General features: G+C 72.8%; 95 protein-coding genes, 1 tRNA gene and 3 pseudogenes (1 of these 99 running past the window's edge). 57 read left to right on the top strand and 42 right to left on the bottom strand.

What is annotated here, in order from left to right; genetic code table 11:
- Positions 1–611, bottom strand: the 5' portion of a protein-coding gene (locus ACIA8F_RS15250) for a dienelactone hydrolase family protein (protein WP_399378948.1). The gene continues 154 nt to the left of window position 1, outside the view; 611 of the gene's 765 nt are visible here — the first part of the coding sequence; its start codon is at positions 609–611; its stop codon lies beyond the left edge, outside the window.
- Between the two features lie 115 nt (positions 612–726).
- On the opposite strand from ACIA8F_RS15250, the gene ACIA8F_RS15245 reads away from it, so the two are divergent.
- Together ACIA8F_RS15245 and ACIA8F_RS15240 are read left to right on the top strand one after the other, a co-directional pair.
- The gene (locus tag ACIA8F_RS15245) at positions 727–1,920 is read left to right on the top strand and encodes a cytochrome P450 (protein ID WP_399378946.1); all 1,194 of its coding nucleotides are present in this window, start codon (positions 727–729) and stop codon (positions 1,918–1,920) included.
- A gap of 54 nt (positions 1,921–1,974) precedes the next feature.
- Positions 1,975–2,511, top strand: coding sequence for a hypothetical protein (locus ACIA8F_RS15240; protein WP_399378945.1), 537 nt, complete (start codon positions 1,975–1,977; stop codon positions 2,509–2,511).
- Between the two features lie 22 nt (positions 2,512–2,533).
- Here ACIA8F_RS15240 and ACIA8F_RS15235 read toward each other — a convergent pair whose 3' ends face one another.
- A complete protein-coding gene (locus ACIA8F_RS15235) occupies positions 2,534–3,109 on the bottom strand; it encodes a YdeI family protein (RefSeq protein WP_399378943.1) in 576 nt (191 codons plus the stop codon).
- A gap of 118 nt (positions 3,110–3,227) precedes the next feature.
- On the opposite strand from ACIA8F_RS15235, the gene ACIA8F_RS15230 reads away from it, so the two are divergent.
- Positions 3,228–3,578, top strand: coding sequence for a hypothetical protein (locus tag ACIA8F_RS15230; protein WP_399378941.1), 351 nt, complete (start codon positions 3,228–3,230; stop codon positions 3,576–3,578).
- Positions 3,579–3,590: 12 nt separating this feature from the next.
- Here ACIA8F_RS15230 and ACIA8F_RS15225 read toward each other — a convergent pair whose 3' ends face one another.
- The 7 genes from ACIA8F_RS15225 to ACIA8F_RS15195 form a co-directional block, all read right to left on the bottom strand.
- Complete coding sequence (locus ACIA8F_RS15225) at positions 3,591–3,776, bottom strand: DUF6381 family protein (protein ID WP_284717145.1); 186 nt, start codon at positions 3,774–3,776, stop codon at positions 3,591–3,593.
- Between the two features lie 98 nt (positions 3,777–3,874).
- Positions 3,875–4,447, bottom strand: coding sequence for an HPP family protein (locus tag ACIA8F_RS15220; RefSeq protein ID WP_399378939.1), 573 nt, complete (start codon positions 4,445–4,447; stop codon positions 3,875–3,877).
- A gap of 161 nt (positions 4,448–4,608) precedes the next feature.
- Positions 4,609–5,409, bottom strand: coding sequence for an NPP1 family protein (locus ACIA8F_RS15215; RefSeq protein WP_399378937.1), 801 nt, complete (start codon positions 5,407–5,409; stop codon positions 4,609–4,611).
- Between the two features lie 116 nt (positions 5,410–5,525).
- Positions 5,526–6,758, bottom strand: a complete 1,233-nt coding sequence (locus ACIA8F_RS15210; protein WP_399379116.1) for a serine hydrolase domain-containing protein — start codon at positions 6,756–6,758, stop codon at positions 5,526–5,528.
- A gap of 205 nt (positions 6,759–6,963) precedes the next feature.
- Positions 6,964–7,812, bottom strand: a complete 849-nt coding sequence (locus ACIA8F_RS15205) for a C40 family peptidase (RefSeq protein ID WP_399378936.1) — start codon at positions 7,810–7,812, stop codon at positions 6,964–6,966.
- A gap of 297 nt (positions 7,813–8,109) precedes the next feature.
- Positions 8,110–12,102, bottom strand: coding sequence for a helix-turn-helix domain-containing protein (locus ACIA8F_RS15200; protein ID WP_399378934.1), 3,993 nt, complete (start codon positions 12,100–12,102; stop codon positions 8,110–8,112).
- A 185-nt stretch (positions 12,103–12,287) separates the two neighbouring features.
- Positions 12,288–12,659: a hypothetical protein gene (locus ACIA8F_RS15195; protein WP_399378933.1), complete on the bottom strand. Its 372-nt coding sequence runs from the start codon at positions 12,657–12,659 to the stop codon at positions 12,288–12,290.
- Positions 12,660–12,934: 275 nt separating this feature from the next.
- Here ACIA8F_RS15195 and ACIA8F_RS15190 point away from each other — a divergent pair, with 275 nt between their 5' ends.
- Complete coding sequence (locus ACIA8F_RS15190) at positions 12,935–14,098, top strand: AI-2E family transporter (protein ID WP_399378932.1); 1,164 nt, start codon at positions 12,935–12,937, stop codon at positions 14,096–14,098.
- A 30-nt stretch (positions 14,099–14,128) separates the two neighbouring features.
- Here the strand turns inward: ACIA8F_RS15190 and ACIA8F_RS15185 are convergent, their stop codons facing one another.
- Positions 14,129–14,755, bottom strand: coding sequence for a helix-turn-helix domain-containing protein (locus ACIA8F_RS15185; RefSeq protein WP_399379115.1), 627 nt, complete (start codon positions 14,753–14,755; stop codon positions 14,129–14,131).
- Positions 14,756–14,911: 156 nt separating this feature from the next.
- On the opposite strand from ACIA8F_RS15185, the gene ACIA8F_RS15180 reads away from it, so the two are divergent.
- The 6 genes from ACIA8F_RS15180 (at position 14,912) to ACIA8F_RS15155 (ending at position 21,000) form a co-directional block, all read left to right on the top strand.
- The gene (locus ACIA8F_RS15180; RefSeq protein ID WP_399378931.1) at positions 14,912–16,042 is read left to right on the top strand and encodes an aryl-sulfate sulfotransferase; all 1,131 of its coding nucleotides are present in this window, start codon (positions 14,912–14,914) and stop codon (positions 16,040–16,042) included.
- Between the two features lie 32 nt (positions 16,043–16,074).
- Positions 16,075–17,415 (top strand): uracil-xanthine permease family protein, encoded by a 1,341-nt coding sequence (locus ACIA8F_RS15175; RefSeq protein WP_399378929.1) that lies wholly within the window; start codon positions 16,075–16,077, stop codon positions 17,413–17,415.
- A gap of 78 nt (positions 17,416–17,493) precedes the next feature.
- Positions 17,494–18,402 (top strand): hypothetical protein, encoded by a 909-nt coding sequence (locus tag ACIA8F_RS15170; protein ID WP_399378928.1) that lies wholly within the window; start codon positions 17,494–17,496, stop codon positions 18,400–18,402.
- A 299-nt stretch (positions 18,403–18,701) separates the two neighbouring features.
- Positions 18,702–20,162, top strand: coding sequence for an MFS transporter (locus ACIA8F_RS15165; RefSeq protein ID WP_399378926.1), 1,461 nt, complete (start codon positions 18,702–18,704; stop codon positions 20,160–20,162).
- On the top strand, positions 20,159–20,752 hold the full coding sequence (locus ACIA8F_RS15160; RefSeq protein ID WP_399378924.1) for a TetR family transcriptional regulator: 594 nt from the start codon (positions 20,159–20,161) through the stop codon (positions 20,750–20,752). Before ACIA8F_RS15165 ends, ACIA8F_RS15160 begins: the two co-directional genes overlap by 4 nt.
- Positions 20,749–21,000, top strand: coding sequence for a hypothetical protein (locus tag ACIA8F_RS15155; protein WP_399378922.1), 252 nt, complete (start codon positions 20,749–20,751; stop codon positions 20,998–21,000). The genes ACIA8F_RS15160 and ACIA8F_RS15155 overlap by 4 nt, the downstream gene beginning before the upstream one ends.
- 52 nt (positions 21,001–21,052) lie before the next feature.
- On the opposite strand, the gene ACIA8F_RS15150 is transcribed toward ACIA8F_RS15155, so the two are convergent.
- On the bottom strand, positions 21,053–21,673 hold the full coding sequence (locus tag ACIA8F_RS15150) for an L-threonylcarbamoyladenylate synthase (protein ID WP_399378920.1): 621 nt from the start codon (positions 21,671–21,673) through the stop codon (positions 21,053–21,055).
- Positions 21,674–22,018: 345 nt separating this feature from the next.
- On the opposite strand from ACIA8F_RS15150, the gene ACIA8F_RS15145 reads away from it, so the two are divergent.
- Positions 22,019–24,646: a YfhO family protein gene (locus tag ACIA8F_RS15145; protein WP_399378918.1), complete on the top strand. Its 2,628-nt coding sequence runs from the start codon at positions 22,019–22,021 to the stop codon at positions 24,644–24,646.
- On the opposite strand, the gene ACIA8F_RS15140 is transcribed toward ACIA8F_RS15145, so the two are convergent.
- Positions 24,618–26,003 (bottom strand): cytochrome P450, encoded by a 1,386-nt coding sequence (locus ACIA8F_RS15140; protein WP_399378916.1) that lies wholly within the window; start codon positions 26,001–26,003, stop codon positions 24,618–24,620. The genes ACIA8F_RS15145 and ACIA8F_RS15140 overlap by 29 nt on opposite strands.
- Before the next feature lie 320 nt (positions 26,004–26,323).
- Between ACIA8F_RS15140 and ACIA8F_RS15135 the strand changes: the two genes are divergently transcribed.
- On the top strand, positions 26,324–28,075 hold the full coding sequence (locus ACIA8F_RS15135) for a chloride channel protein (protein WP_399378914.1): 1,752 nt from the start codon (positions 26,324–26,326) through the stop codon (positions 28,073–28,075).
- 67 nt (positions 28,076–28,142) lie between these two features.
- Positions 28,143–28,697, top strand: a complete 555-nt coding sequence (locus tag ACIA8F_RS15130; RefSeq protein ID WP_399378912.1) for an alpha/beta fold hydrolase — start codon at positions 28,143–28,145, stop codon at positions 28,695–28,697.
- A gap of 30 nt (positions 28,698–28,727) precedes the next feature.
- On the opposite strand, the gene ACIA8F_RS15125 is transcribed toward ACIA8F_RS15130, so the two are convergent.
- On the bottom strand, positions 28,728–29,420 hold the full coding sequence (locus tag ACIA8F_RS15125) for an N-acetylmuramoyl-L-alanine amidase (protein ID WP_399378910.1): 693 nt from the start codon (positions 29,418–29,420) through the stop codon (positions 28,728–28,730).
- Positions 29,421–29,645: 225 nt separating this feature from the next.
- Between ACIA8F_RS15125 and ACIA8F_RS15120 the strand changes: the two genes are divergently transcribed.
- The gene (locus ACIA8F_RS15120; RefSeq protein WP_399378909.1) at positions 29,646–31,685 is read left to right on the top strand and encodes a D-alanyl-D-alanine carboxypeptidase; all 2,040 of its coding nucleotides are present in this window, start codon (positions 29,646–29,648) and stop codon (positions 31,683–31,685) included.
- Positions 31,686–31,722: 37 nt separating this feature from the next.
- Here ACIA8F_RS15120 and ACIA8F_RS15115 read toward each other — a convergent pair whose 3' ends face one another.
- From ACIA8F_RS15115 to ACIA8F_RS15100, 4 genes and pseudogenes are all read right to left on the bottom strand, one after another.
- Positions 31,723–32,820 carry a sensor histidine kinase gene (locus ACIA8F_RS15115; protein ID WP_399378907.1) on the bottom strand — a complete coding sequence of 366 codons (1,098 nt, stop codon included), beginning with the start codon at positions 32,818–32,820 and terminating at the stop codon, positions 31,723–31,725.
- Positions 32,813–33,523, bottom strand: coding sequence for a response regulator transcription factor (locus ACIA8F_RS15110; RefSeq protein ID WP_399378906.1), 711 nt, complete (start codon positions 33,521–33,523; stop codon positions 32,813–32,815). Before ACIA8F_RS15110 ends, ACIA8F_RS15115 begins: the two co-directional genes overlap by 8 nt.
- 63 nt (positions 33,524–33,586) lie before the next feature.
- Positions 33,587–34,303: a VanZ family protein gene (locus ACIA8F_RS15105; protein ID WP_399378903.1), complete on the bottom strand. Its 717-nt coding sequence runs from the start codon at positions 34,301–34,303 to the stop codon at positions 33,587–33,589.
- A gap of 157 nt (positions 34,304–34,460) precedes the next feature.
- A pseudogene (locus ACIA8F_RS15100) lies at positions 34,461–34,844 on the bottom strand (class I SAM-dependent methyltransferase); the annotation flags it as partial.
- A gap of 96 nt (positions 34,845–34,940) precedes the next feature.
- Between ACIA8F_RS15100 and ACIA8F_RS15095 the strand changes: the two are divergent.
- Positions 34,941–35,240, top strand: a complete 300-nt coding sequence (locus ACIA8F_RS15095; protein ID WP_399378902.1) for a hypothetical protein — start codon at positions 34,941–34,943, stop codon at positions 35,238–35,240.
- 194 nt (positions 35,241–35,434) lie between these two features.
- Here ACIA8F_RS15095 and ACIA8F_RS15090 read toward each other — a convergent pair whose 3' ends face one another.
- The 3 genes from ACIA8F_RS15090 to ACIA8F_RS15080 form a co-directional block, all read right to left on the bottom strand.
- Complete coding sequence (locus ACIA8F_RS15090; RefSeq protein WP_399378900.1) at positions 35,435–35,845, bottom strand: SgcJ/EcaC family oxidoreductase; 411 nt, start codon at positions 35,843–35,845, stop codon at positions 35,435–35,437.
- Between the two features lie 296 nt (positions 35,846–36,141).
- The gene (locus ACIA8F_RS15085; protein WP_399378898.1) at positions 36,142–36,885 is read right to left on the bottom strand and encodes a DUF2993 domain-containing protein; all 744 of its coding nucleotides are present in this window, start codon (positions 36,883–36,885) and stop codon (positions 36,142–36,144) included.
- The gene (locus ACIA8F_RS15080) at positions 36,882–37,562 is read right to left on the bottom strand and encodes a TetR/AcrR family transcriptional regulator (RefSeq protein WP_399378896.1); all 681 of its coding nucleotides are present in this window, start codon (positions 37,560–37,562) and stop codon (positions 36,882–36,884) included. The genes ACIA8F_RS15085 and ACIA8F_RS15080 overlap by 4 nt, the downstream gene beginning before the upstream one ends.
- Before the next feature lie 213 nt (positions 37,563–37,775).
- Between ACIA8F_RS15080 and ACIA8F_RS15075 the strand changes: the two genes are divergently transcribed.
- From ACIA8F_RS15075 to ACIA8F_RS15040, 8 genes are all read left to right on the top strand, one after another.
- Positions 37,776–39,974 (top strand): MMPL family transporter, encoded by a 2,199-nt coding sequence (locus ACIA8F_RS15075; RefSeq protein ID WP_399378895.1) that lies wholly within the window; start codon positions 37,776–37,778, stop codon positions 39,972–39,974.
- Between the two features lie 7 nt (positions 39,975–39,981).
- Entirely contained in the window at positions 39,982–40,722 is a 741-nt protein-coding gene (locus ACIA8F_RS15070) for a ribonuclease H (protein WP_399378894.1), read from the top strand.
- 124 nt (positions 40,723–40,846) lie between these two features.
- Positions 40,847–41,989 carry a substrate-binding domain-containing protein gene (locus tag ACIA8F_RS15065; RefSeq protein WP_399378892.1) on the top strand — a complete coding sequence of 381 codons (1,143 nt, stop codon included), beginning with the start codon at positions 40,847–40,849 and terminating at the stop codon, positions 41,987–41,989.
- A 115-nt stretch (positions 41,990–42,104) separates the two neighbouring features.
- Positions 42,105–43,412: an ABC transporter substrate-binding protein gene (locus ACIA8F_RS15060; RefSeq protein ID WP_399378891.1), complete on the top strand. Its 1,308-nt coding sequence runs from the start codon at positions 42,105–42,107 to the stop codon at positions 43,410–43,412.
- 181 nt (positions 43,413–43,593) lie between these two features.
- Entirely contained in the window at positions 43,594–44,454 is an 861-nt protein-coding gene (locus tag ACIA8F_RS15055; protein ID WP_399379114.1) for a carbohydrate ABC transporter permease, read from the top strand.
- A complete protein-coding gene (locus ACIA8F_RS15050) occupies positions 44,451–45,413 on the top strand; it encodes a carbohydrate ABC transporter permease (RefSeq protein WP_399378890.1) in 963 nt (320 codons plus the stop codon). The genes ACIA8F_RS15055 and ACIA8F_RS15050 overlap by 4 nt, the downstream gene beginning before the upstream one ends.
- Positions 45,414–45,472: 59 nt before the next feature.
- A complete protein-coding gene (locus ACIA8F_RS15045) occupies positions 45,473–46,450 on the top strand; it encodes a hydroxyacid dehydrogenase (protein ID WP_399378888.1) in 978 nt (325 codons plus the stop codon).
- A gap of 31 nt (positions 46,451–46,481) precedes the next feature.
- Positions 46,482–47,768, top strand: coding sequence for an alpha-L-fucosidase (locus ACIA8F_RS15040; protein WP_399378886.1), 1,287 nt, complete (start codon positions 46,482–46,484; stop codon positions 47,766–47,768).
- Here the strand turns inward: ACIA8F_RS15040 and ACIA8F_RS15035 are convergent.
- From ACIA8F_RS15035 to ACIA8F_RS15010, 6 genes are all read right to left on the bottom strand, one after another.
- Positions 47,761–50,103, bottom strand: coding sequence for a family 20 glycosylhydrolase (locus tag ACIA8F_RS15035; RefSeq protein ID WP_399378885.1), 2,343 nt, complete (start codon positions 50,101–50,103; stop codon positions 47,761–47,763). The genes ACIA8F_RS15040 and ACIA8F_RS15035 overlap by 8 nt on opposite strands.
- Positions 50,104–50,228: 125 nt before the next feature.
- Entirely contained in the window at positions 50,229–51,287 is a 1,059-nt protein-coding gene (locus ACIA8F_RS15030; protein WP_399378883.1) for a hypothetical protein, read from the bottom strand.
- A complete protein-coding gene (locus tag ACIA8F_RS15025; protein WP_399378881.1) occupies positions 51,284–52,633 on the bottom strand; it encodes an MFS transporter in 1,350 nt (449 codons plus the stop codon). Before ACIA8F_RS15025 ends, ACIA8F_RS15030 begins: the two co-directional genes overlap by 4 nt.
- The gene (locus ACIA8F_RS15020; protein ID WP_399378880.1) at positions 52,633–53,982 is read right to left on the bottom strand and encodes a discoidin domain-containing protein; all 1,350 of its coding nucleotides are present in this window, start codon (positions 53,980–53,982) and stop codon (positions 52,633–52,635) included. The genes ACIA8F_RS15025 and ACIA8F_RS15020 overlap by 1 nt, the downstream gene beginning before the upstream one ends.
- 226 nt (positions 53,983–54,208) lie before the next feature.
- Positions 54,209–54,913 (bottom strand): hypothetical protein, encoded by a 705-nt coding sequence (locus ACIA8F_RS15015; RefSeq protein WP_399378879.1) that lies wholly within the window; start codon positions 54,911–54,913, stop codon positions 54,209–54,211.
- A 263-nt stretch (positions 54,914–55,176) separates the two neighbouring features.
- The gene (locus ACIA8F_RS15010) at positions 55,177–55,746 is read right to left on the bottom strand and encodes a DinB family protein (RefSeq protein ID WP_399378878.1); all 570 of its coding nucleotides are present in this window, start codon (positions 55,744–55,746) and stop codon (positions 55,177–55,179) included.
- A gap of 179 nt (positions 55,747–55,925) precedes the next feature.
- Between ACIA8F_RS15010 and rox the strand changes: the two genes are divergently transcribed.
- Together rox and ACIA8F_RS15000 are read left to right on the top strand one after the other, a co-directional pair.
- The gene (gene rox / locus ACIA8F_RS15005) at positions 55,926–57,467 is read left to right on the top strand and encodes a rifampin monooxygenase (RefSeq protein ID WP_399378876.1); all 1,542 of its coding nucleotides are present in this window, start codon (positions 55,926–55,928) and stop codon (positions 57,465–57,467) included.
- Positions 57,468–57,578: 111 nt separating this feature from the next.
- Entirely contained in the window at positions 57,579–58,673 is a 1,095-nt protein-coding gene (locus ACIA8F_RS15000) for a hypothetical protein (RefSeq protein WP_399378874.1), read from the top strand.
- A gap of 13 nt (positions 58,674–58,686) precedes the next feature.
- On the opposite strand, the gene ACIA8F_RS14995 is transcribed toward ACIA8F_RS15000, so the two are convergent.
- A complete protein-coding gene (locus ACIA8F_RS14995; RefSeq protein WP_399378873.1) occupies positions 58,687–59,418 on the bottom strand; it encodes an SDR family NAD(P)-dependent oxidoreductase in 732 nt (243 codons plus the stop codon).
- A 94-nt stretch (positions 59,419–59,512) separates the two neighbouring features.
- Here ACIA8F_RS14995 and ACIA8F_RS14990 point away from each other — a divergent pair, with 94 nt between their 5' ends.
- The gene (locus ACIA8F_RS14990) at positions 59,513–60,364 is read left to right on the top strand and encodes a LysR family transcriptional regulator (protein ID WP_399378871.1); all 852 of its coding nucleotides are present in this window, start codon (positions 59,513–59,515) and stop codon (positions 60,362–60,364) included.
- A gap of 75 nt (positions 60,365–60,439) precedes the next feature.
- On the opposite strand, the gene ACIA8F_RS14985 is transcribed toward ACIA8F_RS14990, so the two are convergent.
- Both ACIA8F_RS14985 and ACIA8F_RS14980 read right to left on the bottom strand, forming a co-directional pair.
- Positions 60,440–60,982, bottom strand: coding sequence for a DNA glycosylase AlkZ-like family protein (locus tag ACIA8F_RS14985; RefSeq protein ID WP_399378870.1), 543 nt, complete (start codon positions 60,980–60,982; stop codon positions 60,440–60,442).
- 76 nt (positions 60,983–61,058) lie between these two features.
- Positions 61,059–62,213, bottom strand: coding sequence for an epoxide hydrolase family protein (locus ACIA8F_RS14980; protein ID WP_399378869.1), 1,155 nt, complete (start codon positions 62,211–62,213; stop codon positions 61,059–61,061).
- A gap of 252 nt (positions 62,214–62,465) precedes the next feature.
- On the opposite strand from ACIA8F_RS14980, the gene ACIA8F_RS14975 reads away from it, so the two are divergent.
- From ACIA8F_RS14975 to ACIA8F_RS14965, 3 genes are all read left to right on the top strand, one after another.
- Positions 62,466–66,020, top strand: coding sequence for a DNA polymerase III subunit alpha (locus tag ACIA8F_RS14975; protein ID WP_399378867.1), 3,555 nt, complete (start codon positions 62,466–62,468; stop codon positions 66,018–66,020).
- Positions 66,017–67,141, top strand: coding sequence for a DNA polymerase thumb domain-containing protein (locus tag ACIA8F_RS14970; protein ID WP_399378866.1), 1,125 nt, complete (start codon positions 66,017–66,019; stop codon positions 67,139–67,141). The genes ACIA8F_RS14975 and ACIA8F_RS14970 overlap by 4 nt, the downstream gene beginning before the upstream one ends.
- A gap of 117 nt (positions 67,142–67,258) precedes the next feature.
- Positions 67,259–68,023: a carbonic anhydrase gene (locus ACIA8F_RS14965; RefSeq protein WP_399378865.1), complete on the top strand. Its 765-nt coding sequence runs from the start codon at positions 67,259–67,261 to the stop codon at positions 68,021–68,023.
- A gap of 166 nt (positions 68,024–68,189) precedes the next feature.
- Here the strand turns inward: ACIA8F_RS14965 and ACIA8F_RS14960 are convergent, their stop codons facing one another.
- A complete protein-coding gene (locus tag ACIA8F_RS14960) occupies positions 68,190–68,537 on the bottom strand; it encodes a hypothetical protein (protein ID WP_399378863.1) in 348 nt (115 codons plus the stop codon).
- A gap of 6 nt (positions 68,538–68,543) precedes the next feature.
- On the opposite strand from ACIA8F_RS14960, the gene ACIA8F_RS14955 reads away from it, so the two are divergent.
- From ACIA8F_RS14955 to ACIA8F_RS14935, 5 genes and pseudogenes are all read left to right on the top strand, one after another.
- On the top strand, positions 68,544–70,463 hold the full coding sequence (locus tag ACIA8F_RS14955; protein ID WP_399378862.1) for a HelD family protein: 1,920 nt from the start codon (positions 68,544–68,546) through the stop codon (positions 70,461–70,463).
- 106 nt (positions 70,464–70,569) lie between these two features.
- Positions 70,570–71,895 (top strand): annotated as a pseudogene (locus tag ACIA8F_RS14950) (M14 family metallocarboxypeptidase).
- A 154-nt stretch (positions 71,896–72,049) separates the two neighbouring features.
- Positions 72,050–72,967, top strand: a complete 918-nt coding sequence (locus tag ACIA8F_RS14945) for a MurR/RpiR family transcriptional regulator (RefSeq protein ID WP_399378860.1) — start codon at positions 72,050–72,052, stop codon at positions 72,965–72,967.
- A gap of 408 nt (positions 72,968–73,375) precedes the next feature.
- Positions 73,376–73,576: a hypothetical protein gene (locus ACIA8F_RS14940; RefSeq protein ID WP_399378858.1), complete on the top strand. Its 201-nt coding sequence runs from the start codon at positions 73,376–73,378 to the stop codon at positions 73,574–73,576.
- 127 nt (positions 73,577–73,703) lie between these two features.
- Positions 73,704–74,513: an SDR family NAD(P)-dependent oxidoreductase gene (locus tag ACIA8F_RS14935; RefSeq protein WP_399378857.1), complete on the top strand. Its 810-nt coding sequence runs from the start codon at positions 73,704–73,706 to the stop codon at positions 74,511–74,513.
- A 3-nt stretch (positions 74,514–74,516) separates the two neighbouring features.
- On the opposite strand, the gene ACIA8F_RS14930 is transcribed toward ACIA8F_RS14935, so the two are convergent.
- Both ACIA8F_RS14930 and ACIA8F_RS14925 read right to left on the bottom strand, forming a co-directional pair.
- Positions 74,517–75,002 (bottom strand): peroxiredoxin family protein, encoded by a 486-nt coding sequence (locus ACIA8F_RS14930; RefSeq protein WP_399378856.1) that lies wholly within the window; start codon positions 75,000–75,002, stop codon positions 74,517–74,519.
- 103 nt (positions 75,003–75,105) lie between these two features.
- Positions 75,106–76,791, bottom strand: a complete 1,686-nt coding sequence (locus ACIA8F_RS14925; RefSeq protein WP_399378854.1) for an oleate hydratase — start codon at positions 76,789–76,791, stop codon at positions 75,106–75,108.
- A gap of 97 nt (positions 76,792–76,888) precedes the next feature.
- Here ACIA8F_RS14925 and ACIA8F_RS14920 point away from each other — a divergent pair, with 97 nt between their 5' ends.
- The 10 genes from ACIA8F_RS14920 (at position 76,889) to ACIA8F_RS14875 (ending at position 89,768) form a co-directional block, all read left to right on the top strand.
- Positions 76,889–77,905 carry a LacI family DNA-binding transcriptional regulator gene (locus ACIA8F_RS14920; RefSeq protein WP_399378852.1) on the top strand — a complete coding sequence of 339 codons (1,017 nt, stop codon included), beginning with the start codon at positions 76,889–76,891 and terminating at the stop codon, positions 77,903–77,905.
- A gap of 238 nt (positions 77,906–78,143) precedes the next feature.
- The gene (locus tag ACIA8F_RS14915) at positions 78,144–79,502 is read left to right on the top strand and encodes an ABC transporter substrate-binding protein (RefSeq protein ID WP_399378851.1); all 1,359 of its coding nucleotides are present in this window, start codon (positions 78,144–78,146) and stop codon (positions 79,500–79,502) included.
- A gap of 1 nt (position 79,503) precedes the next feature.
- Positions 79,504–80,505, top strand: coding sequence for a carbohydrate ABC transporter permease (locus ACIA8F_RS14910; RefSeq protein WP_399378849.1), 1,002 nt, complete (start codon positions 79,504–79,506; stop codon positions 80,503–80,505).
- 13 nt (positions 80,506–80,518) lie between these two features.
- Entirely contained in the window at positions 80,519–81,409 is an 891-nt protein-coding gene (locus ACIA8F_RS14905) for a carbohydrate ABC transporter permease (protein ID WP_399378847.1), read from the top strand.
- Between the two features lie 136 nt (positions 81,410–81,545).
- Positions 81,546–84,482, top strand: a complete 2,937-nt coding sequence (locus tag ACIA8F_RS14900; RefSeq protein ID WP_399378845.1) for a CBM35 domain-containing protein — start codon at positions 81,546–81,548, stop codon at positions 84,480–84,482.
- 132 nt (positions 84,483–84,614) lie between these two features.
- Positions 84,615–86,276 carry a glycoside hydrolase family 13 protein gene (locus tag ACIA8F_RS14895; RefSeq protein ID WP_399378843.1) on the top strand — a complete coding sequence of 554 codons (1,662 nt, stop codon included), beginning with the start codon at positions 84,615–84,617 and terminating at the stop codon, positions 86,274–86,276.
- 240 nt (positions 86,277–86,516) lie between these two features.
- Positions 86,517–86,816: a hypothetical protein gene (locus tag ACIA8F_RS14890; RefSeq protein WP_399378842.1), complete on the top strand. Its 300-nt coding sequence runs from the start codon at positions 86,517–86,519 to the stop codon at positions 86,814–86,816.
- A gap of 55 nt (positions 86,817–86,871) precedes the next feature.
- Complete coding sequence (locus tag ACIA8F_RS14885; protein ID WP_399378841.1) at positions 86,872–87,456, top strand: TetR/AcrR family transcriptional regulator; 585 nt, start codon at positions 86,872–86,874, stop codon at positions 87,454–87,456.
- A 112-nt stretch (positions 87,457–87,568) separates the two neighbouring features.
- The gene (locus tag ACIA8F_RS14880) at positions 87,569–88,948 is read left to right on the top strand and encodes an MFS transporter (protein ID WP_399378840.1); all 1,380 of its coding nucleotides are present in this window, start codon (positions 87,569–87,571) and stop codon (positions 88,946–88,948) included.
- 55 nt (positions 88,949–89,003) lie between these two features.
- A complete protein-coding gene (locus ACIA8F_RS14875) occupies positions 89,004–89,768 on the top strand; it encodes an SDR family NAD(P)-dependent oxidoreductase (protein WP_399378838.1) in 765 nt (254 codons plus the stop codon).
- A 73-nt stretch (positions 89,769–89,841) separates the two neighbouring features.
- Here the strand turns inward: ACIA8F_RS14875 and ACIA8F_RS14870 are convergent.
- Positions 89,842–89,915 (bottom strand) — tRNA-Met (locus ACIA8F_RS14870).
- 360 nt (positions 89,916–90,275) lie between these two features.
- Between ACIA8F_RS14870 and ACIA8F_RS14865 the strand changes: the two genes are divergently transcribed.
- From ACIA8F_RS14865 to ACIA8F_RS14855, 3 genes are all read left to right on the top strand, one after another.
- Entirely contained in the window at positions 90,276–90,479 is a 204-nt protein-coding gene (locus ACIA8F_RS14865) for a cold-shock protein (protein WP_053678014.1), read from the top strand.
- A gap of 353 nt (positions 90,480–90,832) precedes the next feature.
- A complete protein-coding gene (locus ACIA8F_RS14860; protein ID WP_399378836.1) occupies positions 90,833–92,413 on the top strand; it encodes a DEAD/DEAH box helicase in 1,581 nt (526 codons plus the stop codon).
- A 71-nt stretch (positions 92,414–92,484) separates the two neighbouring features.
- A complete protein-coding gene (locus ACIA8F_RS14855) occupies positions 92,485–92,799 on the top strand; it encodes an SCO5918 family protein (RefSeq protein WP_399378835.1) in 315 nt (104 codons plus the stop codon).
- 146 nt (positions 92,800–92,945) lie between these two features.
- Here ACIA8F_RS14855 and ACIA8F_RS14850 read toward each other — a convergent pair whose 3' ends face one another.
- From ACIA8F_RS14850 to ACIA8F_RS14835, 4 genes are all read right to left on the bottom strand, one after another.
- On the bottom strand, positions 92,946–93,272 hold the full coding sequence (locus tag ACIA8F_RS14850) for a hypothetical protein (protein ID WP_399378833.1): 327 nt from the start codon (positions 93,270–93,272) through the stop codon (positions 92,946–92,948).
- Positions 93,273–93,379: 107 nt separating this feature from the next.
- Positions 93,380–94,393, bottom strand: a complete 1,014-nt coding sequence (locus ACIA8F_RS14845; protein WP_399378831.1) for a TolB-like translocation protein — start codon at positions 94,391–94,393, stop codon at positions 93,380–93,382.
- The gene (locus tag ACIA8F_RS14840) at positions 94,390–95,754 is read right to left on the bottom strand and encodes an MFS transporter (RefSeq protein WP_399378829.1); all 1,365 of its coding nucleotides are present in this window, start codon (positions 95,752–95,754) and stop codon (positions 94,390–94,392) included. The genes ACIA8F_RS14845 and ACIA8F_RS14840 overlap by 4 nt, the downstream gene beginning before the upstream one ends.
- 164 nt (positions 95,755–95,918) lie before the next feature.
- Positions 95,919–96,785: a glycosyltransferase gene (locus tag ACIA8F_RS14835; RefSeq protein WP_399378828.1), complete on the bottom strand. Its 867-nt coding sequence runs from the start codon at positions 96,783–96,785 to the stop codon at positions 95,919–95,921.
- 418 nt (positions 96,786–97,203) lie between these two features.
- On the opposite strand from ACIA8F_RS14835, the gene ACIA8F_RS14830 reads away from it, so the two are divergent.
- The 7 genes from ACIA8F_RS14830 (at position 97,204) to ACIA8F_RS14800 (ending at position 106,886) form a co-directional block, all read left to right on the top strand.
- Positions 97,204–98,310: a Gfo/Idh/MocA family protein gene (locus ACIA8F_RS14830; protein ID WP_399378827.1), complete on the top strand. Its 1,107-nt coding sequence runs from the start codon at positions 97,204–97,206 to the stop codon at positions 98,308–98,310.
- An 88-nt stretch (positions 98,311–98,398) separates the two neighbouring features.
- Positions 98,399–99,412: an NAD-dependent epimerase/dehydratase family protein gene (locus ACIA8F_RS14825; protein WP_399378825.1), complete on the top strand. Its 1,014-nt coding sequence runs from the start codon at positions 98,399–98,401 to the stop codon at positions 99,410–99,412.
- Positions 99,409–100,581, top strand: coding sequence for a DegT/DnrJ/EryC1/StrS family aminotransferase (locus ACIA8F_RS14820; RefSeq protein WP_399378823.1), 1,173 nt, complete (start codon positions 99,409–99,411; stop codon positions 100,579–100,581). Before ACIA8F_RS14825 ends, ACIA8F_RS14820 begins: the two co-directional genes overlap by 4 nt.
- Entirely contained in the window at positions 100,578–101,387 is an 810-nt protein-coding gene (locus ACIA8F_RS14815; RefSeq protein WP_399378821.1) for a NeuD/PglB/VioB family sugar acetyltransferase, read from the top strand. The genes ACIA8F_RS14820 and ACIA8F_RS14815 overlap by 4 nt, the downstream gene beginning before the upstream one ends.
- The gene (locus ACIA8F_RS14810) at positions 101,384–102,499 is read left to right on the top strand and encodes a DegT/DnrJ/EryC1/StrS family aminotransferase (RefSeq protein WP_399378819.1); all 1,116 of its coding nucleotides are present in this window, start codon (positions 101,384–101,386) and stop codon (positions 102,497–102,499) included. The genes ACIA8F_RS14815 and ACIA8F_RS14810 overlap by 4 nt, the downstream gene beginning before the upstream one ends.
- Positions 102,500–102,543: 44 nt before the next feature.
- A complete protein-coding gene (locus ACIA8F_RS14805) occupies positions 102,544–105,843 on the top strand; it encodes a DUF4082 domain-containing protein (RefSeq protein ID WP_399378818.1) in 3,300 nt (1,099 codons plus the stop codon).
- Entirely contained in the window at positions 105,840–106,886 is a 1,047-nt protein-coding gene (locus ACIA8F_RS14800) for a glycosyltransferase family 2 protein (protein WP_399378816.1), read from the top strand. The genes ACIA8F_RS14805 and ACIA8F_RS14800 overlap by 4 nt, the downstream gene beginning before the upstream one ends.
- Positions 106,887–106,942: 56 nt before the next feature.
- On the opposite strand, the gene ACIA8F_RS14795 is transcribed toward ACIA8F_RS14800, so the two are convergent.
- Positions 106,943–107,638, bottom strand: coding sequence for a hypothetical protein (locus ACIA8F_RS14795; protein WP_399378815.1), 696 nt, complete (start codon positions 107,636–107,638; stop codon positions 106,943–106,945).
- An 82-nt stretch (positions 107,639–107,720) separates the two neighbouring features.
- Between ACIA8F_RS14795 and ACIA8F_RS14790 the strand changes: the two genes are divergently transcribed.
- From ACIA8F_RS14790 to ACIA8F_RS14780, 3 genes and pseudogenes are all read left to right on the top strand, one after another.
- Positions 107,721–109,766 carry an O-antigen ligase family protein gene (locus ACIA8F_RS14790; RefSeq protein ID WP_399378814.1) on the top strand — a complete coding sequence of 682 codons (2,046 nt, stop codon included), beginning with the start codon at positions 107,721–107,723 and terminating at the stop codon, positions 109,764–109,766.
- A gap of 20 nt (positions 109,767–109,786) precedes the next feature.
- Positions 109,787–110,704, top strand: coding sequence for a glycosyltransferase (locus ACIA8F_RS14785; protein ID WP_399378813.1), 918 nt, complete (start codon positions 109,787–109,789; stop codon positions 110,702–110,704).
- 63 nt (positions 110,705–110,767) lie between these two features.
- A pseudogene (locus ACIA8F_RS14780) lies at positions 110,768–110,908 on the top strand (YbhB/YbcL family Raf kinase inhibitor-like protein); the annotation flags it as partial.
- A gap of 12 nt (positions 110,909–110,920) precedes the next feature.
- On the opposite strand, the gene ACIA8F_RS14775 reads toward ACIA8F_RS14780, so the two are convergent.
- The 4 genes from ACIA8F_RS14775 to ACIA8F_RS14760 all read right to left on the bottom strand — a co-directional run bounded on the left by ACIA8F_RS14775 (position 110,921) and on the right by ACIA8F_RS14760 (position 115,176).
- A complete protein-coding gene (locus tag ACIA8F_RS14775) occupies positions 110,921–111,727 on the bottom strand; it encodes a glycosyltransferase family 2 protein (protein WP_399378812.1) in 807 nt (268 codons plus the stop codon).
- A gap of 17 nt (positions 111,728–111,744) precedes the next feature.
- Positions 111,745–112,818 carry a hypothetical protein gene (locus tag ACIA8F_RS14770; protein WP_399378810.1) on the bottom strand — a complete coding sequence of 358 codons (1,074 nt, stop codon included), beginning with the start codon at positions 112,816–112,818 and terminating at the stop codon, positions 111,745–111,747.
- A gap of 55 nt (positions 112,819–112,873) precedes the next feature.
- Positions 112,874–114,313, bottom strand: a complete 1,440-nt coding sequence (locus tag ACIA8F_RS14765; protein ID WP_399378808.1) for an oligosaccharide flippase family protein — start codon at positions 114,311–114,313, stop codon at positions 112,874–112,876.
- Between the two features lie 98 nt (positions 114,314–114,411).
- Complete coding sequence (locus ACIA8F_RS14760) at positions 114,412–115,176, bottom strand: chain length determinant protein (RefSeq protein WP_399378807.1); 765 nt, start codon at positions 115,174–115,176, stop codon at positions 114,412–114,414.
- Positions 115,177–115,343: the final 167 nt, after the last annotated feature.

Below are 115,343 nucleotides of genomic sequence, written 5' to 3'. Positions count from 1 at the left end.
GACAGCCGGTCGATCTCCTCGGCCGGCAGGGACGGGTCCTGGTCCGCGTGGCCGAAGTACAGCTCGGCGGTGACCCGGTGGGCCACGAGGTGCGGACTGTCCGGCGCGTCCGTGGCCAGGAAACCGCCGTGGAAACCGGCCGCGGCCGCCACCCGCTGCGGATACGTACCCGCCGTGAGCAGGGCCAGCCGGGCTCCCAGGCAGTACCCCGTGATCGCCACCGGCCCGGCGGCGACCTCCGGAAGGGCCGCGAGCCGCTCCAGATAGGCCTCGGCATCCCGCATCGCCAGCTCGGCCGTCAGCGAATCGAGGACCGGGCCGACCCGGTCGAAGAGCTCCGGCTGCCGGCCGAAGTCCACGAACTCCGGCAGCTCGAACACCGGTGCGCGCCCGTGGCGGTAGAAGAGGTTGGGCATCAGGACGACGTAGCCGGCCGCCGCGATCCGGTCCGCCACCGACTTGACGTGCGGACGGATCCCGAGGGCGTTCACGTACAGCAGCACCCCGGGGTACGCCCCTTCGCCGTCGGGCCGGGCCAGATAGGCATCGGCGGTGCCGTCCCGCGTGACGACCTCCACCGTCGTCCGGACTACCTCGCGTGCGGTCGTCATGGCCGTCCCCCTCTTTCGTTTGGCGAAGGCCGCAGACTACCGTGATCGAGGTCTTGCCCCGGAGTGTCCGGAAACCGCCCTCACCGGCCCCCGGTTGGGGGCGTACCGTGGTCCGATGCCAGTAGTGGACATCAGCGCCGGCGCGGAAGAGTTCGACGCCGACCCGTACGCGTTCTACGAGCGGATGCGTGCGGTGGGGCCCGTCCACCAGATCCTCCTCAACGCCGGCGACACCGTGCCGACCTGGATGATCGTCGGGCACGAAGAGGCGCGCCGCGCGCTCAACGACCCGACCCTGTCCAAGGACTGGCGCGCCTCGGGCAATTTCCCGGACACCCAGCTCAGCGCCGTCAACGCCAACATGCTGGAATCCGACCCGCCCCACCACACGCGGCTGCGACGGCTGGTGTCACGGGAGTTCACCGCACGCCGGATGGAGGGCATGCGGGCGCGGATCCAGCAGATCACCGACGAACTGCTCGATGCGATGGCCGCCCGGCCCGAGCGTGGCGGCGACCTGATCGAAGCGCTGGCGTTCCCGCTGCCGATGACCGTCATCTGCGAGCTGCTCGGCGTCCCCGACCTCGACCGGGCCCGGTTCCGCTACTGGTCCAACGAGATCGTCTCCCCCACCTCGCCCGAAGCGAACGGCACCGCGAACCAGGCCATGGGGGCCTACCTGGTGGAGCTCATCGGGGCCAAGTCCAAGGACCCCGGCGAGGACCTGCTCAGCGCGCTGATCCGCACCAGCGACGAGGACGGGGACTCCCTGTCCCCCGACGAGGTCATCGGGATGGCCTTCCTGCTGCTGATCGCGGGCCACGAGACCACCGTCAACCTCATCTCCAACGGCGTACGGGCCCTGCTCGAGCACCCCGGCCAACTGGCCGCGCTGCGAGCCGACCCGGACGGGCTGATCGACGGAGCGGTCGAGGAGATGCTCCGCTACGACGGCCCCGTGCAGCACACCACGTACCGCTACGCCCGCGAACCCCTCGACGTGGGCGGCACCACCATCCCGGCCGGGGCCACCGTGTTCGTCTCCCTGAGCGGCGCCGACCGCGACCCCGCGCGTTTCGAGAACCCCGGAGCTTTCGACATCGGCCGAGCCCCGCAGGCCCACCTGGCCTTCGGCCACGGACTCCACTTCTGCATCGGCGCCCCGCTGGCCCGCATGGAGGGCCGCATCGCCATCCGCTCCCTGCTCGAACGCTTCCCCGACCTGGCCGAGGACCCGCAAGCCGGCCCGCGGGCCTGGCTGCCGGGCACCCTGATGCAGGGCGTGAGCCGCCTCCCGCTGCGCTGGTAGGTCCACGGGGGAGTGCGGTGCCACCGCGAGCCGTTCGCCACTAGCCTCGGTCCCATGGACGCCACACCCGACGGCGGGGACCCGGCCTGTCACCTCCACCTCCTGTGCCCCGACTGCGGAGCGGTCGCCTCAGAGCGGCTCGCACCCTGCTGCTCCCGGTACGCCGGACCGGTCCGCCACCCCTGGCTGGGCGTGCTGCGGCCCGACGGCGAAGGCGGGCTGGTGGGCTGGATCGCCGTCGCTGCGGAGGGAGGGCCACCCGCCGCCGACGGGGACACCTCGTGCGAGGTGCGGATCGGCCCCGACGGGACGGGGGACGGTCCCGCCGGCCTCGATGACGTCGCGGCGCGAGTCCGGCACGTCCTCGAAGGGCTGGACGCCCTCCGGGCGTTCGCCCTCGCGCACGCTCCCGCGCCCTGGCTGCGCCTCTGCGCGGCGATGGACGGGCCGCCCGCACCGGAACGGCTGTTCCTCGACGGGCTGGACGTGGTCTCGTCCGACGCGGCAGAGGCGACCTTCTCCCACGCAGGCCTCCGCCCGCTCCGCGTCCGGGTGGACGGACGCGGTCGGGGCCGGGAGGTGCTGCCCTAGGCCTGAGCGGCGCGGGCGCGGTTCAGCCGGCGGCGCCCCGCGCCAGGAGGCGTACGGCCTGCTCCAGGCGGGTCCGCCGGGTCTCCGGGGTGAGGGCCTGGAGGAGGGGCAGCACGACGAGGTAGCGCCCCGTCCGGTCCAGGGCCTCGAAGGCCGTCCGGGCCGCCGGGTTCTCCGCCAGGGCCGCCGTGACGTCGGCCGGCACCTCCGCCGCCCGCTGGGAGGCGTAGGCACCCGCCCAGCGGCCGTCCTCCTGCGCATTGCGCACCTCGGCGAGGCCCGGCTCGCGCATCCGGCCCAGGGCCGTCAGCTCGGTCACCTTGTCGACATTGACCTGCGACCACAGGCTCCGCGGCCTGCGGGGCACGTACTTCTGGAGGTAGTGGCGCTCGTCCAGCGACCGGCGCTGCCCGGAGATCCAGCCGAAGCACAGCCCGCTGTCGACCAGCTCGTCCGAGGAGACCGAAGGGATCCCCGACGCCTTCTTCGCCACCTTGACCCACACGCCCTCGTGCCGGGTGTGGTGCCCGGCCAGCCAGTCCTCGAAGGCCCCGGCGTCGGCGAACGCGATGACCTCCACACCGTCCAGCTCGTCCATGCACGTCAGATTAGTGCCCCCACCCCCGGAGCGGAGCGGGTGCCCGGCTGCGGGATAATGATCGCCGGTGCGGCCCGGTTCGCGCCGGACAGCGCAGCGACCCGAGATGGAGCCCCCGATGGACGTACGCCACTTCGAGCGGATCACCGCCTTCATCGAGGCGCGGCTCACCCCGCTCTTCGCCGAGGAGACGGGCAGCGAGAACGGCTTCGGGATGGACGACACCTCCCGCGCCCTGCGCGCGCTGCGCAACGCGGCGCTGGAGGCCTCGGTGGCCAAGGGCCTCATCGAGCAGCGGGAGACGGCCGAGCCGACGGTCCGCCGGGTCATCGACCAGGCGGTGGAGCACCACTGGGACGTGCTGCGCGGCATCGCCCGCCAGTGGGAGGACCACGCCGACTTCGTCCGCGAGTTCAAGCGCCACGCGTGGGAGCTCGACGAGGCCCCCGCGGCGGCCGTGGCCCCGTAGGTCCGTAGCCCCCTAGCGCAGGTCCATGCCCGGGTCGTCGATGACGCGCTCCTGCTCGCTTTGCTCGCGCAGGCGGCGCGCCTTGTCCCGCAGCCGCCGGCTCTCGTCGGGGTCGGTCGAGCGGGTGGCGGCCTCGTCCAGCTCCTGCGCCTTGTCGCGCAGCTGCCGGGACCGGCCGTGGGACTCGCCTGCACTCATGTTCACTCCTGGGCGCTGTGGGGGGACGCCGGGCGTCCTTCAGCGAACCAGCAGTGCGCCGGGAGCGCATCTCGAACCCCGCCCGTGGTGACGTACGGTCACCACCAGTACGCGGGGTACCTCGGCGCCTTGCGGCGCACCCGGGAGGCCGCGTACCCGGTCAGCACGATCAGCACGGTGGATCCGAACAGCAGCGGGACGAACCGGGCCGCCACCGGGGTCTGGAGCACGACCACCACGGCGGTGGCGCAGGCGGGTGAATGCGGGGTGCGCGCGGCCATGACCAGCGCCAGCGTGACACCGGCGGCCACGGCGGCCCCCCAGGCGCTGCTTCCGGCCACGGCCAGCACCCCGTAGCCCACGGCCGCCCCGACCATGTGCCCTATGACCACCCCGCGGGGCTGCGCCAGCGGCAGCGTGGGCGCGCTGTGCACGAGGGCGGCACTGGCGGCCAGCGGGGGGATGAGGATCGGCTCGTGGATCATGGCGCCGATCGCCACGAGCCACAGCAGGACCACCGTGGCGGCGCTGATGCTGTGGATCGCGGCGGCGGCCGAGGGCCGGGCCGGTGCCCGGCCGCCGAAGGCCCGGCGGCGGGGCGGCTCGGGGGCGCCGGCCCCGGGGGAGCCGGCGGCGTCGGGGGACTGGGCAGGGTGGAGCGCGGTACTCATGGCGGCAGGTTTCCGGGCAGGGCGGCCGTCGGCCGGGCAGGTGCGGAGCGGGGGCGGCGGGGCGGCGCCGGTCCCGCGACGACCTTATCCGGGCCCCTCCGGGCGCCCTTCCGCGGGTCCCGGGGCGGACGCCCGGCGCCCTTCCGCAGGTCCCGGGGCCGTCACGCGTTGGGGTCGAAGGGGATCCCGGCCGGTTTGGCCTTGGCCAGGTGGCCGTTGAACTGGCCGTCCTTGATCCCGAGCAGGGCGCTGCCGAAGTCGGCCTGGCTCAGCTTGTCGCGCAGCCCGGCGGGGTAGCCGTTCCAGCCGACCAGCGGAGGGTACTGCCAGGTTCCCTTGTGGTTCTCCGGCGGCTCGTCGTTGGAGTTCGCGGCGCGGAAGCAGTGCGTGCTGATCCCGTCCTTGTGGTAGACGATCTTCGGGTGCGTGCCGTCGAACCGGATCTGCGAGGCGGCGTGGACCTTGAAGTTCCCGTGCTCCGACGTGGAGACGTAGCCGACCTGGTTGTTCTGGATCCACACCACGACGTGCTCCCAGTCGTGCCGGTGTCCGGCGCTGCCGGGGCCGAGGGAGACCTGGTCCTTCTCGAAGTAGAGCGCGTACATGACGGCGCACCAGCCGTTGTTGCACTTCGCGCGGGAGTAGCCGTTGGTGTTGTTCAGGTCGGAGAGGTCGCGGCACTGGCCGTTGACGTCACCGCCCATCTTCAGGCCCCCGTTGAGGGTCCCGTCGGGGCCTATGGCGGGGCTGGAGTAGCAGCCGTCGCGGTCGTAGTCGTAGGCCGGCTGGAAGGTCTGATCCAGCCCGTCCGCATTGGCCGGCAGGGCCGGGGGCGGGGCCGCGAACGCGACCCCGGGGACCGCGAGGACCAGCGTCGCGGCCCCCGCGGTGGCGGCGAGCATCCGGCGGGCCCGGCGGCCCGGCCCCCTGCGGGAACGCTTCACGGGCGGTACGTCGGCCATCGTGTCCTCCTCATCGGTCACACGGGCAACGCCCGTGCGGGAATGCGGAGTTCAGCTTTCCGGGCTCCCGCCCCCAAGCCAAGGGGCGGGAACCGACCGGTGTCCGGGAATCGCCGTCAGCGGTTCTCGGGGAGGTCCGCCTCCGCCGGGGCCGGGGCGGAGCCCGGGGCGAACGCGAAACCGCGCGCCGTGGCCGTCGCCGGTCCGGCGGCCGGGGCCTTGCCGCAGAAGGCGGCCTCCAGCGTGCCGCCGAGGGCGGTGTTGGCCTGGCCCCGGTTGGAGGTGTTCGCCATGGCGGACAGGGAGCGCTTGCCGTCCCGGGTGGTGAACGCGTAGGTGTAGAAGCCCTGAACCGTGCCCGTGTGTCCGTAGACCTGCGCACCGCACGAGAGGTCGTAGCGGCGCAGGCCCAGCCCGTAGAACCGGGTGTTGGTGGTGTCGGTCGGCGTCACGGTGAGCATGGCGTCCAGCGTGCCGGGACGCAGCAGCTTGCCGCCGAGCAGGGAGGACATGAAGGTGCTGAGGTCGGCCGCGCTGGAGATCATCGCGCCCGCGGACTGCGCCCAGGAGACGGTCTGTTCGGTGGAGTCGACCAGCGGGGCGCCGGCCTCGTCCGGGTGCAGGTAGCCGTTGGCGTGCAGGCCCTTGATGGCCGTGCCGGGGTGCACGTACGAGGTGTTCTTCAGCTTGAGGGGCTTGATGATGCGCCGCTCGTACTCCTTGGCCACCGGCTTTCCGGTGGCCTTCTCGATCAGCATGCCCACCACCACGAAGTTGGTGTTCGAGTACTTGTACGCCACCCCGGGCTCGGTGGTTCTCGGCTCGGCGAGCGAGAGGTCGACGAGCTCCTGGTACGTGAACACCTTGTTCCGGACCGCCTCGAAGCCGGGCACGGTGTGCTCGAACATCGCGTTTGTGTAGTCCGCCAGACCGCTCCGGTGGGTGAGCAGGTGGCGCACCGTGATCCGGTCGTCGGGCAGCAGGCCCGGGAGGTAGGAGTTGACCGGCCGGTCCAGCTCGATGCGGCCCTCGTCCACGAGCTGGAGGAGGACGACCGAGGAGAACGTCTTGGTGACGCTGCCGATGCGGAAGCGGGCCCGCGGGTCCATGGCCGCGCCCGTCTCCCGGTCGCGCACGCCCTCCACCCGGCTCTGGACCCCGTCCGGACCGGTGAAGCGGGCCATCGCCCCGGGGGCTCCCGCCGCCGTCGTATTGCGCAACGCCTGCGTCAGCGCCTCCAGATCGGGCGCGGCGGCCGGCTGGACGGGGGCCTGGGCGAGGGAGCCGGTCGCGCTGGCCGCGTGGGCGGCGGTGGCGGGCAGCGTACCGCCGGCCACGACCGCGAGCAGGGCGGCGCCGACGGCCAGCCGCCGCGAGCGGGCGAGCGGCGACCGGGTGGACCGGGAAGCCGGGGAAGCGAGGGAAGCGGGGGAAGCGGGGGAAGCGGGGGAAGACAGGTACGACGGGTACGCAGACGGGCGCACGTTGCTCCTCGAAATGGGCCGGGTCAACCGGCTTGGGGGGGTTGTTGATCGTTTACGACCTTACGGATGATCAACGACACGTGGGGACGTTTTCCAGCCAAGCCGCCCCACGGACGTAGATGTTCGTCATCCAGGCCCGGTAGTCCGGAAGATAGGACCAGGCGTCATTGGTGTAGCCGTCCGAGGTCACCGGCTCCGCGTGCTTCTGGCAGGAGATGCGGACGGTCGTCGGCCCGGGCAGGGCGTAGACCCGCGCGGCCCCCGTCGCCGGCTGCTCCTTGGTCCACACGCCCGTGCCCCAGGTCCGGAACACCTGGCCGGTGACCGGACCGGTGTCCACGCGGACCGCCCCGTAATAGCCGTTCGACAGCCGGGCGTCGGTGACCTCACTGACCATCAGCCTGGTGCCGGACTGCCGGGCCTCCGCCATCCTGCCCGCCCCGAGGTAGAGGGCGATGTGGTGCAGGTCGCGGGAGGTCCCCCACACCAGCAGGTCGCCGGGGAGCAGTGGGGCGAGCCCCTGGGCGGCGGTGAAGCGGGTGGCCGCGCGGTGCGTGTAGTACTGCGCACTGGCTACCCCGTCGAGGAGGTCCGAGCCGGCTGCCTGCGCGTAGGCGTAGCGGACGAATCCCGAGCAGTCGAAGCCGAGCCGTTCGGGATCGTGCTCGCTCGCCGGATCGGTGGGGTCCACCTGCCCGTAGGTGGCACCGGGCGCCGCGCCGTGACCACCGCCCCACGTGTACCAGACCCCCTTTCCCACCTGTTCGCAGGCGGCGGCGACGGCGCGCTCGGCCGCCGCCGAGGCCCCGGGGGCCAGGACCCGGCAACCGTCGTCGGCAGAGGCCGGGCTCGCGGGGGAGCAGAGGAGTACGGCGAGGAGCGCGAGGAGCGTTCCGATGAGACCTGTTCGGCGCAGCACGGTGGGAGACCTCGTTTCACACGACGGGGCGGGGGATGGCGGTGAAGCGCGGCTGCCGCTACGGCACTTGACCGCGGGACCGGACCTGGATCCGGACCCGGATCCGGGGACCAGCCTGGCGCCCGCCGCGGCGCCCCGTCGAGGGCCGGACGGGGCACCACCCGAACGGGCAACGGGAAACCCCTGAGGAAACCCCGTACGCCGCGGGCCGATCGGGGCTGATCCGGTCCGGTCCGGTCCGGTCCGGTCCGCTCTGATCCGCCCCGGTCCGATCGGGGCTGATCCGCGAGACACCCCCTAGCAGCCGCCCCCCGCCTGCACGGCCAGACCGGGCATCAGCGCCTCCCGCTCCCGCGGTCCGAGGCGGCCCACCGTCCGGCAGATCTCCGCCAGCCGGGCGCCGGGATCCGGGTTCCACAGCCGTACGGTGCCGTCGTTGCTGCTGCTCGCCAGGGTCCGTCCGTCGGGGGAGAAGACGACCCCCCAGACCGCGTTGGTGTGGCCCGACAGCACGGCCCGCACCCGGTGTCCGGGGACGTCCCACAGCCGCACCGTACGGTCGTTGCCGCTGCTCGCCAGGGTCGTCCCGTCGGGGGAGAAGGCGATGCCCCGCGCCGAACCGGTGTGCCCGGTCAGCACCGCGGTGACGCGCCGCTGGTCCACGTCCCACAGCCGTACGGTGCCGTCGTTGCCGCTGCTCGCCAGGGTCCGCCCGTCCGGGCCGAACGCGACGGCCCGTACCGCCCCCGCGTGCCCGCCGAGCGCGGCGAGCGGCCGGCGCCCGGCCACGTCCCACAGCCGTACGGTCAGGTCGTCCCCGGCGCTGGCCAGGGTCCGTCCGTCGGGGCTGAAGGCGACGTCGTTGGCGAAGTCGGTGTGTCCGGTGAGGGTGGCGAGCGGGGTGCGCGCGGTGGTGTCCCAGAGGCGTACGGTGCCGTCGGCGCCGGCCGAGGCGAGGGTGTGTCCGTCGGGGGCGAAGGCCACCGAGAACACCGTCCCTTCGTGTCCGGTGAGGGTGGCGAGCGGGGTGCGCGCGGTGGTGTCCCAGAGGCGTACGGTGCCGTCGGCGCCGGCCGAGGCGAGGGTGTGTCCGTCGGGGGCGAAGGCCACCGAGAACACCGTCTCGCCGTGCCCCGTGAAAGTGGCCTGAACCCGCCGTCCGGGCACGTCCCACACCAGCACCGTGTGGTCGGCGCAGGCCGTGGCGAGGAGCTTCCCGTCGGGGCTGTACGCGGCGTGCCACACCTCGGTGAACGGGCGCGCCGTCAGCACGGGCCCCCGCAGGTCCCACAGCACGACGGACTGGTCGAACGCGGCGGTGGCGAGCACCGATCCCGTCGGATCCACGGAGACGGCGAGCACGTAGTCGGTGTGACCGGCGAGCGTCGCCGTGAGCCGGCCGCCCCGCACGTCCCACAGCCGGGTGGTGCCGTCGCCGCCCCCGCTGATGACGGTGGTGCCGTCCGGGGTGTAGGCCACGGAGTTGACGTCGTCGCTGTGCCCGGTCAGCGTCGCGGCCGCGCGCCGCCCGGCCACGTCCCACAGCCGCACCGTACGGTCGACCCCGCCGGTGGCGACCGTACGGCCGTCCGGGGCGAAGGCGGCGCCCAGCACCTCCCCGGTGTGCCCCTCCAGGACCCCGGCCGGCTCCGCCCGCCGCGTGTCCCACAGCCGTACGGTCCCGTCGGCCCCGGCCGATACGAGGCTCCGGCCGTCCGGGGCGTACGCCAGGGCGTTGACCCGCGCGGTGTGACCGCTCAGGACGGCCCGCTCGGGGTGGTCCCCGGCCGTGTCCCGCAACTGGATGGTCCCGTCGGCGGCGGCCACGGCCAGGGTGCCCCCGTCGGGGGCGAAGGCCACCGCCCGGGCGCCCGCCGTGCTCGGCGCCAGCACCGACACGGGGCCGCCGCCGGCACCGAGGGGCCACAGCCGGACCGGCCCGTCGGTGGAACCGGCCGCCAGGGTCTGCCCGTCGGGGCTGAAGGCGACGGTGCGCACCCGGCCGGGCGCGGTGAAGGCGGCGACCGTGCTCCGGTCGGCCACCCGCCGCAGCAGCACCTTCCCGTCGGAGCCGCCGGTCGCCAGGAGCCGGCCGTCCGGGGCGAAGGCCACCGCGTTGACCGGCCCGCCGTGCCCGCCGAGCCGGGCCAGGAAGGGCTGCGACTGGGTGCTGAGCAGGGCGCCGCGGGCCTCGGGCGTCGGCTCGGCCCGATAGGCCTCCCCGGCGAGCAGCATGGAGGCCTCGGGCTGTCCCGCGGACAGGGACAGCGACCGGGCGGCCAGGGCCTGGGAGCGGGCGGTCCGCTCCTGCCCGAGCGCCCCCGCCCGCTGCTGGTAGGCCACCGCGCCGGCGGTCAGCGCCAGCAGGAGCAGGGCGACGAGCGTGGCCAGCATCCGCTGGTGCAGCCGGACCCGCAGCCGGTCCTGACGGCTGCGGGCCTCCTCCGCGGCCCGGCTCGCGTCGAGGAAGTCCGCCTCCCGGGGGCCCAGCCGGCTGCGGCCGTCCAGCTCGTCGGCCCAGGTGCGGGCGGTGGCGAGGCGGCTCCCGCGGTACAGCACGGACGGGTCGCGGGCCTCGCGCGCCCATTCGCCGGCGGCCTGGGCCAGGTGCTGGTGGACGAGCAGCCCGGCCCGGTCGGCGTGGATCCAGCCGCGCAGCCGGGGCCAGGCGTGCAGCAGGGCCTCGTGGGTGATCTCGACGCTATCGCTGTCCGCGCTGATCAGCCGGGCCCGGACGAAGGCGTCGAGGGCGGCCGCGGCCCGCCCCGGGCCGGCCTCTCCCGCCAGCAGGGCGGTGCGGCTCATCCGGCGCCGGGTCGGTCCCGTACCGTCCGCGACGTGCACCAGCCGGACGAGGAGCCGCCGGACCGTCCGCTGCCCGGCCGGGTCCAGCCGGGCGAACACCTGCTCGGCGCTGCGTGCGACCGCGCCCTGGATCCCGCCCGCGTACTCGTACCCCGCCACGGTGAGCGTGGATCCCTCGCGCCGCTGCCAAGTGGCCATCAGGGCGTGCGACATCAGGGGCAGGGCGCTGGCGGGAGCCTCCCCGGGCCAGGCGTCCGGACCGCCGCCGGGGCGGGCCGCGGGATCCCCGGCGCCGGGGTCGCCGGCGCCGGAGTCCCCGGTGCCGGGGTCCCGTACGCCGGGGTCCCGTACGCCGGGGTCCCGTACGCCCGCGTCCCGCAGCAGCAGGGGGACCAGCCCCGGCTCCAGTACGAGCCCGGCGAGCTCCGCGGGGCGCGTGATCGCTTCCCGCAGCTCCGCCACGGACATCGGGGGCAGGACGAACAGCCCCTCGCTGAACACGGCAGCCAGCTCCGGCAGGTCCAGGCACTCCCCGGAGAAGTCGGCCCGCACGCCCAGTACGACGATGGCCGGGCCGGGACCGCCACCGGGAGTCGCCGCCGGGGGAGCGGTGGCCAGCGCCAGGAGCACCCGGACGAAGGCGCGGCGCTCCTCCTCGTCGGAGCAGAGGGTGAACAGCTCTTCGAACTGGTCGACCAGCAGCACCGGCCGCACGGCCGGGAGCCGGCCTCCGTCCGCTCCGCGAAGGGCTCCGGCCGGTCCGTCGCCGCGCGTCAGCCGGTGCACGGATTCGAGCAGCAGTTCAGGGTGGGTGCTCAGCTGCACCGGGGTGACGCCGAGTTCGGCCCCCACCGCGTTCACGGTGGCTTCGAGGAGCTCCCGCAGCGGGTGCGCGGTCGGGGTGAACCTGACGACCGGCCAGCCGTCGGCCCCCGCCACCGGGAGGCCGCCGCTCCGCAGCGCCGGTACCAGACCCGCACTGAGCAGGGAGGACTTGCCCGCGCCCGACCGGGCGACGAGGAGCAACGGGCCGTGCCCGAGCCGGTCGTGGACGCGCTCGACGAGGGCGGCCGTGGCCCGCTCCCGGCCGAAGAACCACCGGGCGTCCCGCGGGGTGAACGCCGACAGGCCGCGGTAGGGGCACGCACCGTCCGACTGCGGACCGCGCTGGTGGGGCGGACCGGCCTGCGCGGCGCCGGATCCGGTCTGCCCGGCGCGGGACTTCGCCGCCGCGGGCGGCGCGGCCCCCTCGTTCTCCGGTACCAGCCGCAGGAGTTCGCCCTCCGCCCCCAGGGCCCGGTCGCAGCTGCGGGCGACCTCGAGGGTGACCGGCTTCGCACCGGTCTCGATCTTGCTGAGATAGCCCTTGCTGTAGTGGGTCCGGCGGGCGAGATCGCCCAAGGACAGGCCGCGCTCCACGCGCAGCCTTCTCAACTGGGCGGGGAAGCCCGCCGCGGTACCGCCCGCGCGGTCCGGATCTCCCAAGACGTCCCCCATGGCAATGTGCGCCCAGGCTGTGAGAGGCAGGTGCCCAGGCTATCGCGGGGGTCCGAAGGCCTACCGGCCGTTCGTGCGGTGTGGCGTGAAACGACGGCGTTCCGGAGCCCGGCCGGGGGCCGGACTCCGGAACGTCCTTGCGAAGACCGAACGGACCGGCGGCCCGTTCGCCGCTAGCGGTTGAGGGTGAGGGAGTTGATCGGCCCGAGGTCGGCGTAGACCCCGGTGCCCTGGACGATGGGGTTGCCGCAGTTGGCCCCGTTGGAGCCGGCGCACAGGCGTGCGGTGGCCCCGCCGTACTGGTTGTTGAGCACCCAGTGGTTGCCGAACTGGTTGCTGAGGTTGTGCGCCCCGTAGCTGTAGAAGACGTGGCTCGGGCTGACGGCGGGGTTCTGGTTCTGCGGGTAGATGCAGACCGCCCCGTCCGGGCACCCGGCCCACGTGTCGGCCGGCTGCGCGCCGGACGCCCCGGCGGCTCCGCTGAGTGCGACGACGGCTGCGGCGGCGGTGGCGAAGGCGGCGGCGCCGCGGATCATCTTGCGCATGGTGGGTGTCCCCTCGGGTCTTGCTCCGTGCTGACACCTGGAGCCTGTCCCCGGCGGGCACCGGGGTCGACGGGTTTCCCGTCGCCCGTCGGCGGCCCGGTCCGGGAAACCCCCTGTGACCAGCGCACTCGCCGAAGGAGGGGCAACGCCCGGGCCTGCTCCTTCGGCCCAGCGCGGATGAGGCCTTCGGGCGAACGCGCTGCGCGGCGCACCGGGCGGCCGCCGCCGGGGTGATAGCCCGAGGGGACCAACACACCCCGGAGGTGCGGCCGCACATGACCAGGCGACTCGTGACGCGGCCCGCCCGGCGGCTCCCGCCCGGCGCCCGCCCCGGCGGCGAAGGCCGGACCGGCCGGGGCCGTGTCCCGGCGCGCGCGACGGCGGCGGCCCCACGAGCGGCGGCCCCCGTGGCCCCGCTCCTGCGGACCGCCGCCGGGTACGCCTGGCGGCTGCTGGTCGTCGGCGCGGCGGTGTACGCGGTCTTCACCGTCCTGGGACGGTTCCACGAGATCGCCCTGGCCCTCTTCCTGGGCCTGGTCGCGGCGGCCATGCTGCGCCCGCCGGCCGGCCTGCTGGCCCGGGTGATGCCCCGCGGCCTGGCCGTGGCCTGCGCACTGATCGGCAGCATGATCCTGGTGCTCGGCGGCCTCGCGCTGGTGGGCGAGGCCGTCGCAGGGGAATGGCCGGCGCTGGTGGGCGAGTTCCGGGTCGGGCTGGACCGCATCCAGAACTGGCTCCAGGGTCCGCCGCTGCGGCTCGACGCGCACGCCCTGAGCGATGCCCAGTCCAAGATCGGCGACTACCTCTCCAGCCACCGCTCCACCTTGCTGAGCACGGCGCTCAGCGGTGCGGGACGGGTCGTCGCAGTGTTCACCGTGGCGGCCCTCGGGCTGTTCTGCTCGGTCTTCTTCACCTATTCGGGCGACCGGCAGTGGAACTGGTTCTGTGCACAGCTTCCCGAAGGCGCAAGGGACCGGATGGCCGTGGGCGGACGCGCCGCGTGGCGGACCTTCACGGGCTACACCCACGGCATCGTGCTCGTGGCCGGGACCAACGCCGTCCTCGTGGGCATCGCGCTCTACCTCCTCGGTGTCCCGCTGGCGGTTCCGCTGGCCCTGCTGGAGTTCGTCGCCGCCTTCGTCCCGCTCATCGGCTCGCCGGTCGCCCTCGGCGTGGCGGCCGTGGTCGCCCTCGCCACCCAGGGGCCGCTCGTGGCCGCCCTGGTGGTCGCGCTCATCGTGGTCATCGGCCAGATCGAAGGACACGTGCTGCATCCGCTGGTGATGAGCTGGGCGGTGCGCCTGCACCCGATGGTGGTGGCCCTGTCGGTGGTCGCGGGAGCCATCGCCGCCGGGATCGTGGGGGCCGTGGTGGCGGTGCCCCTGGTGTCGGTGGCCTGGTCCGTGCACCAGTCCCTGCGCACGGTGCCCACGGACTGACGTACCGCCGTACCCGTGCGTGGCCCCCGGTCAGCTCCGCGGGTCCACGACGGCCTCCACGTGGTCGGCGACGGCGACGAGCAGCACCCGCGTGCCCGCCTCCAGCGCCCGCCAGGTGTGCTCCACCCCACCCGTGAGGTACAGCGTGTCGCCGCGGCCCAGCCGGTGCGTCCGCCCGTCGGCCTCGACCTCGGCCGAGCCGTCGGCCACGTACATCAGCTCGTCGTTGCGGTGCCGGAACGGGCGCTCGGCGTCATGGTCCCCGGTGAACTCCAGTGCGTGCATCTGGTGCTGGCCGCGGACGAGCGGACGGACCCGGGCCGTCGTGTCCGTCCCGGAGCCCGCCCCGGAGCCGGGCCCGCTGCCGGACCCCGAGTCGAGCCCCGGATCGGCGTCGGCCCGCACGATGTCCACCCGGCGCGGGGTCTCCCCGGCGGCCAGCAGCTGTACGGCCGTGGTGTCCAGGGCGTCCGCCACCCGCTGGAGCGAGCGCATGCTCGGGCGGGCCCGGTCGTTCTCGATCTGGCTGAGGAAGGGCGAGGACAGCCCGCTGCGCGCGGCCACCTCGGCGAGGGTGAGGTCCAGGGCCCTGCGCCGCCTGCGGATGCCCGCACCGATCCTCCGCTCGGAGGTCTCCTCTTCCACGTGCCCGCCCACCCCGCACCCCGCTCGTCGTCCCGCGCCTCTGACGATCATCTTCCCGCACCCCGCCGCGGGCTTCGCACTCCCTTCACAGCGCCGCAACAATGCACCGCTAACTTCAAAGGAGATTGCTCGCATCAAACAAAGTTTCACGCTCCGCAGGAGGACAGCATGCCCCCGGTCGACCAGAACTTCCGCCGCCGCCGCGGCACGGGTCTCATCGCCCTCGACCCCACCGCCTCGGAAGGCGGGTACACCCTCTTCGCCCCGCTCACCGGCACCGGCGAGGTGTACCTGATCGACATCCACGGCGAGGTGGTCCACGAGTGGCGGCTGCCCTACCGCCCCGGCCGGCACGCCCGGATCCTCGCCAACGGCAACCTGGCCTACAGCGGAGTGCTCCCCGGGCAGGAGGCGCTCTTCCCGATGTGGCACAAGTACCGCGGCGGCGTGATGCTCGAAGCCACCCCGGACGGCACCGTCCTGCGCGAACACCGCGATCCCCTCCAGCACCACGACGCCCACCACCTCGGCGGCGGCCGTGTGCTCTACACCGCGCTCGAACCCCTGCGGGGCTCCGACGCGGCGGGCGTGCTCGGGGGAGTGCCCGGTTCGGAGGCGGCCGACGGCACGGTATGGGCCGACACGATCAAGGAGGTCGACGCCGACGGCTCCGTACGCTGGTCGTGGAGCGCGGCCGAACACCTCGACCGGGCCGAGTACGCCCTGCACCCCGATTACGCCCGGGAGCACTGGCCGCTGATCAACAGCGTCGTACCGCTCGCCGACGGGAACGTCCTCGCCAGCCTGCGCAGCGTTTCCGCCGTGGTCGTCATCAGCCGGGAGACCGGCGAGATCCTCTGGCGCACCGAGCCCGGGGTCGTCTCCCAGCAGCACGCCCCCACCGAACTCGCCGACGGCAGGGTGCTGGTGTTCGACAACGGAGTCTTCCGGCCCGGATCGGACGTCCCCTACTCCCGCGTCATCGAGGTCGAGCGCTCCTCGGGCAAGGTCGTCTGGGAGTACCACGACCCCGCGCGCGAGGCCTTCTTCGCCCCGTTCATGGGCAGCGCCCAGCGCCTGGCCGGCGGCAACACCCTCGTCACCGACTCCCCGTCCGGCCGCCTCTTCGAAGTGACCCCCGAGGGCTACCTCTGCTGGGAGTACGTCGTCCCCCACTTCGGCGCCTACCAGGAGTCCGAGGTCCGCGGCCTGTTCCCGTCCGAACCCAACGCCGTCTTCCGCGCCTACCGGTACACCGCCGAGGAGCTCCCCTGGCTGGACAGAGAGGCCGCCCGATGAGCACCTCCCCGACGAGGACGGATCAGGCCCCCGTGAACCCCGCCCCCGTGAACCCCGCCGACGAGCGGCTCCCGGTGCGCCGGCTGGCCCCGCTGTCCGCACAGCACGTCCTGGCCATGGTGGCCGCGCCCGTGTCCACCACCTTCCTGACCGGCCAGGCCCTCGGCCTCACCGCCGCCGGCACCGCCTCCCTGCTCAGCGCCACCCTCGTGCTCTGCGGCGCGGGCACCCTGCTGCAGTCCCTCGGGGTGTGTCGGTTCGGAGCCCGGCTGCCGTTCGTCATGCTCCCCGGCGGGGCGGCCACCGCGCTGTTCCTCCAGATAGCCAAGGACCACGGCCCCGCGACCGCCACCGGCTCGGTGCTCCTCGCCGCGGCGCTGCTCTTCGCCGTACTGCCCTTCTACGCGAAGGTCGTCCGGCTCTTCCCGCCCCTGGTCATGGGCACCACCGTGCTGCTCATCGGGATCGCCATGATCCGGGTCGCCGCCCAGCTGGTCACCGGCCGCCCCGGGAGCCCCGGGTACGCCGCGCCCTCGGCGGTCGTGCTGGCCGGCGCCACCATCGGCTGCACCGTGCTGTTCCTCATGGTGCTGCGCGGGATCTGGCGGCAGACCGCCGTGCTCCTCGGCATGGGCGCGGGCACCCTCATCGCGCTCACGACCGGCCTCGGCCACCTCGCGCCCGTCGGCGGAGCCGGCGGGGGCCTGACCCTGCCGCACCTCCTCCCGTACGGCGCACCGCAGTTCGACCTGCTCGCCGCACTGCCCCTGCTCGTCTTCAGCCTCACCACCCTCGCGGAGATCACCGGGCAGACCGTCCTGAACAGCGAGACCGTGGGGCGCGAGAGCGACCCCGGCCGCGATGTGCCCCGGGTGGCCCGCGCCGACGCCCTGATCTCGGTGTTCGGCGGGCTGTTCGGCACCTCGCTGATGGTCACGAGCGCCGAGAACATCGGGATCGGACGGCTCACCGGGGTCCGCAGCCGCTTCGTGACCGCCGGCGCGGGAGTGCTCCTCGTCGCCGTCGGCCTGCTGGCCCCCGTCTCCCGGCTGCTCGCCGCGATCCCCGCACCCGTCGTGGGCGGATCCGCCCTGGTGATCTACGGGATCATCGCGGTGATGGGCGTCGACATGCTCGGGCGGACCGCGCCCGGCGCCGGCGGCGGCTCCACCGTCATCGCGCTGGCCCTCACCGCCGGACTGCTGCCGGTGGTGGCCCCCGACCTCTATCAAGGGTTCCCCACCTGGGCCCGGACCGTCCTCGGCAGCGGGGTCGTGGCGGGCACGCTCACCGCGGTCCTGCTCCACGCCCTCTTCCGCGCGTCCGGCCGTGACGGGAGTCCGTCCCCGCAGCAGGCCCGCCCGGCGGACTGACGGCGCCGCTCCGCCGGGCCGGCGGCTATCCTCGCGCGGCGAAGACGAGTACAACTGCTGTGCGAAGAGGGGGAGCCGATGCTGCGCGATGCGCGCGAGTGGTTCGACGGCGCGGCCGACGGCGAGATACGGGCACTGGAAGAGGTGCCCGGCATCGATCCGGAACGACTGCGGGAACTGTGGTGCGCCGAACCGGAGCTCATGCTCCGCCTCGACGGCCTGCACACGGCCGCGCAGCGGGCCTTCGAACGGCGGACGCGCGCCGCGGTCACCGGCGAACTGCTGCGCGCCCTGCGCGCCGTGGCCCAGGGGGCGGACGTGGCCCGGCTGGAGACGGCCGTCGCGCTGGCCGCGGCGCGGCTGGAGGCCGATACGGCCACGGCGGCGGCCCGCGGTCTGAACACCGGCTTGACCTGCGGAATCGTGATCAGCCCGGTGATCCTGCTGCTTGTCTTCGCCCTGGGGGAGTGGGTGCCCCGGCTCTTCGGCACGGGCCTCGGCTGCCAGGAGCAGCTGGCCCTCGCCGGGGCCCTGGTGTGTTTCGCCGGCGGCGCCATGGGCGCGGTCTTCAGCGTGATCGTCCGGCTGCGCGATCCCCGGCAGCTGATCCGCTCCCGCCCGGGCGGGGCGGGCCCCGCCGTGGACCCGGTCCGGCTGTCGGACCCGGTCCAGCTGTCCCGCGCGCTGCGCCAAGAGGGCTGGTACCGGGTGGTGGTGGGCTGGTTCCTGGCCACCGCCCTCTACCTCCTCGTCGCGGGCGGGATCCTCACGCTCCTCACCCCGCCGGCCACCCCGGCCGCCCTGTGCGGGCCCGGGCCGCTCTCCGCCGACGGGCACGGGGCCTTGGCCACGACCTGGTTCTTCTGGGGAGCCATCGGCTTCCTCGCGGGCCTCAACGAACGGTGGGCGCGCGGTCTGCTGCACCACCCCTCGGCACCCGGGGCCGATCCGGCCGGGCCCTCGGACGGCGCGGGCGCCCGCCCTTAGGCCGTCTCTTCCGGATCTTGCCGGGCCCGCGACGCCCGGCACCGCGCCCGGCCGCACTGCCGGGGCGACCACGTACGCCCAGTACGCGAACGCCCCGGCAGCACGCCCGGGCACGGCACCGGACGCCGCGGGCTCGGCCGACAAGATCCGAAAGAGACGGCCTAGACGGCAGCCGGCCGGGCCGGCGCGATCCGGCCGGAATCCGATGCCCGGAGGGGCGGACACAGGGGTGCACGCGCGTTTACCCTGGGGGTGAACACATGTGCACCCCTTCCGTCGGACCAATGTCCGGGAGCCGTATGCCCACCAAGACGCACCCCCGAATCCGCCCCCGTCCGATGGTGGCCGTCCTCGCCTTCTGCGGGGCGATCGTGGCCGTCATGCAGACGCTGGTGGTCCCCCTGCTGCCGCACATACCCGACCTGACGGGCAGCAGCCGCGCCGCCGCGGGCTGGCTCGTCACCGTCACCCTGCTCACCGGCGCCGTCTGCACCCCCGTGCTCGGCCGGGTCGGCGACATGTACGGCAAGCGCCGCGTGCTCCTCGCCTCGCTCGTCGTCCTCACCGCCGGATCCGCGCTGTGCGCGGCCACCTCCGACATCGCCGTCCTGATCACCGGACGCGCCCTCCAGGGCACCGCGCTCGCCGTCATCCCGCTCGGCATCAGCATCATCCGCGACGAGCTCCCGCCGGAGCGCGTCCTGCCGTCCATCGCCCTCATGAGCTCCACCCTCGGGATCGGCGCCGCGATAGGCCTCCCGGTGGCGGCCCTCGTCGTCGACAACTTCGACTGGCACACCATGTTCTGGGCCTCGGCCGCCCTCGGCCTGCTGGACGTCCTCCTCGTCCTGTGGACCGTCCCCGAGTCCCCGACGCGCACCGCGGGCCGGTTCGACGTACCGGGCACCCTCGGCCTCGCCGCCACCCTCGTGGCCCTGCTCCTCGCCATCACCCAGGGCGCGGACTGGGGCTGGACGGCGCCGCGCACGCTCGCACTGTTCGCCACCGCCCTGCTCACCGGAGCCCTCTGGGGACGCCACGAGCTGCGCACCGCCTCCCCGATGGTCGACCTGCGCGTCTCGGCGCGCCCCGCCGTCCTGCTCACCAACCTCGCGGCCCTGCTCATCGGATTCGCCTTCTACGCGAACTCCCTGGTCACCGCCCAGCTGGTACAGGAGCCGACGAACACCGGGTACGGGCTCGGCGCCTCCCTCGTGGTGAGCGGCCTGTGCCTGCTGCCGGGCGGCCTGGCCATGGTCGCGCTGTCCCCGGTCTCGGCGCGGCTCTCCGCCGCGTACGGCCCGCGGACCGCCCTGGCCCTCGGCGCGGCGGTCATGGCCCTCGGCTACCTCGTCCGGTTCTTCACCAGCCACGCCCTCTGGCTGATCGTGGCCGGCGCCACGGTGGTCGCCTGCGGTACCGCCCTCGCCTACTCGGCGCTGCCCGCGCTCGTCATGCGGGCCGTCCCCGTGACCGAGACGGGCGCCGCGAACGGCCTCAACACCCTGATGCGCTCGGTGGGCCAGGCCTGCTGCAGCGCCGTGGTCGCGGCCGTGCTCGCCCGGGTCACGTTCGTGGCGGGCGGGCGCAGCGTCCCCACCCTGCACGCGTACCTGCTGGTCTTCCTGATCGCGGCCGGGGCCGCGCTCGCCGCCCTGGCGGCGGCCCTGTGTCTGCCCGCGGGGAGGCCGGCGGCGGCCGCGCGGCCCGGTACGGTCGGGGTGACCACGTCCGCGACCGCGCTCCGGGAGGGCACATGAGCACCGCCGAGGAGTCCGGCCGCGACGCCATCGTGCGCGCCGCCCGCAGGGCCTTCACCCTGCGCCCCTACGCCGAAGTCACCCTGCGCGGCATCGCGGCCGACGCCGGCGTCAGCCCGTCGCTGATCGTGAAGCGGTTCGGCAGCAAGGAGGGGCTGTTCAACACGGTCGCCGACTTCCAGCCCGCCGCCGACGCCCTGTTCGCGGCGGAACCCGCTGTCCTGGGCCGCCACCTCGTCCTGACGATGGTCCGGCTGCGCGACGAGCTCCGCGGGGACCCGCTGCTGCGGGTGGTGTTCTCCCTGGGCAACGACGACGAGCGCACCCTGCTGCGGGAGCGGTTCCGCGAACAGGTCACCGCCCGCCTCGCCGGCCGTCTCGACGGCGCCGACCGGGAGCTGCGCGCCGAGTTGGTCGCGGGCCAGCTGCTGGGCCTGGGGGCGACGCTGAGCCTGCACCGGCCCGACGGCGCGGGGCCCCGTACGCCGCCCGGGCGACTGGCGGACCTGTACGCACCGGGGCTCCAAGGGCTCATCGACGGCGGCGCCGGACGGCATGATGCGCGGGAGCCGGTTAGCGTCGGGGGATGAGTACCGAACCGCAGACCTTCGAGATCCTGCTGGTGCCCGAGCACGTGGTGGACGGGTCGGCCGACGACGCCGTCCGCTCCGCCGTCGTCGCGGCGACCGGCCAGAACGGCGCCTCCGGGTACCCCCGCTACTCGGGCGACGGGATGGTGGCGGACATCGATCCGGCCACCCGAACGGTGGAAGCCCTCCTCGTGGACGGCTCCGAGCTCGACTACGGCCTCAAGCCCGTCCTGTACCCGCGCACCTGATACGCCGTTCGGGGGCGGGAGGGTCCTGCCCCCCCGCCCCCGGCGCCGGCTGCTACTCGAAGCGGGTGGTGTCCCCCGCGCCCCGCCGGACGATCTCGGCCTCGCCGCTGGAGAAGTCGATGACCGTCGTCGGCAGCGTCCCGCACTCTCCCGAGTCGACCACCATGTCCACGACGTGGTCGAGCCGGTCCTTGATCTCCCAGCCCTGCGTCATCGGCTCCGCCTCGTCGGGCAGGAGCAGCGTGCTCGACAGCAGCGGCTCGCCCAGCTCGGCCAGCAGCGCCTGGACCACGACGTGGTCGGGGATGCGCACGCCCACGGTCTTCTTCTTCGGGTGCTGGAGCTGGCGCGGCACTTCCTTCGTCGCCGGAAGGATGAAGGTGTAGCTGCCGGGGGTGGACGCCTTGATCGCACGGAAGACGTCGTTGTCGATGAGGACGAACTGGCCCAGCTGCGCGAAGTTCTCGCACACCAGGGTGAAGTGGTGGCGGTCGTCGAGCTGCCGGATGGACCGGATCCGGTCCACACCCTCACGGTTGCCCAGCTGGGCGCCCAGCGCGTAGCAGGAGTCCGTCGGGTAGGCGACGAGTCCTCCGGCGCGGATGCCGTCGGCGATGCTGCCGATCGCTCGGGGCTGGGGGTTGTCGGGGTGTACGTCGAAGTACTTTGCCATCCGACGAGCGTACGGGATCCGGCGGTTCCGGCACTCTTCCCGGGGGACGGCCGGGCGGGCCGGGGCGGACTGGGGCGCGCTCGGGGGCGGAGGGCGGCAGGATGGTCGAAAAGTTGACGATTGTCCATTTTCTATCCTGCTTGGACCAGACCTTCCCGTGATTGCGATCATATTTGTTGCGTCGCGTGCGTGAATTCTTCTGCGGTGTACATAGGGTGCGGGAATCGGCGGCCTGTCCGTGGCCGATTAGTCACGCACGAGGGTTTCCCACACATGACCGCCACTTCGCTCCCGCCTGCCGGAAAACCCCTCTCCGCGAGAATCCGCGGAGAGGTCGCGTCCCAGGTGGGAGGGGTCAATCGGAATATTGCATTCCTTTCGGCGTTCACCGCCGCGCTCATATCCACGGCCGCTTACAGCGCCGGTCTCGCCACGCGCGGGATCTACCCTTTCGGGCCCGTTCCCCGCGCCGACAACGACCTGCGCCACCAATACGCCCCCTTCCACACCCACCTCTGGGACCTCCAGCACGGCGGTGCCCAGGGGGATCTGCTCTTCAACTGGCAGAGCGGGTACGGCGTCGGATTCCTCGGCGACTTCTTCACCTATCTCTCCAACCCGTTCTCCCTGCTGACCGGCCTCCTGCCCCGCCAGCACGCGGAACTCTCCGTCTACCTCGTCAGCCTGTGCAGCATGGGCCTCGCCGCCGCGCTGATGACCGTGTACCTGGGGCGCCTGCGCCCCGGCTCGCCCTGGCTGCGCGCCCTGCTCTCCGTCGGCTACGCCGTCTGCGGCTGGGGAGTCGCCGAGGGCACCGTCGTTCCGATGTGGACCTGGGGCCTGGTCGCGATACCCCTGCTCGGGATAGCCGCCGACTGGTGCCTGACCGGCCGCCGCTGGGTCCTCGGCAGCTTCCTCGTCGCCCTGTGCTGGTTCGCCAACTTCTACACCGCCGCCATGGCGACCACGGCCACCGCGCTCGTCTTCCTCGTACGGCTCCTGCTCGCCGACGCCGACCTGCGCACCCGCGGCCGGGCGGTGTGGCGGGCCGCCGCCATGACCGGCACCGGACTGCTCCTCGCCGCCCCGGCCATCCTGGTGTGCGCCTTCGCCAACGGGCGGGCCCAGCCCACCGAGCTGTACGTGGTCAGCGTGCACACCGATCCGCTGACCTTCCTCTCGATGCTCATACCGGGCACCCACCCCGTCAGCCCCGCGCCGAACGTCTACGCGGGGGTGCTCGTCCTCCTCCTCGTCCTGACCCTGCCCTTCCAGTCGAAGGTGCGCGGCCGCGAACGCCTCGCCTGGTGCGCGCTCCTGCTGCTGACCGGGCTCTCCTTCGTCCTCACCCCCACCGCCAAACTCTGGCAGGGCGGGGCCCTCCCGCACGGCGCCCCCTTCCGCGAGTCCTTCGTGCTCAGCGGCATGCTGGCGATGGCCGCCTGGATCTGCCTCGCCCACATGCCCCGGCCCCGGGCCCTGCTCGGCGGTGCGAGTCTGCTGGCCGTGCTCGTCACGGCCTCCCGCGGCCTCCCGCCGGTCAACGGGCACGCCCTCACCGGCGTCCTGGCCGGCGGCGCCGTCACCACGGTCCTGCTGCTGCTCTACGCGCGCGGACTGCGCCGCCCCGCCCGCATCGGCGTGATGCTGCTGCTGGCCGTCTCGGTCTTCGCCGGAACCGTGTACTCCGTCTACGGGAACTCCGTCGCCGACGACCCCCGCCGGCGCGGCCCCGTACGCCCCCAGACCATGACCGAGCTCGGCAAGAACGCGCGCAAGGCCCTGGAAGCGCACGGGAACTGGCCCGCCACCCGGTCCGACGCCGGACCCGGAGTCTTCGTCACCAACAACGACGCGATGCTGGTCGGAGGCCAGGGCGGCGCCTACTACAGCAGCTACGTGAGCGTGGAGACCGCGCGCGCACTGCGCGGCCTCGGCCTCGGCCAGGCCATGGGCGGCCGCCACCTGTGGCCCGCGGGAGACCCGGTGCTGCGGGCCCTGCTCGGCATCGGCACCGTCCTCGAACCGGCCGGCGAGGACGGAGTCACCGTCCGCACCCTGCCCGCCCCGCCCCTGGTCACCCTCCGGGCACCGGGCAGCGACCAGTCGTACGGGGCTCCCGCGGGCTCCGTCTGGGCCCGGCGCCAGACCGCGCTCGGCGCCAGGGTCTACACCGTCCCCGAGCTCACCCGCGGCGACGCACGGACCGCACCGGCACCGGCGGCCGTACCGGCACCGGTATCCGGGCCGGGCTTCGCCCTGCCCCGGGCCGAGGGCTGGGGCCCCGAAGGCTGGACCGCGTTCACGGGGCGGTGCGCCCCGGGGGCCCGCGCCTTCCTCCACGCGCCCGACCTCAACGCCACCGCCCGGGCCGAGGCCGGCGGCCGGCTGGAGAGCTTCTCCGGCAGGCCGCCCGCGGTCAGCGCCCCGGTCAGGGAGATGGGCACGGCGGCGGCCGACGGCACCTTCACCTTCTCCGTGCGCACCGGGTCGGACGGCCAGGTCCTGCCGTCCGACGCGCTCGGCTGCCTGGACCAGGCCGCCTTCGACGCCGCCGTGGCCGGGCTGAAGGCGGGCGGGGCCACCGGCATCACGGCCGGCGGGCACACCGTCGAGGCCCGGCTCCCCGCGGGCTCCACCGGCACGGCGGTGCTCTCCACCACGGCGTCCCCCGGCTGGAGCTGCTCGGTCGACGGCGGCCCGGCCCGCGCCCCGGTCCCGTACCAGGGGCTGCTCGGCGTCCCCCTGGGATCCGGCGGCGCCGACCGGCTGGCGTGCTCGTACGTCCCCGAAGGGCTCCGCGCGGGCCTCGCCGGCACCGGCGCGGGCCTGCTGCTCGTCCTGGGCGTCCTGGCCGCCGCGCGCCGACGCGTCCGGTGGGCCCGGGGCATCGGGCCGGGCCTGAGCCATCGGCCGGGCCTGAGCCATCGGAAGGCGGCGAGCCTCAGCGCCCCCGGTCCGGGTGAGCCGTGAGCGGGCCCGACGCGAGGGGGAGCCGCGTGAGCGGGCGTGGTGTCAGCGTGGCCGGCGTCGGTCCGTCCGGCCGGACCGTGATGCTGTAGGCGGACTTGTCCGGAACCGACCGGAAGACCGGCCCGGGGAGCGGCAGCAGGTGCTCCAGCAGCACCGTCGACTCGCGCAGCGCGAACTGCATCCCGAGACAGGCGCGGGGGCCGATGCCGAAGGGCACGTAGGCACCCGGTACGGCCGGCCGGCCGCCCGGTGCGGTGAAGCGCCGCGGATCGAAGCGCTCGGGATCGGGCCACAGTGCCGGGTCGCGGTGCGCGAGGTAGGGGCAGACCAGCACGTCGGTGCCCGCCTCGACGGCGTAACCGCCCAGGACGTCGTCCTCGGCGGCGTGCCGGGGCAGGATCCAGGCGGACGGGTACAGCCGCAAGGTCTCGCTGACCAGGGCCTGGATCGCCTCCCGGCGCTCGGCCGAGCCCTCGCCGCCCGCCCCGAGGGCCCACGCACGGGCCTCGGGACGCCGGTCGAGGAGCAGGTGCAGCCAGGTCAGGGTGGTGGCCGTGGTCTCGTGTCCCGCGACCAGCAGGGTGACCAGCTCGTCACGGATCAGCCGGTCGGTGTACTCGGGCCGTTCGGCGGACGCCTCCACCAGCAGGTGGAGCAGCCCCGGCCCGTCGGGGCCGGCGGATCCCCGGCGGGCGGCGGCGATGGCCTGCCGGGCCACGGAGTCGATCCTGGCCAGATCCGCGGCGACCGCCTCTCCGGCATCCGCGGAATCGGCGGGCAGCGTCGGGAGCGCCGCCACCACGGCCGCGACGGAGCCCAGTTCGCGGTCGGTCTCCTCGTCCAGCGGATGGCCGGTCAGGGAGCGCCAGATGGTGTCGAGGGCGAAGCGCCGCATCTCCTCGCCCACGTCGAAGACCTCCCCGGTCCGCGCGTACGCGGCCCATCGCCCGGCGGCGGTCCGGGCGGCCCCGGCGATCCGCTGCTCGTAGCGGCGCATCCCGGTCCCCGTGAACTGGGACTGCAGGAGCCGCCGTTGGCGCTTCCACGCCTCGCCGGTCGCGGAGAGCACGCCGTCGCCGACCAGCAGCCGGGCACGGTGCGAGCGTTTGACGTAGCGCCCGGGATGCAGGGCCAGTACGTGCTGGATCGCCTCCGGACCGGTGACCAGCACGGTCGGCCGGCCTGCGGGGCCGCCGTCCCCGAGCCGGAACGCGCCGATCCCGCCGAGCCGTCCGCACACCTCGGCCAGCAGCTCGACGAGCTGGCCTCCTCCCGCGCTCCACCGTTCCACGACGGAGGGATCCAGCTCGGGGACCGGGGGACCGGAACGTCCCACGGGACCGGCTTCGATGGTCATCGCTGTTCCCCTGTCCGCGCGTTCGTCTGTCCGGTCGTCCGTCCGTCCGTCCGCTCCACCGTCCGCCGGCCGGGGTCCGCTCCCGCCCGCGGGGCGGCGGCAGCAGGGACTGTACGGGAGCGGGAACGGACGGGGGTCGGCCTTCGGCCAGGCGCCGCGCCCGCCCGGACGGACCGGCCACGTCCCCTACGCCGGGCGGGTGTACCACCGGCCCGCCTCCGGGCCCGGGCCGGGGACGGGCCGTTGGATGGGGGTCCGGGGGATCGTGGTCAGGGGCCGTGGCGCGCGATCGGCAGTGGATCGGTTCCTGAGGAGTGGCGATGGGTCCGTTCTCGGCGGAGGGGGCACGGGACGCACTGAACCGCACCCAGGCCGCGATGCTGCTGCCCGCGATCCTCGTGGGCGCCGGGTCGGGACTGGGCGCGGTGGGCTTCCGCTGGCTGATCGAGGTCTTCACCCGGGCGCTGTCCGGCCACGACGACTACTCCTCCGCCGGCCACGCCGACAACCCCTACGTGCCCTGGCTCGGACCGTACTTCGTCCTCCTCGCACCCGTGGTCGCGGGCGCGCTCTACGGACCGCTCGTCTACCGCTACGCCAAGGAGGCGCGCGGCCACGGCGTCCCCGAGGTGATGTACGCGGTCGCCCGCCAGGGTGGCCGGATCCCGCCCCGGGTCGCCGTGGTGAAGTCGCTCGCGTCCGCGCTGTGCATCGGCGGCGGCGGTTCCGTGGGGCGCGAAGGGCCCATCGTCCAGATCGGGGCCGCCCTCGGCTCCACCGCCGGAGCCCTCCTGCGGGTCCGCGAGGAACGGATGCGGCTGCTGGTCGCCTGCGGCTCGGCCGGCGGCATCGCCGCCACCTTCAACGCGCCCCTGGCCGGGGTGTTCTTCGCGATGGAACTGATCCTGCGCGATTTCACGGCCCGCGCCTTCGGCCTCGTCGCCGTCTCCGCGGTCACCGCCAGCGTGATCGGACGCGAGATCCTCGGCGACGAAAGGTTCCTGGACCTCGCACCGGTGAACGCCGGCCACCTGGCCGCGTACGCCCTCTACGTCCTGCTCGGCGCGGTGGCCGGGGCCGTCGGGGTGCTCTTCAGCAAGGTGCTCTACGGGGTGGAGGACCTCTGCGACTCCGTCTGGCACGGCCCGGAATGGCTGCGCCCGGCCGCCGGAGGCATCGTGCTGGGCGCGATCCTGCTCGCACTGCCCGAGATGTACGGGGTCGGCTACCCGGTCCTCGGCAAGGCCGCGGTCGGCGGGTACGCGATCGGCTTCCTGCTCGTCCTGCTCGTCGGCAAGATCCTCGCGTGCAGTGTCACCATCGGCATCGGCGGCTCGGGCGGCGTCTTCGCCCCGAGCCTCTTCGTCGGCGCCATGCTCGGCAGCGCCTTCGGGCAGACGATGGACCACCTCGCACCCGGAGTCACCGGTTCGGCCATGACCTACGCCGTCATCGGGATGGGCGCGGTCTTCGCCGGATCGGCCCGCGCACCGATCACCGCCGTCGTCATCATCTACGAGCTGACCGGCGAGTACGGCATCATCCTGCCGCTGATGGCCGCCGTCGCCGTCGCCACCGGGGTCAGCCACGCGCTCAGCCGGGACACCGTCTACACGGCCAAACTCCGCCGCCGCGGGGTCGACCTGGACCTCACCGGCCCGGCGGCGATCGAGGTACGGACCGCCATGGGACCGCCGCCGCCCGCGCTCGCATCCGGCACCGGCCTGCGCGAGGCGATCACGGTGATGATCGAGGCGGGCGCCGGCCGCCTCCCGCTCGTCGACCGGCACGGCCACTACGCGGGTTCGGTCGGCGCGCCCGCCCTCTCCCGGGCCCTGCACGCAGGACTGTCCGAGGACACGCCCGTCGAGGCGCTACGGGACCACCCGCCGGCCCTGCTCGCCGGCCAGTCCCTCCAGGAGGCACTGCCCCTGCTCGCCGAGAGCGAGGGCGACGGACTCCCCGTCCTCGACGAGGAACGCCTCCACCTCGTGGGCTGGGTCTCCCACCGCTCGGCCCTGCAGACCCTGCACCCGCCCGCCGAATCGGAGGACCGATCCGCCCGGTCCTGAACCGAGGGGGAAACGGTCGACCGCGACGGTGGAGCGGCCCGTTCCACCAGGTTTCGCACCCCTCCGAATGGAGCCTGTTCGCCCTCGACCTGCGCGCCCGGGGCCACAGCACGGCCGCCCGGAAGGCCACGGCATCGACGGGCACGCCGCCGATGTGTGCGCCGCCGCCGAGCGGTTCGGCGAGGGCCGTCCCGTCGCCCTGGCCGGTCACTCCATGGGCGCCTGCATCGCCCTGCGCGCGGCCGCGCGCCGCCCCGGGCTCTTCGGCCGGCTGCTCCTGATCGACGGCGGTCTGCCGTTCCCGCTGCCCGAGGGCGCCGACCCCGACGCGGTGATCGCGGCCACGCTCGGCCCGTACTGGAACGAGGACATCGAGCGGTACGTCCGCTACGACGTCACCGGCCAGGGCCCCGACGGCGCCGACCTGCTGTCCCTGACCGTGCCCACCCGGCTGGTGTACGCGCCGCGGGGCTGGAGGACGAGACCCCTGGCTTCCTGCCGGACGCCCTGGTGGCCCACTGGACGGGGCGGAGGCCGGTGCTCGACACCGAACAGGTGCCGGACTGCAACCACTACACGATGGTGCTGGGCCCGCCCGCGAAGACCCTCGCCGACCGGCTGACCGGCTGACCGGCTGACCAGTCGACCCCGTTCACCCGCCGCCGGGCAGGCGCTCGCGCACCCGGCGGATGATCTCGGCGCGCTGGCCGGACCGGGAGGTGCCGGGACAGTCGTGCCCGCCCCACGCGGCGCCGCCCATGGCGTGGACACCCAGCCCGGGCCGGTCCGGGTGCTCGCTGACGGCCGGAGGCCAGCCGTGCGCGGTGGCGCCCCAGACGTAGATCCGGGCGACGGCGTCCACTTGGGCCTCGGTGAGCGGCCGGGTGGCGAAGCCGGAGGTCTCGACCGAGGCCCAGGAACCGTTGCCCTCCACCTGTGCCCAGGCCCGGTCCAGGACGGACACGTACTGCTCGGTCTCCCCGTCCCGGGAGACCCAGAAGTGCGAGGAAGTCTTGACCCCCGGGGTGTTGAACCGCTCGTACAGGGACCCCTCGCCCTCCTGGACGTGGAGCACGAGCCCGCGCTGCGCATCGCGTTCGCCGTGGACGAAGTTGCGTTCCAGGGGAAGCTTGGCCGCCCCGGGCATCCATCCGGAAGCGGGTGACGCGGCGGGCGGGGCCCCGGGCAGCGTCGCCTCCCGGCCGCGGTCCTCGTCGTCCGGTCCGGAACCGCCGGGCCGGGCGGCCAGCAGGGAAGCGGCGGTCGCGGTCACGAACAGGGCGCCGCCACCGGCGAGCAGGCGCCGCCGCGACGGAGCCGGGGGGACGGGGTTGCTGGGGTCCATGAGCGGTGTCCGGTTCTCGGGTGGTGCGTGGTGCGGGGGAAGATCCGATCCTTCGGGGCGCTCATGAGGGGACCGTGATCGTTTGATGACCGTTTGACGACGGTCCCGGCCCGGGCCCGGCCGACGGATTGTGACCAATTGGTCATCCGGCGCGCATCACCTGCGCATATGCCACAGGGAGACTGACGGCTCATCCAGAACGGCACGAGCAAGGCGGTGTACGGCATGACGGCGGTACCGGTGGAGGGCAAGACGCCCGGCGCGACGGAAGACGAGCACCGGGCGGGGACGCCCGGACCGCGCGACGCGCACACATCGGCTCCCGCGCCCCGCCCGGATCCGCAGCCCGAGCCCGAGCCCGAGCCCGAGCCCGAGCCCGAGCCCGAGCCCGAGCCCGAGCCCGAGCCCGAGCCCGAGCCCGAGGCCGAGGCCGTCCCCGAGGCCGAGGCCGTCCCCGAGCCCGAGCCCGACGCCGTCCCCGAGCCGGCGTCCCCTTCCGAGCCTGGTGCCGAGGTCGTGCCCGTGCCTTCGCCCGGGGCAGAGCCCGAGCCCGAGTCGGAGGTTGAGGCCGTCACCGAGTCGGAGCCGGAGACGGCAGCCGCTGCTAAGGCTGCCGATGCCGATGCCGATGCCGATGCCGGCCCCGGTCCCCGCCCCCGCCCCCGTCCTGAGTCGGATTCCGAGAGGACGAGTCAGTTCATCGCGCTCAAGCCGTTGGACGCGGCTCCTTCGGCGTCGGTGCCCGTGCCGAAGTGGGCGCAGGCCTCGGCGCCCGCCGCACTGCCCGCGCCGGCACCCGTAGAGCCGACCGCGGCCGTGCCGACGGCCGTGCCCGCCCCCGCCCCGGCTCCGGCCCCGGCGCCCGGGCGCCTTCCTGGCGGGGCCGACAGGGGGCCGGGCGACGGCCCCGCGCCGCAGGGGAACGCGGGCGTCCCCGAGGGGACCACCGAGCAGCCGTTGCCCGCGCTCGACCTACTCGCGCAGCTCACCAACACCCCGCCGCCGCCCGCGACCCCCGGTCGGACGGTGGCCCGGCGGTTCCGGATCTGGGTGCCGCCGCTGCTCCTGCTGGTCGCCGTACTGGCCGTCGTACAGGCGCTGCGGCCGCTGCCCGACGCGGTCCTCACCAGTGGGGGCGCCGCTTCCTCCGTCACCCTCGACGGCCGGTTCGAGGTGCCCTGGCCCGAGAAGGGCCAGGCCGCCGTACGGATCGGCGGCGCCGGCGACGTCGGGACGTTCGGGGAGCAGAAGCCCGTGCCGACGGCCAGCGTCGCCAAGGTCATGACGGCCTACGTGATCCTCAAGGGCCACCCGCTGAAGAAGGACGAGGACGGCCCGCAGATCCCGGTCGACGCCAAGGCCGTCGCGGAGGGCAGCTCGGCGAGCGAATCGCGCGTCAAGGGGCTGACGACCGGCACCCGCTTCTCCCAGCAGAACATGCTGAAGATGCTGATGATCCCCTCGGGCAACAACATCGCACGCCTGCTGGCGCGTTGGGACACCGGGAGCGATGCCGAGGCCGCGTTCGTGGAGAAGATGAACGCCGAGGCCAAGGCGCTCGGCATGACCTCCACCACGTACACCGACCCGAGCGGGCTCGATGCCGGGACCGTGAGCACCGCCACCGATCAGCTGAAACTGGCCGAGGAGGTCATGAAGTTCGACGCCTTCCGGGCGATCGTCATGCTCCCCAACGCCACCGTCCCGGGCCTGAGTGAGCCGCTCATCAACAACAACGACGACCTGCTCATCGCCGGACTCAGCATCAAGGGCATCAAGACCGGGTCCAGTTCGGCGGCCGGCGGCGCGCTGGTGTGGGCGGCGTACAAGACGGTGGGCGACAAGACCCCGCTGATCCTCGGCACGATGCTCGACCAGCACGTCACGGGCGCCGACCCCGACGGCGCCAACAGCCTGAAACTGGTCAAGCAGAACAGCAAGAAGGTCATCGAGGCCGTCCGCGCGGCACTGACCTCGGCCGGCGCGGTCAAGAAGGGCCAGGTCGTCGGCTACGTGGACGACGGGCTCGGTACCCGTACCCCGGTGGTGGCCACCCGGGACACGGCCGCCGTCGCCGTACCGGGGCAGCGCCTCGAACTGCGGCTGGCCGTCGGAGACAAGGGACTCCCGGCGCAGGCGCCGGCCGGCACCGAGATCGGGGTCCTGACCGTCGGGACCGGGCCGGGCGCCCCGACCGTACCGGTGGCACTTCAGTCGGACCTGTCGGCGCCGTCGCTGGGCGCGAAGCTCGTACGCCTTCGCTGAACGGCCGGCGGCTCCCGGCCGCGCGCAGGCGCGTCGCCTACCCCGCGCCCGGGAGCCGGACCGTCACGAGGAGCCCGCCGGCCGGGCGGGGTACGAGGTCGAGGGTCCCGGCGTGGGCGCGGACGATGCTGTGCACGATGGCCAGGCCCAGACCGACCCCGGCGTGCTCGTCCGTACGGACGCGTTCGGTCGCCCGGCGGAAGGGTTCGGTGAGCGTCGGGACCAGTTCCGGCGCGAGCTGCGGGCCCGTGTTCTCGACCCGGAGCACGCTCGTGCCGCCGTGCTCCTCGGTGTGGACCGTCACGGTCCCACCGCTGGGGAGGTTGTGGACGACCGCGTTCTGGACGAGGTTCGTCACCATCCGCAGCAGGAGCTCCGCGGAGCCGTCGGTCCGGGCCGTCCCACCGGTGACGTCGAGGGTGATCCGGCGCTGCTCGGCGAGGGGGAGCAGCGTTTCGACGGCTTCCTCGGCGAGGAGCGAGAGGTCCACGCTCTCGCGCGCGAAGTCCGCGCGGTCGCCGTGGCTGAGGAGCAGAAGGGCTTCGGTGAGGTCGATCGCCCGCGCGTTGACGGCGTGCAGGCGTTCGACGAGTTCGTCCCGGTCCCGCGTCGGGTCCTTGCGGGCGACGTCGAGGAGCGTCCGGGAGATGGCCAGCGGAGTGCGCAGCTCGTGGGAGGCGTTCGCGGCGAACCGCTGCTGCTCGGCCACGTGGGACTCCAGCCGGTCGAGCATCGAGTCGAACGCGTCGGAGAGTTCGCGGAACTCGTCCTGGCGGCCCCGCATGTGGATCCGGTGGGACAGCGACCGGTTCCCGGCCGTCCGCGCCGCATCCGTGATCCGGTTCAGGGGCGCGAGCATCCGCCCGGCGAGGATCCACCCGCCCACGAGGCCGAGCACCAGCAGGAACACCAGGACCGCGGCCGCCCTCGGAGCGAAGACGCGCAGCAGGTTGGACCGGATGGGGAAGACACCGGTGGGCGGGGTGTCGGCGTCGACGACGAGCGCGCGGTCGGGGACGTACCGCAGGAGGAACAGCCACACCGCCGCGAGCAGCAGGACCCCGGCGACCATGAGGAAACCGGCGTAGCTGAGGGTGAGTTTGGAGCGAACGCTCCATCCAGGCGCCCTATGCACGGCCGGTCCCCCCGTCCGCCTCGCGGTGCACCCCGGTGGGCGGCGGGGTGTCGATGCGGTAGCCGACGCCGGCCACCGTGGCGATGACCCACGGTTCGCCGAGCCGTTTGCGCAGGGCAGAGACGGTGATGCGCACGGCGTTGGCCAGCGGGTCGGCGTTCTCGTCCCAGGCCCGTTCCAGCAGCTCCTCCGCGCTGACGACCCCGCCCTCGGCGGCGACGAGGACCTCCAGCACGGCGAACTGCTTGCGCGTGAGCGCGACGTAGCGTCCGTCGCGGAAGACCTCCCGGCGGAAGGGGTCGAGGCGCAGGCCCGCGATCAGGCGCACCGGAGGCCGGGCGTACGCGCGCCTGCGGTCGAGCGCCCGCAGGCGCAGGACGAGCTCCCGCAGCTCGAAGGGCTTGGTGAGGTAGTCGTCGGCGCCGAGCCCGAAGCCGGACGCCTTGTCGTCGATCCGGTCCGCGGCGGTGAGCATGAGGATCGGGATGCCGCTGCCGGAGGCGACGATGCGGCGGGCCACCTCGTCGCCGGAGGGGCCGGGGATGTCGCGGTCGAGGATCGCGAGATCGTAGGAGTTGACGCCCAGCAGTTCCAGGGCGGAGTCACCGTCGCCGGCGATGTCGGCGGCGATCGCCTCCAGCCGCAGGCCGTCACGGACGGCCTCGGCCAGGTAGGGCTCGTCCTCGACGATCAGTACGCGCATGCCCGAAGCCTAGACACCGGGACATATCGCCGTCGTATGCACGGCGCGCACCGGGTGCGCGCCTCAGCCCGCCGCTACGGCCTGCGGCGCGGGACGGGGCAGGTCCGCCGGCTCCGGGGCCGTGGTGCGCCACCAGCGGCGGGACGCCAGCGCGGCCAGTGCGGCGCCGGAGGCGTTGACCAGGACGTCGTCCACGGAGGAGACCCGGTCGAGCTGGAGGACGTACTGCGCGGTCTCGATCAGGACGGAGCAGCCCGCGCCCAGGGCCAGGATCCGCGGCACCGAGGCCAGCGCCGCCCAGCGCATCGGGGCGAAGAACCCGAGCGAGGCGAGGACCAGCAGGTTGCCGACGATGCCGAGCGGCCCCATCGTGACCAGGTCACGCAACGGCACCAGGCTGAACCGGCCGGGGACGATCCCGGCCCCGGACCCCGGCATCATGGTCATCCACACGAACGGCAGCGTGCCGTGCACCATGCCCGCCTCGGCCAGCGAGACCCGCCACGCCGACCGGGCCTCCACGCCCGCGCGACGCCGACGGCGCGCCAGGACCCACACCAGCAGCAGGGACAAGGGGATGGCGACGAGGGTGACGAGCACCACCCCGTTGAACGTGTCGAGGCACCCGTGCCACTGCCCGGCCATGCATCTCGGAGCGGCCATCAGGAGCATCCCCCGTCCGAGATAGAGGATGCCTGCGGCGCCGAGGGCCGTCAGAGCGAGCAGCACGGCCCTGAGCGTGCGGCGGGGCGGTGTCGACGGGGGTCCGTTGTGGTTCATGTCCCCAGGGGACACGGCGGACGGTCGCGAGGGCGTATGCGGTTTTCGATACGCCGGCGATACCTGCCGTGACCTGCCGCGGCTGCGGCCGAGGCATCAGGGACCCGGAGTCGCCAGCGGTACGTCGACGACGAAGAACAGGAAACAGGGCGTACTAGTGCAGCACCAGCGACGCGACCACGTCGTCGAACACGCCGTCGGCGAACGGCAGTCGGCCGCCCAGATCGGCCTCGTGCAACGAGGCGCCCTCACCCAGCCGCCGCCGCGCCAGCGCCAGCATCCCGGCGCTGGAGTCCACGCCGGTGACCACCGCACCGCGCTCGCGCAGCGCGGCGGTGAGCGGCCCCGAACCGCACCCCGCGTCCAGGATCCGGCGGCCGGCCACGTCTCCGGCGAGGGCCGGCATCGCGGGGCGCTCGTAGTGGGCGTTCACCAGGTTGTTCTCGTTCTCCGCCGCGTACGCCTCGGCGAAGCCGTCGTAATCGTTCACGCGGCCCGCATCCTGCTGCCGATCGCCATTCCGGTCCCGGTCCCGGTCCATCGCCGCAGCCTAGTAGCCACATGATCCACCGGAACAGGGCCCTGGCAGCGCCGATATCCTCTTCGGCGACAGCCCCAGCCGGATTGTGAGAAGCCAGTGGTCCGAGACCTGTACAACGTCCGGGTGAAGCCCGAGGAGGGCAGCTCCACACCGCTGACCGAGGAGGAAGAGCAGCGCGCGCGGGCGGTTCTGTTCAGCGACCTCGGCAACGTCATCGCCGACCGGGGCTGGGTCAGGTTCCCCGCCTACTCCCCGGAGGAACGCCGCCGACTGGTCGATGTCGCGCAACGCCTCAGCGCCCATTGGGGTCAGCAGGTGTTCATCGAGGCCGAGGACGAGTGCGCCATGCGGCTCCACCTCGCCGGACACGGATCGCAGCCTCGGCTGCGGCGCTAGGGGGTGTCTTGTCGATCAGGCCGGGCTCGCGGGGTCTGGCACCGCGCCTCGCCGCGTTGTCGTCACTCGCCGACGCTCCGCGTCGACTCCCTCCTCCGCCTTGCGATGCACGGCACCAGACCCCGCTCCCTGATCCGGCCTGATCGACAAGACATCCCCTAGCGCATCCACACGGGAACGGCCTCGCGCGCCGCTCAGGCCTGCTCGGCGACGACCCCGGTGTTCTGGCAGGCGGTCAGCAGCCAGCGGCCGTCGGGCTGCTTCGCCATGACGTACAGCGGGGCGCCCTCGCTCTCCCCGCCCGGGGACAGGTAGCGCTGGCGGACCTTGACGGCCGCGACGTCGGGGCGGATGAACAGCACGTGGACCACCTCGTAGGTGACCCGGCCGTCCCAGTTCGCCGCGGGCAGGACCTTGCGGGTGAACTCCGAGATCGCGTCGAGACCGACGAGCACCTTGCCGTGGGCCGTCGTCCAGATCGCATCCGGGTGGAAGAGGCCGAGGAACTCCTCGGGGTCCTTGGTCCGCTGGGAGTGCTCGACGGTGGCGACGAGCCGGCCGATCGCTTCGATGTCGGCCGAGCGGGACGGGAGTGGTGTGGTCATGTGGATCAGGGTCACACCTCAAGCAGGCTTGAGGTCAAGCCCGTTGAGGTACGGGGCATCGGCGCCGGCGGCCGGACCGGCTAGCGGGCCGCGATCGGGGACACCGCCACGCAGCCGCCGGCCATGGCCGCCTCGCCCGTGGCCTGACCGTCTTCGTCCAGGCGGCGCCCGGCTGCTCGGCGGTCACGAGGTCCGGCGCGGTGGCCGTGCCCCCTCCGTCGTGGAAGGAGACCGAGTCGACGGTCTTGCCGGTGACCGCGTAGGTGAACTCGCAGAAGGGTGGGGCAGGGGGCGGCCTAGACCGACGTGCAGGTGTTCCCGTCGGTGTCCGCGCCCGCGGACTTCGCGAGGGAGGCGTCCAGGGTGAGGCCGGCCCCGCTGGTCCGGGCTCCGGTGAGGCTGACCCCTTCGGGCAGGTCGCCGACGTCCACGGTCCGGGGTGCGAGCCGCTCGGCCAGGCCCGCCGCGCCGGGCAGCCCGCTCACGGTGGCTATCGGCAGCTCGCGGCCCAGTACGGTGACCGTCGTCGGGGTGATCGTCAGGCCGGTCGCCGTGGTGCTGGTGCTCGCGTGCACGGTGACGGGGAGGCCCAGGCCGCCCACGGTCCCGGTGAGGGTGAGTCCCTTCGCGTCGCCGCCCACGGTCAGATCCTCGGCGCCCGACGCCGCGGCGTCCCCCGAGTCGGCCAGGCGCTTCTGCAGGGCTTCGTAGGGGATGGTGGCCGACGCCCGGCCGCCGCTCATGCCGCCCTCGCGCGTGACGTCGTACAGGTCGGCCTTGATGTTCATCTCGGTGTCGGCCCGGCGCACGTCCTCGGCCGCTAGGTGGACGGAACCCACCTGGCCGGTCAGTGCGCGGAGCCCGGCGAAGGCGCCGGACAGTTCCGCGGTGACGGGGCCGCGGGCCTGGAGGCGGCAGCCCGCCGCCCGTGCGATGCGGTCCTGGGCGGTGTGTTCGACCACCACGTCGGCCACGAAGACGCCGGCCAGGGCGGCGGCCATCCCGGCGGTGACGAGGACGGGGGTGCGTCGGAGCTTCATTGCGCTGCGGATCCGATCTGTTTGAGCATGCCGAAGGCCTCCAGCAGGAGCGAGGAGGGCGGGGTGACGGTGAGGGTGCCGTTGGCGCGGCGCCGGCGCTGGGTGCGCAGGACGGCGCGGACGGCGGACAGGGCGGCGCCCGCGATCACCCCGGCGCGCAGGTCGGCCTCGGGGGTGTCGGCGGGGAGCCGGTTCAGCACCAGGAGAGTGAGCCGGTCCTCGAAATCGGCGAAGAGCTGCACGAGTTGGGCGGCCACCACGCGTTCGTCGCCCGCGATGGCCACCGAGTGGGTCAGGGCGGTGAGGCTGGACGCCGCGAACGGGGCCACCGCGGAGATCAGGGCGTTGCAGACCGCGTCGAGCGGATCCTCGTGCGCCGGGCGCCGGGCCAGCTCCGCCTCGACGTACGCGAACAGGTCGACGCTGTCGGGCAGGAGCAGGGCTTCCTTGCTGTCGAAGTAGCGGAAGAAGGTCCGCTCGGAGACGTTCGCGCAGGCGGCGATGTCCGCCACCGTGGTGCCCGCGAAACCGTGCTCGGCGAACAGTGCGGCTGCGCCCTCGCGCAGCAGTTTCCGGGTCCGTTCCTTCTTCCGCTCGCGCAGCCCGGAATCCGGCTCGGAATCGGGCGCAGGCGTGGGCGAGGGCGCGGAGAGGGGGGCGGCCGGATCTTGGTTCACCGTCGAAGCCTAGCAATGCCGTCACCCCTGTCAATCGTCATGACTGACAATTGTCAGTCATGACATTTTCTGCCAAGGTGCTCCGTGTCAGCCCTGACACTTCTTGGAGGCGTCGTGCATTCCCCCCTCGGCCGAACGGGCCGCCCCGGTCGCCCCGGTCGCCCGGGCCGCTTGGGCCGCCTCGGCGGCTTCTGTGCCCGTCACCCCGTCTGGGTGATCGCGGCCTGGCTCCTGGTGCTGGCCGGTGCGACGGCCGGCAGCCGGCTCGCCGCCCCGGTCTACAGCGACCAGATCAGCCTCCCCAGCACGCAGTCCCGTACCGGCGCCGATCTGCTGGCCGCGTCGGCCCCGGGGGCCGGGGACCCCAACGGACGCGTGGTCTTCCACGTGGACTCCGGCTCGACGGCCGGGCACCGCCGGGCCGTCGACGAGAGCGTGGCCCGCCTCGCGCGGATGCCCCACGTCACCGCCGTCTCCCCGGTGGTCACCAGCGCGGACGGCCGCACCGCCTACACCACGGTCTCCTTCGACCGGCAGGTCAAGACCCTCGGGCACGAGTACACCGGCACCCTCGACGCGGCCACCGCCGGGGCCCGCGCCTCGGGCGTGGAGGTCGCCTACGGCGGGGACCTGAACCAGGTGGTCCGGCCGCCGGCCGACGACAAGGCCCGCGAGGCGGCGGGCGTCCTGGTGGCCCTGCTCATCCTCCTGCTCGCCTTCGGCAGCGTCGCCGCCGCCCTGCTGCCCCTGCTCACCGCGGTGGTCGGCGTCGGCGTGGGCCTCGGCGTCGTCGGCATCGTGGCGGGGGTCGTCAGCTTCGCGACCGCCGCTCCCACCCTGGCGACCATGATCGGCCTCGGCGTGGGCATCGACTACGCGCTCCTCCTCACCACCCGCTTCCGCCAGGACCTCCTCGACGGGCACGATCCGGTCGAAGCGGCCGGCCGCACCGCCGCCACCAGCGGCCGCGCCGTCGTCGTGGCCGCCGTCACCGTCGCGGTGGCCATGCTGAGCCTGTACGCCTGCGGACTGACCTTCATCGGCCGCATGGGACTGGCCGCCACCCTCGTCGTGATCGTCACCGGAGCGGCCGCCCTGACCCTCGTGCCGGCCGCCCTGGGCCTGGTGGGACGCCGGATCGACCGTCTCGCCCTGCGCCGCCCGGTCGCCGAAACCTCCGGCGACCACGACGGCTGGCACCGCTACGCCGCCCTGGTGGCACGGCATCCGTGGAGGTTCCTGACCGCGGGCACGCTGCTCCTCGCGCTGTGCGCCGTACCGCTGTTCTCGATGCGCCTCGGCCACGTCGACGACGGCGCCGACCGGGCGGGCAGCACCACGCGCACGGCCTACGACTGGATCGCCGAGGGCGAGGGACCCGGCTTCGGCCCCGGGGCGAACGGCACCTTCCTCCTGGTGGCCGACCTCCACGACGCCTCCGCCCCGGCCGACCGGATCGGCGCCGGGCTCACGGCCGCGCTGCGGGACACGGCCGGGATAGCCGCCTTCACCCCGCTCGCGCCGACCCCGGACGGCCGCCTGCTCGTCTCCACCGTCACCCCGGCCACCGGACCGCAGAGCGCCGGCACGGGGAGCCTGTTCACGACGCTGACCGGCACCACGCTGCCCCGCGCGCTGAACGGCACCGGCGCGGAGGGCTACCTCACCGGATCCACCGCCGGCCAGCTGGACTTCCGCGACAGCGTCAAGGACCGGCTGCCGCTCATCATCGGCATCGTGCTGGCCGCCGCGCTCGTCCTGCTCACCTTCGTGTTCCGCAGCGTGGTGGTCCCGCTGAAGGCGGTCGCCCTGAACCTGTTCACCACCGCCGCGTCCTACGGGGTCCTCGTCGCGGTGTTCCAATGGGGCTGGGGGAGCGGGCTGATCGGGGTGTCGGAGCCCGTCCCCATCGAGTCGTTCGTACCGATGATGATGTTCGCGATCGTCTTCGGACTGTCGATGGACTACGAGATCTTCCTGCTCTCCGCCATCGCCACCTCCTGGCACCGCACCGGGAACAACACCCTCGCCGTCGGCACGGGCCTGGCGGCCACCGGACGGGTCATCTCCAGCGCGGCGCTCATCATGACCGCGGTCTTCCTGTCCTTCGCGGCTTCGCCCACGGTCGTGGTCAAGATGCTCGCGGTGGGCCTGGCGGTGAGCGTGATCCTGGACGCGACCGTGGTGCGGCTGGTGCTGGTCCCGTCGGCGATGTTCCTGATGGGCCGGGCCAACTGGTGGCTCCCGCCCTTCCTGGACCGGCTCCTGCCGCGGGCGCACGACGCGGACGGGGGCGTGGACACAGACGAGGGCGCAGGCGTGGAAGGAGGCACGGCCGCACACGCGGACGGGGCCGCAGGCATGCCCCCGGCACCGGCCGTGGGCACGGGCGGCCGCCGCGGTGAGGCATGATCGGGGGATGTCTGATCGCATCATCGCCGCCTGCGACGGGGCGGCCAAGGGAAATCCCGGGCCGGCCGCCTGGGCCTGGGTCATCGCCGACGTCCACGGACACCCCGAGCGCTGGGAGGCCGGGCCGCTCGGCCGGGCCACCAACAACGTGGGTGAACTCACCGCCCTGCAGCGGCTGCTGGAGGCCGTGGCCCCCGGCACGGCCGTGCAGGTGCGGATGGACTCCCAGTACGCCATGAAGGCCGTGACCCAGTGGCTCCCGGCCTGGAAGCGCAACGGCTGGAAGACGGCCGCCGGCAAGCCGGTGGCCAACCGGGAGCTCGTCGAGAGCATCGACGCCCTGCTGACCGACCGGGACGTGGAGTTCCGCTACGTCCCCGCGCACCGCGAGGACGGTGACCACCTGAACGCGATCGCCGACCAGGCGGCCAGCGACGCGGCCGTGAGCCAGGAGCCGGCCGGTACCGCCCTGGGTCACGCGTCCATGCCCGTACCGGCCCCGGCCCGCAGCACCCCGGCCCGCAGCACCTCCGCGCGCCGCCCCGCAGGGGCCGCGGCAGGCAAGAGCGCGGCCGGCAAGAGCGCGACGGCAGGCAAGGGCGCGACCGCCGGCCGGACCGGGGTGACGATCAAGGCCAAGTTCCCCGGCACCTGCCCCTGCGGGAAGCAGTACGCGGCGGGGGAGAAGATCGGCAAGCTCGGTTCGCGCTGGGGCCACCCCGACTGCGGCGGAGCCGACGCCGGATAGCTCGCGGACAGCGTCCGGCCCAGACTGATCCATTGCAATCCTTTCGTTCGAAAGAAAACGGAAGTTTCGGCTTTCCCGCGCTACGCTGACCTCGACCAGGGACGCAGTCGAGGGGAGCCCCACCGTGCACGCAGAGGAACGACAGCAGGCGATCCTGCGCCGGGTCCGCGAAGCGGGATCGATGCGCGTCACGGACTTCGCCTCGGAGCTCGGCGTGTCCGTGGTGACGGTGCGCAAGGACGTCGAAGTCCTCGCCGAGCGCGGCCTGTTGGCCCGGGTGCACGGCGGGGCGATGCTCCCCGAGGACTGGGCGCAGACCGCTCCCGCGACCGCGGCCCCGGCGGCGGCGCGCGCGGCTTCGGCCGCTACCGCCGCGGGAGCCGGGCCCGGCGCGGGGCCCGGATCCGGCCGGCCGCTGGTCCTCGGGCTGATCGTGCCCTCCTCCGCCTACTACTACCCCGAGGTGATCAAGGGGGCCCGGGAAGCGGCGGACGCCCTCGGGGTACGGCTGACCCTCGCCGTGTCCACGTACGACGTGGACACCGAGAAGGCCCAGGCCGCGCGGATGGTCGAGGACGGCGTCGACGGGCTGCTGCTCGCGCCCTCCGCCGGCGAGGGCAAGCCGGGCGGCCAGTGGTACGAGGAGCTCGGCGTGCCCGTCGTGCTGATCGAGCGCCGCCCCGAACAGCAGGCCTCCGCGGCCGAGCACGTCGGCACCGACCACGGGTACGGAGCCAGGCTGGCGGTGAGCCACCTCCTGGACGCGGGGCGCCGCAGGATCGCCCTGGTCATGCGCGGCGGGACGCCCACCGCACCCTGGATCAGGAAGGGTTACTTCGCGGCGATGGAGGAGGCCGGCCCCGAGGCCGCCGGGCACGCGCTCTTCCTGGACCTCGCGGAGTACGGGGCCGGCGAGCCCGCTTACGAGCAGGTGGTGGACGCCTTCGTGGCAGCGGTGCGGGAGGGCCGCGTCGACGCCGCCCTGGTCCATCCCGACCACGAGGCCATGGTGCTCATGCAGCGGCTGCGCAGCGCCTCGCTGGCCGTACCGGGAGATGTCGCACTGGTCTCGTACGACGACGAGGTGGCCTCCCTGGCCGACCTGCCGCTGAGCGCGGTGGCGCCCTCGAAGCACGAAGTCGGTGTCACGGGCGTGGAGTTGCTCGTGCGCCGCCTGCGCGAGCCGGGCCGGCCCAGACGGCGGATCGCCATCCTTCCCGAGCTGCGGGTGCGGGCCTCCAGTGAGGTCCCGGGGGCAGAGGCCTAACCGTTACTTGGCTTTCCTTTCTCAAAGTTTCGTTTTCTATTGACTCGCTTCTCCTCTGGCCGAATGATGTGCATCACCTCGCCGCATCCACGGCTCGCACCTGAGGAGCAGAGCAGTGAAGCTCACTTCCCGTACCTCCCGCGCCGCCCTCGCCACTGTCTCGCTGGCCTTCCTCGCCACTGCCTGCGGTGGGAGCGAGGGCGCCGCGCCGAAGGCCGAAGCCCCCAAAGAGCCGGTGAACCTGACCTATTGGGGCTGGACCGGCGGCGCCCAGCAGGTGGTGGACGCCTTCAACGCGTCCCACCCGAACATCAAGGTCACCTTCTCGGCCATCACCGGCGGCCCGGACGGATACGCCAAGATCAGCAACGCGATCAAGGCCGGGAACGCCCCCGACGTCGCGGGCATCGAGTACCCGACCCTCCCCGAATTCGTCAGCCAGGGCTTCCTGGAGGACATCACCGCACCGGCCGGCGCCACCGTGAAGGCGAAGTTCCCCCAGGGAGTCCAGGACCGGGTCGTCCTCGGCGGCAAGACCTGGGCCGTGCCGTACGACGCCACGCCGAACCTCCTCTACTACCGCAAGGACCTCTTCAAGAACGCGGGCGTCGAAGTCCCCAAGACCTGGGACGAGTACAAGACGGCCGCCGAGAAGATCAAGGCCTCCGACAAGAACGTGCGCATAGGCGGCTGGGGCAACGACGACGCGCCCCTGCTGGCGGCGCTCTCCTGGCAGGCGGGTGCCAAGTGGTACGGCACCGAGGGTGACGGCTGGAAGGTCGGCATCAACGACGCCCCTTCGCAGAAGGTGGCCTCGTACTGGCAGGGCCTGGTCAAGGACGACCTGGTGATGAACCTGAAGATCAACGGCCCGGAGTTCGCGAAGGCCAAGGCCGACGGGGTCATGGCCAGCTTCATCGGCGCCTCGTGGAGCGCGGGCGGCACGATGACGGCCCTGGCCAAGGACTCGGGCAAGTGGGGCGTCGCTCCGCTGCCGCACTGGGGCACCCCGGCCACCGGCATGTTCGGCGGCACCAGCTACGCCGTCACCAAGGGCAGCAAGCACGTCAAGGAAGCCGCCGAGTTCGCCACCTGGGCGGCCACCAGCCCCGAAGGCGTCAAGGCCCGCCTCAGCAGCCTGAAGGCGCCGAGCAGCAGCCTGCCCGCCAGCCCCGAACTGCGTCCGATCGCCGCCGCGGCCTTCGACGACAAGGGCTTCTTCGGCGGCGACAAGGTCTACGAGATCGCCGGTGCGCAGGTCGACACCATCGTCCCGGGCTGGGTCTGGGGGCCGGTGCAGACCGCCACCAACACCGCCATCCAGGACGCCGGCCTCAAGGGCACCCTGACCGACGGACTCGCGGCCGGCCAGACGGCCGCCGAGGCGGCCATCAAGGGCCGCGGGCTCAACCTCGCGAAGTAGGCGCCGCGCGGGGCCCGAAGCCCTCCCGGCACCCCGGGCCCCGCTCCCGCCCCGTCCCCCTGCGCAGCCCTTCCCCGTCCGTTCCTCCGCAGCGCACCACCAAGGAGATCCGGTGGCAGCACCACTCACTCGTTCCGCGCGCGGCGCCGCCCCCGTGCACCGGCCAGGCCAGGGCAGGGCGGTGCTCGTCTTCCTCGGCCCGTTCTTCCTGCTCTTCACCGCGGTCCTGATCCTGCCCGTCGCGTACGCGCTCTGGATGAGCTTCTTCACCGAGCAGTCCTCCGGCCTCGGATTCGGCGGCACCGAACGGGTCTTCAGCGGGCTCGGGAACTACACCAAGGCCCTCGGCGACGACGGCTTCACCACCTCCTTCCTGCACGTGGCCGCGTACTGCGCCGTGTACATCCCGGTGATGATCGGAGCGGCGCTCGCCCTGGCCCTCCTCGTCGACTCGGCCGCGGCCAGGGCCAAGCGCCTGGTCCAGTTCGCCGTCTTCATGCCGCACGCGGTCCCCGGACTGATCGCGGCGATCATCTGGACCTACCTCTACACCCCCGGCCTGAGCCCGGTCCTGGACTGGATCGAAGCGGCGGGCGGGCAGTGGGACTTCTTCGCCCCGGGCAGCGTCCTGCCCTCGCTCGTGAACATCGCGGCCTGGCAGTGGATCGGCTACAACATGATCATCTTCTTCGCCGCGCTGCAGGCCGTGCCCCGCGAGGTCATCGAAGCGGGCGTCATGGACGGCGCCGGAGAACTGCGCATCGCCCTGCGGATCAAACTGCCGATGATCCGCTCCGCCGTGTTCCTCACGCTCCTGTTCACCTGCGTCGGCGTGGTCCAGATCTTCGGCGAGCCGATGCTCCTCTCGAAGCGGTCCGGCTCCATGGGCTCGGACTGGTCCCCGATGATGTTCATCTACAAGGCGGCCTTCGAGCGGCACGACTACGGCCTCGCCTCCGCCGCCTCCCTCATCGTGGCCCTCGTCGCCGGCACCCTCTCCTACGTCGTCACCCGGATCGGAAAGCGAGGTGACTCGGCATGAGCACCAAGACCGCCCCCTCCGCCGCCCCGCCCGAGGCCGCCCCCGGCGCCGAGCAACCCCCCGCATCCGGAGCCCGGCCCGCCCGCCAGGCCGGGCGGAACCGGACCGGCAGGCCGCGCCGGAGCAGCGCGATGGCCTCCAGGGCCGTGGTCAACACCGTGCTCCTGGTCGCGGTCCTCTACACCCTGATGCCGCTGACCTGGCTGCTGATCGCCGCCACCAAGAACCACGCCGACCTCTTCGGGACCGCCGGCTTCGGCTTCGGCGAGTTCCACCTCATCGACAACCTCCGGGCCGTCTTCAGCCACGACGACGGCATCTTCGGCCGCTGGCTGCTCAACAGCCTCCTCTACTCCGTCGTCGGATCCCTGGCGTCCTCGCTGATCAGCGTCGCCGCCGGATACTGCTTCGACAAGTACGAGTTCCGCGGCAAGGGCGCGCTCTTCGGCCTGGTCCTGACCGGCACGCTCGTACCGAGCGTCGTCATCACCCTCCCGCAGTACCTCCTCGCCTCCGAGGTCGGGATCGTCAACACCTACTGGTCGGTTCTCATCCCGGCCCTCGTGAACCCCTTCGGCGTCTACCTGGCCCGGGTCTTCTCCGAGGGCTACGTGCCCGGCGAGGTCCTCGAAGCCGCCCGCATCGACGGTGCGGGCGAGCTGCGCGTCTTCCGGTCGATCTCGCTGCCGATGCTCCTGCCCGGCTTCATGACCCTCTTCCTCTTCTCCTTCACCGCGAGCTGGAACAACTTCTTCGGCCCGCTGGTCATGCTCAACGACCAGCACCTGTACCCGGCGGTCCTCGGCATCTACAGCTGGAACCAATTCGTGGTCCAGCAACCGGAGTTCTACGCCCTCGCGATCACCGGATCCCTGGTCGCCGTCATCCCGCTGGCCCTCGCCTTCATCGGCCTGCAGCGGTTCTGGCGCTCCGGCCTCTCGGCGGGAGCACTCAAGTGACGAACCCCGACCCGGCCCGCGAGCCCGGTGGGCTCCGCAAGCCCCGCACCCTTCTCGTCATGAGCCCCGACACGAAGGCGGCCCTCCTCGACGAGCAGGCCCTCGCCCGGCTCGGCGCCACCGCGCTCCTGGACCCCGGCCTGCTGGTCACCGACTTCGCCGCGGCCGACCCCGTGCGGCTGCGCGAAGCCGAGGTCCTGCTCACCGGCTGGGGCTGCCCGCCCCTCACCGAGCAGGCCCTCGACCTCCTCCCGGCCCTGCGCGCGGTGGTGCACACCGCCGGAACCGTGAAGGGCCTGATGACGGAGGCGGCCTGGCGGCGCGGGCTGCGCGTCACCAGCGCGGCCGAGGCCAACGCCCGGCCCGTCGCGGAATTCACCGTCGCCGCGATCGTCTTCGCCAACAAGCGCGTCCTCACGACCGCCCGGGCCTACCGGGAGGCCCGCACCCAGCTCGATCCGCTCACCCTCTACCCCGCCATCGGCAACTACGGCAGGACCGTCGGCATCATCGGCGCCTCGCGCATCGGCCGCCGCGTCATCGAGCTGCTGCGCTCCTACGACGCCCACGTGCTGGTCCACGACCCCTACCTGGACGGCGACGAAGCGAGGGCCCTGGGGGTCGAACCGGTCCACCTGGACGAACTGATGGGCCGCAGCGACGTGGTGACCGTGCACGCGCCGCAGACCCCCGAGACCCGCCACCTCGTCGACGCCCGGCGCCTCGCCCTCATGCGCGACGGCGCGACCCTCGTCAACACCGCGCGCGGCACGCTGGTCGATACGGACGCGCTCACCGCGGAGCTGGTCTCCGGCCGGCTGCACGCCGTCCTCGACGTCACCCACCCCGATGTCCTGCCGGCCGCATCACCGCTCTACGACCTGCCGAACGTGCTGCTCACCCCGCACATCGCCGGATCCCTCGGAAACGAACTCGGACGCCTCGCGGCCTGCGCCGCCGAGGAGTTGGAGCGGTACGCCCGAGGACTCCCCTTCGCCTACGCCGTCCACCCGGCGAGCCTGGCCCACTCGGCCTGAACGACCCGCCACCGACCCTCCGGAAACCCACATGACGCTCGGTCCCGACGGCCCCGTCGCCGCCACCCCTCTCGCGCCCACGCCGGGGCAACTCGCCTGGCAGGAAGCCGGATTCGGGATCTTCCTGCACTTCGGCATCAACACCTTCAACGGCGTCGAGTGGAGCGACGGGACCCTGGACCCGGCCACCTTCCGGCCCGCGCGGCTCGACGCGCGCCAGTGGGTCCGTACCGCCACCGAGGCCGGGGCGAAGTACGTCGTGCTGACCGCCAAGCACCACGACGGCTTCTGCCTCTGGCCGACCGACACCACCGCCTACTCCGTGGCCTCCTCGCCCTGGAAGGACGGAGCGGGCGACGTGGTCGCCGAACTGGCCGAGGCCTGCGGGGAGGCGGGCCTCGGCCTCGGGCTGTACCTCTCGCCCTGGGACCGCAACGCGGACTGCTATGAGGAGCCCACCGCCTACGACTCCTTCTACCTCCGCCAGCTCACCGAACTCTGCACCCGCTACGGCCCGTTGTGCGAGCTGTGGTTCGACGGGGCGGGCTCCGAGGGGCGCACGTACGACTGGGACGCCGTCATGGCCGTCGTCGACCGGCACCAGCCGGACGCCATGGTCTTCAACATGGGGCGTCCCACGATCCGCTGGGTCGGCAACGAGGAGGGGCTCGCCGCCGATCCCTGCCGCTACGTCACCCACTCCACGGGCATCAGCCTGTACGACGACGGCCGCACCGGGCTCGACACGGCCGCCTACCTGCCGCCGGAGTGCGATGTCCCCCTCCGCGGCGACTGGTTCTGGCAGCCGGGGAACCATGACACCCTCAAGACTCGTGAGGAGCTGCTGGAGATCTGGTACTCCTCGGTGGGGCTGGGCGCCGGCCTGCTCCTGGGTGTCCCGCCCGACCGGCGCGGGCTCATCGACGACGCCGACCGGGAGCGACTCCTCGCGTTCACCGCGGAGTTGGGGCGGCGGCTCAAGGATCCCGTCACCGCCGTCCTCACGGCCGACGGAGACGATCTCCTCGCGGACTTCGGCCGGCCCGTCCGCGTGGACCACGTGGAGCTGCGCGAGGACCTCGCGCGAGGGCAGCGCGTGGACGGCCACGAGGTCTGGGCCGACGGCCGGCCCATCGCCTCCGGCCACACGGTGGGGGTACGGCGCGTCCACCGGGTGGAGCCCCGCACCGTGCGGGAACTGCGGATCCGGCTGACCGGAACCGGGGCCCGGCTGACCTCGGTGACGGCGGCAGGGCCACCGCCCGAAGTCACCGGGCCCCCGCCCGAGGCAGCCGAAGCCCCGCCCGGGGTCAGCTGATCTGCCAGCGCTCGTAGACCGAACCGCTGTTGGACTGCTGGCTCGCCAGGGCCCCGTCCGCGCCGGACGCGGTGGTCAGGAGCAGCCCGCTCTTCTTGTTGGCCACCGCGTACTCGCCGGAGCCGAGCGGGGTGACCAGCCAGCGCTGGCTGTCGGCGCTGCCGCAGGCGGTCTGCACCACGGCCGCACCCGGGGCGGTGGAGCCGCCCGCCACGTCCGCGCAGAGCCCGGAGGTGCCGTTGGCCATCGTGTAGCTGCCGTCGCCGGTGAGCGTCAGCCGCCACTGCTGGTTGGGGCCGCCGTGCGGGGTCCAGGTGATCAGCTGGGTGCCGGATGCGGTGGAGCTCGCCGGGTCGTCGAGCGCCTTCCCGGCCGCGGTGAGGGTCCGGGTCCCGCTCAACTGGCCCCCGTACACCTCGAACTCGTACAGCGAGTAGCCGTAGGTCGTGCCGCGCTGGGTTCCGTACACCCGGATGTAGCGGCCGGAGTCGGACAGGCCGGTCAGGTCCTGGACCCCGCCGGTGCCCATGGTCGTGGAGTACAGGGTGCGCCAGGTGCTCTGGTCGTCGGAGACCTGGATCTGGAAGCCCTTCCCGTACGCGGCCTCCCAGCGCAGCACGACCCGGTTGACGGCCTGGGCGGAGCCGAGGTCCACCTGCAGCCACTGCGGGTCGGTGTACGCGCTCGACCACCGGGTTCCCGGATCGCCGTCCGTCGCCAGCGCGGCCGGGAAGTTCGCGGTCTCGGTACCGGACGCGGTGGTGGGGCGGTTGCGGGCGAGGTTGCCCGGCTGGGCGACCCCCGGCCAGGAGGGGTGGTGCCCGATCGCGGCCACGATCGGCGTGAACGCCGCGTAGGTGGCCACCGGCTTCGGCGAACCCCAGGTCTGCTGGGCGAGCCCGCGCAGCGGGTACATGATGCCGGCGGCGATCTGCGTCTCCGTCTCGGCGTTAGGGTTGTCGCACCACACGTGGATCAGCGAACCGCGGTTCCTCGCGGGGTCGCCGATGGTGGTGCCACCCTCGAACCGGTCCGGGGTCCAGGTCTCGTACATCCACTTGGTGTCCGGCTTCGCGCCGCCGAGCACGTAATAGGTGGGCGTCCAGGACTCGTTGGCGACCGTGTACCCGGCGTTGACCAGCTGCTGGGGGGTGAGCCCGTAGCTGTACCAGTACTCGACGAGGATCCGGGCGTCGGGGGAGACGGTTCCGTCCCCGGCCTTGATGCCGTCGTTCCACATCCGGGTGGTCTTGCCGGCCGCGCGGACCAGGGAGTCCGACCAGTTCACGAACCCGTAGTAGGTGTCCTTGGCGGTGGCGTTCGCGCCGTAGTGGGCGCGGGCGTAGGTGAGCAGCTGCGGGTACCGGGCGTAGTCCGTGACGTACTCGTCGGCGCCGATGTGCCAGTACGGAGCCGGGAACAGCGGCAGGTACTCCTCGATCAGGTCCTTGACGAGCGTGTACGTACCGGGCAGGGACAGGTCGATGAACTCGGAACTGGCCGTGCCCGAGGAGTCCTTGAGCCTGAGCTCCGGGTGGGCGGCCAGGATCTGGTTCATGTGCCCCGGGGTGTCGATCTCGGGCACGATCGTGACGTGGTACTTCTGGCCCAGCGCGACCAGGTCCGCGATCTCCTGCTTGGAGTAGTGGTCGGCGGAGACGATCTCCGGGTGCGTCGAACTCTCCAGGCGGAAGCCGAAGGTGTCCGACAGGTGGAAGTGGAAGTAGTTGAGCTTGAGGTAGGCCAGCTCCTTGATGTGCTGCTTGACCCAGTCGACCGTGAAGAACTTCCGCCCCTGGTCGATCATCAGCCCGCGTTCGGCCTTGGTCGGCCAGTCCACCGCCGTGCCGGCCGGCACGGAGGCCGACTGGTGCAGCAACTGCAGCACGGTACGGGTGCCGTTGAAGGCTCCGGCGTCGGTCCCGGCCTGGATGGCGAGCGAGGGGCCGACGGTCATCCGGTACCCCTCGGCCGGGAGGGAGCCGTCGCCCAGGCTCAGGGAGATGTCGCCGGGGGAGGGGCTCCCGGTGACGACGGCCACGGGACGCCCGGCCAGCGCCTGCAAGTCCTCGGCGAACGTGGCCGCTTCGTCGGAGAGCTGCGCGGTGTGGGCGGGATCGACGACGATCCGGCTGGTGCTCGTGAAGCCGTACGCCCCGCTGCCGGCCGTCCACTGCCGCAGGGCCGGCACGGTCTGCGGCGGCGCGGCGGCGACGGCCGCCCCGGCCCGCAGGGGCGCGGCCCCGGCGGCGGAGGGCAGGGACAAGGCGGCCAGTGCCAGGGCGGAGGCGGTCAGGAATCTGAGCAGACGCATGGCGAGTCCCCAGGTGTTCACGGCGGCATCCCCCTCCGGCCGTGACTGCCGGAGGGAGTGGCCACAGTGCAACGTAGTGACAGGTCTATGTCAATAGATGCTCGAAGCGACGGCCGAATGAGCATCATCGAGCATCCGCCTCCGAATCACTGCGAGCCGGCCGCCCCCGGGACCGCCCCCGATACCGCCACCGGCGACGATCCGCCCGCGACGGACAACCGGGGCGCTCCGGTCCCGTCCGCGGGGACGCTCCAGACGTCGCTCGCGCGACCGTCCGCACCCGGCAGGGCGTAGGCGACCGTCCCGTCGTCCGTCCAGGCCGCCTGGTCGTCCACGCCGCGGGTCTCGGCGAGCGCGGTCTCGGCCATCGTCCGCAGATCGAGGACGTACAGCCGCCAGGGCGCGGCCGGATCGTCGGACACCTTCTTCTTGAAGGCGATCCGGGTGCTGTCGGGTGACAGGGAGGGGCATTCGACGTTCTCCCGCAGCGTCCTCGCCGACCAGTCGGACATGTTCCCCTCGACGAGGTACGTACGCCCCTTCGTGGAGACGGTCGCGTAGAAGCGGCTGTCGTCCCGGGCGAAGCTCACGCCCCAGTAGTTGACGTCGGGGGAGTGGTACCGGACACCGTCGACGGTGAGCGGTATCTCCTCCAGGGACTTCACCAAGTACCCCGTGCGCAGGTCCAGTACGGCCGTCCGCGTGGAGAAGCCCGTGGTGGAGTACGAATCGCCGCTGGCGAACACCGTCCAGGCGAGCATCTTCCCGGACGCGGACACCCGGGCCCGGGTAGGAACGCCCGGCACGGTTGTCCGGCTCACCTCGCGCAGACTCCGGTCGAGGACGACGGCGTACGTCTTCGGCAGGACCCCGGGCTCGGCGCGCAGGCAGAGCGCGGTGCCCCCGGCGGCGTGGAACCGGTCGCAGACGGGGCCGCCCGCCGTCCGCTCGGCCGTGCCCGCCGCCGCGCTGAGGGGCTGGTGAGCCACCCGGCCCGTGGCGGAGTCCCGGAAGTACAGGGCGGGGCCGCCGAGGGCGAAGGAGGCGTCGGCGCCGCCCCGTTGGCCGCCGGGCCGGTGCCCGGCGTGCAGGGCGTACCCGGTGGCGGAACCCGCCAGGAGGAGGACCGCGGCGACCGTGACGGCGGTACGGGCCCGGGCGCCGAGGCGGCGTGCGGGCGCCGGCCCGGTGAGCGGTGGGGTCATGAGGTGCTCCTCTGGCTGGTGAGGGGTTCTGCGGGCTCCGCGGCCTGGGCTCCCGGAACCCCCGCGCCGCCCGGATCGCGCGGCAGCAGCGCCCAGCCGCCCGCCAGCGCGGCCAGCAGCACCGCCGTCGCCCCGCACAGCGCGGGCCGCGGCCCCCACACCGTCCACGCGGCGCCGAAGCCCGCCGCGGCGAGCATCCGGGCCAGGGCCTGGCCGGTCTGGAGTACGGCCAGCCCGCCCGCCCGGCCCCCGGCGGGCAGCACCGGCCCGGCGAGGGCCATCAGCACCCCGTCGGTGGCCGCGTAGAACACCCCGAGCAGGGCGAGGACGGCCGCGAGGAGCAGCGGGACCGGCCCGCCGGCCGGGGCGAGCAGGACCAGGTAGGCGCCGAACAGGGCGAGGTGCCCGTACAGGAACGGCAGCCGGCGCCCGACCCGGTCGGCGATCCGGCCCACCGGGACGGCCAGCAGCAGGTAGCCCGCGGCCGCCCCGAGCGGCAGCAGGGGGAACCAGCCCGGGTCCAGCCCCAGGCGGCGCTGGAGCAGCAGGTAGACGAAGGCGTCGCCGATGGTGGCGCCGCCGAGCAGGGCGGCGGCGCCCAGGATCCGCCGGAAGCCGGGGTCGCGCAGCGCCCCGAAGGCCGTTCCCCGGACGCGAGTCGGGCCGGGTGCGGCCGGCCTTGCGGGCGGCGTTGCAGGCGGCCTTGCGGGCGGCCGTTGGTGGCCGGGAACGTAGAGGACCAGCAGCAGCACGCCGAGCAGACCGGCGCAGAAGCTGGCGACGAACACCGCGTCGTACGCGCCCGCGGTGACCCGGAGCAGGGCGAAGGCGGCGAGCGGTCCGAGCAGGGCCCCGGTGGTGTCCATGGCCCGGTGCACGCCGAAGGACCGGCCGAGTTCCTCGGGAGGACTGCTGAGGGTGATCAGCGCGTCGCGGGGCGCCGTACGGATGCCCTTGCCGACCCGGTCGGCGGCCAGGGCCGCCGCGATCCCGCCGGTGGCGCCGCCCGCGAGCAGCAGGCCGAGCCGGGAGCAGGCCGAGACGGCGTAGCCGATCCCCGCGACGTGCTTGTAGCGGTGGCCGCGGTCGGCGAGGTGCCCGCCGAGCAGCCGTACGACCGCGCCGCCCGCTCCCATCAGCCCGTCCAGGAAGCCGAATTGGAGGGGAGACAGGCCGAGTCCGAGGACGAGGTAGAGCGGGAGCACCGCGCTGACCATTTCGGAGGAGACGTCGGTGACGAGGCTGACCGTACCGAGCGCGAGGACGGCGGCGGGGACGCGCCGGCCCGCCCCCGCGATGGGGGGCGGGGCCGGCGCGGCCCGGCGGCCGGTGGTGGCCAGGTACATCAGTGGCAGGTGTACTTCGGGCTGGTGTCCTTCGTCGTCCCGTCGGTGGCGACGTAGTTCCAGCTGTAGCCGGAGTCGGTGAAGTCCAGCTTCAGGACCCCGTAGGTACCGCTGATCCGCTTCTGGCTGTTGGGCTGGACGTTCTCGATGTCGTACGGTTCGGCGCCTCCCATGCCGCCGACGATCTCGGTGATCCCGTCCGCGGTGGCCTTCCCGTTGGGGTCCTGCGGGGCGAACCGCTCGTAGTGGTGGTCGTGCCCGTTCAGTACGAGGTCGGCCTTGGCGCCGTACAGGATGTTCCAGACGGGCTTGCTCACCGGGTCGTTGCCGTGGCCGCCGGAGGAGTACAGGGGGTGGTGCCAGTAAGCGGCGATGCAGCCCTTGGAGTTCGCGGCGAGATCCGCCTTGAGCCAGTCGATCTGGGCCTTCTGGTCGAAGGAGTTGGAGTCGAGCGCGATGAAGTGCCAGTTGCCCTCGTCGAAGCTGTAGTAGCTCTTGCCCTGGGGGTAGGCGACGGCGCCGAAGTACGCCTTGTAGCCGGCGAGCGGTCCGGCCGGGTCGTAGGTCTCGTGATTGCCGGGCACGGGGCGGGTCCTGTCCTTGAACGCGCCCCACGAAGTGTCGTAATACGCCCGGTAGTCGGAGATCCGGGCGTCGTCGTACTGGTTGTCGCCCATCGTCAGATAGAACTTAGGGTTGATCTTCTGGGCCTGCGCCGCGGTCTTCGGGTGGGCGCAGGAACTGTCCGAGGCGGTGCACTGGGCGGCGATGTCACCGGCGGCGACCACGGTGAAGGCGCCGGCCGGCGGGGGCGTCCCGCCGTCGGGGGTGCCGTACACCTCGACCTCGTACAGGGAGTAGCCGTAGGCGGTGCCGCGGGCGGTTCCGTACACGCGCAGGTAACGGCCCTTGCCGGACAGGCCGGTCCAGTCGTCGGTGCCGCCGTTCCCGGCCGTCTCGCTGGCGAGCCGGGTCCAGGTGGCGCCGTCGGCCGAGATCTCGACCCGGTACGCCTTGGCGTACGCAGCCTCCCAACGCAGGGCCACGCGTGTGACGTTGACGTTCGCGCCCAGGTCGACGCGGATCCACTGCGGGTCCTTGCCCTCGACGCTGGCCCACCGTGTGGTGGAGCTGCCGTCGAAGGCGTTCTGCGCCCCGAGGCCCGAACTCTCCGCGGAGGACGCCGTGGCGGGCTTGCCGCGCGAGATGAGGGGGTCGGCGGCGGCGTCGGCCCGATCCGGATGGGCGAGCAACAGGGCGCCTACGAGAAGGAGTACGGCGGTGATGACCACGCCGACCGTGCGGCGCGACGTATCGGCATGAGGCGTGCTTGGGGTGTTCAGGCGCATTCCTGACTCCCTGGCCTGGTGGGTGGCGAGAGCTGGCACCGGTACGAGACCCTGCGCCCCCGCCCGGTTCGGGGCAGGGACGGGCACGGTCCCGGCGGCCGGGTCAGAGCTCTCGCTGAGCGCGTCATGCCCGCGGATGCGGGCACCGCGCCGAGCCGCCGAAGCGGGATGCTAGCAAACAGGAAACTTTCCTACCAGTGATGCGCGGCCGGAGTTCCAGACGCGCTCAGGAGATGGCGTACCACTGGCTGGCCCAGCCGGTGTTGATGGTGCTCGTGGACTGCTCGGCGAGGTTCACGCTCGCGGGGAGCGAGGTCTGGCCGGTCAGGACGGTGCTGTAGCGCAGGCTGGGCGGGTTCAGCCCCGCGTTCACCGAGATCCCGGCGCCCGTGGCCTTCAGCGTGAGGGCGTTCGTGGCCCAGCTGCCGTTGAGGAGGAGGGCGACGAAGTAGGTGCCGGGGGCGGCGGTGAACGGTTTGGCGAGGGGGAACGGCTTGGCTATCGCATCGGTCATGAGCTGCGGGGAGACGTCCGCGGTGGACCCGACCAGGGTGCCCTTGGCGTCGTACACGCCGAGGTAGCAGTCGGACAGTTGGGCGTTCGGGTCGATGCCGGCCAGCCCCAGCCAGATGTTGGACCAGGTGAGCTGCTCGCGCAGCACCATCCGGACCAGGGTGATCCGTCCGCCGACCCCGGCCGCGGACTGGGCGGTGACGTGCCCCGCGTCGTTCGGATCCCCGGTCCAGGCCAGCAGGTTCTGGTCCTGCGGCCGCGGCCCCTCGAACCCGCCCCCGGCCGGCACCGGGGCGGCCGACACCGCTCCCGGCTTTCCGGCCGTGTTCCCCTCGGGCACCGAGCAGCCGGACAGGACGAGGGCCGCCGCGAGCAGGGCGGCGAGGCCCGCCGAAGCGGTGGTGGTACGGGTGCGCATGGTCCCCCCATGTGGTGCTTGTACGAAGGAGGCCATGGTCACACGGGCTGCGTGCGGTCCCGTACGCAGCCCTGCCGGTCCTCGCGGGCCCCTTCGGCCCACTCTGTCAGAGGGTGCGCAGGGCCAGGATCAGCACGGCGGGCGGAAGGAACGGGGTGCGCAGGTGGACCAGCGCGGTCCGGGTCATCCCCAGGTCGAAGGGACGGGACAGCCTCCGACGGGACCGCCTCCGACGGGACCACCCCCGACCGGACCGCCCCCGGTCACTGGCCCACCCTCCCGTCGACGCACTCGCGCAACAGGTCGGCGTGCCCGCAGTGCCGGGCGTACTCCTCGATCCGGTGCACCATGAGCTCCCGCACCGCGATGCGGTCCTTGCCCAGCCGCTCGCCCAGATCCGGATGCCCGGCCAGCGCCGCGTCGGTCACGCCCTGCTCGCGCTCCAGGTCGGCGTACGCACCGTCGACCACGGCCCGGTCGGCGACGGCTCCCTCGAAGTCCCCGTCGCGCACCCCGTACAGCTTCGGCAGCGGCTCGCCGTCGGTGATCCAGTTCTGCCAGTCCCGTTCGACCTCGGCGAGGTGCCGCAGGAGGCCGAGCAACGACATCGTCGACGGCGGCACCGCCCGGCGGGCCAGCTGCTCCGGATCCAGGCCCTCGCACTTCATCCGCAAGGTCAGGCGGTAGTCGGTGAGGAAGTCCTGGAGGGTCGCGAGCTCACCGTCCGTACTGTTCCCGCCGCTGTTTCGGGGGTCGTCGTCCGGGTCCACCCACATGTCGGGATAGATGGTCGCCCGCGTCCATCGCTCGCCTCGTTCACTCATGCGGTCCATGCTCGTCCGCCGGGGAACGGCTCGCCAGCGGATTTCTCCCGGAACGCAGAATGGCAAGGAGGTGTTCCCACTCCTTGCCACTCTCAACTTATAGCGCACCGGGGGGCTTGCGGCAAGGCCCTGGTGGTGACGCAGAATCACCGACCGAAGGCGAAACCTGTGGAAATGGTGATGGCGTGATGACTGCGGTGCCCCAGACGACCGAAACTGCCGACGCGCCGGGCGCGACCGACCTGACCGACCTGACCGACGCGGCCGACCTGACCGATGCGGACGCCGGGACCGATGCGACCGCCGCGACCGACGTGATCGTCGTCGGCGGCGGGCCGACCGGCCTGATGCTGGCCGCCGAGCTCCGCCTGCACGGCGTCCGCGTGGTCGTGCTGGAGAAGCTGACCCGGCCGTCCGGAGAGTCCCGCGGCCAGGGTCTGCACACCCGCAGCGTGGAGCTGATGGACCAGCGCGGCCTGCTGGACCGCTTCCTCGCCGTCAGCGAGAAGTTCCAGGTCGGCGGCCTGTTCGGCGGTGTCATGAAGCCGTGGCCGGACCGGCTGGACACGGCGCACCCCTACGGCCTCGCCGTCCCGCAGCCCGTCACCGAGCGGCTGTTGGGCGAGCACGCCGTCGAGGTCGGTGCCGAGATCAGGCGCGGCTGCGAGGCCGTGGGCCTGAGCCAGGACGAGGACGGGGTGACGGTCGAGCTGGCGGACGGTACGCGCCTGCGCTCGCGCTACCTCGTCGGATGCGACGGCGGCCGCAGCGCGGTGCGCAAACTGCTCGGCGTCGGCTTCCCGGGGGAGCCCGCCACGGTCGAGACCTTGCTGGGGCAGATGGAGGTGACCGCGGACGCGGAGACGATCGCCGCCGTCGTCGCGGAGGTCAACAAGACCCAGCTCCGCTTCGGCGTCCACGCGGGCGAGGACGGGTCCTGCCGCATCATCGTTCCCGCCGACGGCGTGTCCGAGGACCGCAGCGCGCCGACCCTGGAGGAGTTCAAGCAGCGGCTACGGGCCTTCGGGGGAACCGACTTCGGGGTGCACTCGCCGCGCTGGCTGTCCCGCTTCGGCGACGCCACCCGGCAGGCCGAGCAGTACCGGGTCGGCCGGGTCCTGCTGGCCGGCGACGCGGCACACATCCACCCGCCGACCGGCGGCCAGGGACTCAACCTCGGCGTGCAGGACGCCTTCAACCTCGGCTGGAAGCTCGCCGCCGCCGTCAACGGCTGGGCCCCGCAGGATCTCCTCGACAGCTACCACGCCGAACGCCACCCGGTGGGCGCCGCCGTACTGGACAACACCCGCGCCCAGATCACGCTGATGGGGAGCGATGCCGGTCCCACCGCACTGCGGAAGCTGTTCGCGAAGCTGATGGACTTCGAGGAGGTGAACCGGTACGTGACGGGGATGATCACCGCGGTCGAGATCCGCTACGACTTCGGCGAGGGCCACGAACTGCTCGGCCGCAGGCTGCGGGACGTACAGCTGAAGCGGGGGCGCCTCTACGAGCTGATGCACGCCGGCCGCGGCCTCCTGCTCGACCAGACGGGCCGGCTCTCGGTCTCCGGACGGGAGGACCGCGTCGATCACGTGGTCGACGTCAGTGAGGAACTGGACGCACCCGCCGTGCTGTTGCGCCCCGACGGCCACGTCGCATGGGCCGGGGAGCACCAGCAGGACCTGGACCCCCACCTGCAGAAGTGGTTCGGCGCCGCCACGCCCTGACTGCGCCGAGGGTACCTCCGCGGTTCCTCGGCCGTGTCCGCAACGGTCGGGGCGAGGCCGGCGAGCCGGTCCCCGGTTTCATCCGGTACGGCTGACGGATATCTTCGGGCCATGTTGATCACCGCGTGCATGTGCGACTCGGTGAAGCTGCCGGGTGGGGACGCACTCGTCAACGGCTTCGCCTTCGAGGGGCGTGGGGACGGCCCGCGCCGTGCCCTCCTCCGCAAGGGGCGGGAGCTGCAGGTCTACAACCTGCACGAGCTCTTCGCGGGGGAGCGCGCACCGGCCGCCGTCTTCCCCTTCCCCTGGCCGGGCTGGGAACACGGTGTCCACTCGGTGAGCCCCGACGGCTCGTTCGCGGTGTTCTCGGGCCAGCGCTCCGTAAGAGCCGTGGGCGCGGACGGGACAACGCTGTGGGAGTACCGGCACGGCTGCTGGGGGCGCGTACTCGGCCACGGACACACGGGCGAGGACCAGGAGGTGTGCCGCGGACTCGAACATGGATCCTGCCGGGTCTCCGACGACGGCCGGCTCGTCTGGGCGCACGTGGTGACGGGCCCGGAGGGAGAGGGAACGGAAGAGGGAGCGGACGGGGGAGCGGAAGGCCGGGAATGCTGGCTCGTCCTGGACGCCCGCGACGGACGCGAACTGGCCCGGCTGCCGCTGGACGGCGCGGCCGCGGGTTCACACCACCTCTCCCACCCCGACGGCGTCCACATGGGTCTGTGCATCGGCATGGGCCAGGACGGCATCCTGCTGCACTGGGCGCGCTGGAACGGCGAAACCCTGACCGGCTGGGACCTCAACGCAGCCATGGACCGCATCCTGGCGGACGTCCACACCGGCCTCCCGGGCTTCCTGACGGTCGAGCACTACGGAGCCGACCTGCAGCTGCACGCCCTGGACGGCACCGTCCTCGCCGAGGCCGCGCCGGAACCGGCCGACGACGAGGATCCGCCCTATTGGGACTACAGCTGCGGCTTCGTGGACGCCGGTACCGTCATCGCCTCCACGGCCGAGTACGACGAGGACCCGGACCGGGTCCGTCACTGGCTGCTCGACGCCCGGACCTTGGAGACGCGTGGGACGGTCGGATACCCGACGGGCCCCGTCGACAGTTACGTGCGCCCGCTCGGCGACGGGACCTGGCTCACCTACGACGACAAGAGCGAAACCCTCCAGCGCTGGAGGGAAGCCACACCGTAGGCAGGTCGTGTGGTCACCAGGGAACGACGCCGGCGTCGTTGAAGAACTGCCCGGTCGGGCCGTCGTCGGGCAGGGTCGCGAGCCGGACGGCGATCGCCGCGCCCTGCTCGGGAGTGCGCACGCCGCGGAAACCGTTGAGGTCGGTCGCGACGTAGCCGGGGCAGCCGAGGTTGATCAGGATGTTCGTGCCGCTCAGCTCCCGGGCGTACTGGAGGGTCACGGCGTTCAGGAAGGTCTTCGACGGCGCGTACGCCGCCGCCACCGGTCCTGCCGTCTGCTCGGCGGTGGTTCCCGACTGCCGGGTGAGGGAGCCGACGCTGCTGGACATGTTCACGATGCGGGGTGAGGCGGAGCGGCGCAGCAGCGGCAGCATCGCGTTGGTGACGCGAATGACGCCGATCACGTTGGTCTCCACGACCGTCCGGATGGTGGCGGGATCGACCCGGGTGGGTTCCTGGGGCATGCCGCCGGTGATGGCGGCGTTGTTGACGAGCACGTCGAGGCGTCCGGCCCGTTCCTCGATCAGCCGTGCGGCGGCGGTCGCGCTCGCGTCGTCGGTCACGTCGAGGGGTACGCCGAACGCCTCGACTCCGGCCGCGCGCAGTGTCTTCACCGCGGCGGTGCGGCGCTGTTCGTCGCGGGCGCCGACGCCGATGCTCCAGCCCAGTGCGCCGAGGCCCGCGGCGATCTCGTAGCCGATTCCCTTGTTGGCGCCGGTGACCAGCGCAATCGTTCGTTCGCTCATGGGGATCATGCTGCTCGCCGGGCCCGGCGAGGTCCAACACCGATCCGGTGGGCAGCGATACCGTCCCGGTATCGATCCGGGATACCGTGGCGGCATGGAGACCCGGGAACTGCGGTACTTCGTCGCCGTCGCCGAAGAGCTGCACTTCGGGCGCGCCGCACAGCGGCTCGGGATCACGCAGCCGCCCCTGTCGCGGGCCGTCCAGCAGCTCGAACGCCGACTCGGGACGCCCCTGCTGGATCGGACCAGCCGCACGGTCACGCTGACCGGGGCCGGCCGGGTGCTGCTGGTCGAGGGCCGGGCGGCCCTCGACGCGGTCGACGCCGCCGAGCGCCGGACCCGCCGCGCCGCCCTGCCCGCGACCGGCCTGCCCGGCCTGGTCCTGGTCACGAAAGCCAGCGCGTCCAGCGAACTGCTGGCGAAGCTGCTCGACGCGTATGCCGCCGGACCCGGCGCGGTTCCCGTCGAGGTCATTCTGTGCGGCCCGGGCGAGCAGGCACGGCTCCTGCGCGAAGGCCGGGCCGACGTGGCCCTGCTGCACCGGCCGTTCGACTCGACGGCCGGGTTCCACACCGAGGAACTCGGCACGGAGGGCCAGGTCGCGGTCCTGCCGGCCGGGCATCCGCTCACCGTCCGGGCCCATGTGCACATGGCCGACATCACCGGGCTGCCGGGCCTGCCCCTGCCCCGCTGGCCCGAGCCCGACGGCACCTACCCACCCGGCCCCGGCCCGCAGGTCCGCGACCACGCGCAGCTGCTCCAGCTCGTCGCGCTCGGCCGCGCCTGCGCGGTCTCGCCGCAGTCGTGCCGAGCCCAACTGCATGGGGACCTGGCCGCCGTTCCGGTACTGGACGCACCCCCGGTCACCACCGTGATCGCCTGGCCACCCCACAGCCGGTCCAGACCCGTCGCCGACCTCGTCCGGACCGCGACGAGTCTCCGGTAGCGCCAACACGCCTGCCCTGGGCGTCCCGTATCTCGAGGGCTGCCTCCTCCAGTCCAGCGCCCGTCCGGGTGCCCCTCATCCCACCTTGTTGCTGATCCGGACCCGGGTCTCGTGCGGCTTGCCCGGGGAGAGCGTGATCTGCTCCTTGAGGCGCGGCACCGCTTCGGCGATCCGGGTGGCGTCGGCCTGACCGAGGCCGGCCAGGGCGGCGAGGACGTCGCCCTCGACCGCGTCCAGCCAGGGCGCGTCGTGCCCGAGCTGCCCGGTCAGCACCTTGAGCAGCGCGGCGCGCTCGCGGGCCGCGATGGTGCGGGCGGTGGAAGCCTCCACCACCGGCGCCAGCGCCGTCGGCACCACGAACACCGTGCGGCGCATGCAGAGCATCCGCACCAGACTCCGGTCCTCGTACAGGGCCTGCTCCACCGCCTGTGGTGTAGCCGCGGTCATCCGTGCGGCCACGGACAGGAACACCGTGGCCGGCTCGGTGGCGTGCAGCGCCACCAGCGCCTCGGCCACCTGCTCCACCGAGGTCGCACGGGCTGACGGTGCGAGCAGGTGCCGGCGGACCAGTACGGCACGGCGCTGACGGTTGCTGATCTTCGGACGGGCCGCGGTCATCTACGGATGCGGCCTCAGCCGGCGGACCCGGATACCGCACCGCCGTACGGGGAGAGCCCTCCGCGGGTGGGGGGTGTCAGGCACGGAGGGTGCGGAAGAAGGCGCGGATGTCGTCGACGAAGAGGTCGGGGACCTCGAAGGCGGGGAAGTGCCCGCCCTCGGTGTGCTCCCGGAAGAAGACGCCACTGCCCTCGGCGGGGCCGAGGACCTTGCGGACCAGCGGGTCGCTGTAGAACAGCGAGGAGGCCCTCGGCACACCGTCGGTGCTGCCCCAGCCGGGGTCGTCGGCATGTGCGAGTTCCCAGTAGAAGTCGCCCGCCGCCGGCCCGGTCCGGGTGAACCAGTACAGGCTCGCGGTGATCAGGACGTCCTCACGGCTGATCGGCGTGGCGGGGTTCGCCCACTGCACGAACTTCTCCGCGATCCACGCCAACTGCAGCACCGGTGAGTCCGCCAGCCCCGCTGAGAGGGCGTTGGGGGCCGTCGAGTGCAGCACCTTGTAGCCCTTCATCTGCGCCCAACTGCGCTGTGCCGAGGCCAGCCCGGCCTGTTCCTCCGCGGTCAGGCCGTCCGGCACCGGGAGGTCTTCGCCCGCCATGCCGAGCTGGAGCCGGTCGCCGTGGGTGTGCGCGCCGATCACCCGCTCGGGCATCAGCGTCGCGACCCGACCCGTCACTCCGGCCCCGAGGTCCCCGCCTTCCACGCCGAAACGCTCGTACCCGAGGCGGGTCATCAGCTCCCCGTAGGCCAGAGCGGTGCGCTCCAGGTTCCAGCCGCGTGCCGAGAGGGGGCTGGAGAAGACGAAGCCGGGGAGGGAGGGGATAACGACGTGGAAGGCGTCGGCCGGGTCCCCGCCGTGGGCCCGCGGATCGGTCAGTGGGCCGCTGGCCTGAAGGAACTCCACGAACGAGGTGGGGTAGCTGTGGTTCAGCAGGAGCGGCGTGGCGTCCGGCTCCGGGGAGCGCAGGTGCAGGAAGTGGATGGTCTGGCCGTCGATCTCGGTCACGAAGTGCGGGAAGGCGTTCAGCCGGGCCTCGTGGGCCCGCCAGTCGAACCCGTCCGCCCAGTAGCCGGCCAGCTCCTTCAGATGGCCCGGCGGGATGCCGTGATCCCACTGAGCCCCGGATCCCGGCACCGGGAACGGCGACCGGGTCCGGGCCAGGCGGTCGTGCAGGTCGTCGAGATCGGCCTGCGGGATCTCGATCCGGAACGGGCTGATGTCAGCACACATGGCAGAAAATATAGGGCGGTTAGTGGGCATTTGGCGGGAAAGTCCCGGATGGGCGTGCCGTGCTGGTGAGGTCTCGCGGGCACGGCCGTGGACTGCTCGGCCCCTCGAAAACGTGCGGCCTCCCCGTCGTCGGCATGCGTCCGCATCTTCGCGCAAGGTGCGCAAGGTGCGCTGTTCGAATTATGTTCGATACGGTGGTTGTATCTGGTCAGGGTGGCTGGAAAGGGGCGGTCGGGCGATCGGAGGTGGACCGTGGGCGACGGTGTACACCTTCATGCCGCGAGCGGCTACTCGGCTCGGTACGGCGCCTCGCACCCCTCTGACCTGGTGAAACGGGCCGTCGAGCGAGGGGTCGGGACGCTCGCGCTCACCGATCGCGACACCGTCGCGGGGGCGGTCCGCTTCGCGAAGGCGGCTGTCGGGGCGGGGGTCCGTCCGCTCTTCGGGGTCGACGTGGCCGTCGCGCCCGCCCCTGCCCCCGCCGCGGGATCCGCCCCCGCCGCGGGATCCGCCCCCGCCGCGGGATCCGCCGGGGCCCGGCCGCGGACGCCCGTACGGGGTGGGGCGTACGTCGTCGAGCCGGCGCTGCGGGTCACCCTCCTCGCGCGGGACGCGGACGGCTGGGCCCGGCTGTGCCGCCTGGTCTCCGCCGCCCATGCGGGTGCGCAGGACGGGAGCCAGGCCGTCCCCGCCCAGCCCGTCGTGTCCTGGTCCCTGCTGGAGCGCTACGCCGGCCAGGGGCTGGTGGTCATGCTCGGCCCCGTGTCCGAGCCCGTGCGCGCCCTCGCGGCCGGCCGGCCCGACCTGGCCGAGCGGCTGCTCGCCCCGTGGCGGGAGATCGCGGGCCCAGGGCTGCGGCTGGAGGTGCTCTGGTACGGGCTCCCCGGTACCGGACCGGGCTCGCTGCGCCTGGCCGCCCGCACGCTGGGGCTGGCCGACCGGCTCGGCGTCCCGGCGGTGCTCAGCAACGCCGTCCGCTACGCCGACCCCGCCCAGCACCGCATCGCCGACGTACTGGACTCCGCCCGGCTGCTGCGCCCCGTCGACCGCCGCCGGCTGGACTGCGGCGAGCGCTGGCTGAAGGGGCCGGACGCGATGGCCCGCGCCGCCGAGCGGATCGCCGCGGCCACCGGCCCGGGCGCGGGCGCGGGGGCCGCCTCGGACCCGGCCAGGGCGGCGGAGCTGCTCGCGGAGACCGCGCGTACGGCGGAACTGTGCACCGTCGACCCGGTGGCCGACCTCGGCATCGGCATCGGCTCCGCCTCCGCGCGGTCCAGCTTCCCGGAGCCGCAATCGGTGGGCGCCGGACCCGGCCCGGACGGGGCCGCGGACCTGCTGCGCCGCCGCTGCGCGGAAGGGATGTTCGCGCGCGGCCTGGACCGGGACCCGCAGGCGGTCCGGCGGCTGGAGTACGAGCTCGGCGTGATCGGGAAGCTGGGGTTCGAGTCGTACTTCCTGGCGGTCGCCCAGGTGGTCACGGACATCCGGGCCATGGGCATCCGGGTCGCCGCCCGCGGATCCGGCGCCGGGAGCATGGTCAACCACGCCCTCTTCATCGCCACGGCCAACCCCCTCGAACACCACCTGCTCTTCGAACGCTTCCTCAGCGTCCGCCGCCGCTCGCTCCCCGACATCGACCTCGACGTGGAGTCGGCCCGCCGGCTGGAGGTCTACGACCGGATCATCGAGCGGTTCGGCACGGAGCGGGTGGCCGTCGCCGCGATGCCGGAGACCTACCGGGCCCGCCACGCCCTGCGCGATACGGGCCTGGCCCTCGGCCTGCCCCCGCAGACCGTCGACACGATCGCGAAGTCCTTCCCGCACATCCGGGCCTGCGACATTCGCGGTGCCCTCGCCGAACTCCCCGAGCTCAGGGAACTCGCCGCCGAGGCCGCCTCGTACGGCCCGCTGTGGGAGCTGGCCGAGGGCCTGGACGCTCTCCCGCGCGGCTACGCCATGCACCCGTGCGGGGTGATCCTCTCCGACACCGCCCTCCTGGACCGGCTGCCGGTGCAGCCCACTCCGGGCGGCCGGTACCCGATGGTCCAGGCGGACAAGGAGGACGTCGAGGACCTCGGGCTCGTCAAGCTCGACGTGCTCGGGGTACGGATGCAGTCGGCGATGGCGCACGCCGTCGCCGAGATCCGCCGCACCACCGGCCGCCAGCTCGACCTCGACAACCCCGACCACGTCCGGCTGGACGACCCCGACGCGTTCGAGCTCATCCGGCAGGCCCGGACCGTGGGCGTGTTCCAGCTGGAGAGCCCCGGCCAGCAGGACCTCGTCGGCCGGCTCCAGCCGCGCGGGGTCCAGGACGTCATCGCCGACATCAGCCTGTTCCGGCCCGGTCCGGTCAAGGGCGGCATGCCCGCCCTCTACATCGCCGCCCGCCACGGAGCCGCCGCCCGCTACCCGCACCCCGACCTGGAGCCCGTACTCGCCGACACCTACGGCGTGACGATCTGGCACGAGCAGATCATCGACATCTTCGCGGTGATGACCGGCTGCGACCGGGCGCTGGGCGAGATCGCGCGCCGTGCCCTCGCGGGCCCCGACCGGCTGCCCCGGGTGGAGGCGTGGTTCCGGCAGCGGGCGGGCGCCCGCGGGTACGGCCCGGAGGTGCTCGACGAGGTGTGGGGGATCGTCGCCGCGTTCGGCGCGTACGGGTTCTGCCGCGCGCACGCCGTCGCCTTCGCCGTGCCCGCCCTCCAGTCGGCCTGGCTCAAGGCCCACCACCCGGCCGCCCTCTACGCCGGGCTGCTGGAGCACGACCCCGGGATGTGGCCCGCCCGGGTGATCGTCTCCGACGCCCGCCGCCACGGCGTGCCCGTGCTCCCCGTCGACGTCAACGCCTCCGCGGCCGACCACCGCGTCGAGCGGACGGCGGACGGGGCCTGGGCGGTACGGCTCTCGCTGTCCACGGTGAAGGGGGCCGGCGACGGGGAAGTGGCCCGCATCGCCGCCGGCCGGCCCTACGCCTCGCTCCAGGACTTCTGGGAGCGGGCCCGCCCCGCCCTCCCGACCGCCGAGCGCCTGATCCGGATCGGCGCCTTCGACGCCCTGCGCGGCCGCCTCACCCGCCGCGACCTCCTCCTCCAGGTCTCCGAACTCCACCGCCACACCCGGGGGCGCGCGGTCGACGGGCAACTCGCCCTCGGCGGCGCCCTCGTGACCGCCGCACCGTCGGGGCTGCCGGAGATGACCAGCCGCGAAGCCCTCAATGCCGAGATCGAGGTCCTGTCCATCGACGTCTCCCAGCACCTCATGGAGCACCACCACCGGCTGCTCCGCGAGATCGGCGCCGTCGACTCCGCCCACCTGAGTGCGATGCGCCCCGGGCAGCCGGTCCTGGTCGCCGGAGTCCGGGCCTCGACGCAGACACCGCCGATCCCTTCGGGCAAGCGCGTCATCTTCGTGACCCTGGAAGACGGCCGGGGCCTCGTCGACATCGCCTTCTTCGAAGACAGCCACGACGCCTGCGCGCACACGGTCTTCCACTCCGGGCTGCTCCTGGTCCGCGGCACCGTCGAGGCCCGCGGACCGCGCCGCACCGTGGTCGGCCAGATGGTCTGGAACCTGGAGGAGATCGCGGCCGCCCGCCGCGACCAGGGCCCCGAAGCCGCACTCGCGCTGCTCGGCCGCGCCGATCCGGCCCCCACGCCCGCCCAGGACGCCGCCCGGCCGCGCACCCTCGCCAACGGCACCAGCGGAGCCCGCCTGCACCCGTACGCGGACCTCCAGCCCGCCGGCACCCGCGCCGCCGACCTCAAGTCCCTCGGCTACACCAGCCCCGGATCGGCGGGGTGAGCGCAGTGCCGCAGATCCTCCACGCCCAGTTCCACTTCCCCTACGGGGCCGGAAACGGGACCGCCTTCCCCTACGGGACCGCCTTCCCCTACGGGACCGCCTTCCCCTACGGGGCCGACCCCGCCGCGGACCCGGGCACGGATCCCGGTGCGGGCCCCGGCACCGGTCCGGGCCCCGCCACCGCCCCCACCCTGTACGCCCAACTCCTCGACATGGCGGCCGACATCACCCCCCGGGTCCAGCCGGTCCCGCCCGATGCCGCCCACCTCGACATCACCGGGGCCCTGCGCTACTGGCAGCGCGACGCCGAGGCCCTGGCGGCCGTCCTGCGGATGCGGACCGTCGGACTCCACGGCGTGCGGACCACCTGCGCCATCGCACCCAACCGTATGCTCGCCACGATGACGGCCGCCCTCACCCCCCTCGGCGCCACCACCGTCCTCACCGAGGGGGAGGTCACCGCCTGGCTGCGCCCCCGGCCCGTCGCCGCGCTCTACGGGGTCGGCCCGGCCACCGCCGCCACCCTCGCCGCGTACGGGCTGCACACGATCGGAGACCTCGCCGACGCCCCCCTGACCACCCTGACCAGGATCTTCGGCTCGGCCACGGGCCGGTCCCTGCACGCCCACGCCCGGGGCGAGGACCTGCGCCCCGTCGAGGCCCGCCCCGTCCCCAAGTCCCTGACCACCCACCACCCCTTCGAGGCCGACTGCCTCGCCACGGACGAGCACCGCCGGGCCCTCCTCGGCCTGGCCCACCGGCTCGCTGCCCGGCTCCGCGACGAGGAGCAGGTGGCCGGCGGCCTCACCCTCACCGTCCGCTACGCCGACCGCACCACGACCACCCGGACCCGCACCCTGACCGAACCCACCCACCACACCGGCCCCCTGGCCGCCACCGCCTACGAGCTCTACGGTCTCCTCGGCCTGCAACGGGCCCGCGTACGCTCCCTCGACCTCCGTGCCGAAGCCCTGCGCCCCGCCTCCGAAGCCCTGCGCCAGCTCAGCCTCGACCCGGCCGACGAACGGGCGCTCGCCGTCGAGGCGGCCGCCGACCGGGCCAGGGCCCGCTACGGACCCGACGCGGTCAAACCGGCGACCCTCGCCGCGCGCAAGCCGTAGCCCGCGCTCCGCCGTAGTCCGCGCTCCGCCGACCCGATCGAGCCGGGCTCCGGGAGGAACCCGCCATTTCCCGCCGGAGCCGGCCGCCGCGGGCCGGGACGGGGTTAACGTCCCCGAATGTCCTCGAACACGCAGACGCCTTCCGCTACTTCGCCCAGTCGTCGGGTCCTCCTGCGCACCGCCCTGGCCGGTACCGCGGCCGTCGGATCCGCCGCCTCCGTCCTCGGGCTCGGTTCCGTCTTCCCGGCCTCCGCCTCCGAGACCGCAGCCGAAACCCCGGACGGGGCCCGCCCCCGGAGCCCGGAGGAGGCGCTGCGCCGCCTGGCGGCCGGCAACCGGCGCTGGGCGGCGTACCGCCAGCAGCACCCGCACGAGTCCCGTCCGGTACGCCTCCAAGTGGCCCGGGAGCAGCACCCGTTCGCGATCGTCCTGGGCTGCGTCGACTCCCGGGTGCCGCCGGAGCTCGTCTTCGACCAGGGGCTCGGCGACCTGCTGACGGTGCGCGCGGCGGGCGAGGTGCTGGACGAGGCGGTGCTGGGCAGTATCGCGTACGGGGTCCTGGAGCTCGACGTTCCGCTGGTCCTGGTCCTTGCCCACCAGTCGTGCGGGGCCGTCGGGGCCGCGGTGCACGCCGACGAGACGGGTGCCCGGCTGCCCGCGCACATCCAGTACCTGGCGGAGCAGATCCGGCCCTCCATCGACCACGGTCAGCACGGCGAGGCCCGGGTCGCCGCCACCATCGACGCCCATGCGCGCCGGACCCGGGGCCTGCTGGCGGCGGAGCCCGACCTGGCCTCCCGGATAGCCGCCGGCCGGCTCGCCGTCGCGGTCGCACGCTACGACCTGACCGACCAGAAGGTCCGCATGCTGCGCACCGAGTGAATGTGCAGCCCTATAGGTGCGACCTCTATAGGCACGACGCAAAAAAACCCCGGACCGATTGACGGCCGGGGTGTTCGCCTGCTTATATTTGATGTTTCACGTTACAGCTTAGCCGGGACGTGAAGAAAGCTTATGGGGACACCGTACCGCGTCAGGAGTGGAATTGTCAACCGAAGAATTCCGGAATGAACAGCAATTCATCACGGATCTCTACGCGCGCCTCGACGACCTGCGGGATCAGGCCGAACGCGCCGTGCAGGGCGCGCTCGGCGAGGCCGGCAGCGGGTTCCAGGCGCGACTGGAACGGGACATCGTGGTCGCTGAACAGTCCGGTCTGCTTTCCGCTCTGAACTCGGGCGAAAGCGGCCTGTGTTTCGGCCGGCTGGAGTTCTCCGACGGCTCGGACCACCACATCGGCCGCATTGGAATCAGGCAGGACGACGGGGAACGCACCCCTCTCGTGCTCGATTGGCGGGCCGATGTCGCACGCCCGTTCTATCTCGCGACCGGCCATTCCCCCATGGGTCTGCGCCGGCGCCGCCACATCACCACCCGGGGCCGCGAGGTCACCGCCCTGCACGACGAGATCCTCGACCTCGCCGACACCGAACGCACCGGTCACGAGGGGGCCGATGCGGACGCCGTGCTGCTCTCCGCGCTCGACGCCGCCCGGACCGGCCGGATGCACGACATCGTGCAGACCATCCAGGCCGAACAGGACCGCATCATCCGTTCCACCCACCGCGGCGTCCTGGTCGTGGAGGGCGGTCCGGGCACCGGCAAGACCGCCGTGGCCCTGCACCGGGCCGCCTACCTGCTGTACGCCCACCGCGAGCTGCTCGCGAAGCGCGGCGTGCTGATCGTCGGACCGAACCCGGCCTTCCTCGGCTACATCGGCGAGGTCCTCCCGGCCCTCGGCGAGACCGGGGTCCTGCTCGCCACCCCGGGCGAGCTGTTCCCCGGCGTGCGCGCGAGCGCCGCCGACCGGCCCGGCGCCGCCGCCGTCAAGGGGCGCGCGGAGATGGCCGGGATCCTCGCCCGCGTCGTGAGCGACCGGCAGGCGCTCCCGGAGACCGTGCCCGCGGGCAGCGGCGAGGACGCCGACGTGGTCCCCGAACCGGCCCTGGAGATCGACCACGACGACTACGGGACCCTGCTGCTCGACCGGACCATGGCCCACGAGGCCCGCGACCGGGCCCGGGCCACCGGGCTGCCGCACAATCCGGCGCGCCCGTACTTCGCCTTCCGCGTCATCGACGCGCTCACCGAACAGCTCGCCGACCGGCTCGGCGCAGACCCCTACGGCGGCCCCAACCTGCTCGGCCCCGACGACATCGCCCAGCTGGGCAAGGAGATCGCGACCAGCGCCGAGGTGCACGCGGCCATCGACACGCTGTGGCCCCCGCTCACGCCCCGGCAGCTGATCGCCGACTACCTCGCCGAGCCCACCTACCTCCCCGAGCGGGAGGCCGCGCTGATCCGGCGCACGACCACGGGCGAGGCGGACTGGACCCCGGCCGACGTGCCGCTGCTCGACGAGGCCGCCGAACTGCTCGGGGTCGACGACACCGCGCGGCGCGCCGCCGAGGAGCGCGAGCGCCTCGAACGCGTCGCGTACGCGCAGGGTGTCCTGGACCTGTCGGCGGGCTCGGACTCCTACGAGTTCGAGGACATGGAGAACGAGTTCCTCGCGGCCCACGACATCATCGACGCCGAGCGGATGGCCGAGCGGCAGGAGGAGGCCGACCACCGCAGTGCGGCCGAGCGGGCCGCCGCCGACCGGACCTGGGCCTTCGGGCACGTCATCGTGGACGAGGCGCAGGAACTGTCCGCCATGGCCTGGCGCCTGCTCATGAGGCGCTGTCCGACCCGTTCCATGACGCTGGTGGGCGACCCGGCCCAGACCGGCGACGAGGCCGGATGCGGCTCCTGGCAGCAGATCCTGGCGCCCTACGTGGAAGACCGCTGGGAGCTCGTGCGCCTCGCGGTCAACTACCGTACGCCCGCCGAGATCATGGAGCTGGCCGCCGCCGTGCTCCGGGCCCGCCACCCGGGCTTCGAGCCGCCGAGCTCGGTCCGTTCCACGGGACGGCGCCCCTGGGTGAAGCGGACCGCGGACCTGGCCGCGGCGGTTGCCGACGCGGTACGGGAGGGCGCGCCGGCCGAAGGACGCCTCGCGGTGATCGCCCCGCGCCCGCTGCACGAGGCACTGGCGGCCGCGCTGCCCGGCGTACGGGCGGGGGAGGAGCCCGACCTCACCCGCCCGGTGGTCCTGCTCGCTCCGCGGCAGGCCAAGGGCCTGGAGTTCGACACGGTGATCGTCGTGGAACCGGCGGACCACGAGCCCAGCGACCTCTACGTCGCCCTGACGCGCGCGACCCAGACCCTGGGGGTGCTCCACACCGGCCGGCTGCCGGAGGGGCTGGACGAACGGCCGTAGGCGACCGGGCGGGGGATCCGCGAGCACGGAGGAACCTGCCCCGCCACCCGGGTGAGTTCGCAGCGGATCCCGGCCGCCGGGGCCCGGGTCCCGCTAGAACCGGGGGGTGATCGAGAAGACGAGGGCGCGCGGTCTCACCGCGCTCGCCGCGACCCTGACGGCCGTGCTCGCGACCGCTCTGGCCCCCGCCCCGGTACGTGCGGCCGGCGGGTTGCCCCGTACCGGCTTCGAGGTCGCGCACGGAGCGCGCTGGACCAGCGAGTCCCAGGAGCGGGACCTGCTCGACGCGCTCGGCCCGCACGGCGGGCGAGCCGCCGCCGGGACCACCGCCGGGGCCACGGTCCGAACCATCGGCGCGACCGTACGGGGCCGCCCGCTGCGCCTGGTGAGTCTGGGCCGGGGACCCCTGACCGTCCTCCTGGTGTGCAGCCAGCACGGGGACGAACCGGCGGGGCGCGAGGCCTGCCTGAGCACCGTGCGGGACCTCGCCCACCCCCGGGACGCGGCGGCCCGGCGGCTCCTGGAGACCGTGACCCTGCTCGTGGTCCCGACGGCCAATCCGGACGGCCGGGCGGCCGGCACCCGCTCCAACGCCGGGGGCACCGACATCAACCGCGACCACGCGGCCCTGACCTCGCCCGAGGCGCCGGCGCTGGCCGCCGTGCTGCGCGACTACCGGCCGCACCTCGTGTACGACCTGCACGAGTACCGGTCGACGCCGGGGACGTACGACAAGGACCTCTTCGACCTCTGGCCGCGCAACCTCAACACCGACCCGGCGGTGTACGCGCAATCCCGCCTCCTGTCCGCCGCGTACGTGCGCGGGGCGGCCCACGAGGCCGGCCGCTCCACCGGGACCTACGGGATCCGCACCGACCCACTGACCGGCGCCCCCGTCGGGCAGGCCGCGGGCGACGGCCAGGAACGGATCCTGCGCAACACGGCGGGCCTGAAGCACGCCGTCGCGCTGCTGGTGGAAAGCCGCATCGAAGCCCTCGCGGGCCCGGCCGGGGACGCGGAGAGGGCCGACGCGGCACTGAACCGCCGCCGCCGGGTGGACTCCTAACTGGCCGCCCTGCGCGGACTGTTCGCCTACGCCCTTGCCCGTACGGGCCCCCTGGCGGCGGCCTCCGAGGGCGCCCGCAGGGCGGCGGTCAGCGCAAGGGGGCCGGTCCCGCTGGCCGGTGCGGACAACGCCCCCGCGGCGGACGGCGAGATCCTCGCCGACCCGCCCTGCGGTTACCGGCTCACCCCGGCCCAGTACGCCGGTACCGGCGAGCGCCTGGCCCTGCACGGCGTACGGACCGTACCCGCCGCCGGCGGCGGCGCCTTCGTCCCGCTGGACCAGCCCCTGCGGGCCCTCGTGGTGCTCCTCCTCGACGGCCGGGCCCCGCACCGGCTCACAACGGGCCAGCCGGTGCAGATCTGCTGACGCTCCGTCACGCATGCTCGCGGCCGTGACCCCGGCGCCCGCCCCCGGCCGCCGGGGGTGCCCGCGCGGCCTGCTGCGGGGGGAAGCGCGCTGGTCAGCCGGATGCCGTGAGCTATCTTGGGGTCACAGAGCGGCACGAAAGAGAGGACCGCCGGTGTCATCGGGGCAGCAGGCGCGCGCACAGGCGGCAGCGATCACGCCGAGCGGGCAGGCGGCCGACCACGAGCGGGCCCCGGCCGACCGGGTCCGGGCGCTGTTCGACGGGCACCCGCTCTCGCCCGGGCAGCGCCGGATCGCCCAGTACCTCGTCGACCATCTCACCGAGGCGGCGTTCCTCTCGATCACCGAGCTCGCGGAGCGGGCCGGCGTGAGCCAGCCCTCCGTGACCCGCTTCGCCTCCGCCCTCGGCTTCAGCGGCTACCCGGCCCTGCGGGACGTGCTCCAGCCGATCGCGCTCAGCGCGGTGGCCGGAACCCCGGACAGCCCCGAACAGGCCCGGCGCAACGAACTGCAGGCGGCCGTCGACGCCGAGATCGAGAACCTGCGCACCGTCCGCCAGCTGCTGGCCGACACCGACCAGGTGCTCGACATCGGTCGCGAGCTGGCCCGGTCGGTGCCGCTGACGGTCCTCGGGCTGCGGATCTCCGTCTCGCTGGCCGAGTACTTCGCGTACGCGGCCCGCCGGATCCACCCCGACGTGCGCCTGATCACCGGTGGCGGCAGCGTCGCCTCCGACGCGCTGCTGCAGGCCCGGGCGGCGGGCGGCAGCTGGGTCCTGGCCTTCGCCATGCCCCGGCACGCCAAGGAGACCCTGGCGGCCCTGCGGGTGGCCCGCGGGGCGGGACTGCGGATCGCGCTGATCACCGACCGCACCCTGGGGCCGCTGGTGGACGAGGCGGACGTGGCGCTGACCGCCGGTACCGGCTCGCGGCTGGTCTTCGACTCCTACGCGGCGCCGGGCGTGCTGTCCGCGGCCCTGCTCCAGGCGATGGCGGACGCGGATCCCGAGCGGACGCAGGCCCGGCTCGAAAGCTACGAGCAGGCCGCGGACCAGCACGACTTCTTCCTCTAGGAAGCCCCTAGGGGTCCATAAAGTGGCATGAGGTGCCATATTCACACCACCCTCGCACATGAATATTTTCATACTCTTGCTTACTCAACGGTATATATGTTTACTGATGGCGGCGCGGTCATCCGTCGAGATGCCAGGGAGGGTGTCCCCACACCCTCCTAGAACAGACACCGGACGTGACGTTTCTCCTCCTCACGTGACGCCAGGTGCCCCGTCGGCTTTCGGATCCCGCAGCGCCTTGCGGCCTCGGCCAACCCCTGGGCCGAGGCCGCCCAGTACTTCTCCACCGGCGTCCGGAACGTTCGGCCGATCGGCTTGCTCTCGGCTCCGCCCGGCGATGTGACGGGACAGACCCGCGGAGCCTCTTTAGGTTCGGAGGTGCCCACAGCCCCTCCGAAAGGTGGATCCATGCGTTCCGTCCGCTCCGCGCTCTCCGTCGTCGCCGCCGGTCTCATCGTCCTCGGCTGCGCCTCCGCCGCCTCGGCCGATGTGACCGTCAACGCCCCGTCCGAGAAGTCGTACACCCTCGTCTTCGGCGACTGGCTGCAGTTCGCCGCCGACGACGTGTTCAACGCGGGCCTCAACAACACGGTGGGCTCCAACAACTGAGCACGGGCCCCTGAGGCGCCCGCTCATCCGGTCCCCGGCCGTCCGGCCCCCGCCGGACGGCCGGGGACCCGGCGCGTACGGTGGCCGCGTACGGGAGGAACGCCACCACACGCAGGGGAGACGGGTCATGAACGCGGTCGACTACCGGGGCCAGACCACACTGATCACGGGCGCCAGCTCCGGTCTCGGCGAGGAGTTCGCCCGCCGGCTCGCCGCCCGCGGCTCCGGCCTCGTCCTGGTGGCCCGCCGCGCCGACCGCCTGGAGCGGCTCGCCGCGGAGCTCTCGGCGCGGTACGGGATCCAGGCCACGCCCCTCCCGATGGACCTCGGGGCGGACCGGATCGCAGACACGCTCCTCGCAGAGGTGGAACGGCGCGGCATCACGGTCACGAGCCTGGTCAACAACGCAGGCTTCGGCACCTTCGGCCCCCTCCACCAGGAAGATCCGGCACGGCTGCGCCAGGAACTCGCCGTCAACGTGGGCGCGGTGGTCGACATCAGCCGTGCCTTCATCGGCCCCCTGCGCGCCCACGGCAAGGGCGTCCTCGTCAATGTCGCGAGCATGGCCGCCTACCAGCCCATTCCGCAGATGGCCGTCTACGGCGCCACCAAGGCGTTCGTGCTGAGCTTCACCGAAGCGCTCTGGCACGAATCCCAGGGCACCGGACTGCGGGTGCTCGCGCTCTCGCCCGGCGCGACGAAGACGGAGTTCTTCGACGTCATCGGGACCAGCGAGGTCGGCGGCGGCACCCGGGTCCAGACGTGCGAAGAGGTGGTCCGCACGGCACTGACGGCGCTGGACCGCAAGAACCCGGGCCCCAGCGTGATCTCCGGCGGCCTCAACCGGGTGATGGCGGTCGGCGGCCGCCTGCTCAGCCGCCGCCGCATGGTCAACTCGGTCGGCCGCCTCATGCCCGCGGCCGAGCCCGCCTCCTGAATCTCAGCCGGTGGCGACACCGGCGAGCTGCTCCGCGATGGTGTCCGCGGAGGGGAACCGCATGCCCAGGGTCCCGACGTGCTTCCAGTGCAGGGTGCCGTCGGGCGCGATGACGAAGACGGCCCGGCGCAGGCCGATCACGGGAGCCGTGATGCCGAAGGCCCGGGCCACCTCGCGATCGGTGTCGGCCAGCAACGGCATCCGCAGACCGCGGGCCCGGGCGAAGGACTCGTGGCTGTCGACGCCCTGCGGGCTGATGCCCCACACCTGGGCACCGCATGCGGAGAGCGACTCCAGGCCGTCGGAGTAGGAGCACAACTGCGTCGTGCAGACCGGGGTGTTGTCGCCGGGGTAGAAGGCGAGAACGACCGGGTTCCCGCGCTGCTCGCCGAGCGAGTACTGCCCGCGGACGAACACGTCCTCGCTGAGCCGGCCGCCGGGGAGCGAGAAATCACCCACCACATCGCCCACGTCCGGGATTCGGGTCACGATGGCCGCACCTCTCTGTCGTCGAGGGGCGTACGGTACCCGGTCGCGCCCGCCGTGTCGCCGCCCGGTACCGGGAGCGGGGGCAGGCGGGCGCGACCACGGCTCAGCGCCGGTGCATCGTGTGCAGGGCCTCGAGGAGCACCCTGGGGTCGTGGCCGCCCTTGTAGACCGGCGGCGGCTGCCGGTCCAGGTGGAGCAGCCCGGCCACGGCGGTCCACGCGGTGCGCACCGAGTACTCGACGGTGAACACCACGTCGTCGGGGACCTCGGCGTACTGGCCGATGAAGGCCAGGTTGGTGGAGCCCTCCGGGACCACCTGCGGCCGGTCGCCGGCCTTGCGGACCAGGAACTGGCTGGTGATGTACGGCATCAGGGCCGGTACGACGACCGAGGAGTCCAGGATCTGCTCGCTCTGCGCGAGGCGCAGGTGTCCGAGCACCTCGGTGAGGATCTCGCGCCCCGTGCACTCGGCCATCGTCTTGCCCACGTGGTCACCGGCCTTGTCCGGGAACAGGGCGTACCCCCACCAGACGTAGGTGCCCTCGGGCTGCTCGTGGAAGTGCGGCTGGTGGTTGAGGACGATGGTCAGCAGCCAGCCGGAGTCCTTGAACGTGATCAGACCGCCCTTGCCGGCCTCGCTGCCGGAGAACTCCTCCATGGCCTTGAAGAAGGTGGGGTCCTGGGTGGTGACGGTGAAGGAGCCCCAGGTGGAGTCCGAGACGGAGGAGTCGAACACCGAAGGGTCGCCCAGGTGCGGGCGCTTGGCCGCCAGGGTCTCCCACAAGCGCCACGAGGCGTCCGGTGCGGAGGTGTCCAGGACGGCCGGGGCGTCGGTGGAACCCAGGGTGGAGTTCGCCGTCATCGATCCGTTGGTGACGAACACCAGGTCCTCGGCGGCCACGGGGATGCGCAGGTCCGCGCCCTCCCGGGTGCAGGCGAGGGCGGTGACGGTGGTGCCCCCGCCGTCGGCCAGCTCCACGTCGGTCACGGTCGTGTTCATCGTGAACACGACGCCGTTGCTCCGCAGCCAGCTCTGGAGCGGGCGCACGATCGAGTCGTACTGGTTGAAGCGGGTGCGGTAGATGCCCGACATGGTGTCGAAGGTCTTGAAGAGGTGTACGAACCGGTTGAGGTAGCGCCGGAACTCGATCGCCGAGTGCCAGGGCTCGAAGGCGAAGGTCGTGCACCACATGTACCAGAAGTTGGTGGTGAAGAACTCCGGGGTGAAGCAGTCGGAGATGCGCTTGCCGTCGAGCCGGGACTCGGGGGAGGCCACGCACGCGACCAGGTCCAGGCGGTCGCGTTCGGAGAACCCCATGGAGCGGGTGTCGACCCGCCGGCCGGCGGAGTCGACCAGGCGGGCCTTGTCGTTCCATGCGAAGTCCTCGTGGAAGGCGAAGGTGTCCTGGGTGACCGAGGTGCCCGGCGCGTCCAGCGAGGGAATGGAGCTCAGCAGGTCGTAGGTGCACTCGAAGTGCAGCTCGAACATCCGGCCGCCGCGCATGGTGTAGCCGTTCTCGGGGTCTCCCGCGGCGTCCAGGCTGCCGCCGGTACGGCCCTGGGCCTCCAGGATCGTGATGTCGGAGCCGGCGAACCCGCCCTCCCTGATCAGCAGCGCCGCCGCCGACAGGGAAGCGATGCCGGCACCCACCAGATAGGCCTTGGCCACGATGTGTCTCCTCGCCCTGGCCGTACGGGCCCCGGTCGGCCGTACGGTCACCCACCCAGGCCACCACCCCCGGGGGCGGGTCGCGACCGGGGTGCGCCATTGGGCGGGTACGGCGGGCATGCCGCCGGGCCCTTGCAGCGGCGCCCTTCCGATCCGCTTGCAAGAGATTTGCGTGAGAGGGACTGGTTTTTGCGCGGCCGACTGGTAGCTTGACCGTGTGAGCACCCAGAGGCTAGCCCAGGTGGCCGAGATGGCCGGCGTCAGTACGACTACGGTGAGTCGCGTCCTGAACGGCAACAGGGACGTCGCGCCCGCCACCCGCGAGGCGGTACTGACCGCCGTGGACGTCTGCGGTTTCGAGCGCCCGGTGGAGTTCCGCAAGGAGCGGGCGCAGCTGATCGGGCTGGTGGTCCCGGACCTCCAGAACCCCGTCTTCTCCGCCGCGGCGGAAGCGCTCGCGGGACTCCTCAACGGTCAGGGCCTGGTCCCCGTACTGTGCACGCGCACGGCCGACGGGGTCTCGGAGTCGCACTACGTGGACATGCTGCTCGGGCAGAACGTGGGCGGGATCGTCTTCGTCGGCGCCAGCTACACCGACATAGGCGAGGCCCAGGGCCGCGAGCTGCGCCGCCGTGCGATCCCCGTGGTCCTGGTGAATCCGGCCGACGAGAACCCGGGCGTCGCGCAGGTCTCGGTGGACGACGCGGGGGCGGCCGAGCAGGCCCTGGAGCACCTTTCGGCGCTCGGCCACGAGCGGATCGGGATGATCGTGGGCCCCTCCGGGCACGTCCCGTCGGTCCGCAAACTCGCTGGCTACGCGGCTTTCAACGCCCGCCGCGGGGTCCCGGCCCAGGACTGGCGGCCGCTGGTCGCCCATGCGCTCTTCTCGATGGAGGGCGGCGCCACGGCGATCTCCCAGCTCCTTGCGCGCGAGGTGACGGCGGTGGTCTGCGCCAGCGATGCCCTCGCCCTCGGGGCCATTCGCGGGGCGCGCCGGCGAGGGCTGCGGGTGCCGGCCGAGCTGTCCGTCGTGGGCTTCGACGACTCGCTGTTCATGGTGGCCACCGACCCTCCGCTGACGACGGCCCGCCAGCCCGTCGCCGCCATGGCCTCGGCGGCGGTGCAGTTCCTCGCCGAGCAGATCCGTACCGGCGTGGGCCTGTCGTCGGAGATCCTCTTCGACACCGAACTCATCGTCCGTTCGTCCACGACGCGCCGGCCGTCGAAGGGCTGACGGGGGAGGGGGGAGAGCGGGGGAGCGTGGGGAGGCCCGCGGTGAGGAGGGTCCGGGGTTGTCGCCGGGCCCTCCTTTTCTTGTCCGATGCCGAAGCCGTGGTGACGGCCGACCGTCACTTTCCGTCACCTAGCTGAATTTGGGTGCGTAATGTCTTGCGTAACATTATTGACTTCTTGCGTTCACGGCTTCTACTGTCGCGCCATCGAAGCCCGACCCGCTCGGAAGGCCTGTTCGCATGGATGGCATCACCAGACGTCGCGCCCTGTTCACCTCCACCGCCCTCGTGGCGAGCCTCGGACTCACCGCCTGCGGCGGCTCACCGGCCCCGGCCGGCGACAAGGCCGGCGGGGTGGTGACGATCACGGTCAACGGCATGCCGGCCACGACGCAGGCCGCCGACCGCAAGGACTTCGAGGAGCTGGTCAAGCAGTTCGAGGCGGCGCACCCGAAGATCAAGATCGATGCCCGCGAGGGCCAGATGGACCCGAAGACCTTCGCGGCCAAACTCGCCGGGGGCCAGCTCGAAGACGTCTACTACGTCTACTTCACGGACCCGGCCGGGCTCATCCGGCGCAAGCAGGGCGCCGACATCACCCCGTACCTGGCCGATGTCCCGTACCTCTCCGACATACGCCCCGAGCTCCAGAAGGTGTTCAAGGACAAGGCGGGCAAGACGTACGGCCTGCCCACCGGCAACTACTCCATGGGCCTCGTCTACAACCGCGAGCTCTTCCGCAAGGCCGGACTCGACCCCGACAAGCCCCCGACCACCTGGGAAGAGGTCCGGGCCGCCGCGAAGAAGATCAGCGAGCTCGGCGAGGACACCGTGGGCTACGCCGACTACAGCAAGAACAACCAGGGCGGCTGGCACCTGACGTCATGGCTGTACTCCATGGGCGGCGAGGTGGCCACCGAACAGAACGGCACGTGGAAGGCCGCGTTCGACAGCGACGCCGGCCGCAAGGCGCTCCAGACCCTGCACGACATGCGCTGGACGGACCGGAGCATGGGCACCCGCCAGCTCCTGGAGATCGGCGACGTCCAGAAGATGATGGGCTCCGGCAAGCTCGGCATGTACATGGCCGGACCCGACAACATCCCCACCATCGTCAAGCAGTTCGAGCGCAAGTACGAGGAGTTCGGCCTCGCGGCCCTCCCCGGCACGGCCACCCTCGGCGGCGGCGACGGGTTCATGTTCAACCCCAAGGCCACGCCCGAGAAGATCAAGGCCGGCCTCCAGTGGGTCCAGTGGAAGTACCTCAACCCCGACCGGGAGGAGGAGAACGTCACCAAGTTCTCCGGCCTCGGCGTCCCGATCGGCCTGCCCCAGCCCAACCTCTTCGCGGGCGCGGCCCAGCAGAAGATCCAGGCCGTGCACACCGCACACGCCAACGTTCCGCAGGAGAACTACAAGCCGTTCGTCGACCGCAGCCCCCAGGTCGAGGTCAAGGTCGAGCCGCCGAACGCGCAGCAGATCTACACCGTCCTGGACGGCGTCATGCAGTCCGTCCTGACCAAGGAGGACGCGGACATGGCCAAGCTGCTCAAGGACGCCGCCGCCCGCACCGACACCATCCTCGCCACGGTGAAGTGACATGTCCGTACTCCCCACCCCCGCGGCCCCGGTCCCGCGCACCCGGCCCCCGCGGCGCGCGCGCCGCCTCCGGGACCTCCGGCGGACCGGAGCCACCGGCGAGAACCCCGCCACCGGCCGGGTCCCCGCAGCCGGCCGGGCCCGCCGGCTGCGGGAGAACCTGGTCGCCTACCTCTTCCTCTCCGCCGCGCTGATCTGCTTCGCCCTCTTCGCCTGGTACCCGATCGTGCGCGGCGTCCTGCTGGGCTTCCAGCAGGTGACCTTCGCGCAGCCCGCCGAGTGGGTCGGCCTGGACAACTTCCGCCGCCTCCTCGCCGATCCGCTCTTCGCCACCGCCTGGCGCAACACCGGCTACTTCACGCTCCTGGCGCTCGTCTTCGGCTTCGCCGCCCCGTTCGTCACGGCCGTCGTGCTGGGCGAACTCCGGCGCGGACAGTCGTACCTGAGGCTCACCGTCTACCTCCCGGTGATGCTCCCGCCCATCGTCACCATGCTGCTCTGGCGATGGTTCTACGATCCGGGCCCCGGCCTCTTCAACAACGTACTCGGCATCCTGCACCTGCCCGCCCAGCAGTGGCTGGAGTCGGAGCACCTCGCGATGATCTCCCTGGTCCTCGTCTCCACCTGGGCCAACATGGGCACCACCACCCTCATCTACCTGGCGGCGCTCGGCGGCATCCCCGGCGAGCTCTACGAGGCGGCCGAGCTCGACGGCGCCTCCATCCGCCAACGCCTGTGGCACGTCACGATCCCGCAGGTCAGATTCATCCTCCTGATCACCCTGCTGCTCCAGGTCATCGGCACGATGCAGGTGTTCGTCGAACCCTTCGTCCTCACCGGCGGCGGCCCCGACGACGCAACCGTCACCATCCTGCTGCTGCTCTACCGCTACGCCTTCGTCTACAACGACTTCGGCCTGGCCAGTGCCATGAGCACCCTGCTCTTCGTCGTCCTGGGTCTCTTCGCCGGCCTCTACCTGCGGCTGACCCGGACCAAGGACTGAAAGGAGGACCGCCATGGCCGCCCCCGAACCCCGCTCCCGCACGCTCATCGCGCCCGCCGAACTGACCCGGCCCGTCGGCCGGTTCCTGCACCGCTTCGTCCTGGGCGCGACCCTGACCGGCTTCACCCTGGCCTTCGTCTTCCCCCTCTACTGGATGACCACCGGCGCCCTCAAGACCTCCGCGGAGCTGGCGCAGCCCCATCCGACCGTGCTCCCGAGCAGCTGGCACCCCGAGAGCTACACCGAGGCCTGGACGAACACGGGGCTCGCCGGCTACTTCCTCAACACGGTCCTGCTCGCCTTCGGAGCCCTGCTCTTCCAGCTGGTCATCGACGTCTCCGCCGCGTACGCCCTGTCCAAGCTCCGCCCGGTGCTGGGCAACGCCGTCCTCGCGATGATGCTGGCCACCCTGATGCTGCCGGTCTCCGCACTGCTCGTCCCCGCGTACCTCACCGTCGTGGACGTTCCCCTCGTCCACGTGAACCTGATCAACACGCCGTTCGCCATCTGGCTGCCGGCCGCGGCGAACGCCTTCAACGTCTTCATCCTCAAGCGGTTCTTCGACCAGATCCCCACGGAACTGCTCGACGCCGCCCGGATCGACGGCGCGGGCACGGTACGGATCCTCGTCTCGGTGATCCTCCCGCTGTCCCGTCCGGTGCTGGCCGTGGTGTCCATCTTCGCCGTCGTCGGCGTCTGGAAGGACTTCCTCTGGCCGATGCTGGTCCTGCCGGACGAGACCAAGCAGCCGGTCACCGTCGCCCTGAACCGCCTCGCGGAGTTCATGCCGGCCAACCAGCTCCTTGCCGGAATGGTCATGGCGAGCGTCCCGCTGCTGGTCCTCTTCCTCCTCTTCCAGCGGCACATCATCTCCGGCCTCACGGCGGGAAGCCTCAAGGGCTGACCACGCCCAGCCCCTCCACCGCTTTTTCCTCCCCCCCCCGACACCGCCGCAGCGACGGACCGCCGCGGCGGCCCCCACCGTGCCCTCCCGCACCCCTCCCGCGGGCAGGGCGCGCCTTCAGAAAGGACACGACGCCGTGTCTTCTTCCCGAGGAACCCGCACCAGAGCCGCACGCCTCATCTCCCCGCTCCTCCTCACCGCCCTGGCCACCACCGGCCTCACCGGCACCCTCGCCACCGGCTCGTACGCCGCCTCCGTCACCCTGGAGGCGGAGTCGGCCGTGCTGTCGGGCGGTGCCCGCGCCGAGTCGGAGCATTCCGGTTACACGGGCACCGGCTACGTCGGCGGGCTGACGGACGCCAACAAGGGCTCCGCTTCGGTCTCCTTCGCGGTGCAGTCGGCCGCGGCCGGTACGGGTTCGGTCGCGATCCGGTACGCGAACGGCACGGGCTCGGCGCAGACCCTGAGCCTCTACGCGAACGGGGTCAAGGTCCGCCAGGTGTCCCTCCCGGCCACCGCGAACTGGGACACCTGGGCCACCCGCCAGGAGCCCGTCCCGCTGGCCGCCGGTGCGAACACCATCGCGCTGACCTTCACCACCGCCGACTCCGGCAACGTGAACCTCGACCAGCTCACCCCGGCCGACGCCGGCCCCACCACACCCTCGACCGGTCTGGAGGCGGAGTCGGCCGTGCTGTCGGGCGGTGCCCGCGCCGAGTCGGAGCATTCCGGTTACACCGGCACCGGCTACGTCGGCGGGCTGACGGACGCCAACAAGGGGTCCGCTTCGGTCTCCTTCGCGGTGCAGTCGGCCGCGGCCGGTACGGGTTCGGTCGCGATCCGGTACGCGAACGGCACGGGCTCGGCGCAGACCCTGAGCCTCTACGCGAACGGGGTCAAGGTCCGTCAGGTGTCCCTCCCGGCCACCGCGAACTGGGACACCTGGGCCGTCCGCGAGGAGCCGCTGCCGCTGGTGAACGGCGCGAACACGGTCACCCTGACCTTCACCACCGCGGACTCCGGCAACGTGAACCTCGACGGCATCACCCCCACCAGCCCGACGACCACCCCCACCGACCCGCCGCCCGCCTCCCTCAGCCACCAGGCCGAGACCGCCTTCGCCTCGGGCGGCCCGGCGCCCGCCTCCGCCGTGGCCGGGTACAGCGGAACCGGTTACCTCACCGGCTTCACCGCCACCGGCGCCCGCGCGGTGTTCTCCGTCTCCGCGCCCACCGCCGCCACCCGGCAGCTGTCCGTGCGCTACCGCACCCCCGGTGCGAACGCCGCGACCATCACCCTGACGGCCAACGGCGTCCCCGTCCGCCGGCTCACCCTCCCCGCCACCTCGGGAGCCTGGGCCGCAGTCACCACCGACGCACCCCTGCGGGCCCAGCTCAACACCCTCACCCTGCGCACGGAGACCGGGGACAACGGCGACCTCCAGCTCGACGGCATCGAGGTCACCGGCTCCGCACCGAACGCCGCCCGCGGCGCGAGCCTCCCCTACACCGTCTACGAGGCCGAGGCCGGCGCGACCAACGCCTCCGTCACGGGCCCGGACCGCACCTACAAGACCCTGGCCTCCGAGGCATCGGGCCGGCGGGCCGTCGTACTCGACCAGACGGGGGAGTACGTCCAGTTCACCCTGGCCAAGGCCGCCAACGCCGTGACCGTGCGCTACTCGATCCCGGACAACGCGGCCGGTACGGGGAACAACGCCACGCTCAGCCTCTACGCCAACGGCGCCCACTCCAAGGACCTCGCCCTCACCTCCAAGTACAGCTGGGTCTACGGGGCCTACCCCTACGGCAACGACCCCTCCCAGGGCGACGCCCACCGCTTCTTCGACGAGACCCGCACCCTCACCGGAGAGTTCCCCGCCGGCACCGTGCTGAAGTTCCAGAAGGACGCCGGGGACACCGCCGCCTCCTACGCCATCGACCTCGTCGAGACCGAGACCGCCCCGACGGCAGCCGCCATGCCCGCCACCGGGTTCGTGTCCGCCACCACCCTCGGCGTCACCGCGAACGACGGCAGCGACGACACCGCCGCCCTCAACAGCGCCCTGACCACCGCCACCGCCCAGGGCAAGGGCCTGTGGCTCCCGGCCGGCACGTACGAGGTCTCGGGATCCGTCAACCTCGCCGGAGCCGTCCTGCGCGGCGCGGGTGAATGGCACACCACCCTGCGCGGCCGGAACGGCAAGGGCGGCCTGTTCGGGCGCGGCGGCACCAGCACCGTGCAGGACCTGGCGATCACCGGCGAGTCCGACCACCGCGACGACGCCAACAGCGACGCCGCCGTCGAGGGGGACTTCGGCTCCGGCTCCACCCTGCAGAACCTCTGGATCCAGCACAGCAAGGTCGGCCTGTGGATCGACGCGCCGACCCGCGGCCTGCTCGCCACCGGCCTGCGCATCCGCGACACGTACGCGGACGGGGTCAACCTGCACAAGGGCACCGCGGGCAGCGAGGTCTCCCAGAGCAGCATCCGCAACACCGGCGACGACGCCCTCGCGATGTGGTCGGAGGCCCAGGCGGTCACCGACTGCGTGCTCCGCTTCAACACCGTCCAGCTCCCGCTGCTCGCGAACGGGGCCGCGATCTACGGCGGCAGCGGAAACCGGATCGAGGACAACCTGGTCTCCGACACCGTCACCGGCGCCGCCGGAATCGCGGTCAGCACCCGCTTCGGCATCCCGTTCAGCGGACCGGCGACCGTCCAGCGCAACACCATCGACCGGGCCGGCGGCTACGAGCCCAACTGGGCGAGCAAGCTCGGCGCCCTGTGGGTGTACGCGGACACCTCCGAGATCACCACCCCGGTGCTCCTCCAGGACAACGACATCCTGGACAGCACCTACAGCGGACTGCTCGTCTCCTGGCAGAAGAACGTCGGGAACCTGACCGTGAAGAACACCAGGATCGCCAAGGCCGGCGGCTACGGCATCGAGATCAACGCGGCCGGCGCGGGCACCTTCAGCGGGGTCACGGTCACCGACGCGGCCTCGGGCGGACTGAGCCTCGCCGGCGGGTTCACCGTCAACCGCGGAGCCGGCAACTCGGGCTGGTAGCCCCCCTCCCCGCAGGCCCTTCCTCCCCGGAACCCGGGGCCCGGTCACCCCTGCACCCCGCCCGACCGGGCCCCGCACCCCGGCGAGCCCCACCAGGCACGCCCCCCCGCACCCACCGCACCAGGAGACCCCGTGACCCAGCCCGTCCCGCACCCCGCAGCCTCCCCCTGGTGGCGGCACGCCGCGATCTACCAGATCTACATCCGCAGCTTCGCCGACGGGAACGGCGACGGCACCGGCGACATCGCCGGAGTCCGCGCGCGACTGCCCTACCTGCGGGACCTGGGCGTGGACGCACTCTGGTTCAACCCCTGGTACGTCTCGCCCATGGCCGACGCCGGCTACGACGTGGCCGACTACCGGGACATCGACCCCCTCTTCGGCACCCTCGCCGAGGCCGAGGAGCTCATCGCCGAGGCCCACGGCCACGGGCTGCGGGTCATCGTGGACCTCGTCCCCAACCACTGCTCCGACCGGCACCCCTGGTTCGTCCGGGCCCTCGCCGCCGGACCCGGATCCCCCGAGCGGGAGCGCTTCTGGTTCCTGCCCGGGCGCGGCGCGCAGGGCGAACTGCCGCCCAACGACTGGCACTCCTACTTCGGAGGCCCCGCCTGGACCCGGATCACCGAGGCCGACGGCACCCAAGGCCCCTGGTACCTGCACATGTTCGCCCCCGAACAGCCCGACCTGAACTGGGAACACCCCGACGTGGCGGCCGAGTTCGAGGACGTGCTGCGGTTCTGGCTCGACCGCGGGGTCGACGGCTTCCGCATCGACGTGGCGCACGGGCTCGCCAAGAAGCCCGGTCTCCCCGACGTCGGCGAGAACCCCGACCCCACGGACCTGCCCTACCAGGACGTCGACGCCGTCCATGCCGTCTACCGCGACTGGCGCAGGATCCTCGACACCTATCCGGGCGACCGCGTGTTCATCGGCGAGGTCTGGCTCCCGGAAGCCGAGCAGTTCGCCCGCTACCTGCGCCACGACGAACTGCACTCCGCCTTCAACTTCGACTACCTCTGCTGCCCCTGGGACTCCGGAGCGCTGCGGAAGGTCGTCGACGCCACCCTCGCCTCGCACGAACCGGTCGGCGCCCCGCCCACCTGGGTGCTCTCCAACCACGACACCATCCGCCACGTCACCCGCTACGGCCGCGCCGACACCTCCTTCGACATGGGGGACAAGCGGCTCCTGGACCCCAGCGACGCCGGGCTCGGCCGCCGCCGGGGCCGCGCCGCGGCCCTGGTCTCGCTGGCCCTGCCGGGCGGCGTCTACATCTACCAGGGCGACGAACTCGGCCTGCCCGAGGTCCAGGACCTGCCCGACGAGGTCCTCCAGGACCCGACCTTCGTCCGTTCGGGCGGCACGGACCGGGGCCGCGACGGCTGCCGCGTCCCCCTGCCGTGGGAGCCCGCCGGACCCTCCCTCGGCTTCTGCGCCCCGGCCGAAGGGGCCACACCCTGGCTGCCCCAGCCCGAGGGGTGGGCAGCCCTCAGCGCCGCGGCGCAGCAGGAGGACCCGTACTCGGTCCTCACCCTCTACCGCGAGGCCCTCGCCCTGCGCGGCGCCGAGCTGGCCCGGCTGCCCGAGACGCTGGAGTGGGTGGACGCGGGGCCCGACACCCTGTGCTTCGACCGCCCCGCCGGCTTCCGCTGCCTGACCGCCTTCGCCGCCCCGGTCCCGCTTCCCGCGGGCGCCCGGGTCCTGCTCGGCAGCGGCCCGCTCGGCACCGGCGCGGACGGCGGGCCCGTACTGCCCCGGGACACCACGGTCTGGCTGCGCATGTCCGGGTGAGCCGACGGGCCCCGTGGCGCGGGCCATCCGCATCGTGAGATGTGGTGTCACATGTCGGCGACGGCGTGCCAGACTCTTCCGCATGCGCCAGCAGAAGATTAGCGCCGGCGTGCCGGCCCGGAGCTGAACTGAGACCACCCCAGCAGCCCACCGCCCGCACGCAGACCTCTCGCATCCGCGAGGGGTCTTCTTGTTTTCCGGGACCACGCACCTCCGCCCCAGGACAGGAGCCCACCTCTCATGACCCGCAGCGATGTTCTCCCCGCCGTCGACGACGCCGTGCGCACCGGCGAGACCGCCTGCCACACGCTGATCCTCACCGTCCGGGACGGCGGCCATGCGCTCACCCGCATCTCGGCGATGCTGAACAACCTGTCCGTCAGGACGCTGTCCTTCCGGGCCGCCGACGGCAGCGGCCTCGCCGTGTGCGAGGTCGTGGTGCCCGTCACCGACTCGCCCCGGGCCCAGGCCAAGCTGCGGCGCTGCGTCGAGGTGGTCGACCTGAGCGCCCACCCGGCGGGGGAGACCCGGACCATCTGAAGCGAAGCCCGCGGATTACTTGACTGACCGTTCCAGTATCCGTAAGGTTGTGGATGTGGCCAGGACCAAGGAATTCGATCCCGACGCCGCGCTGCAGTCGGCTCTGGAGCTGTTCTGGCGGCGCGGCTACGAGGCGACGTCGATGGCGGACCTCGTCGAGGCGCTCGGCATCGGGCGAGCCAGCATGTACGCCACCTTCGGGAACAAGCGCGAGCTCTACCTGAAGGCGCTGGACCGCTACAACGAGCACCGCGACCCCAGCCTGCTGCGCGAGCTGTCCCAGCCGGGGCCCGCGCTGCCGGCCGTGCGCACGGTGGTACGCCGCTTCGCCGCCGAGTCGAGCGGTGGCGATATGCGGCGGATCGGCTGCTTCGTGACCAACGCGGCCGCGGAGCTCGGCGCGCACGACCCGGCGGCGGCCCGCAAGGTCGAAGCGAGCTGGACCCACATCGAGACCCTGCTGCACTCGGCGCTGACCCGGGCCCAGGCCCAGGGCGAACTGCCCGCGGACCGCGATCCGCGCACGCTCGCCGCCATGCTGCTGGTGCTGATGCAGGGCATGCGCGTCGTGGGCAAGGCCTCGCAGGACCCGGCCCGGGTGCGGAACGCGGCCGAACAGGCCCTGAGCCTGCTCGACTGACCGATGGGACCTCCCTCCGGGGAGGTTCTTTTTAGAGCTTCATTCTGGAATGTACGGTCCAGTACACACAGATGCACATCGCATGCGCATCGCATCATCCTGAGGGGGAGTAATGACCGTCACGCAGACCGAACACAGCACGCAGACGCTCACCGCGTCCGGAGCCGAGCCCGGCCGCCCGGCCGCCGGCCCGGCCTTCGCACTGCTCGGCACCGTGCAGATGACACTGATCTTCGCGCTCACCTCGCTCATCGTGCCGCTGCCCGCCATCGGCCGCGCATTCACCCTGGGCCGCGATGACTTGCTGCTCCTCAGTGCCGCCTACGGGCTGAGCTTCGCGGGCCTGCTGCTCTTCGGCGGCCGCCTCACCGACCGGTTCGGCGGCCGCCGGGTGCTCACCGCCGGACTGCTCCTCTTCGCCGTGGCCTCCCTCGCCGCACCGTTCGCCCAGGGGGCCGGGGTCCTGCTCACCGCCCGCTTCGCCCAGGGGGTGGGCGCCGCACTCACCGCGCCGGCCGCCATGGCCGTCCTGCGGGCGGTCTTCCCGGAACCCGCCGCGTTCGGAAGGGCGATGGCCACCTGGGGCGGGCTGTCCGTGCTCGGTGCGACCGCGGGCAACCTGCTCTCCGGAGTCATCTCCGCCCTGAGCAGCTGGCGCTTCTCCTTCGCCGTCCCGGTCGTCGTGGCCGTCGCGGCCCTGCTCCTCGCCCCCCGGCTGCTGCCCGCCACTCCGGCGGGGGAGGGCCGCTCCCTGGACCTGCCGGGCGCCCTGCTGGCCACCGCCGGGATCAGCCTCGCCAGCTACGGGTTCGTCCTCACCGACGTCCGGTCCTGGGGATCGACGGGCGTCCTCGTCACCCTGGCAGCCGCGGCCGCGCTCCTGCTGGCCTTCCCGCTCGTCGAACGCCGGGTCCGCGACCCCCTGCTCCCGCTCGGATTCCTCCGCGACCGGCGCCGGGCCCTCGCCCTGGCTGCCATCGGCCTCACCGCCGCAGGCACGGCCGTGACCTTAGTACTCCTCTCGCTGCACCTCCAGCAGGAGCTGGGCTGGTCGGCGCTGCGGACCTCGGCGGCGTTCCTGCCCTTCGCGGTGGCCCTGCTGGTGGCGGGCCGGATCTCCGGTCCCCTCGTCGGCCGGTTCGGGGCGCCCCGCGTCACCACCGCCGGTCTCGTCCTCGCCGCGGCCGGACTCGCACTCCTCGCGCTCACCGGCCTGGCCGCGGAGATCCCGTACGCCTACGGCCTCCTCCCCGGCCTGCTCCTGCTGCCCATCGGAGCGGCGGCCGCCTTCGCCGGGGCCGCGGTCCTCGCCACCGACGGGGTGGCCCCCCACCAGGCGGGACTCGCCGGCGGGGTCATGAACACCGCCATGGAGCTCGGCCCGACGGTCGTCTTCGCCGCGGTCCTCTCCCTGGGCTCCGACACGGTCTCGCTCGCGGCCACGGCGGTCGCCTTCGCCGCAGCCGCCTTCCTCAACACCCGCATCAAGTAGCCGACAGCACTCACATCACCCAGCCGATAGACGACCAAGTAGGGAAATCGCCATCATGTCTGCACGTTTCACCGGCAAGAGCGTCCTCGTCACCGGAGCCGGTTCCGGCATCGGGCGGGCCATCGCCCTCGCCTTCGCCGCCGAAGGGGCCGCGGTGGTCGTGGCCGGCCGCACGGCGGCGCCGCTCGACGAGACCGTCGAGCTGATCGAGAAGGAGGGCGGCAAGGCCGTCGCGGTGACCGCGGACGTGACCCGCTCCGAGGACGTACGGGCCATGGTGCGCCGCGGCGTCGAGGAGTTCGGCGGTCTCGACGTCGCCGTGAACAACGCGGGCGTCTTCCGGGGCGGCGGCCCCGTCGCGGACCTCCGGGAAGAGGACTGGCGCAGCATGCTGGACATCAACGTGACGGGGGTCCTGCTCAGCCTCCAGGCCGAGGTGGCCGTCATGCGCGACCAGCCCGCCGGCGGGGCGATCGTCAACATCTCCTCGAACCTCGGCGCGCACGCCCGCATTCCGGGAGCCGCCGGCTACCTCGCCACCAAGGCGGCCGTGTCCGCCCTGACGAGGGCCGCCGCCCTGGACCACATCGCCGAGGGGGTCCGCATCAACGCGGTGAGCCCCGGCGCGACCGCCACCACGATGTCCCTGCAGCCGGGGGAGGGAGACGCCGAGCGCGCGGCCAGGATGAAGGACGAATCGCCGCTGGGCCGGGTGTCGTCCACCGCCGAGATCGCGGCGGCCGTGCTCTACCTGGCCTCGCCGGACGCGGGCTCCGTGGTCGGGACCGACCTGGTGATCGACGGCGGCGCATCGGCCTGACACGCCCGGGCCCAACCCCGGAAACGGCTCCGGCCCCCTTGACGCCTGGGCGTCAAGGGGGCCGGACCTTTCGTAGCGGGGACAGGATTTGAACCTGCGACCTCTGGGTTATGAGCCCAGCGAGCTACCGAGCTGCTCCACCCCGCGTCGTTGTGGACATCACTGTACGGGATCCGGGGCCCGCCTCCGACCACCCCGGAAAATCCGGGCCCGACGGGACGGAAAAACGAACACGGCCGAGTGAGGATTTCCGTATGGCCGGAACGAGGATTTCCGTTCGGATGGAAGGGGTGGATTTTGTTTTCACGCCGCCCCGACCTCGGCGTGCTACTGTGGTTTGAGTTGCAGTTGTGGTTCCCAAAATTTCGAGCACCTCTACCCACTCCTCTTCGGAGGAGCAGAGACGAGTGTTCTTGTCTTTCCGGCGTTTTCCGGGCTGGGCAATCATCGGCGACTTGAGTTCCGCACAGTGCGGAACTCTGGGCTGTGCCCCGAAGGAGTAAAAAAATGGCTAATGGCACCGTGAAGTGGTTCAACGCGGAAAAGGGCTTCGGCTTCATCGAGCAGGAGGGCGGCGGTCCTGACGTGTTCGCCCACTACTCGAACATCGCCTCGCAGGGCTTCCGTGAGCTTCAGGAAGGCCAGAAGGTCAGCTTTGACATCGCGCAGGGCCAGAAGGGCCCGACCGCCGAGAACATCGTCACCGCCTGACGTTCACGCGTAACCGCGTAGCTGGGGCCCGCACCTTGGGGTGCGGGCCCCAGCTCGTTGCGTTTTGGGATCTGCGGGCCGTCTCGGCCCGCGTGCGCGGCGCGGCGGGGAAACCCGTCCCAGCGCCCCACCGTTCGGCCGATGGATGCACTCCTCGGCTCCCCACCCGCATGCGGCGCATATTTCGCCGGCACATAGGGTGATAATCCTTTCATGGCCGGTTGAATCGATCGAAGTTCGATTCGACTCCGTCATATCTTTTTATGCTCCGGCTCATTCTTGTGAATCCTCGCGCGGCCAGATGTACGCCGCCGAGAACTCCTCGATGTGCGCCGTATCGAGGAAGGTTCTGCATGAACCGCACGACCCGCATGAATGACCGGTCTTCGTCCTCCCGTTCGGGTGGATCCAGCAGCTCCTACGGCTCCTACGGTGGCTCGTACGGCGGCTCCTCCGGCTCGGCGAGCCGTTCCGGCAGCCGGTTCGGCTCCTCCGCGCCCAGCCGCTCCGGCGGTCCCAAGCGCTCGGGTGGCGGCGGCTACGGGCGCCGTCCCGCCGCACCGCAGGGCGAGTTCGCCCTGCCGGTCACCGTGGTCCCCGCGCTGCCGGCCGTCGAGGCCTTCGCCGACCTGGCGATGCCGTCCCCGCTGCTCGCCACGCTCACCCGTGAGGGCATGACCACCCCGTTCCCGATCCAGGCCGCCACGCTGCCCAACGGTCTCGCGGGCCGGGACGTCCTGGGACGCGGCCGCACCGGCTCCGGCAAGACCCTGGCCTTCGGCCTGGCGCTGCTGGCGCGTACCGCCGGGCAGCAGGCCGAGCCGGGTCAGCCGCTCGCCCTGGTCCTCGTCCCCACCCGTGAGCTCGCCCAGCAGGTGACCGCCGCCCTCACCCCCTACGCCCGCGCGGTGAAGCTGCGGATCGCCACCGTCGTCGGCGGCATGCCGATCCACCGGCAGGCCGGTGCGCTGCGCGCCGGAGCCGAAGTGGTCGTCGCCACGCCCGGCCGCCTCAAGGACCTCATCCAGCGGGGTGACTGCCGGCTGAACCAGGTCGCCATCACCGTCCTCGACGAGGCCGACCAGATGGCCGACATGGGCTTCATGCCGCAGGTCACCGCGCTGCTGGACCAGGTGCGTCCCGAGGGCCAGCGGATGCTGTTCTCCGCCACCCTGGACCGCAACGTCGACCTGCTGGTGCGCCGCTACCTGACCGACCCCGTCGTGCACTCCGTCGACCCCTCGCAGGGTGCGGTGACCACGATGGAACACCACGTCCTGCACGTGCAGAACTTCGACAAGCAGGCCGCCACGACCGAGATCGCGGCCCGTGAGGGCCGCGTGATCATGTTCCTGGACACCAAGCACGGCGTGGACCGCCTCACCGAGCACCTGCTGAGCAACGGGGTGCGCGCCGCGGCGCTGCACGGCGGGAAGTCGCAGCCGCAGCGCACCCGTACCCTCACCCAGTTCAAGAGCGGGCACGTGAGCGTCCTCGTCGCCACGAACGTCGCGGCCCGCGGCATCCACGTCGACAACCTCGACCTCGTGGTCAACGTGGACCCGCCGACCGACCCCAAGGACTACCTCCACCGCGGCGGCCGCACCGCCCGCGCCGGCGAGTCCGGCAGCGTCGTCACCCTGGTGCTGCCCAACCAGCGCCGGGACATGGTCCGTCTGATGCAGGCCGCGGGCATCACGCCCCAGACCGCGCAGGTGCGCTCCGGCGAGGCCGAACTGAGCCGGATCACCGGCGCCCAGGCGCCGTCCGGCGTCCCGGTCGTCATCACCGCCCCCGTCACCGAGCGGCCCAGGGGCGCATCCGGCGGCGCCTCGCGCGGCCGTCGCAGCCGGCCCGCACAGGACCGGCGCAGCAGGACCTCCGCCACTGCCCGGGGGCCGCAGCGCCAGTCCCCGGCCACCACGGCGGCCTAGGCCGCCCAGGCGACCCCGCCCGGATCCTGCCGGACCGGGCACGGACGGTTCTCTTCTATCTGTGAGGCAGCATGCGCTTCGTCATCGCCCGCTTTCCGTTCGACCTGACCAAGGCCGGCGTCCTCGAGTCGATGAAGGGCGTCAAGCCCGAACCGATCACCGGTGACTCCGTGGTCATAGGCCGTCGTGCCTACCCCGTGAAGCAGGTGGGTGCCGTCATTACCCGCCAGGACCGCCGCGACTTCACCGCCGCCGAGGTCATCAGGGCCCTGACGGCACTGGGCTTCACCTGCCGTCCGCTCGAAACGGTGCCGGCGCCCGCCGCCGAGGGCCTGACCGCCGTCCAGAAGGCGTCGGCCATGCTCGGCACCCCCTCGGGCGTGTAGCGCAGCCGCGGGTACGACGCGTTCGGAGCCCGGGGTTCCGGTCGGCCACAGCCGACCGGGGCCCCGGGCTTTCGCGTGCCGTCCGGAAGCACGCTCCGGAGCGTGCTCCGGGACCGCGCGCCGGTCGGGCCCGGTTCACGCCCATTTCACGCCCGGGTCCAGCGCGGGGCCGCCGCCGCGGAGGACGGCGGGGGTTCGGCTCCGTCCAGGCGCAGGCTGCGGAGCGTGGCGTCCGTCTCGCGCTGGAAGTGCGCGTAGGTGATGAGCCGGTCCCACAGCGGATCGGGGCGGCCCGGGACGGTGGCCCCGCGCGCCTCCCATTCGCGGGCGAGCTGATCGAAGACGACCGCGCCGCCCGAGGGGGCGGGGCTGCCCGACTGCTGCCGGGGAATGCCCCGTGCCATCGCGGCGGGGGCGCGCTCGGGTGCCCGGTGCCGGGCCGGGGACGGGGAGACGGCGTGTGGAGTGCCCATGCCCGCCCCAACGATTCTGCGGGCCCCCGGGTACGCCTGCGGGACCGGCGGGATGGAGCGCGCGGCCCGGGTGCGGAGCCGTCGCCCCGGCCGGTCGGCCCGGCCGGTCAGCCCAGCCGGGTGGGTGAGGAGGCGGCCGGCGCCAGGACGCGGGGGGTTCCGGTGCCGTCCGCCGGGACCGTCCAGAGGTCCGTGGTGTCCACGGAGCCGTCGGCGGGCAGGGCGTAGGCGAGGGTCCGGTCGTCGAGCCAGAGCGCCTGATCGTCCACGCTGCGCTTCTCCGCCAGCGGCTGCTCCCGCAACGACCGCAGATCCAGTACGTGTTCGCGCCACAGGGACGCACCGCGCTGGACCCGCTTCTTGTACGCGATGCGGGTCTCGTCGGGGGACAGGGACGGGCACTCGACGTTCGAGGCGAGGCTGGTGACTGTGCGCCGCGCGATCGAACCCTTCACGAGGTACGTCTGGTTGCCGGTGCCGAGGGTGGCGTAGAAGGTGTCGTCGTCCTTGGAGAAGGTGACGCCCCAGAAATTGGTGTCGTTCGCGCTGTAGGGACGGCCCTCCAGCTCGATGGAGAACTTCTCCAGGTCCGGTTCGAGCGTCCCCGTACGGGTGTCCACGATGGAGGTCCGGGTGGAGAAGAACGCCGCCCCGTAGGACTCCCCGGCGACGAAGACGGTCCAGGCGGCGAAGTGGCCGCTCGGGGAGACCCGGGCCCGCGAGGGCGTGCCCGCGAGCGGGAACTCGCGCAGCGTGCGCAGTTGGGAGTCGACGATCAGGGCCCGGTTCTGCTGGGAGAGGGTCCCCGGGGAGGAACTCAGGCAGACGCCGGTGCCGGCCGCGGCGTGGAACCGCAGGCAGGTGAGTCCCGAGGCGGTCCGCGCGTCCTGCGGTGAGCGGTCCGGTACGGAGACGAGCGCTCCGCGGTGCGGGCCCTGTGCGCCGTTGAGGAAGGCCAGGCCGCCGGGCCGGTCGAGCGTGACCTTGCCCGGGGCGGCCGTGGGGTCGCCCGCGCGGGTCTGCTCGGAACGGGTGGCGGCGCGCACCACCAGCACGCCGGCCGCGCCTCCGAGGAGCAGCACGGCCAGGGCGAGTACGAGCAGCCGGCGTGAGCGGGTCATCGGGTTCCTCGGGTCTGCGGGGCCGGGGCGGTGGCGCCGTCCGGGGCCGTGGGGCGGAGTACGAAACCGGCGACGGCCGCGCAGCAGCACAGGCCGGCCGCGGCGGCGGCGAGCGCCGGGCCCGAGCCCAGCGCCGTCCAGGCCGCGCCGAAGGCCAGCGAGCAGCCGAAGCGGGACAGTGCCTGGCCGGTGCCCACGAGCGCGATTCCGGTGGCCCGCAGCTTCGCGGGGACGGTCGCGGCGACGGCCGCGGGCAGCACCCCGTCGGTGGCGGCGTAGAACATGCCGTGCAGGGCCAGGACCAGGTAGGGGAGCGCGGGCAGGTGGGGGGCCCACAGGAGCAGCCCGTACCCGGCCAGCAGGAGGGCGTGCCCGCCGAGGAACACGGTGCGCCGCCCGATGCGGTCCGCCAGGGCGCCCGCCGGGACGGCCAGCAGCAGGAACACGGCCGCGGTGCCCAGGGGGAGCAGCGGGAACCACCGCTCGCCGATGCCGGTGCGGTCCTGGAGCAGCAGGTACAGGAAGGCGTCGCTGACGGTGGTGAGTCCGAGGAGGGCGGCGCAGGCCGCCAGGGCGCGCAGCCGGGGCAGCCGCAGCAGGCCCAGCGCGTCGCGCAGGTTCACCGCGTCCGGCTTCGGGGCGGCACCGGCGGCGGCTCCGGGGGCGCCGGGCTTGCGCGGAGCCGGGAGCGGGGGAGCGGCGGGTGCCGCGCGGGCGGGACCCGGCTCCGCGCCCGACGGGACGAACAGCAGGAGCACCACGACGCCCAGGGCGGCCACACAGGCGCTGACCCCGAAGACGGCGTCGTACCCGTCGACCGTCATGCTCAGGATGAAGAAGGCGGCGAGCGGCCCCAGCAGGGCCCCGGTGGTGTCCATGGCGCGGTGCACGCCGAAGGCCCGACCCTGCAACTCCGGCGGTGTGGACAGGGAGATCAGTGCGTCGCGGGGAGCCGTGCGCAGGCCCTTGCCGGTGCGTTCCAGGGCCAGGATCAGTGCCACCGGTCCGAGGCTGTGGGCGAGCAGCAGCAGTGGTTTGCAGGCCGCGGACAGTCCGTACCCGATACCGGCGATCAGCTTGTGGTTGCGAATCCGGTCGGCGAGGTGGCCGCCGGTCAGCTGCACCAGCGCGCTGACCCCGTTGTAGAGCCCGTCGAGGGCCCCGAAGCCGAGCGGGCTCAGGCCGAGTCCGGCGACGAGGTAGAGCGGCAGGACGGCGGTGACCATCTCGGAGGAGACGTCGGTGATCAGGCTGACGGAGCCCAGTGCGAGGACGGCCGAGGCGACCGCGGGTCCGCGGACGGGCGATCCGTCGGCGGTGGTCTTCGCGTCCTCGGGCGCGGAGCGGTCCGCGAGGTACATGCTTTCGAACTCCCGGTCGGGCGTCTGAACGGTGAGCCAGTCGTACGTGCGAATGGCACCTTAATGGGTGTACGGGCCAACTGGGCGGGATACGGCCGGATTCGGCCGCACGGCCCGGCCGCTCGGCCGCTCGGCCCTGCCGGCCGCACAGCCTCGTCGGCCGCTCAGCCCTGTCGGCTGCTCTCGTCGCGCAGCCAGGTGGAGAAGTCCCCGCTCCGGATGGCCTTGCGGGAGCCCCGGCGGGCCGCCAGGGCCGCCACGACGAAGACCAGCACCCCCGGGAGCAGCCGCGGCTGGGCCCGGAGCAGCGCCCGGAGGTCTCCCGTGCCGGTACGCGCGGACGGCGGGGGAGCGGCCGGCCCGGCGGCCTGCGCGGCCTGGAAGCCCTCCAGCTCGGCGGAGGAAGTCGCCGCCCGGATACGGCGTTTGATGAGATCGCCCCACGTGCGCGGCGGGAGGACCACGACCCTCGCCGAGTCCACCACCCGCCGCTCTCCCGGCGCGAAGGCCAGGGATGCGGCCAGGTCGTCGGCCATCAGCGGCGGCAGGGCGGCGAGCCGGGCGTGCCCCGGTTCGGTCACCGCGATCACCCCGCGCCCGAACAGGCCCTCGCGGACGGCCGGCAGGAGTTGCCAGACCCGGTAGTAGGCCCGGACGGGCCAGGCGCAGCCGGTAAGCGGAATGTCCCGGCCGGGGGCCGCGGCGAGCAGGGCCGGGCTGTCGGCGAGGGCGTCGGCGAGGGCTCGTACGTCGGCCGCGCCGACCACCACGTCCGCGTCCACGTAGAGCCGCGGGAAGCCGCGCGCGTGCTCGTCGCCCACCCGAAGTGCCTGATGTTTGGACGGAGTCGGTATCTCGACCACCCGGACGCGGGGGCCCCGCGCGGCGGCCACGGCGGCGGTGTCGTCGGTGCAGCCGTTGCACACCACGACGATGTCGGGCCCCGGAGCCGGGGATTCCGTCAGGAGCGCGTCGAGGAGCCGGCCGATGACCCGGCCCTCGTTGTGCGCCGGGATCACGATGCTGGTCACCCCGGAAGTATGCACGGTCGAACGCCCGTACCGACCGTTTCCTCCAACTCTCCCCGGGGGTACGCCCAGTGGTCTAGATTGAACGCAGCCGATGGGATTCGGCGTGTTTCGGCAACGCCGTCATCCACGCTGCAATCCGGTCGGCGCAGGGTAGTTGGGGCAGGTTACGGGTTCGGCGGCTTGGGGGAACAGGCCGCCTGTCCGGGGCCGGCCGGCGCTAGGGGTGCCGGACGGCCGGGGGGCGGAAGTACGTGGAACACGTACGGCATCGGTCGTGGGGGCCATCACCGTCGGACGGGTCACGCACGGGTCGCACAGGCGCCCGGCTTGCCCGCGACGGCACCCCCTTCCTTCGCACGCGTCCCGGCCATGGGTCGTCGACACGCCTGAGGGCGTGCGCGGAAGGAAAGGGAATGCTGTGAAGGACACCGCGAAGGACACCGGGCGGGACGCCACGGGCGCACGTGCGGGCGCGGGACGGACCGAGCCGTTAGGGGTCGCCGTCGTCGGAGCGGGCTACTGGGGCCCCAATCTCGTCCGCAACTTCCAGTCCAGTCCGGAGTTCAGGCTCCGCTGGCTGTGTGATCTGAACGTCGACCGGGCCCGGCAGGTGCTCGGCGGCTACTCGACGGTCCAGGCGACCGACGACTACGCGGCGGTCCTGGCCGACCCGGAGGTCGAGGCCGTCGCCGTGGCCACACCGGCCGGCACCCACCTCGACGTCGCCCTGGCCGCCCTGCGCGCCGGCAAGCACGTCCTCGTGGAGAAGCCGCTCGCCGCCACCTACGAGGACGGGCTGCGGCTGGTGAACGAGGCCGAGGAACGCGGCCTCACCCTGATGTGCGACCACACCTACTGCTACACCCCCGCGGTGGCCCGCATCCGGGACATGGTGCGCTCCGGCGAACTCGGCGACATCCAGTTCGTGGACTCGGTCAGGATCAACCTCGGGCTGGTCCAGAAGGACATCGACGTCCTGTGGGACCTGGCTCCGCACGACCTCTCGGTGCTCGACTTCATCCTCCCGGACAACGTCCACCCGGTCGCCGTCGCCGCCCACGGGGCCGACCCGATCGGGGCCGGCCAGTCCTGCGTGGCCTATCTGACGCTCCAGCTCAACACCGGCGCCATCGCGCACGTCCACGTCAACTGGCTGTCCCCGGTGAAGGTCCGCACCACCATGGTCGGCGGCTCCAAGCGCACGCTGGTGTGGGACGACCTCAACCCCACGCAGCGGGTTGCGGTGTTCGACCGCGGGGTCGACCTCACGGCCCCCCAGGAGATCGGCGCGGACGAGCGCCGCGACATGCTCGTCTCCTACCGGACCGGCGACATGGTGGCTCCCGCGCTCGGTGAGAAGGAGGCCCTGCGCAGCATGGTCGAGGAGTTCGCCGCGTCGATCAGGACGGGACGGCCGCCGCTCACCGACGGAAGGGCCGGACTGCAGGTGCTCGACATCCTCGAAGCAGCTTCCCGGAGCCTGGAGTTCAAGGGCGCCGTCGTCGGACTGCGCACCGGCCGTTGAGCGTTGACGACGCCGCCCGGTCCGCCGCCGCGTGCGGCGCGCCGGGCACAGCAGGCAAGACCATGACCGACTCAGTAGGGGCAGGGCGTTGAGCAGCGTACGAGGCAAGAAGATTCTGGTCACCGGCGGAGCGGGCACGATCGGCTCGCACCTGGTGGACCTGCTGGTGGACAAGGGGGCACGCGAGATCGTCGTGCTCGACAACTTCGTACGGGGACGCACCGCCAACCTGGCCCGCGCCCTGCCGAGCGGCGTGGTCGACCTGGTCGAGGGCGATATCCGGGACATATCCGCGGTCCGCAAGGCGACCGAGGGAGCCGACCTGGTCTTCCACCTGGCGGCGATCCGGATCACCCAGTGCGCCGAGGAGCCGCGGCTGGCCAACGAGGTGATGGTCGACGGGACCTTCAACGTGCTGGAGGCCGCCGCGGCCGCCGGCGTGGGCAAGGTCATCGCCTCGTCCTCGGCCTCGGTCTACGGGATGGCCGAGTCCTTCCCGACCACCGAGCGCCACCACGCGTACAACAACGACACCTTCTACGGGGCTGCCAAGGCCTTCAACGAGGGCGTGCTGCGCAGCTTCCACGCCATGTACGGGCTGGACTACGTCGCGCTGCGCTACTTCAACGTGTACGGCCCCCGGATGGACATCCACGGGCTGTACACCGAGGTGCTGATCCGGTGGATGGAACGGATCGCCGCGGGCGAACCGCCCCTGATCCTCGGCGACGGAACCCAGACCATGGACTTCGTCGACGTCCGGGACATCGCCAGAGCCAACCTGCTCGCCGCCGAATCGGACCTGACCGACGAGGTGTTCAACATCGCGAGCGGCTCCGAGACCAGCCTGCTCGACCTGGCGAACGGCCTCCTGGAGGCCATGGGAGCCGAGGGCCTGGCGCCGGAACACGGACCGGCCCGCGCCGTGAACGGGGTGACCCGCCGGCTCGCGGACACCTCGCAGGCCGCCGAGCGGCTCGGCTTCACGGCCGGGATCGACCTGCGCAGCGGGCTGCGGGACCTGGTCGAGTGGTGGCGGGCCGAGCGCGCCGCGGACGCGGCGTCCGCGGGTGACGCGGTAGCCGCGGAGGCCGGCCGATGAGCGCCCCGGACGCCGCGGCCGGCCCCGCGGCGGCGCCCGCCCGGATCCCCGTCATGATCCCGTGGCTCGGCGAGGACGAGGCAAGGGCCGCCTCCGACGCGGTCCTGTCCGGGTGGGTGGCCCAGGGGCCCAGGGTCGCGGAGTTCGAGCGGGCCTTCGCCGAGCGGGTGGGCGCGGAGCACGGCATCGCGGTGAGCTCCTGCACCACCGCCCTGCACCTCTCGCTCATCGCCCTGGACCTCGGTCCGGGGGACGAGGTCGTCGTCCCCTCGCTGTCCTTCATCGCCACGGCCAACGCGGTGCGCTACGTGGGCGCCCAGCCGGTGTTCGCGGACGTCGAAGAGGCCACCGGGAACCTGACCCCCGCCACCGTGGACGCCGTCCTCACCCCGCGCACCAAGGCGGTGATCGCCGTCCACCAGGGTGGGGTCCCGGCCGACGTGCACGCCCTGCGCGCCGCCTGCGCCGACCGGGGCCTCGCCCTGGTGGAGGATGCCGCCTGCGGCATCGGCGCCACGGTCGGCGGCAAATCGGTCGGCCAGGGCGCCCTGTTGGCCGCCTGGTCCTTCCACCCCCGCAAGGTGATCACCACCGGCGAGGGCGGCATGGTGACCACGGACGACGCCGCATGGGCCGAGCGGCTGCGGCGGCTGCGCGAGCACGGCATGAACGTGTCGGCGGCGCAGCGGCACGCGAGCAGCAAGCCGATCGCCGAGAGCTACCTGGAGGTCGGCTACAACTTCCGCATGACCGACATCCAGGCCGCGGTCGGCCTGGTGCAGCTGGGCAAGCTCGACGAGATCGTGGCCCGCAGGCGGTTCCTGGCCGCCCGGTACGCACAGCTCCTCGCCGGTGTCCCGGGCCTGACCCCGGTCCGGGACCCCGCGCACGGCGAGGGGAACTTCCAGTCGTACTGGGTGCTCCTGGACGAGGACTTCCCCGTCGGCCGCGACGAGCTCCTCGCGGCGCTGGCCGGGGCCGGGATCTCGGCCCGGCGCGGGATCATGGCCTCCCACCTGGAGCCGGCGTACGCCGGGCACGGTGCGGCGGCGCTGCCGGTGACCGAGCGCATCACCCGCGACTCGCTGATCCTGCCGCTGTTCCACACCATGACGCAGGAGCAGCAGGACCGGGTGGTGGCGGTGCTGCGCGAACAGGCGGGCGGATGAGCGGCCCGGCCGGCGGGACCCGATCCGCCGGCCGGACCGGTCCGCCCACCGAGGACCTGCTGATCGTCGGCGCGGGCGGCTTCGCCCGGGAAGCTGCCCAGGCCGTACGGGACGCGGCCGCCGCCGACCTGGCGGCCGGCCGGGCCCCGCGCTGGCGGCTCGCCGGGCACCTGGACGACGACCCGGCCCTGCACGGCCGGGAGGTCGACGGCGTCCCGGTCCTGGGCGCCTGCGCCCTGGTGCACGAACGCCCGGACGCCCGCGTGGTGGTCTGCGTGGGCAGCCCCCGCGACTACGGGGTCCGGGCCCGCCTGGTGCGGCGCTTGGCCCTGCCCGAGGGCCGGTACGCCACCGTGGTCCACCCCACGGCGGCGCTCTCCGGCTCCTCGGTGCTCGGGCCGGGCACGGTGGTGCTCGCGCACTGCGTCCTGACGGCGGCGGTACGGGTGGGAGCCCACGTGGCGGTCATGCCGCAGGTGGTCCTCACCCACGACGACGAGGTCGGGGACTTCGCGACCCTGGCCTCCGGGGTCCGCCTCGGCGGCGGGGTACGGCTGGGGCGCGGCGCCTACGTGGGCGCCGGCGCACTGGTCAGGGAGTACACGAAGGTCGGCGCCTGGTCGCTGACCGGGATGGGAAGCACGGTCCTGGCCGAGGTGCCGGCCGGCGAGGTGTGGGCCGGGAGCCCCGCCCGCCGGCTGCGCGAGGCAGGAGGCCCGGCGCTCGACGAGCTGCGGGCCGATGAGGCCGATGAGTCGAAGTACGGCCGCAGGCCGGAGACACGGATGGAGAGCACACCCGCATGAACCAGATACCGCTCGTCGACCTGAAGGCCGCGCACGCCGAGGTCGCGGACGAATTACGTGCGGGATTCGACCGCGTGCTGGCCGACACCGCCTTCATCGGCGGCGAGGAGGTACGGGCCTTCGAGCGCGAGTACGCGGCCTTCGCCGAGGTCGGACACTGCGTCGGCGTGGCCAACGGCACCGACGCCCTGGAGCTGGCGCTGCGGGCGAGCGGGGTGGGCGTCGGCGACGAGGTCGTGCTGCCCGCGAACACGTTCATCGCCACCGCCGGCGCCGTCGCCCGGATCGGAGCCCGGCCGGTCCTGGCCGACTGCCTCCCCGACACCCTGCTGCTGGACCCGCAGGCCGCGCTCGACGCGGTGACCAGGGCCACCCGCGCGGTGGTCCCGGTCCACCTGTACGGACAGTGCGCCGACACCTCCGCACTGGCCGCGGGCCTGCCCTCGTACGCCCGGCTCGTCGAGGACGCCGCGCAGAGCCAGGGAGCCTCCCGGGAGGGCCGCACCCCCGGCAGCGGCGGGATCGCCGCGACCAGCTTCTACCCGGGCAAGAACCTGGGCGCCTACGGGGACGCGGGCGCGGTGGTGACCGACGACGAGGAGGCCGCCGACCTGGTCCGGGCGCTGGCCAACCACGGCGGAGTGGCCAAGTACCGGCACGACGTGGCCGGTTTCAACAGCAGGCTCGACGGTCTGCAGGCCGTCGTGCTGCGGGCCAAACTGGCCCGGCTCGCCGGGGGGAACGAGGCCCGCCGGGCCGCCGCCGCCCGCTACGACGGGCTGCTCGCGGACCTGGCGGCCACGGGACGGCTCACCCTGCCGGTCACGGCGCCGGGCAACGTCCACGTATGGCACCTGTACGTCATCCGGGTCAGCGGCGCGGACCGCGACGCGGTCGTCGGCAAGCTCAACGCGGAGGGCATCGGCGCGGGCGTGCACTACCCGGCCCCGGTCCACCTCACCCCGGCCTTCGCCCACCTCGGGCACGGCCGCGGCGCCTTCCCGCACGCCGAGCTGGCCGCCGACCGGATGCTCTCCCTGCCGCTCTTCCCCCAGATCACCGCCGCCCAACAGCAGCGGGTCGTGGACGCGCTCTCAGCAGCGCTGCGCTGACGCCAGGCGTCGCATCACCCCAGGCACTCCCAAATGAGGTTCGGATGAACAGACGGACAAGGCTGCTGCGGTACGGGCTCTTCACCGTGGTGGCAGCCCTGATGGCGGCGGCGCTGCCGCCATCGGTGGCGGTCGCGGCGGACCCGTGCGGCCCAGGCTCCAACGCGATCGTGTGCGAGAACTCGAAGGCGGGCACGCCGATGTCCGACTGGTTCGCACCCAGCGCCTACGGCGACATCAAGGGTTTCCCGGCCCAGACGAGCGTGCAGGCGGGCGAGACCCTGCAGTTCAAGATCCAGTCGCCCACCCCCTACAAGGTCTCGGTCTACCGGCTCGGCCACTACGGGGGTGACGGGGCCCGCCTGATGTCCACCCCGGCCCAGGCGGCGCAGACGTACCCGGCCAACTTCCCCCAGGGCGGCAACCCGAAGAGCTGCACCACCAAGCCGGCCACCGGCCTGGTCGACTGCGGCAACTGGCCGGTCACCTCGACCTGGACGGTGCCCTCCGACGCCGTCTCCGGTCTCTACATAGCCAACTTCGACCAGGCGGACGGCAACGGGGTCATGCCCTACCCGTTCGTGGTCCGCAACGACGCCAGCCACTCCGACATCGTCGTGCAGACCAGTGACCAGACCTGGCAGGCGTACAACAACTACGGCGGCCAGGACCTGTACGACGGCGGCGGCCCGGCCCCCGACGGCCGTGCCTACGAGGTCAGTTACAACCGGCCGATGGACATCGGCGGCGAGAACGGGATCTACGGGTCCGAGTACCAGATGGTCGCCTGGCTGGAGCGCAACGGGTACGACGTCAGCTACATGTCCGGCATCGACATGTCGACCAGGGGCGCGACCCAGCTGCAGAACCACAAGGTGTTCATGTCCTCCGGGCACGACGAGTACTGGACCCAGGACCAGTTCACCAACGCCCTGAACGCACGCCACGCGGGCGTCAACCAGACCTACTTCGCCGGCAACGAGGTCTTCTGGAAGACCCGCCTGGCCCCCAGCATCGACGGCGCCAACACCGCCAACCGGACCCTGGTCTGCTACAAGGAGACCAAGCTCTCCTTCCCGCAGCCCAACGGCATCCCCGACCCGAGCGGCATCTGGACGGGCACCTTCATGGACCCGGCCAGCGCCACGAACGGCCGGCCCTACCAGCCGCAGAACCAGGTGACCGGCTCGCTGTTCAGCGTGAACGGCTACCGGAGCGACGCGATCACCGTCCCCGGCGCCTACGCCAAGATGCGGCTGTGGCGGGGCACCACCGTCGCGAACCTGACCCCCTCCCAGACCGCCACCTTCCCCGTCGGCACGCTCGGCTACGAGTGGGACAGCGACGTGGAGGACGCGGCCCGCCCGCCGGGGCAGATCGCGATGTCCTCCACCACGGTGGACATCACCGACGGCAAGTACCGCCTGGACTACGGGAACACGTACGGCAACGGCACCGCGACGCACAGCCTGGTCGCCTTCCGGGACCAGACCTCCAACGCGCTGGTCTTCGGCTCCGGCACCGTGCAGTGGTCCTGGGGCCTGACCAACATGCCGACCGGAAACCCGGACGACGCGGTGGTCACCGAGGACAAGCGGATGCAGCAGGCGACGGTCAACATCTTCGCCGACATGGGGGTCCAGCCCAAGTCCCTGCAGAGCAACCTGCTCCTGGCCACCGCCTCCGCGGACCACACCGGTCCGGCCATCACCGTGACCAGCCCGGCGGCGAACGCCACGGTGCCCGCCCTGCGTCCCGTGACCATCACGGGCACCGCCACCGACAGCGGCGGCGGGGTCGTGGCCCGCGTGGAGGTCTCCACCGACGGCGGAACCACCTGGAAGGCCACCACCGGCGTCGGGTCCTGGACCTACAAGTGGACCCCGACCGTGCCCGGTTCCGCGCAGATCAAGGTCCGCGCGGTGGACGACAGCGTGAACATCGGCGCCACCACCACCGTGCCGCTGACCGTGGGACCCCAGCAGTGCCCCTGCACCGTCTGGCCCGCCGCGGCCGTACCGGGCACCGTCAACGCCGGTGACGGCAGCGCCGTCGAACTCGGCGTGAAGATCCGCTCCTCGGTGCCCGGTTCGATCACGGGCGTCCGCTTCTACAAGTCCCCGGCCAACACCGGCACCCACACGGGCAGCCTGTGGACCAGCTCCGGCCAGCGACTGGCCACGGGCACCTTCACCAACGAGACGGCATCGGGCTGGCAGCAGCTCAACTTCTCCTCGCCGATCCCGGTCAAGGCCAACACCACCTACATCGCCTCCTACTTCGCCCCCAACGGCGGATACTCCTTCGACACCACCTTCGCCTCGGCCGACGCCGGACTGGCTCCGTTCACCGCACTGAAGAGCGGCACCGACGGCGGCAACGGCGTCTACCGCTACAGCGGCACCGGCGGGTTCCCGTCCACCGCCTCCTCCGGCAGCAACTACTGGGTGGACGCCGTCCTGGACACCGCCACCGCGAGCACGACGCCCCCGACCGTCACCTCGACCAGCCCGCAGTCCGCAGCGACCGGCACGGCGATCACCGCAGCGGTGAAGGCCACCTTCAGCACGGCCGTCGACGCCGACACCCTGGTGTTCACCGTCAAGGACCCCAGCGGCGCCACCGTCCCGGGCAGCAAGGTCCTGGACATCTCCAACGTCGCCACCTTCACCCCGTCCACCGAACTGCTGCTGGGCACCACCTACACGGCATCGGTCAAGGCCGAAGACCTGTGGGGCAACGCCATGGCGGCGCCGGTCACCTGGACCTTCACCACCAGCACGAGCCCGCCGGCGGTGAACTGCCCCTGCACCCTGTGGGGTCCGAGCGCCACTCCGAGCACCGCCAACGTCGGCGACGACACCAACTCCGTCGAACTGGGCACCCGTTTCCAGTCCACGGTAGGCGGCTACGTCACCGGCATCACCTTCTACAAGGGCCCCGGGAACACCGGCACACACACCGGCAGCCTCTGGTCCGCCGACGGCACGCTCCTGGCCACCGGAACCTTCGGCAGCGAAACCCTTTCCGGCTGGCAGCAACTGCACTTCGCCACGCCGGTGGCCATCACCGCGAACACCGAGTACGTGGCCTCGTACCACGCGCCGAACGGCAAGTACTCCGTGGACGGCGGCTACTTCAGTGCCGCGCACCGCTCCTACCCGCTGGTGGCCCCGGCCGACGGCGGCGGCGCGAACAACGGCAACGGCCTCTACAAGTACGGGTCGGCCACGGTCTTCCCGAACAACACCTTCGGATCGGTGAACTACTGGGTCGGCCCCGTCTTCACCACCACGGCCCCCGCCCCGCTCACCGAGGGATCCACGGAGGTGTCCGGCCAGTGAGCACGGTCAGCGTGGTGATCCCCTGCTACAAGTACGGCCACTTCCTGGCCGACTGCGTCAAAAGCGTCCTGGACGAACAGGTGGGCGTCGACGTACGGGTACTGATCATCGACGACGCCTCTCCCGACGACTCCGCGAAGGTCGCGCGCGCCCTCGCGGCCGCCGATCCGCGGATCGAAGTCCGGGTGCACGAGAAGAACCAGGGCCACATCGCCACCTACAACGAGGGCCTGCTGGAGTGGGCGGACGGGGACTACGTCGCCCTGCTCTCCGCCGACGACCGGCTGGTCCCCGGCGCCCTGGTGCGCGCCGCGGCCCTGCTCGACGCCCACCCGGAGGCCGGTTTCGCCTACGGCAGGCCGCTGCGGTTCCAGCACGGCGGGCCGCTGCCCGCGGCCCGCACCCGGTCCACCGGTTCGGTGGTCTACCCCGGGCGCTGGTGGCTGGAGCGGCGCTTCCGGGAGGGCACCGGATGCATCACCTCGCCCGAGGTGGTCGTGCGCGCCAGCCTCCAGCGGAAGGTCGGGGGCTACGACCCGGACCTTCCGCACGCGGGGGACATCGAGATGTGGATGCGGCTCGCCGCCCATGCCGACGTGGGCTACGTCAGGGGCGCCGATCAGGCCTTCTACCGGGTCCACGGCAACAACATGTCCACCACCGACTTCGGTGGGCAGCTCGACGACCTGCGCCAGCGCCTCGTCGCCTTCGACTCGGTGCTGGACAAGTGCGGCGGACTGCTCCCGGAGGCGGCCCGGCTGTCGACGGCGGCCCGCACCCGGCTCGCCCGGTACGCCCTGCGGCGTGCCTACCGGGCCTACGACCGCGGGCGCACCGGGGTGGTCCCGGTGGAGGAGCTGGAGGCCTTCGCGGCCGAATGCCTGCCGCAGTACACCTCGCTCGCCGAGTACGGGGCCCTGCGCCGGCGCCGGCGGATCGGGGCCCGCGCGATGCCGTACCTCCAGCCGCTCGTGCTGTCGGCCGTCGCCGACCGGGGGCGCGAATGGCTCTGGTGGCAGTCCTGGAAGCGCCGAGGGATCTGATGACACCGCACCACCGCTCCGAACCAGGGGCGTTGGCGGCCGGGCGGCCCGCTGGATCAGCGGGCCGCCGCGGCCGTCGGCACGGGGCTGCGGCCCCGTTCCGGCCCGCCGTTCCCGGCGTCGGCGCGTTCGCGCCGGCGCCGGGCGCGGCCCGCCAGGAACTGATCGGTCCACAGCGCGCCGGCCACCCCGCAGATCACGGCCAGGACGGCCGTACCGGCCAGTCCGCGGCTCTTGGTGCCGAGTTGCGCCACCGCGGACGGCGGTACGAGCAGCGTGACGCTCATCCGGCCGGCCGCGGGAATCTTCTGCTCGGCCTGCATGTCAGAAAGGTGCTTCCCGTAGACCTCGACGACCTTGAGCACCGAACGGTCGGCCGTGGCCGGGTCCGTGTGCTCCGCCTGGATCTGGAGGGAGGGGATCAGATAGCGCGGGGTCACGCTCGTGCCGCTGTTGCGCGGGATCAGCCGGTAGGTGCCCCGCACCCCGGCGGCGCGCAGCTCGGCCTCCCCGTCGGAGGAGTCCAACTGCTGTACCGCGGCGAGGGACACGGCGGCCAGCGGCGGCTGCAGATTGGCGAGCTGGTTCGGCTGGTTGCCGGTCACCGGCGGCTTCAGGACGACGATCGCGGTGCTCACGTACGTCGTCGTGGGGCGGAGCACCTGGAGTGCCCCGGCGGCCGCGAGCACTGCCGCCAGGACCAGCACGTACCAGCGGCGGAGCAACGTGCGGAACAGCTCACCAGGCGACACAGGATTCCTTCCGTCGTGTTCGATCTTCCCAGGACGCCGGGCAACACGCCAACGGTTCCCGGTCAGTTGCGAGGGAGCCTTCGTGAACATCGGTGAGATAGCAGCCGTACTGCGGCGCCGCTGGTACGTCATGGCCCCCCTGACGCTGTGCGGGATCCTCGCGGGCGCACAGCTGTTCCAGTCGGTTCCGGTCTCCTACCAGTCCCAGAGCTCGGTGGCCCTGCTCGACTCCACGGCCGTGGCCCAGCTGGCCCCCACCTTCGGCAACCCCATCGCGAACGCGGGCGGTTCGCTCGTCGTGACCGCCGACGTGCTCATCAGGACCCTGTCGGGCGCCGACGCGGCCCGGGACCTGCACGGGCTCGGGGTCACCGATCCCTACACGGTCGGCTTCGCCGCGAACGCCTCCGGCCCGATGCTCACGCTGACCGTCACGGGAACCAACCGGGACAAGGTACTCAAGGAAACCAGTCAGCTCACCGACTTCGCCGGGGAACAGCTCAACGCGCTCCAGGCGGCCGCCAAAGTACAGCCCGCGTACTTCGTGCAGACCGCACCCGTGGTGCTGCCGCAGACCCCGAAACCCCAGCTGAAGACCCGCTACCAGCAGGTCCTGGCCGTACTCATCGCCGGCCTGGTCGCCGGATTCACCGCCTCCTTCGTCCTGGAGAGCCTGCTCGTGAGCCGCCGGCGCCGGCGCGAGGCCGCCGAGGCCGCCGCCGGCACGGCCGCCCCGCGGCGCAGGCGGACCCGCCACCGCGAGCTGGACGCCACCGCACTGCTCACCGGCTACCTGGGGCTGGCCTTCTTCATCCCCTCGAACCTGACCCTGCCCGGCCTGGGCGGCGTCGGCACCCCGGCCAACGTCTTCGCCCTGCTGGCCCTGTTCTGGTACCTGGCGACCTGGCTGACCGGCCGGATCAGACCGGCACCCGGCACCCGGCTGCCGCGGGTCGTGATGTGGCTGCTGGCCGTCTCGGTCCTGGCCTCGTACCTGGCGAACGCCTCCCGGGGCAGCTCCCACAAGGAGGTGCTGGGCGCCGACCGGGGACTGATCGGCCTGCTGGTCTGGGTATCGATCGTGGTGCTGATCTCCGCCGGGATCCAGGACCGGGCGCGCCTGGACGTGCTGCTGCGCCGGGCCGTGGTGATGGGGGCGGTGGTCGCCGCCATCGGCTACTACGACTTCTTCACCGCGACGAACATCGCCGAGAAGATCAGCATCCCGGGGCTCCAGTCGAGCGTCGCACAGATCACCACCCTGGACCGCGGGGCGTTCACCCGGCCGCGCTCGACCACCGCGCAGCCGCTGGAGTTCGGCGGCATGCTCGCCCTGCTGCTCCCCTTCGCGATCCAGCAGGCCTTCGACCCGGCCCGGGCGCAGCTGACGCGCTGGCGCCGCTGGGCTCCGGTGGCGCTGATGGGCGGCGCGCTGCCGCTGACGGTGTCACGGACCTCCATCATCGGAGCCCTCATCGTGGTGCTGGTGATGGTGCCCCGGTGGAAGCCGCAGCGCCGGTGGACCACCTTCGGCCTGCTGCTCGGCTCGGTGGCCGTCTTCAAGGTCATGGTCCCCGGACTGATCGGCACGATCACCACGCTCTTCGCGTCCTTCGTGTCGAACTCCGACAGCAGCACCCAGGCCCGCACCGTGAAGTACAGCGCGATCGTGCCCTACCTGGAGGAGCACCCGCTGTTCGGCCGGGGCCTGGGCACCTTCACCCCCGACCTCTACTTCTTCACCGACAACCAGTACATGCTGACCCTGGCGGAGATGGGCCTGCTGGGCCTCGTCGCGCTCCTGGCGCTGTTCCTCGCCGGAATCCACCAGGGCGGCGCCATCCGCCGCCTCGCCGCCGACGAGTCCGACCGGGAGCTCGGCCAGGCCTTCTTCGCCTCGGCCCTCGTCGCCCTGGTCAGCGCGGCCACCTTCGACGCCCTCAGCTTCCCGATGTTCGCCGGGATGTTCTTCCTGACGATCGCCGCCGGAGGCAGCTACCTCGGCTTCATCCGGCGCGCCGCGCCCGAGCCCCGAAACGTGGAGTCCCCGTGCCTTGCGACCGCACCGCTTCCAGTTCTCCAGCCGACCGCCACCCGGACCAGCCGGATGCAGAAGACGGCCCGGTAGCGGGCCCGGTATCCGGCCCCGTGGCTGTCCTCGTCGTCACCTGGAACAGCGCCCGGGTGATACCGGAGTTCCTCGCCTCCCTGCCGGAGGGCATGGCCGGCGTCGACTGGCGGCTGGTCGTCGCCGACAACGACTCCGCCGACGGCACCGTGGACCTCGTCCGGTCGCTGGCCCCCGAGGCCACGGTCGTGGAGACCGGCCGCAACGCGGGCTACGCCGCCGGGGTGAACGCCGCCCTGGCGGCCGCCGCCGGATGGGAAGGCGGCTTCCGCGCCGCCCTGGTGTGCAATCCGGACATCCGGATGCGGCGGGGCTGCGCGGAGCTGCTCGTCGGTGCGCTCGGCGACCCGGTGGAGGGAGGCGGGCGGGTGGGGATCAGCGTCCCGCTGCTGTACGAGGAGGACGGGACGCTCCACTACTCGCTGCGCCGGGAGTCCCGGGTGACCCGGGCCCTGGGCGAGGCCGTGATCGGCAACCGCCGCGCGGGGCGCTTCCCGCGCTGGAGCGAGCTGGTCACCGACCGGGGTGCGTACGGGCGCAGGACGGTGGCCGACTGGGCGACCGGCGCGCTGATGGCGCTCTCCCGGGAGTGCCTGGAGGTCTGCGGAGCCTGGGACGAATCGTTCTTCCTGTACTCGGAGGAGACCGAGTACTGCCTGCGGGCCGGCGACCACGGCTTCGCCACCCGGCTCGAACCCGCCGCCTCGGCCGTCCACCTCGGCGGGGACTCGCAGGTCTCCCCGCGCCTGTGGACCCTGCTGACCCTCAACCGCGTACGCCTCTACGGCCGCCGCCACTCGGCACCCGCCACCGCGGCCTTCCGCGCGGCCGTGCTGCTACGGGAAACCTCCCGGGCGGCCCTGGGCCGCCCGGCGAACCGGGCCGCGGCACGGGCCCTGGTCAGCCGGACCGCCCTGCGCACCACCCCGGGGCCCTGAACGGGCGGGCGGTGAGGCACGGCATCTCCCGGGCAGAGCGGGCGGCACTCGTCCCACGGACCCCACTCCTACGTCTTCCAGCTCTTCGCGCTCTCCGAGAGCGCCGGCCTGTCCGACGGCTGCACCCTCGACCAGATGGTCACCGCCATCGCCGGGCACGTGGCCGGCCGGGCCCGCCTCGACGGCACGTACGAGATCGCCTGACCCGGACGGCGCCTACGACGGGGCCGTCGGGCCGTCCCAGGCGGTGTAGAAGCTCTCCGGGTTGACCAGGTAGCGGACGGTGGGGCGGGGCAGGTGGCGGACCTCGTGGCGGCGGCTGTAGCGGCGGACGAGCTCCCAGTCCTCGCGGGGCAGCACCTCGGGGGTCCGCCGCAAGCGGCTGAAGTACAGGGCCGGCGTGCGGCGCGCCACGAAGGCATTGGTGTCGAGGAAGGCCTCGTGCGCGGAACGGCGCCGGTCGAAGGGCACCGACAGCACGTCCCGCTGGGTGCCGTCGGGAAGCATCCTGCGCAGCGCCGTGTACACCGCGTCCGGGCCGCCCGGCGACTCCAGGGCCGTCAGGGCCTGCTCCAGGTGGTCCGGCTCCCACAGGTTGTCGTCGTCCAGGAAGGCCACGTACCGCGAGCGGCTGAGCCGTATCCCCACATTGCGCACCACCCCGGCCGTGGCCGTGTTCCGGTCCAGGGACACCGCGAAGAGCCGCGGATCCGCGGGGAGTTCGGGTAGACCCGCGCCGTCGTCCACGACGACTACCACCTGGTCGGTCACGGTCTGCGCCAAGGCCGAGCCCACCGCCGCCCGCAGCGCCTCGGGACGGCGGTGGGTGGCGATCACGGTGGCCACCAGGGCGGACGGCGGCCGCTCCAGGAGCGCGCCCAGCCGGCCGGTCTCCGCGTTCTCGAACCGGCGCAGCCGCAGGGCGGAGGGGGCCAGCAGGAGCTTGTTCCTGGCCTCGAAGAGCACCAGCCAGCCGAAGGCCCGCTTGAGCAGCTCCCAGGGGGCCCGGGCGATGCGGCGCATGGATGTCCTTTCGGTGGTCAGGGGGAGGGTTCGGGTACGACGGGACGCCCGTCCGACATGCGGTTGCCGCGCCACACGTTGCCCGCGCCGCCCGCGTTCCATGCGGCGACCGCCCCGTAAAGACCGCTCTTGGGGTGGTACTGGGTGGAGAACACGTTGTCCGTGACCTGGATTCCGGTGGCCCCCGGGCCGCCGCCGTAGAGTGCGTACGCCCCTCCGGCCAGCCAGTTGCGGTCGACGATCACGTTGGAGACCACGCCGGTGTCGGCGAAGAGACCGAGCGCCGCACTGGCGCCCTTGTCGATCGGGACGGAGTTCAGCAGGGTGTTGTGGCGGATCGTCAGCCGGCCCTTGTTGCCGCCGCCGCTGATCACGGCGTCGGTGTGCTGCCACTCGCCGCCCAGGTTCCGGAAGGCGACGATGTCGTGCACGTAGTTGTCGTGCAGATCGCCCTGCCCCATGGACAGGGCGTTGCCGAACACCGAGATGTCGCACCAGCCGACCTCGACGGAACTCTCACCCATGTTGGACACCGCGTAGTTGACGCCGCCGTTGTCGGGACCCTTGCCCGGCAGAGCGGTGATCGTGGTGTGCAGGACGCGCAGGCCCTTGAAGCCCGGACGCAGGTTGACCCCCCACCAGTTGGTCGAGGTGATCCGGCTGTCGATGATCGTGACGTTGTCGGCGTACACGTCCAGCGAACCGCGGATGTCCCAGCCCTTGATCACCATGCCGTCGGTCTTGACCGACATGTTGCCCGTGTCGTGCCGCTCCAGCGCGATCCGCGGGCCGGTGGACCGGGCGTCCGGGAAGCCGCAGGCGCCGGGCGAAGTGGCGGAGCAGACGGGGCCCGGAGCGGGTGCGGGCGGTGCGCTGCCGCTCGGCGGGGGCGTCGGCGACGGGGAGGCCGGGGTCGGGGAGGGGCTCGGGCTCTCCGACGGGGAGGGCGATGCGGAGGGGTCGACGGGCACGGGCAGGGGGAGGGGCTTCTCCTGGCCGGGGCATTCGAGGGCGCTCTCGGGGCAGGAAGCGGCCGCCGACTCGCTACGGCCCGTCCGCTCGGCCTGGTAGAGGGTCAGGGCGGCGATCACTAAGAACCCGGCCAGCAACCAGGCCCACAGTCGTCTGCGGAGGCGTGCCATGGTGTCAGTCCTTCATCGTCGTGGCCGCGGCGGCCGGTGCGGACCCGCGGAGGAATCCCAGGCTGGGCAGGACACACACGGCATAGCACAGGGTGGCGGCGGCCGCGGTCCCCAGGAGGGCCGGAACGCCGTCGCCGAGGAGCCGTTGCAGACCGAGGGCCACGCCCGTCATCACGGCCCCGCCGAGGAACGGCCAGGCGCAGGCGCGGGCCACCGTGCCCAGCCCCACGCCGCCGCGGTGCAGGGCGAAGAGGAACACCGGCACCACGACGGCGCCGGCGACCAGGACGTGGCCCTGCGCCACCCCCTCGATCCCGTTCGCGCCCGCGCCGGCGACCAGCACCGGGAGCAGGACGACGAGCCACAGCCCCTGCACCCCGATGAGGGAGCGCCGGTGTCCGATGGCCACCAGGCAGTCGTAGGCCAGTTCGCAGCCGATCCGGACCAGTCCGAGCCCCATCAGCCAGGGGAGCGCGGCGGCGGCGGGCAGCCAGCGTTCTCCGTAGACGAGTTCGACGAGGGGTCCGGCGAGGGCGGCCAGCAGCACGCAGAGGGGCACCGTGGCCGTCATCACCACGCCGAGGGCGCGGCCGAAGCCGCCGGCCAGTGCGCCGGGCCCGCCGCCGGTCTCGCTGTCCGCCAGCCGGGAGAACCCGGCGAAGGAGACCCGGCGGGCCGCCTCGGAGATGATCCGGACGGGCCAGCCGGAGATGTTGAAGGCGAGCACGTAGAAGCCGAGGGCCAGCTGGTCCAGGGAGGAACCCACCACCATCGTGTCCACGTTGACGACCCCGAGCGCGAGCATGCTGGCCCCGGCGAGCGGGAGCCCGAAGCGCAGCAGGGCGCGCGCCTGCTCCCGGTCCCAGCCGAACCGCAGGGTGCCGGGCGCGGCCAGGCAGCAGCCGACCAGCGCGGCCACGTTGCCCGCGACGGACCCCCAGGCGAAGCTCATCGCCCCCCAGCCCTGGACGGCGAGCAGCAGGGTCACCGCGGTGCTCAGGACGAAGTTGAGGGCGTCGATGGCCATCCGGCGGCCCTGCTGGAACTCCCGGGTGAGGAAGCCGGCGGGCACCTGCGAAAGCCCGTCGAGGACCACGCACACGCACATCACGCGCAGCACCCCGGAGGCCTCGGGGGAGCCGAGCACCCGGGCCACCAGGGGGGCCGCCGCGAACAGGCCCGCGTACAGCAGCAGGCTGGAGGCGGCGCTCAGGGTGAGGACCGTCGGGGCGAAGCGGCGGGGGTCGCCCTCCCAGCGCACGATGGCCAGGGAGACCCCGAGCTCGTTCGCCGAGAGCAGGACCAGCAGGACCGTCTGGGCGATCCCGTACACGCCCCAGGCCTCGGGTCCGAGGAAGAAGCGGGCGAGGATGATGCCGGTGACGAAGTTGCCCAGGCGCATCACCATGGTGTTGACCAGGCTCCACCGGGCGGCGGATCCCACCTTGCGCCCCAGGGACGGCGCCCCGGACGGTGCCTGGGGCGGGCCCCCGGACGGCCCCCCGGGCGGTTCCTGGGTGCCCGCGTCCGTGGTGGGCGCGGTCACTGCGAGGCCTTGGAGCGGAAGGCCGACGGGGGCAGGACCTTGAGGGCCATCGTGGCCGTCGGGTCGGCGGCGCGGGCGTGCTCGCCGGGACCTGCGTCGGCATCGGGGTCCTCGGGCGGACCCTGACCGGCCTCCAGCGGCTTGCGCCGGCCGGGCTTGTCGGCCTTGCGGCGCCGGGCCTCGACGAAGAAGGTGGCCACCAGACTGAGGACGAAGCCCAGCGCCGCCGCCATCACCAGGTACTGGAGCCGGGTCTTCGTCTGCGCCTCGGGCTTCTGCGGCGGCACGATCGTCGCCATCCGGATCATCGCCTCCGGGGTCACCGACTGCTGGGCCTGGAACTCCAGGAGCCGCTTCTCGGCGTACGCGGTGAAGAGCTTGTCGGAGTTCAGGACGGCGGCGGGGTCGGTGCCGGTGACGCTCAGCCACATGAAGGGCCCCTGGGCGTTGTCGGCGATCTTCGCCTCGTACACGCCGGTGAGTCCCTGGGCCTTGAGGTCGGCCTTGGAATCGTCCGAGTTGAGATTGCGTGCCAGCCCGTCTGCCATGCCGGTGAGCGAGGCCTGGGTGCTCAGGAAGGGGTTGCCGTCGAAGGCGACCGTGGCCTTCTTCGAGTTCAGGAGGGTCACGGTGCTCTGTGACCGGTACTCCACCGGGACCAGCAGGTACACGCCGGTGATGAGCGCGGCCGTGAGCAGCAGCCCGGGCAGCAGCACGTACCAGCGCCTGCGCATGACCCGCCAGATCTCCGCGAGGTCCATCAGCCTTCTTTCGATCCAGGTGGAACAGAGGTGGAAACGTTGCCGTGGGCGGGGGGGGCCCCCCGGGCCCCCCCGGGCCCCCCCGCCCCCGCGCGAGAAGACGGGGGGGGCGCCCGCGCCCGCCCGCGCGCCGCGGGCGGGGGGGCCCCGCCGGGGGGGCGCGCGCC

The sequence above is a fragment of the Streptomyces sp. NPDC051563 genome (assembly GCF_044454225.1).
Classification (GTDB): Bacteria; Actinomycetota; Actinomycetes; order Streptomycetales; family Streptomycetaceae; genus Streptomyces.
The sequence above is the reverse complement of the archived record's forward strand: the minus strand, read 5'-3'. Positions and strand labels throughout refer to the sequence as shown.

Coding starts and splice junctions, on each gene's coding strand:
- ACIA8F_RS15245 (WP_399378946.1), top strand. CDS start 727: ATGCCAGTAGTGGACATCAGCGCCGGCGCGGAAGAGTTCGACGCCGAC.
- ACIA8F_RS15240 (WP_399378945.1), top strand. CDS start 1,975: ATGGACGCCACACCCGACGGCGGGGACCCGGCCTGTCACCTCCACCTC.
- ACIA8F_RS15235 (WP_399378943.1), bottom strand. CDS start 3,109: ATGGACGAGCTGGACGGTGTGGAGGTCATCGCGTTCGCCGACGCCGGG.
- ACIA8F_RS15230 (WP_399378941.1), top strand. CDS start 3,228: ATGGACGTACGCCACTTCGAGCGGATCACCGCCTTCATCGAGGCGCGG.
- ACIA8F_RS15225 (WP_284717145.1), bottom strand. CDS start 3,776: ATGAGTGCAGGCGAGTCCCACGGCCGGTCCCGGCAGCTGCGCGACAAG.
- ACIA8F_RS15220 (WP_399378939.1), bottom strand. CDS start 4,447: ATGAGTACCGCGCTCCACCCTGCCCAGTCCCCCGACGCCGCCGGCTCC.
- ACIA8F_RS15215 (WP_399378937.1), bottom strand. CDS start 5,409: ATGGCCGACGTACCGCCCGTGAAGCGTTCCCGCAGGGGGCCGGGCCGC.
- ACIA8F_RS15195 (WP_399378933.1), bottom strand. CDS start 12,659: ATGCGCAAGATGATCCGCGGCGCCGCCGCCTTCGCCACCGCCGCCGCA.
- ACIA8F_RS15190 (WP_399378932.1), top strand. CDS start 12,935: ATGACCAGGCGACTCGTGACGCGGCCCGCCCGGCGGCTCCCGCCCGGC.
- ACIA8F_RS15180 (WP_399378931.1), top strand. CDS start 14,912: ATGCCCCCGGTCGACCAGAACTTCCGCCGCCGCCGCGGCACGGGTCTC.
- ACIA8F_RS15170 (WP_399378928.1), top strand. CDS start 17,494: ATGCTGCGCGATGCGCGCGAGTGGTTCGACGGCGCGGCCGACGGCGAG.
- ACIA8F_RS15165 (WP_399378926.1), top strand. CDS start 18,702: ATGCCCACCAAGACGCACCCCCGAATCCGCCCCCGTCCGATGGTGGCC.
- ACIA8F_RS15160 (WP_399378924.1), top strand. CDS start 20,159: ATGAGCACCGCCGAGGAGTCCGGCCGCGACGCCATCGTGCGCGCCGCC.
- ACIA8F_RS15155 (WP_399378922.1), top strand. CDS start 20,749: ATGAGTACCGAACCGCAGACCTTCGAGATCCTGCTGGTGCCCGAGCAC.
- ACIA8F_RS15150 (WP_399378920.1), bottom strand. CDS start 21,673: ATGGCAAAGTACTTCGACGTACACCCCGACAACCCCCAGCCCCGAGCG.
- ACIA8F_RS15140 (WP_399378916.1), bottom strand. CDS start 26,003: ATGACCATCGAAGCCGGTCCCGTGGGACGTTCCGGTCCCCCGGTCCCC.
- ACIA8F_RS15135 (WP_399378914.1), top strand. CDS start 26,324: ATGGGTCCGTTCTCGGCGGAGGGGGCACGGGACGCACTGAACCGCACC.
- ACIA8F_RS15130 (WP_399378912.1), top strand. CDS start 28,143: ATGGAGCCTGTTCGCCCTCGACCTGCGCGCCCGGGGCCACAGCACGGC.
- ACIA8F_RS15125 (WP_399378910.1), bottom strand. CDS start 29,420: ATGGACCCCAGCAACCCCGTCCCCCCGGCTCCGTCGCGGCGGCGCCTG.
- ACIA8F_RS15120 (WP_399378909.1), top strand. CDS start 29,646: ATGACGGCGGTACCGGTGGAGGGCAAGACGCCCGGCGCGACGGAAGAC.
- ACIA8F_RS15110 (WP_399378906.1), bottom strand. CDS start 33,523: ATGCGCGTACTGATCGTCGAGGACGAGCCCTACCTGGCCGAGGCCGTC.
- ACIA8F_RS15105 (WP_399378903.1), bottom strand. CDS start 34,303: ATGAACCACAACGGACCCCCGTCGACACCGCCCCGCCGCACGCTCAGG.
- ACIA8F_RS15090 (WP_399378900.1), bottom strand. CDS start 35,845: ATGACCACACCACTCCCGTCCCGCTCGGCCGACATCGAAGCGATCGGC.
- ACIA8F_RS15085 (WP_399378898.1), bottom strand. CDS start 36,885: ATGAAGCTCCGACGCACCCCCGTCCTCGTCACCGCCGGGATGGCCGCC.
- ACIA8F_RS15070 (WP_399378894.1), top strand. CDS start 39,982: ATGTCTGATCGCATCATCGCCGCCTGCGACGGGGCGGCCAAGGGAAAT.
- ACIA8F_RS15050 (WP_399378890.1), top strand. CDS start 44,451: ATGAGCACCAAGACCGCCCCCTCCGCCGCCCCGCCCGAGGCCGCCCCC.
- ACIA8F_RS15045 (WP_399378888.1), top strand. CDS start 45,473: ATGAGCCCCGACACGAAGGCGGCCCTCCTCGACGAGCAGGCCCTCGCC.
- ACIA8F_RS15040 (WP_399378886.1), top strand. CDS start 46,482: ATGACGCTCGGTCCCGACGGCCCCGTCGCCGCCACCCCTCTCGCGCCC.
- ACIA8F_RS15030 (WP_399378883.1), bottom strand. CDS start 51,287: ATGACCCCACCGCTCACCGGGCCGGCGCCCGCACGCCGCCTCGGCGCC.
- ACIA8F_RS15025 (WP_399378881.1), bottom strand. CDS start 52,633: ATGTACCTGGCCACCACCGGCCGCCGGGCCGCGCCGGCCCCGCCCCCC.
- ACIA8F_RS15020 (WP_399378880.1), bottom strand. CDS start 53,982: ATGCGCCTGAACACCCCAAGCACGCCTCATGCCGATACGTCGCGCCGC.
- ACIA8F_RS15015 (WP_399378879.1), bottom strand. CDS start 54,913: ATGCGCACCCGTACCACCACCGCTTCGGCGGGCCTCGCCGCCCTGCTC.
- ACIA8F_RS15010 (WP_399378878.1), bottom strand. CDS start 55,746: ATGGACCGCATGAGTGAACGAGGCGAGCGATGGACGCGGGCGACCATC.
- rox (WP_399378876.1), top strand. CDS start 55,926: ATGACTGCGGTGCCCCAGACGACCGAAACTGCCGACGCGCCGGGCGCG.
- ACIA8F_RS15000 (WP_399378874.1), top strand. CDS start 57,579: ATGTTGATCACCGCGTGCATGTGCGACTCGGTGAAGCTGCCGGGTGGG.
- ACIA8F_RS14995 (WP_399378873.1), bottom strand. CDS start 59,418: ATGAGCGAACGAACGATTGCGCTGGTCACCGGCGCCAACAAGGGAATC.
- ACIA8F_RS14990 (WP_399378871.1), top strand. CDS start 59,513: ATGGAGACCCGGGAACTGCGGTACTTCGTCGCCGTCGCCGAAGAGCTG.
- ACIA8F_RS14985 (WP_399378870.1), bottom strand. CDS start 60,982: ATGACCGCGGCCCGTCCGAAGATCAGCAACCGTCAGCGCCGTGCCGTA.
- ACIA8F_RS14980 (WP_399378869.1), bottom strand. CDS start 62,213: ATGTGTGCTGACATCAGCCCGTTCCGGATCGAGATCCCGCAGGCCGAT.
- ACIA8F_RS14965 (WP_399378865.1), top strand. CDS start 67,259: ATGTCCTCGAACACGCAGACGCCTTCCGCTACTTCGCCCAGTCGTCGG.
- ACIA8F_RS14960 (WP_399378863.1), bottom strand. CDS start 68,537: ATGGCCGGTCGCGAGATAGAACGGGCGTGCGACATCGGCCCGCCAATC.
- ACIA8F_RS14955 (WP_399378862.1), top strand. CDS start 68,544: ATGGGTCTGCGCCGGCGCCGCCACATCACCACCCGGGGCCGCGAGGTC.
- ACIA8F_RS14940 (WP_399378858.1), top strand. CDS start 73,376: ATGCGTTCCGTCCGCTCCGCGCTCTCCGTCGTCGCCGCCGGTCTCATC.
- ACIA8F_RS14935 (WP_399378857.1), top strand. CDS start 73,704: ATGAACGCGGTCGACTACCGGGGCCAGACCACACTGATCACGGGCGCC.
- ACIA8F_RS14925 (WP_399378854.1), bottom strand. CDS start 76,791: ATGCCCGCCGTACCCGCCCAATGGCGCACCCCGGTCGCGACCCGCCCC.
- ACIA8F_RS14915 (WP_399378851.1), top strand. CDS start 78,144: ATGGATGGCATCACCAGACGTCGCGCCCTGTTCACCTCCACCGCCCTC.
- ACIA8F_RS14910 (WP_399378849.1), top strand. CDS start 79,504: ATGTCCGTACTCCCCACCCCCGCGGCCCCGGTCCCGCGCACCCGGCCC.
- ACIA8F_RS14905 (WP_399378847.1), top strand. CDS start 80,519: ATGGCCGCCCCCGAACCCCGCTCCCGCACGCTCATCGCGCCCGCCGAA.
- ACIA8F_RS14890 (WP_399378842.1), top strand. CDS start 86,517: ATGACCCGCAGCGATGTTCTCCCCGCCGTCGACGACGCCGTGCGCACC.
- ACIA8F_RS14880 (WP_399378840.1), top strand. CDS start 87,569: ATGACCGTCACGCAGACCGAACACAGCACGCAGACGCTCACCGCGTCC.
- ACIA8F_RS14875 (WP_399378838.1), top strand. CDS start 89,004: ATGTCTGCACGTTTCACCGGCAAGAGCGTCCTCGTCACCGGAGCCGGT.
- ACIA8F_RS14865 (WP_053678014.1), top strand. CDS start 90,276: ATGGCTAATGGCACCGTGAAGTGGTTCAACGCGGAAAAGGGCTTCGGC.
- ACIA8F_RS14860 (WP_399378836.1), top strand. CDS start 90,833: ATGAACCGCACGACCCGCATGAATGACCGGTCTTCGTCCTCCCGTTCG.
- ACIA8F_RS14855 (WP_399378835.1), top strand. CDS start 92,485: ATGCGCTTCGTCATCGCCCGCTTTCCGTTCGACCTGACCAAGGCCGGC.
- ACIA8F_RS14850 (WP_399378833.1), bottom strand. CDS start 93,272: ATGGGCACTCCACACGCCGTCTCCCCGTCCCCGGCCCGGCACCGGGCA.
- ACIA8F_RS14845 (WP_399378831.1), bottom strand. CDS start 94,393: ATGACCCGCTCACGCCGGCTGCTCGTACTCGCCCTGGCCGTGCTGCTC.
- ACIA8F_RS14840 (WP_399378829.1), bottom strand. CDS start 95,754: ATGTACCTCGCGGACCGCTCCGCGCCCGAGGACGCGAAGACCACCGCC.
- ACIA8F_RS14820 (WP_399378823.1), top strand. CDS start 99,409: ATGAGCGCCCCGGACGCCGCGGCCGGCCCCGCGGCGGCGCCCGCCCGG.
- ACIA8F_RS14815 (WP_399378821.1), top strand. CDS start 100,578: ATGAGCGGCCCGGCCGGCGGGACCCGATCCGCCGGCCGGACCGGTCCG.
- ACIA8F_RS14810 (WP_399378819.1), top strand. CDS start 101,384: ATGAACCAGATACCGCTCGTCGACCTGAAGGCCGCGCACGCCGAGGTC.
- ACIA8F_RS14805 (WP_399378818.1), top strand. CDS start 102,544: ATGAACAGACGGACAAGGCTGCTGCGGTACGGGCTCTTCACCGTGGTG.
- ACIA8F_RS14775 (WP_399378812.1), bottom strand. CDS start 111,727: ATGCGCCGCATCGCCCGGGCCCCCTGGGAGCTGCTCAAGCGGGCCTTC.
- ACIA8F_RS14760 (WP_399378807.1), bottom strand. CDS start 115,176: ATGGACCTCGCGGAGATCTGGCGGGTCATGCGCAGGCGCTGGTACGTG.